The 113,930-nt window shown below is 69.9% G+C and carries 99 protein-coding genes, 10 tRNA genes, 1 other RNA gene and 3 pseudogenes (1 of these 113 running past the window's edge); 54 read left to right on the top strand and 59 right to left on the bottom strand.

All coding sequences use genetic code 11. The features are described 5' to 3' along the window. Window positions 1–152: 152 nt before the first annotated feature. Window positions 153–439, top strand: a pseudogene (locus tag ACFU6I_RS06180) (adenylyl cyclase); the annotation flags it as partial. A gap of 199 nt (window positions 440–638) precedes the next feature. Here the strand turns inward: ACFU6I_RS06180 and ACFU6I_RS06185 are convergent. The 5 genes from ACFU6I_RS06185 to ACFU6I_RS06205 form a co-directional block, all read right to left on the bottom strand. Then, window positions 639–714 (bottom strand) — tRNA-Lys (locus tag ACFU6I_RS06185). A 91-nt stretch (window positions 715–805) separates the two neighbouring features. Beyond that, a complete protein-coding gene (locus tag ACFU6I_RS06190; RefSeq protein ID WP_384362235.1) occupies window positions 806–2,326 on the bottom strand; it encodes an amino acid permease in 1,521 nt (506 codons plus the stop codon). Window positions 2,327–2,621: 295 nt separating this feature from the next. Continuing rightward, window positions 2,622–4,721: a DEAD/DEAH box helicase gene (locus ACFU6I_RS06195; protein WP_384362238.1), complete on the bottom strand. Its 2,100-nt coding sequence runs from the start codon at window positions 4,719–4,721 to the stop codon at window positions 2,622–2,624. Between the two features lie 209 nt (window positions 4,722–4,930). Beyond that, complete coding sequence (locus tag ACFU6I_RS06200; RefSeq protein ID WP_384362240.1) at window positions 4,931–5,509, bottom strand: hypothetical protein; 579 nt, start codon at window positions 5,507–5,509, stop codon at window positions 4,931–4,933. Window positions 5,510–5,659: 150 nt separating this feature from the next. Further along, window positions 5,660–6,010, bottom strand: a complete 351-nt coding sequence (locus ACFU6I_RS06205) for a metallopeptidase family protein (protein WP_030929660.1) — start codon at window positions 6,008–6,010, stop codon at window positions 5,660–5,662. A 111-nt stretch (window positions 6,011–6,121) separates the two neighbouring features. Here ACFU6I_RS06205 and ACFU6I_RS06210 point away from each other — a divergent pair, with 111 nt between their 5' ends. The 4 genes from ACFU6I_RS06210 (at window position 6,122) to ACFU6I_RS06225 (ending at window position 8,106) form a co-directional block, all read left to right on the top strand. Next, window positions 6,122–7,645, top strand: coding sequence for a metallophosphoesterase (locus ACFU6I_RS06210; protein WP_384362450.1), 1,524 nt, complete (start codon window positions 6,122–6,124; stop codon window positions 7,643–7,645). 176 nt (window positions 7,646–7,821) lie between these two features. Beyond that, a tRNA-Glu gene (locus tag ACFU6I_RS06215) sits at window positions 7,822–7,894 on the top strand. Window positions 7,895–7,932: 38 nt separating this feature from the next. Beyond that, a tRNA-Asp gene (locus ACFU6I_RS06220) sits at window positions 7,933–8,007 on the top strand. Window positions 8,008–8,029: 22 nt separating this feature from the next. After that, window positions 8,030–8,106 (top strand) — tRNA-Phe (locus ACFU6I_RS06225). A 38-nt stretch (window positions 8,107–8,144) separates the two neighbouring features. Here the strand turns inward: ACFU6I_RS06225 and ACFU6I_RS06230 are convergent. Genes ACFU6I_RS06230 through ACFU6I_RS06240 form a run of 3 tightly spaced genes read right to left on the bottom strand, consistent with a single transcriptional unit; the run spans window position 8,145 to window position 10,210 of the window. Continuing rightward, entirely contained in the window at window positions 8,145–8,993 is an 849-nt protein-coding gene (locus tag ACFU6I_RS06230; RefSeq protein WP_384362243.1) for a cytochrome c biogenesis CcdA family protein, read from the bottom strand. Continuing rightward, window positions 8,990–9,787: a DsbA family protein gene (locus ACFU6I_RS06235; RefSeq protein WP_384362246.1), complete on the bottom strand. Its 798-nt coding sequence runs from the start codon at window positions 9,785–9,787 to the stop codon at window positions 8,990–8,992. The genes ACFU6I_RS06230 and ACFU6I_RS06235 overlap by 4 nt, the downstream gene beginning before the upstream one ends. Window positions 9,788–9,847: 60 nt before the next feature. Next, window positions 9,848–10,210: a hypothetical protein gene (locus ACFU6I_RS06240; protein ID WP_384362249.1), complete on the bottom strand. Its 363-nt coding sequence runs from the start codon at window positions 10,208–10,210 to the stop codon at window positions 9,848–9,850. 153 nt (window positions 10,211–10,363) lie between these two features. Here ACFU6I_RS06240 and hrpA point away from each other — a divergent pair, with 153 nt between their 5' ends. The 3 genes from hrpA to ACFU6I_RS06255 all read left to right on the top strand — a co-directional run bounded on the left by hrpA (window position 10,364) and on the right by ACFU6I_RS06255 (window position 14,919). Beyond that, a complete protein-coding gene (hrpA, locus tag ACFU6I_RS06245; RefSeq protein ID WP_384362252.1) occupies window positions 10,364–14,296 on the top strand; it encodes an ATP-dependent RNA helicase HrpA in 3,933 nt (1,310 codons plus the stop codon). A 114-nt stretch (window positions 14,297–14,410) separates the two neighbouring features. Beyond that, window positions 14,411–14,485, top strand: a tRNA-Asp gene (locus ACFU6I_RS06250). A 140-nt stretch (window positions 14,486–14,625) separates the two neighbouring features. Continuing rightward, a complete protein-coding gene (locus ACFU6I_RS06255) occupies window positions 14,626–14,919 on the top strand; it encodes a DUF6274 family protein (protein WP_384362255.1) in 294 nt (97 codons plus the stop codon). 468 nt (window positions 14,920–15,387) lie between these two features. Here the strand turns inward: ACFU6I_RS06255 and bldC are convergent, their stop codons facing one another. Together bldC and ACFU6I_RS06265 are read right to left on the bottom strand one after the other, a co-directional pair. Continuing rightward, window positions 15,388–15,594: a developmental transcriptional regulator BldC gene (gene bldC, locus ACFU6I_RS06260; RefSeq protein WP_003949541.1), complete on the bottom strand. Its 207-nt coding sequence runs from the start codon at window positions 15,592–15,594 to the stop codon at window positions 15,388–15,390. Between the two features lie 546 nt (window positions 15,595–16,140). After that, window positions 16,141–16,986 (bottom strand): hypothetical protein, encoded by an 846-nt coding sequence (locus tag ACFU6I_RS06265; protein ID WP_384362257.1) that lies wholly within the window; start codon window positions 16,984–16,986, stop codon window positions 16,141–16,143. A gap of 176 nt (window positions 16,987–17,162) precedes the next feature. On the opposite strand from ACFU6I_RS06265, the gene ACFU6I_RS06270 reads away from it, so the two are divergent. Together ACFU6I_RS06270 and ACFU6I_RS06275 are read left to right on the top strand one after the other, a co-directional pair. Next, complete coding sequence (locus ACFU6I_RS06270; RefSeq protein ID WP_384362260.1) at window positions 17,163–18,245, top strand: Leu/Phe/Val dehydrogenase; 1,083 nt, start codon at window positions 17,163–17,165, stop codon at window positions 18,243–18,245. 327 nt (window positions 18,246–18,572) lie between these two features. Further along, entirely contained in the window at window positions 18,573–18,830 is a 258-nt protein-coding gene (locus tag ACFU6I_RS06275; RefSeq protein WP_030979949.1) for a DUF3073 domain-containing protein, read from the top strand. A 188-nt stretch (window positions 18,831–19,018) separates the two neighbouring features. Here ACFU6I_RS06275 and purM read toward each other — a convergent pair whose 3' ends face one another. Further along, complete coding sequence (purM, locus tag ACFU6I_RS06280) at window positions 19,019–20,092, bottom strand: phosphoribosylformylglycinamidine cyclo-ligase (RefSeq protein ID WP_384362263.1); 1,074 nt, start codon at window positions 20,090–20,092, stop codon at window positions 19,019–19,021. Between the two features lie 60 nt (window positions 20,093–20,152). Continuing rightward, window positions 20,153–21,679 carry an amidophosphoribosyltransferase gene (gene purF / locus ACFU6I_RS06285; protein WP_384362266.1) on the bottom strand — a complete coding sequence of 509 codons (1,527 nt, stop codon included), beginning with the start codon at window positions 21,677–21,679 and terminating at the stop codon, window positions 20,153–20,155. A 344-nt stretch (window positions 21,680–22,023) separates the two neighbouring features. Between purF and ACFU6I_RS06290 the strand changes: the two genes are divergently transcribed. Together ACFU6I_RS06290 and ACFU6I_RS06295 are read left to right on the top strand one after the other, a co-directional pair. After that, window positions 22,024–22,260 (top strand): putative leader peptide, encoded by a 237-nt coding sequence (locus tag ACFU6I_RS06290; RefSeq protein WP_384362269.1) that lies wholly within the window; start codon window positions 22,024–22,026, stop codon window positions 22,258–22,260. A 19-nt stretch (window positions 22,261–22,279) separates the two neighbouring features. After that, a pseudogene (locus tag ACFU6I_RS06295) lies at window positions 22,280–22,603 on the top strand (sulfatase-like hydrolase/transferase); the annotation flags it as partial. Between the two features lie 85 nt (window positions 22,604–22,688). Here ACFU6I_RS06295 and ACFU6I_RS06300 read toward each other — a convergent pair. The 5 genes from ACFU6I_RS06300 to purS form a co-directional block, all read right to left on the bottom strand. Continuing rightward, a complete protein-coding gene (locus ACFU6I_RS06300; protein ID WP_384362272.1) occupies window positions 22,689–23,519 on the bottom strand; it encodes an META domain-containing protein in 831 nt (276 codons plus the stop codon). Window positions 23,520–23,556: 37 nt separating this feature from the next. Then, window positions 23,557–24,357 (bottom strand): sterol carrier family protein, encoded by an 801-nt coding sequence (locus ACFU6I_RS06305; protein ID WP_384362275.1) that lies wholly within the window; start codon window positions 24,355–24,357, stop codon window positions 23,557–23,559. A gap of 94 nt (window positions 24,358–24,451) precedes the next feature. Next, entirely contained in the window at window positions 24,452–26,701 is a 2,250-nt protein-coding gene (gene purL, locus ACFU6I_RS06310; protein WP_384362278.1) for a phosphoribosylformylglycinamidine synthase subunit PurL, read from the bottom strand. Further along, entirely contained in the window at window positions 26,698–27,378 is a 681-nt protein-coding gene (gene purQ, locus ACFU6I_RS06315; RefSeq protein WP_328888206.1) for a phosphoribosylformylglycinamidine synthase subunit PurQ, read from the bottom strand. The genes purL and purQ overlap by 4 nt, the downstream gene beginning before the upstream one ends. Further along, the gene (gene purS / locus ACFU6I_RS06320) at window positions 27,375–27,641 is read right to left on the bottom strand and encodes a phosphoribosylformylglycinamidine synthase subunit PurS (protein WP_283852935.1); all 267 of its coding nucleotides are present in this window, start codon (window positions 27,639–27,641) and stop codon (window positions 27,375–27,377) included. Before purS ends, purQ begins: the two co-directional genes overlap by 4 nt. 377 nt (window positions 27,642–28,018) lie before the next feature. Here purS and ACFU6I_RS06325 point away from each other — a divergent pair, with 377 nt between their 5' ends. The 8 genes from ACFU6I_RS06325 to ACFU6I_RS06360 all read left to right on the top strand — a co-directional run bounded on the left by ACFU6I_RS06325 (window position 28,019) and on the right by ACFU6I_RS06360 (window position 32,546). Further along, entirely contained in the window at window positions 28,019–28,354 is a 336-nt protein-coding gene (locus tag ACFU6I_RS06325) for an Lsr2 family protein (RefSeq protein WP_384362281.1), read from the top strand. A 125-nt stretch (window positions 28,355–28,479) separates the two neighbouring features. Next, window positions 28,480–28,551: transfer RNA gene (locus tag ACFU6I_RS06330), tRNA-Gly, on the top strand. Window positions 28,552–28,632: 81 nt separating this feature from the next. Beyond that, a tRNA-Gly gene (locus tag ACFU6I_RS06335) sits at window positions 28,633–28,705 on the top strand. Window positions 28,706–28,847: 142 nt separating this feature from the next. Continuing rightward, window positions 28,848–29,777 (top strand): ABC transporter ATP-binding protein, encoded by a 930-nt coding sequence (locus ACFU6I_RS06340; protein WP_384362284.1) that lies wholly within the window; start codon window positions 28,848–28,850, stop codon window positions 29,775–29,777. After that, a complete protein-coding gene (locus ACFU6I_RS06345) occupies window positions 29,777–30,568 on the top strand; it encodes an ABC transporter permease (protein WP_384362287.1) in 792 nt (263 codons plus the stop codon). Before ACFU6I_RS06340 ends, ACFU6I_RS06345 begins: the two co-directional genes overlap by 1 nt. Before the next feature lie 12 nt (window positions 30,569–30,580). Next, a complete protein-coding gene (locus ACFU6I_RS06350) occupies window positions 30,581–31,840 on the top strand; it encodes a sensor histidine kinase (RefSeq protein ID WP_384362290.1) in 1,260 nt (419 codons plus the stop codon). Next, complete coding sequence (locus tag ACFU6I_RS06355) at window positions 31,837–32,448, top strand: response regulator (protein WP_384362293.1); 612 nt, start codon at window positions 31,837–31,839, stop codon at window positions 32,446–32,448. Before ACFU6I_RS06350 ends, ACFU6I_RS06355 begins: the two co-directional genes overlap by 4 nt. A gap of 22 nt (window positions 32,449–32,470) precedes the next feature. Next, a tRNA-Gly gene (locus ACFU6I_RS06360) sits at window positions 32,471–32,546 on the top strand. Between the two features lie 44 nt (window positions 32,547–32,590). Here the strand turns inward: ACFU6I_RS06360 and ACFU6I_RS06365 are convergent. The 6 genes from ACFU6I_RS06365 to ffs form a co-directional block, all read right to left on the bottom strand. Further along, the gene (locus ACFU6I_RS06365) at window positions 32,591–33,490 is read right to left on the bottom strand and encodes a phosphoribosylaminoimidazolesuccinocarboxamide synthase (RefSeq protein ID WP_384362297.1); all 900 of its coding nucleotides are present in this window, start codon (window positions 33,488–33,490) and stop codon (window positions 32,591–32,593) included. A 111-nt stretch (window positions 33,491–33,601) separates the two neighbouring features. Then, a complete protein-coding gene (locus ACFU6I_RS06370) occupies window positions 33,602–35,065 on the bottom strand; it encodes a N,N-dimethylformamidase beta subunit family domain-containing protein (RefSeq protein ID WP_384362300.1) in 1,464 nt (487 codons plus the stop codon). Between the two features lie 187 nt (window positions 35,066–35,252). Next, window positions 35,253–37,016: a hypothetical protein gene (locus tag ACFU6I_RS06375; RefSeq protein WP_384362303.1), complete on the bottom strand. Its 1,764-nt coding sequence runs from the start codon at window positions 37,014–37,016 to the stop codon at window positions 35,253–35,255. Window positions 37,017–37,296: 280 nt separating this feature from the next. Continuing rightward, window positions 37,297–38,547: a phosphoribosylamine--glycine ligase gene (gene purD, locus ACFU6I_RS06380; protein WP_384362306.1), complete on the bottom strand. Its 1,251-nt coding sequence runs from the start codon at window positions 38,545–38,547 to the stop codon at window positions 37,297–37,299. Between the two features lie 81 nt (window positions 38,548–38,628). Continuing rightward, window positions 38,629–40,803: a DNA polymerase III subunit gamma and tau gene (locus ACFU6I_RS06385; protein ID WP_384362308.1), complete on the bottom strand. Its 2,175-nt coding sequence runs from the start codon at window positions 40,801–40,803 to the stop codon at window positions 38,629–38,631. A gap of 135 nt (window positions 40,804–40,938) precedes the next feature. Further along, window positions 40,939–41,035, bottom strand: an RNA gene (gene ffs, locus ACFU6I_RS06390) — signal recognition particle sRNA small type. Between the two features lie 109 nt (window positions 41,036–41,144). On the opposite strand from ffs, the gene ACFU6I_RS06395 reads away from it, so the two are divergent. The 3 genes from ACFU6I_RS06395 (at window position 41,145) to ACFU6I_RS06405 (ending at window position 42,737) form a co-directional block, all read left to right on the top strand. Further along, window positions 41,145–41,232: transfer RNA gene (locus ACFU6I_RS06395), tRNA-Ser, on the top strand. Window positions 41,233–41,604: 372 nt separating this feature from the next. Continuing rightward, window positions 41,605–41,955, top strand: coding sequence for a carboxymuconolactone decarboxylase family protein (locus ACFU6I_RS06400; protein ID WP_384362311.1), 351 nt, complete (start codon window positions 41,605–41,607; stop codon window positions 41,953–41,955). A gap of 164 nt (window positions 41,956–42,119) precedes the next feature. Next, a complete protein-coding gene (locus ACFU6I_RS06405; RefSeq protein WP_384362314.1) occupies window positions 42,120–42,737 on the top strand; it encodes an HdeD family acid-resistance protein in 618 nt (205 codons plus the stop codon). A 176-nt stretch (window positions 42,738–42,913) separates the two neighbouring features. Here ACFU6I_RS06405 and ACFU6I_RS06410 read toward each other — a convergent pair whose 3' ends face one another. After that, entirely contained in the window at window positions 42,914–44,164 is a 1,251-nt protein-coding gene (locus ACFU6I_RS06410) for a serine/threonine-protein kinase (protein WP_384362317.1), read from the bottom strand. Window positions 44,165–44,460: 296 nt separating this feature from the next. Here ACFU6I_RS06410 and ACFU6I_RS06415 point away from each other — a divergent pair, with 296 nt between their 5' ends. The 5 genes from ACFU6I_RS06415 to ACFU6I_RS06435 all read left to right on the top strand — a co-directional run bounded on the left by ACFU6I_RS06415 (window position 44,461) and on the right by ACFU6I_RS06435 (window position 50,535). Further along, window positions 44,461–46,407 carry a YncE family protein gene (locus ACFU6I_RS06415; RefSeq protein ID WP_384362320.1) on the top strand — a complete coding sequence of 649 codons (1,947 nt, stop codon included), beginning with the start codon at window positions 44,461–44,463 and terminating at the stop codon, window positions 46,405–46,407. Window positions 46,408–46,617: 210 nt separating this feature from the next. Beyond that, entirely contained in the window at window positions 46,618–47,199 is a 582-nt protein-coding gene (locus tag ACFU6I_RS06420) for a hypothetical protein (protein ID WP_384362323.1), read from the top strand. A gap of 23 nt (window positions 47,200–47,222) precedes the next feature. Further along, window positions 47,223–48,602 carry a peptidoglycan-binding protein gene (locus ACFU6I_RS06425; RefSeq protein WP_384362326.1) on the top strand — a complete coding sequence of 460 codons (1,380 nt, stop codon included), beginning with the start codon at window positions 47,223–47,225 and terminating at the stop codon, window positions 48,600–48,602. Between the two features lie 14 nt (window positions 48,603–48,616). Beyond that, entirely contained in the window at window positions 48,617–49,327 is a 711-nt protein-coding gene (locus ACFU6I_RS06430; RefSeq protein ID WP_384362452.1) for an ABC transporter ATP-binding protein, read from the top strand. Continuing rightward, a complete protein-coding gene (locus tag ACFU6I_RS06435; protein ID WP_384362329.1) occupies window positions 49,324–50,535 on the top strand; it encodes an ABC transporter permease in 1,212 nt (403 codons plus the stop codon). The genes ACFU6I_RS06430 and ACFU6I_RS06435 overlap by 4 nt, the downstream gene beginning before the upstream one ends. Before the next feature lie 28 nt (window positions 50,536–50,563). On the opposite strand, the gene ACFU6I_RS06440 is transcribed toward ACFU6I_RS06435, so the two are convergent. Both ACFU6I_RS06440 and ACFU6I_RS06445 read right to left on the bottom strand, forming a co-directional pair. Next, complete coding sequence (locus ACFU6I_RS06440; RefSeq protein WP_384362332.1) at window positions 50,564–52,195, bottom strand: sensor histidine kinase; 1,632 nt, start codon at window positions 52,193–52,195, stop codon at window positions 50,564–50,566. Continuing rightward, complete coding sequence (locus ACFU6I_RS06445; protein WP_384362335.1) at window positions 52,192–52,893, bottom strand: response regulator transcription factor; 702 nt, start codon at window positions 52,891–52,893, stop codon at window positions 52,192–52,194. The genes ACFU6I_RS06440 and ACFU6I_RS06445 overlap by 4 nt, the downstream gene beginning before the upstream one ends. A 483-nt stretch (window positions 52,894–53,376) precedes the next feature. Here ACFU6I_RS06445 and ACFU6I_RS06450 point away from each other — a divergent pair, with 483 nt between their 5' ends. After that, window positions 53,377–53,733, top strand: coding sequence for an SH3 domain-containing protein (locus ACFU6I_RS06450; protein WP_384362337.1), 357 nt, complete (start codon window positions 53,377–53,379; stop codon window positions 53,731–53,733). A gap of 459 nt (window positions 53,734–54,192) precedes the next feature. Here the strand turns inward: ACFU6I_RS06450 and ACFU6I_RS06455 are convergent, their stop codons facing one another. Continuing rightward, window positions 54,193–54,783 (bottom strand): hypothetical protein, encoded by a 591-nt coding sequence (locus ACFU6I_RS06455; RefSeq protein ID WP_384362340.1) that lies wholly within the window; start codon window positions 54,781–54,783, stop codon window positions 54,193–54,195. 28 nt (window positions 54,784–54,811) lie between these two features. After that, window positions 54,812–55,738, bottom strand: a complete 927-nt coding sequence (locus ACFU6I_RS06460) for an SMP-30/gluconolactonase/LRE family protein (RefSeq protein ID WP_384362343.1) — start codon at window positions 55,736–55,738, stop codon at window positions 54,812–54,814. A gap of 85 nt (window positions 55,739–55,823) precedes the next feature. Between ACFU6I_RS06460 and ACFU6I_RS06465 the strand changes: the two genes are divergently transcribed. Continuing rightward, complete coding sequence (locus tag ACFU6I_RS06465; RefSeq protein WP_384033037.1) at window positions 55,824–56,282, top strand: Lrp/AsnC family transcriptional regulator; 459 nt, start codon at window positions 55,824–55,826, stop codon at window positions 56,280–56,282. A gap of 187 nt (window positions 56,283–56,469) precedes the next feature. On the opposite strand, the gene ACFU6I_RS06470 is transcribed toward ACFU6I_RS06465, so the two are convergent. The 13 genes from ACFU6I_RS06470 to ACFU6I_RS06530 form a co-directional block, all read right to left on the bottom strand. Beyond that, a complete protein-coding gene (locus tag ACFU6I_RS06470; protein WP_384362346.1) occupies window positions 56,470–57,570 on the bottom strand; it encodes a discoidin domain-containing protein in 1,101 nt (366 codons plus the stop codon). Next, on the bottom strand, window positions 57,567–58,145 hold the full coding sequence (locus ACFU6I_RS06475; protein WP_384362349.1) for a phage tail protein: 579 nt from the start codon (window positions 58,143–58,145) through the stop codon (window positions 57,567–57,569). Before ACFU6I_RS06475 ends, ACFU6I_RS06470 begins: the two co-directional genes overlap by 4 nt. Before the next feature lie 4 nt (window positions 58,146–58,149). Continuing rightward, the gene (locus ACFU6I_RS06480; RefSeq protein ID WP_384362352.1) at window positions 58,150–60,126 is read right to left on the bottom strand and encodes a putative baseplate assembly protein; all 1,977 of its coding nucleotides are present in this window, start codon (window positions 60,124–60,126) and stop codon (window positions 58,150–58,152) included. Beyond that, window positions 60,123–60,566: a GPW/gp25 family protein gene (locus ACFU6I_RS06485; RefSeq protein WP_266983473.1), complete on the bottom strand. Its 444-nt coding sequence runs from the start codon at window positions 60,564–60,566 to the stop codon at window positions 60,123–60,125. The genes ACFU6I_RS06480 and ACFU6I_RS06485 overlap by 4 nt, the downstream gene beginning before the upstream one ends. Before the next feature lie 6 nt (window positions 60,567–60,572). Further along, a complete protein-coding gene (locus ACFU6I_RS06490) occupies window positions 60,573–60,860 on the bottom strand; it encodes a PAAR domain-containing protein (RefSeq protein ID WP_266983475.1) in 288 nt (95 codons plus the stop codon). Between the two features lie 15 nt (window positions 60,861–60,875). After that, on the bottom strand, window positions 60,876–62,798 hold the full coding sequence (locus tag ACFU6I_RS06495; RefSeq protein ID WP_384362355.1) for a VgrG-related protein: 1,923 nt from the start codon (window positions 62,796–62,798) through the stop codon (window positions 60,876–60,878). Beyond that, window positions 62,798–63,601: a LysM peptidoglycan-binding domain-containing protein gene (locus tag ACFU6I_RS06500; RefSeq protein ID WP_384362358.1), complete on the bottom strand. Its 804-nt coding sequence runs from the start codon at window positions 63,599–63,601 to the stop codon at window positions 62,798–62,800. Before ACFU6I_RS06500 ends, ACFU6I_RS06495 begins: the two co-directional genes overlap by 1 nt. A gap of 5 nt (window positions 63,602–63,606) precedes the next feature. Then, entirely contained in the window at window positions 63,607–64,047 is a 441-nt protein-coding gene (locus tag ACFU6I_RS06505; RefSeq protein WP_266983478.1) for a phage tail protein, read from the bottom strand. A gap of 51 nt (window positions 64,048–64,098) precedes the next feature. Beyond that, window positions 64,099–65,829 carry a hypothetical protein gene (locus tag ACFU6I_RS06510; protein ID WP_384362361.1) on the bottom strand — a complete coding sequence of 577 codons (1,731 nt, stop codon included), beginning with the start codon at window positions 65,827–65,829 and terminating at the stop codon, window positions 64,099–64,101. A 20-nt stretch (window positions 65,830–65,849) separates the two neighbouring features. Next, window positions 65,850–65,993: a DUF6760 family protein gene (locus ACFU6I_RS06515; RefSeq protein WP_266983482.1), complete on the bottom strand. Its 144-nt coding sequence runs from the start codon at window positions 65,991–65,993 to the stop codon at window positions 65,850–65,852. Further along, window positions 65,990–66,424, bottom strand: coding sequence for a hypothetical protein (locus ACFU6I_RS06520; RefSeq protein WP_384362363.1), 435 nt, complete (start codon window positions 66,422–66,424; stop codon window positions 65,990–65,992). Before ACFU6I_RS06520 ends, ACFU6I_RS06515 begins: the two co-directional genes overlap by 4 nt. Further along, window positions 66,424–66,867: a phage tail protein gene (locus ACFU6I_RS06525; protein WP_327245283.1), complete on the bottom strand. Its 444-nt coding sequence runs from the start codon at window positions 66,865–66,867 to the stop codon at window positions 66,424–66,426. Before ACFU6I_RS06525 ends, ACFU6I_RS06520 begins: the two co-directional genes overlap by 1 nt. Window positions 66,868–66,973: 106 nt before the next feature. Beyond that, the gene (locus ACFU6I_RS06530) at window positions 66,974–68,530 is read right to left on the bottom strand and encodes a phage tail sheath family protein (protein WP_384362365.1); all 1,557 of its coding nucleotides are present in this window, start codon (window positions 68,528–68,530) and stop codon (window positions 66,974–66,976) included. 241 nt (window positions 68,531–68,771) lie between these two features. On the opposite strand from ACFU6I_RS06530, the gene ACFU6I_RS06535 reads away from it, so the two are divergent. The 3 genes from ACFU6I_RS06535 to ACFU6I_RS06545 all read left to right on the top strand — a co-directional run bounded on the left by ACFU6I_RS06535 (window position 68,772) and on the right by ACFU6I_RS06545 (window position 73,870). Continuing rightward, window positions 68,772–72,461 (top strand): HPC2 multi-domain protein, encoded by a 3,690-nt coding sequence (locus tag ACFU6I_RS06535; protein ID WP_384362367.1) that lies wholly within the window; start codon window positions 68,772–68,774, stop codon window positions 72,459–72,461. A 22-nt stretch (window positions 72,462–72,483) separates the two neighbouring features. Beyond that, on the top strand, window positions 72,484–73,155 hold the full coding sequence (locus ACFU6I_RS06540) for a hypothetical protein (protein ID WP_384362369.1): 672 nt from the start codon (window positions 72,484–72,486) through the stop codon (window positions 73,153–73,155). A gap of 562 nt (window positions 73,156–73,717) precedes the next feature. Further along, window positions 73,718–73,870, top strand: a complete 153-nt coding sequence (locus ACFU6I_RS06545; protein WP_384362454.1) for a hypothetical protein — start codon at window positions 73,718–73,720, stop codon at window positions 73,868–73,870. A 110-nt stretch (window positions 73,871–73,980) separates the two neighbouring features. On the opposite strand, the gene ACFU6I_RS06550 is transcribed toward ACFU6I_RS06545, so the two are convergent. From ACFU6I_RS06550 to ACFU6I_RS06575, 6 genes are all read right to left on the bottom strand, one after another. Then, window positions 73,981–75,267 (bottom strand): cytochrome P450, encoded by a 1,287-nt coding sequence (locus tag ACFU6I_RS06550; RefSeq protein WP_384362371.1) that lies wholly within the window; start codon window positions 75,265–75,267, stop codon window positions 73,981–73,983. Then, window positions 75,264–76,058 carry an alpha/beta fold hydrolase gene (locus ACFU6I_RS06555; RefSeq protein WP_384362373.1) on the bottom strand — a complete coding sequence of 265 codons (795 nt, stop codon included), beginning with the start codon at window positions 76,056–76,058 and terminating at the stop codon, window positions 75,264–75,266. The genes ACFU6I_RS06550 and ACFU6I_RS06555 overlap by 4 nt, the downstream gene beginning before the upstream one ends. 159 nt (window positions 76,059–76,217) lie before the next feature. Beyond that, window positions 76,218–78,257, bottom strand: a complete 2,040-nt coding sequence (locus ACFU6I_RS06560; RefSeq protein ID WP_384362375.1) for an ATP-binding protein — start codon at window positions 78,255–78,257, stop codon at window positions 76,218–76,220. After that, window positions 78,254–79,021: a DUF4255 domain-containing protein gene (locus ACFU6I_RS06565; RefSeq protein WP_384362377.1), complete on the bottom strand. Its 768-nt coding sequence runs from the start codon at window positions 79,019–79,021 to the stop codon at window positions 78,254–78,256. The genes ACFU6I_RS06560 and ACFU6I_RS06565 overlap by 4 nt, the downstream gene beginning before the upstream one ends. Before the next feature lie 46 nt (window positions 79,022–79,067). Further along, window positions 79,068–81,167 (bottom strand): VWA domain-containing protein, encoded by a 2,100-nt coding sequence (locus ACFU6I_RS06570; RefSeq protein WP_384362379.1) that lies wholly within the window; start codon window positions 81,165–81,167, stop codon window positions 79,068–79,070. A gap of 156 nt (window positions 81,168–81,323) precedes the next feature. Continuing rightward, complete coding sequence (locus ACFU6I_RS06575) at window positions 81,324–81,950, bottom strand: response regulator transcription factor (protein ID WP_384362381.1); 627 nt, start codon at window positions 81,948–81,950, stop codon at window positions 81,324–81,326. Window positions 81,951–82,164: 214 nt separating this feature from the next. Here ACFU6I_RS06575 and ACFU6I_RS06580 point away from each other — a divergent pair, with 214 nt between their 5' ends. Beyond that, the gene (locus ACFU6I_RS06580; protein ID WP_384362383.1) at window positions 82,165–83,490 is read left to right on the top strand and encodes a hypothetical protein; all 1,326 of its coding nucleotides are present in this window, start codon (window positions 82,165–82,167) and stop codon (window positions 83,488–83,490) included. 88 nt (window positions 83,491–83,578) lie between these two features. Here ACFU6I_RS06580 and ACFU6I_RS06585 read toward each other — a convergent pair whose 3' ends face one another. Continuing rightward, complete coding sequence (locus ACFU6I_RS06585) at window positions 83,579–84,430, bottom strand: DUF4157 domain-containing protein (RefSeq protein ID WP_384362385.1); 852 nt, start codon at window positions 84,428–84,430, stop codon at window positions 83,579–83,581. Window positions 84,431–84,695: 265 nt separating this feature from the next. Here ACFU6I_RS06585 and ACFU6I_RS06590 point away from each other — a divergent pair, with 265 nt between their 5' ends. The 4 genes and pseudogenes from ACFU6I_RS06590 (at window position 84,696) to ACFU6I_RS06605 (ending at window position 87,142) form a co-directional block, all read left to right on the top strand. Continuing rightward, the gene (locus ACFU6I_RS06590; protein ID WP_384362456.1) at window positions 84,696–85,331 is read left to right on the top strand and encodes an HhH-GPD-type base excision DNA repair protein; all 636 of its coding nucleotides are present in this window, start codon (window positions 84,696–84,698) and stop codon (window positions 85,329–85,331) included. 126 nt (window positions 85,332–85,457) lie between these two features. Next, window positions 85,458–85,856, top strand: a pseudogene (locus tag ACFU6I_RS06595) (amidohydrolase); the annotation flags it as partial. A gap of 228 nt (window positions 85,857–86,084) precedes the next feature. After that, window positions 86,085–86,381 (top strand): type II toxin-antitoxin system VapB family antitoxin, encoded by a 297-nt coding sequence (locus tag ACFU6I_RS06600; RefSeq protein WP_003955420.1) that lies wholly within the window; start codon window positions 86,085–86,087, stop codon window positions 86,379–86,381. 161 nt (window positions 86,382–86,542) lie between these two features. Further along, the gene (locus tag ACFU6I_RS06605; protein ID WP_384362458.1) at window positions 86,543–87,142 is read left to right on the top strand and encodes a LytR C-terminal domain-containing protein; all 600 of its coding nucleotides are present in this window, start codon (window positions 86,543–86,545) and stop codon (window positions 87,140–87,142) included. Window positions 87,143–87,234: 92 nt separating this feature from the next. Here ACFU6I_RS06605 and upp read toward each other — a convergent pair whose 3' ends face one another. Beyond that, entirely contained in the window at window positions 87,235–87,870 is a 636-nt protein-coding gene (gene upp / locus ACFU6I_RS06610; RefSeq protein WP_384362387.1) for a uracil phosphoribosyltransferase, read from the bottom strand. A gap of 104 nt (window positions 87,871–87,974) precedes the next feature. On the opposite strand from upp, the gene ACFU6I_RS06615 reads away from it, so the two are divergent. The 4 genes from ACFU6I_RS06615 to ACFU6I_RS06630 all read left to right on the top strand — a co-directional run bounded on the left by ACFU6I_RS06615 (window position 87,975) and on the right by ACFU6I_RS06630 (window position 89,624). Continuing rightward, entirely contained in the window at window positions 87,975–88,175 is a 201-nt protein-coding gene (locus ACFU6I_RS06615; protein ID WP_376342482.1) for a hypothetical protein, read from the top strand. A gap of 187 nt (window positions 88,176–88,362) precedes the next feature. Next, window positions 88,363–88,926 (top strand): hypothetical protein, encoded by a 564-nt coding sequence (locus ACFU6I_RS06620; protein ID WP_327249475.1) that lies wholly within the window; start codon window positions 88,363–88,365, stop codon window positions 88,924–88,926. A 93-nt stretch (window positions 88,927–89,019) separates the two neighbouring features. Beyond that, on the top strand, window positions 89,020–89,448 hold the full coding sequence (gene tadA / locus ACFU6I_RS06625) for a tRNA adenosine(34) deaminase TadA (protein WP_327249476.1): 429 nt from the start codon (window positions 89,020–89,022) through the stop codon (window positions 89,446–89,448). A 91-nt stretch (window positions 89,449–89,539) separates the two neighbouring features. Beyond that, window positions 89,540–89,624, top strand: a tRNA-Ser gene (locus ACFU6I_RS06630). Window positions 89,625–89,982: 358 nt separating this feature from the next. Here ACFU6I_RS06630 and ACFU6I_RS06635 read toward each other — a convergent pair. Beyond that, the gene (locus ACFU6I_RS06635) at window positions 89,983–91,368 is read right to left on the bottom strand and encodes an FAD-binding oxidoreductase (RefSeq protein WP_384362389.1); all 1,386 of its coding nucleotides are present in this window, start codon (window positions 91,366–91,368) and stop codon (window positions 89,983–89,985) included. Window positions 91,369–91,413: 45 nt separating this feature from the next. Continuing rightward, complete coding sequence (locus ACFU6I_RS06640) at window positions 91,414–92,391, bottom strand: antibiotic biosynthesis monooxygenase (protein WP_384362391.1); 978 nt, start codon at window positions 92,389–92,391, stop codon at window positions 91,414–91,416. Between the two features lie 87 nt (window positions 92,392–92,478). On the opposite strand from ACFU6I_RS06640, the gene ACFU6I_RS06645 reads away from it, so the two are divergent. Further along, a complete protein-coding gene (locus ACFU6I_RS06645; protein ID WP_384362393.1) occupies window positions 92,479–93,066 on the top strand; it encodes a nucleoside deaminase in 588 nt (195 codons plus the stop codon). A gap of 105 nt (window positions 93,067–93,171) precedes the next feature. Here ACFU6I_RS06645 and ACFU6I_RS06650 read toward each other — a convergent pair whose 3' ends face one another. Further along, window positions 93,172–94,428: an ATP-binding protein gene (locus ACFU6I_RS06650; protein WP_384362395.1), complete on the bottom strand. Its 1,257-nt coding sequence runs from the start codon at window positions 94,426–94,428 to the stop codon at window positions 93,172–93,174. A gap of 425 nt (window positions 94,429–94,853) precedes the next feature. Between ACFU6I_RS06650 and ACFU6I_RS06655 the strand changes: the two genes are divergently transcribed. From ACFU6I_RS06655 to ACFU6I_RS06675, 5 genes are all read left to right on the top strand, one after another. Beyond that, window positions 94,854–95,018 carry a hypothetical protein gene (locus tag ACFU6I_RS06655; protein WP_384362397.1) on the top strand — a complete coding sequence of 55 codons (165 nt, stop codon included), beginning with the start codon at window positions 94,854–94,856 and terminating at the stop codon, window positions 95,016–95,018. A gap of 9 nt (window positions 95,019–95,027) precedes the next feature. Next, the gene (locus tag ACFU6I_RS06660; protein WP_345512589.1) at window positions 95,028–95,321 is read left to right on the top strand and encodes a Dabb family protein; all 294 of its coding nucleotides are present in this window, start codon (window positions 95,028–95,030) and stop codon (window positions 95,319–95,321) included. A 186-nt stretch (window positions 95,322–95,507) separates the two neighbouring features. Continuing rightward, the gene (locus ACFU6I_RS06665; protein ID WP_384362399.1) at window positions 95,508–96,464 is read left to right on the top strand and encodes an RNA polymerase sigma factor SigF; all 957 of its coding nucleotides are present in this window, start codon (window positions 95,508–95,510) and stop codon (window positions 96,462–96,464) included. Window positions 96,465–96,698: 234 nt separating this feature from the next. Continuing rightward, a complete protein-coding gene (locus tag ACFU6I_RS06670) occupies window positions 96,699–97,565 on the top strand; it encodes an RNA polymerase sigma factor SigF (RefSeq protein WP_384362401.1) in 867 nt (288 codons plus the stop codon). 57 nt (window positions 97,566–97,622) lie between these two features. Further along, on the top strand, window positions 97,623–98,447 hold the full coding sequence (locus ACFU6I_RS06675; protein ID WP_384362403.1) for a hypothetical protein: 825 nt from the start codon (window positions 97,623–97,625) through the stop codon (window positions 98,445–98,447). A gap of 23 nt (window positions 98,448–98,470) precedes the next feature. Here ACFU6I_RS06675 and ACFU6I_RS06680 read toward each other — a convergent pair whose 3' ends face one another. Continuing rightward, the gene (locus ACFU6I_RS06680) at window positions 98,471–98,689 is read right to left on the bottom strand and encodes a hypothetical protein (protein WP_384362405.1); all 219 of its coding nucleotides are present in this window, start codon (window positions 98,687–98,689) and stop codon (window positions 98,471–98,473) included. A gap of 609 nt (window positions 98,690–99,298) precedes the next feature. Between ACFU6I_RS06680 and ACFU6I_RS06685 the strand changes: the two genes are divergently transcribed. The 5 genes from ACFU6I_RS06685 to ACFU6I_RS06705 all read left to right on the top strand — a co-directional run bounded on the left by ACFU6I_RS06685 (window position 99,299) and on the right by ACFU6I_RS06705 (window position 104,758). Beyond that, the gene (locus ACFU6I_RS06685; protein WP_384362407.1) at window positions 99,299–99,820 is read left to right on the top strand and encodes a MarR family winged helix-turn-helix transcriptional regulator; all 522 of its coding nucleotides are present in this window, start codon (window positions 99,299–99,301) and stop codon (window positions 99,818–99,820) included. Window positions 99,821–99,843: 23 nt separating this feature from the next. Then, complete coding sequence (locus ACFU6I_RS06690) at window positions 99,844–102,339, top strand: MFS transporter (RefSeq protein WP_384362409.1); 2,496 nt, start codon at window positions 99,844–99,846, stop codon at window positions 102,337–102,339. Between the two features lie 156 nt (window positions 102,340–102,495). Continuing rightward, entirely contained in the window at window positions 102,496–103,311 is an 816-nt protein-coding gene (locus ACFU6I_RS06695) for a YceI family protein (RefSeq protein ID WP_384362410.1), read from the top strand. 9 nt (window positions 103,312–103,320) lie between these two features. Beyond that, on the top strand, window positions 103,321–103,791 hold the full coding sequence (locus ACFU6I_RS06700; protein WP_384362412.1) for a PPOX class F420-dependent oxidoreductase: 471 nt from the start codon (window positions 103,321–103,323) through the stop codon (window positions 103,789–103,791). Window positions 103,792–103,804: 13 nt separating this feature from the next. Next, on the top strand, window positions 103,805–104,758 hold the full coding sequence (locus ACFU6I_RS06705; protein WP_384362414.1) for an NAD(P)-dependent oxidoreductase: 954 nt from the start codon (window positions 103,805–103,807) through the stop codon (window positions 104,756–104,758). 255 nt (window positions 104,759–105,013) lie between these two features. On the opposite strand, the gene ACFU6I_RS06710 is transcribed toward ACFU6I_RS06705, so the two are convergent. Next, on the bottom strand, window positions 105,014–105,772 hold the full coding sequence (locus ACFU6I_RS06710; RefSeq protein ID WP_384362416.1) for a TetR/AcrR family transcriptional regulator: 759 nt from the start codon (window positions 105,770–105,772) through the stop codon (window positions 105,014–105,016). A 107-nt stretch (window positions 105,773–105,879) separates the two neighbouring features. Beyond that, a complete protein-coding gene (locus tag ACFU6I_RS06715; protein WP_384362418.1) occupies window positions 105,880–107,403 on the bottom strand; it encodes an MFS transporter in 1,524 nt (507 codons plus the stop codon). A 149-nt stretch (window positions 107,404–107,552) separates the two neighbouring features. Between ACFU6I_RS06715 and ACFU6I_RS06720 the strand changes: the two genes are divergently transcribed. Then, a complete protein-coding gene (locus ACFU6I_RS06720; protein WP_384362420.1) occupies window positions 107,553–108,392 on the top strand; it encodes an endonuclease/exonuclease/phosphatase family protein in 840 nt (279 codons plus the stop codon). A 13-nt stretch (window positions 108,393–108,405) separates the two neighbouring features. Here ACFU6I_RS06720 and ACFU6I_RS06725 read toward each other — a convergent pair whose 3' ends face one another. The 4 genes in view from ACFU6I_RS06725 to ACFU6I_RS06740 are tightly spaced (at most 26 nt apart) and all read right to left on the bottom strand, a layout consistent with a single transcriptional unit that may run on beyond the window. Further along, on the bottom strand, window positions 108,406–110,553 hold the full coding sequence (locus ACFU6I_RS06725; RefSeq protein WP_384362422.1) for an ArnT family glycosyltransferase: 2,148 nt from the start codon (window positions 110,551–110,553) through the stop codon (window positions 108,406–108,408). Next, window positions 110,550–111,860 carry a glycosyltransferase gene (locus ACFU6I_RS06730; RefSeq protein WP_384362424.1) on the bottom strand — a complete coding sequence of 437 codons (1,311 nt, stop codon included), beginning with the start codon at window positions 111,858–111,860 and terminating at the stop codon, window positions 110,550–110,552. The genes ACFU6I_RS06725 and ACFU6I_RS06730 overlap by 4 nt, the downstream gene beginning before the upstream one ends. Window positions 111,861–111,886: 26 nt before the next feature. Further along, entirely contained in the window at window positions 111,887–113,533 is a 1,647-nt protein-coding gene (locus ACFU6I_RS06735; RefSeq protein ID WP_384362426.1) for an ATP-binding protein, read from the bottom strand. Beyond that, window positions 113,526–113,930 carry the 3' portion of a response regulator transcription factor gene (locus ACFU6I_RS06740; protein WP_266983553.1) on the bottom strand. It continues 333 nt past the right edge of the window, so 405 of the gene's 738 nt are visible here — the last part of the coding sequence; its start codon lies off the right edge, out of view — the gene reads right to left on this strand; its stop codon occupies window positions 113,526–113,528. Before ACFU6I_RS06740 ends, ACFU6I_RS06735 begins: the two co-directional genes overlap by 8 nt.

Below are 113,930 nucleotides of genomic sequence, written 5' to 3' on the forward strand. Positions count from 1 at the left end.
CCTGCCCTGGTCACCATCGTCGGCGTCGTCGTCGGTATCCGGCTGTGCCGCTGGGCCAACGCCCGGTACTTCCACCTCGACCGCGGCTCCTGCGGGCTGTAACCGAGGCCCCCCACCGACACGAGCCGTGGAGGTAGGGGCTCTCGCTCTGACGATCCCCCGGCCTCACCGAGGTCCGCCACCAGGAGAACCACGGCGAGGAGTGACGTCTGGGCGAGGCCGCCTTCGGCTTCGACGCCTGGCGGCCTCCCCACGTCCCTGGAGATCGAGGGACGAGGCGTCGGTGCGGCAGGAGGGCGCCGCCCTCCTGGACCTCGACTGCTCCGAAGCCCGGTTCGGCGGCGTCGACGAGATCTGCAGGAGCGAGGCCGGCCGCAACATCCTCGCCGAGCCCACCTTGCTGTTCTCCGACGCCGAGAGGCAGGAGAACGCTTCGGCGGTTCAGGGCCGTTGCTCAAGAAGGCGGACAAGTCATGCCGACGGAAGTCGCCTTACAGCACAGGGGCCAGGACGACGGCAATGAGTCCGTCCTCCTGGCCCCTGCTCGCTGCGGCCTGCCGAGGCACAGCCGCTCACGCATCGCTCACGCAAGCGCCCGAAAACGAGGCAGGTCAGAGGGTGTTCCCCTCCCCCGCCACTGGTAGGCCGTGTGGGACTCGAACCCACAACCAACGGATTAAAAGTCCGCTGCTCTGCCAATTGAGCTAACGGCCCTCGGCGAATCACCCCTGAGCATAGCTCGCCGTGGCCCGGCAGCCGATCGGGTATCGGCTGTCGGGCCCGTCGAGCCGCCTCCGGGGGTCGTTCATTCGGCGGTTATGTCCGCGCTCGTGCGCTTGTGATCCGGTTTGAGGAACCAGTGACGGGCCGACACGACCCACCACGTCGCCGCGAAACCCAGGACGACCAGGACGGCGATCGGGGCGTAGTTGAACGTCTCCCAGGTGACGGGGGACAGCTGCGGCAGCATGAAGAGGACCGTGATGACCCCCACCCACACCACCGCCACGATGCCGATGGGCCGGGACCAGCGACCGAGGTGCCAGGGGCCCGGGGTGAAGTCGTCGCCGCGCAGGAGGCGGAGCAGGGTGGGGATGACGTACGCGATGTAGAGGCCGATCACCGCGATCGAGGTCACTGCGGCGTACGCGGTGACGTTGATCAGGTACGGGAGACCGAGGGCCAGCGCGCCGAGTGCGGCGAGCCAGACCGCGGCCACAGGGGTGCGGGTGCGGGGGCTGACCGTGTGCCAGACGTGGGAGAACGGGAGTGCGCCGTCCCGGGAGAACGCGTAGATCATGCGACTGTTGGCGGTCACCGACGCCATCCCGCAGAACAGCTGCGCGCCGATCACGACCAGCAGCAGGAGCTTGCCGGTGGTGGCGCCGAGGGCGTCCAGGAGGATCTGGGCGGGCGGGGCGCCGGTCGGGGAGTTCAGGGCTCCGTCGTACGACTGGATGGCGAAGGTGAAGCCGAGCAGGAGGACGAAGCCGGCGATCCAGGAGGTCCAGATCGACTGGACGATGCCGCGCGGCCCCGCCGTCGCCGCGTCGTGGGTCTCCTCCGTCATATGGGCGGAGGCGTCGTAGCCGGTGAAGGTGTACTGGGCCATCAGCAGGCCGATCATCACGACGTAGAAACCACTGCCCCAGCCGGTGTTGTTGACGAACTCGGTGAAGACGAACGACGCCGACTGGTGCGAATCCGGTACGAAGGTGAGGGCGCCGACGATGACGGCGACCCCGAGGACGTGCCACCACACGCTCACGCTGTTCAGGATCGCGACGATGCGGACCCCGAACGTGTTCAGGAGTCCGTGCAGCAGCAGGATCGCGGCGAACAGCAGGATCGTCCGGCCGGGCGTCACCTCGAAGTCGAACTGGAGGTTCAGATAGGCCCCGAGGAACGATGCCGCGCCGAAGTCGATCCCTGCGGTCACCGCGACCTGGCCGAGCACGTTGAACCAGCCCGTGAACCAGGCCCAGGCCGCCGCCGAGCGCGGCGGGGCCAGCCGGTGCGCCCAGAAGTAGAGCCCGGCGGAGGTCGGGTACGCCGAGCAGATCTCCGCCATCGCCAGGCCGACGAACAGCGTCATCAGGCCGACGCCGACCCAGCCCCAGGTGATGACGGCGGGGCCCCCGGTGTTCATGCCGAACAGATACAGCGTCAGGCAGCCCGAGAGCACCGAGATGATCGTGAACGAGACTGCGTAGTTGGCAAACGCCGACATACGCCGGGCCAGCGTCTGCGTGTAGCCGAGCTGCGCGAGACGCTCCTCGTCGGAGGCGCCCGGCGGTGACTTGTCCTCGCCGATGTCTGTTGTCATGACCCCAGCGATGCCCTCGCCCCGGAGTACGCATGCCGCCGCCGTGGTTACGACTGGGAAAACATGGCGCAGCACGACGCAAGGGCGCGGCCAGCAGGCCGCGCCCTTGTACTGAGGAGTCGCCTCCGAGGCGGTGTGTACGTCAGGCGAGCCCCGAGTACATCTGCCGGCCGCCCCGGTCCTCACCCGTGCGGCGGAGCGGGTCCGCCCGTCAATCGAAAGCGGGCCCGGCTCCTGGAGAGCGGGCCCGCGTTCGGTTCACTTGTTCAGCTGTTCAGCGACGTGCGCGTGAAGGTCAGCCGTTGCGCTTCCAGCGCGGCTTGTCGTCGCGGCGGCCGAAGGAACCGGTGTTGGTGCCGGTGCCACCGCGGTGGTCGTCGCGGCGGCCGGTCGGACGGTCGCTGCCACCGGAGCGGAAGCCGCCCGAGGGACGGTCGTCACGACGGTCGCGGTTGAACGGACGGTCGCTGCCACCGGAGCGGAAGCCACCGGACGGACGGTCGTCACGACGGTCGCGGTTGAACGACGGGCGGTCGTTGTCGCGGTTGAAGGACGGGCGGTCGTTGTCGCGGCGGAAACCACCGGACGAACGGTCGTCACGACGCTGGAAACCACCACGGTCGCCACCGCGGTCGTCACGACGGTCACGGTTGAAGGACGGGCGGTCGTTGTCGCGGCGGAAACCGCCCGACGAACGGTCGTCACGACGCTGGAAACCACCACGGTCGCCACCGCGGTACCCACCGCGGTCGCCGCCCCGGTCGTCCCGGCGGTTGTCCCGGCGCTCGAAGTTGCCGCGGTCGTCGCGACGGTCGTCGCGCGCTGTGGGCTGCTCCGGTACGGAGACGACGGCCTCGATCGCGGCCTCGGCCTCGGCGGCGACCTCGGCGACTGCTGCCTCGGGGTCGTCGCCCCGCTCGCGCGCGGCACGGGCGACCAGGCGGTCGGCCTCCTCGCGGAGCTCACCGGCGCGGCGCTGGACGCGCTCCAGCTGCCTGGTCAGGTCGGCGACCTCGCGCTCCGCCTGCTTGGCGGCGTTGTTCGCGGAGTCGGCCTGAACCTCGGTCAGCGAACGGGCGCCGGTGATCTCGGCGACCTCCGGGTCGAAGGCGCCCGCGCCACCGACGATGTGGCGCGAGGCGTCGACGCCCGCGTCCTCCATCAGGCGGAAGATCTGGCGACGCTGGTGCGGCAGCGCCAAGGAGACGACGACACCGGACTTGCCGGCACGAGCGGTACGGCCCGAGCGGTGCAGGTAGTCCTTGTGGTCACCGGCGGGGTCCACGTTCAGCACCAGGTCGATGCCGTCGACGTGGATACCGCGGGCGGCGACGTCGGTCGCGACGAGCGCGTTGACGTAACCGTCCTTGAAGTCGGCGAGCACGCGGGTACGGGCACCCTGCGTCATGCCGCCGTGCAGCGCGTCCGCCTTCACACCCGCCTCGACGAGCTGCTCGGCGATGCGGTCGGCGCCCAGCTGGGTGCGGACGAAGATGATCGTGCGGCCCTTGCGGGCAGCGATGGCGGAGGTGACCGGCGCCTTGTCCTTCGGCTTCACGACGAGGACGTGGTGCGTCATGGTCGTGACGTTGCCCTGGGCGCTGTCGACCTCGTGGCTCACCGGGTTGCTCAGGTAGCGCTTGACCAGCGTGCCGATCTCGTTCTCCATGGTGGCGGAGAAGAGCATGCGCTGACCGCCGACCGGAACCTGGTCGAGCAGCTCGGTGACCTCGGGCAGGAAGCCCAGGTCGGACATCTGGTCGGCCTCGTCGAGGACGGCGACCTGGACGTTCTCCAGGGAGCAGGCGCCCCGGTTGATGATGTCGCGCAGTCGGCCCGGGGTGGCGACGAGGATGTCGACACCGCGCTCCAGCGCGTAGATCTGGTTGCCCATCGACGTACCGCCGCAGACGACCTTCATCTTCAGACCGAGCACGTCGCCGTAGGGCTGCAGCGCGTCCGCGACCTGCATCGCGAGCTCACGCGTCGGGGTGAGGATGACCGCGCGGGGCTTCTTCTTCTCGGTGTGACCGTCGGCCAGCGAGGCCAGGGTCGGCAGACCGAAGGAGAGCGTCTTGCCGGAGCCGGTACGGCCTCGGCCCAGGATGTCCTTGCCGGCCAGCGCGTCCGGAATGGTCGCCGCCTGGATCGGGAAGGGCGCGGTCACACCGTTCTGCGCGAGCTTGCGGACGATGCCCTCGGGCAGGCCCAGGTCGGCGAAGGTGATGGTCGGCTCGGAGTCGGTGGTGGCCTCGGTGGAGCCGGTGAAGTCGACGGACTCGGCCGTCTCGATCGGCTCGGACACCTCGGCGGCCTCGGCCACTACGGCCTCGGCTTCGGTGACAATCTCGTCGTTCTCGGGCACGACGGTGTTGTCAGAGCTGAAATTGGACATGCGAAATGCGAAACCTTCCGGAGTCTCGGCACGCGCCCATAACTCCGTGATTCGCAATTTCGACCGCCTCAATGCGGTCCAGCCACGGCAAGGGAGAGTACGCGCCACACGGCGCTCTTCTGTGTCGGCGCCGGGCAATGGGATCAAACGATCTACTACCATACGCACTCGCACCCACATCGCGCAAACCGCACGCTCCGGACCACCCGCTACACCGGCCCCACCTGGGGTGATGCCTCGGGAGTCCGCAGCGCCTCCATGTCGTCCGGCGCACTCATCGCGTCACTGCGGAACTGCGCGGCCGGCGACGCGGAGGGGACCGGAGGCGGATCCGAGGGTTCCGGATCCGGTGAGCCCGACGGCTCCGGGGTGACCGGCGCGGACGGATCGGAGGGCACCGACGGCTCCGCGGACGGCCCCGGCTGCTGCGGCCCCCCGCCCCCCGGCGACGGCGGCGGCAGGTGTCCGCCCCGGGTCGGCAACGGAGCACCGGACCCCGCGCCCGCATGCGCGCCACCGGGTCCGACCGAGGCACGCGCCGACGCGCTCGGGCTCGGCGATTCGGCGGTCTCCCGGTCGGAGTGCGCCTCCGCGCCCCCTCCGGTACGGGCCCGTCCCGTACCCGCCGCCGTGGAGCCGTCCGGTTCACCCGACGAGCCCCTCCGCTCGGCCGACCGCGACGGGGTCGGCTTCCCGCCGTCGTCGCTGATGCTCATGCAGCCGGTGGACGCGGCAATCGTCACTGCGGTGACGGCTGCCCATCGGACAGGGGCGGGCAACTGGCGCACGGGTGGCACCTCCGGGAGGCGAGGAGCGAAGAAGGGCGGGAACGGACGGGGGGCACTGTGCCCAACTCCCGTTCCCCCGCATGGGACACGCCCCACGCACCACCGACCCCTTCGGCGCCGGCCCCTTCGCCGCTGCCCTCCCGGGCGTACTCAGCCGTAACCGAGCGCGTGCAGCCGCTCGTCGTCGATGCCGAAGTGGTGGGCGATCTCATGGACGACCGTGATTTCCGTCTCGGCCACGACGTCCTCGCGCGACTCGCACATCCGCAGCGTCGGCCCCCGGTAGATCGTGATCCGGTCCGGCAGCACCCCGGCGTACCACTCGCCGCGATCGGTCAGCGGCGTGCCCTCGTACAGCCCGAGCAGCTCCGGATCACCGGGATCCGGTTCGTCCTCGACGAACACAGCGACGTTGTCCATCAGCCGCGTCAGCTCCGGCGGAATCCGGTCCAGGGCCTCGGCGACCAGTTCCTCGAACTCTTCGCGCGTCATCTCCAGCACACCGCCATTGTCACGTACCCCCCGCCCTACCGGCCCCGGACCGTCGCCCCCGCCCTGTCCCGCAATCCCGCGCCCCGCATGGCCGCCCCCGAACCCGGGCATACGCGCCCAATGGTCCGCGCCTCCTTCCGCGCCGCAGTCGCCCGCATCCGCCGTCACCACCGCTCCCGCTCCACCGCCCCCGGCAGTGGCCTCGCCCCCGCTCCGCACCCCTACGGGCGCGCGCTGGGTCTGATCGCCGTCGTCGTGTTCGGCGCCTGGCTGGGGCTGCTGGTCGTCGGCAGTGTCCGTACGCCCGTCGGCCCGATGGACACCACGATGGCCCTGCGCCCCTCCCTGAGCGGCGGCACGAAGATCAATGTGGCCCCGCTCGGCGCCCTGGAGCTGGACTCCCACATAGCCCCGGTCCGCCTCGACGTGCAGGTCGACCGGCTGGACCCGGTGCGCTCCGGGGCCCTGGTCCAGCACCCCGAACGGCTCGCCGGACTCCAGCAGGAGATATCCGCGGACGTCTCCACCGGCACCCGCGAGCTCGCCGTGCGCTCCGTCGTCGCCGTCGTCTCCGGTGCGACCGCGCTCGGTCTCGCCGTCTACCGCCGCCCACGCCGCGCGCTGGCCGCCGGTGGTCTCGCGCTCGCGCTGCTGGCCGCGTCGGGCGTCAGCGCCTATGCCACCTGGAACCCGAAGTCCGTCCTGGAGCCCAAGTTCTCCGGGCTGCTCTCCAGCGCTCCCTCGGTGGTCGGCGACGCCCGTTCGATCGTCACCGACTTCGACGTCTACCAACGGGAACTGGCCCGGCTGGTCACCAATGTGACCAAGCTCTACGACGCCACATCGACGCTCCCCGTCTACCGCCCGGACCCCGCCACCCTCCGTGTCCTGCATGTCTCCGACATCCACCTCAACCCCGCGGCCTGGCAGATCATCGGCTCGCTGGTCAAGCAGTACGACATCGACGTGATCATCGACTCGGGCGACACGATGGACCACGGCGCCGCCGTCGAGAACGGCTTCCTGGACCCGATCCGCGACCTGGGCGCGCCCTACATCTGGGTCCGCGGCAACCACGACTCCCGGATCACCCAGCGGTATCTGGGGCGGTTCAAGAACGTGCGTGTACTGGACGACGGCCGGGCCGTGAACGTCGGCGGGCTGCGGGTGGCAGGCATCGGGGACCCCCAGTTCACCCCGGACCGCTCCCTCCCCGCCCTGGGGGCGGCCGCCGAGCGGATGGCGGGCATGCGGCTCGCCTCATCGATCCGCAGCCAGGAACAGGCCGGCACCCCCGTCGACATCGCCGTCACCCATGAGCCGGAGGCGGCCCGCGAGACGGACGGCACGGTGCCGCTGGTCCTCGCCGGCCACGTGCACCACCGGCAGAACGAACTGATGGAACTCGGCACCCGGCTCAAGGTCGAAGGCTCCACGGGCGGCGGCGGGCTGCGCGCCGTACAGAACAGGAAGCCGGAGAAGGTGCGCGCCTCGGTGCTCTATCTGGACCGCGCGACTCGCCGTCTGCAGGCCTGGGACGAGATCACCCTCGGCGGGCTCGGCCTGACGACGGCCGAGGTCAGCCGCCATCTGCCGGGCGAGAACCGACCCGGAGCGACCCCTTCGCCCATTCGGTTTGGCTGACACGGAAACGCCGTAGTACAGTCTCCGACGTGCCCAAGGGCGCCGGTCAGGGCTTGACCGTTCTGAGACCCCAGAGGTTGAAGGAGAAGCGGAACCTCTTGAGGGGAAGCGGAGTCACATGCTTCTCACGTCCCCCGCCCGGGTGACAGGCGCAGAAGCAGCAACACTGCAGTTCTGCCCTCATCGTCTAGTGGCCCAGGACGCCGCCCTTTCAAGGCGGTAGCACGGGTTCGAATCCCGTTGGGGGCACGCACCACCTTGTGCGACACTTAGTCGCACAAAAGCTTGGTCCTGTGGAGCAGTTTGGAGTGCTCGCCACCCTGTCAAGGTGGAGGCCGCGGGTTCAAATCCCGTCAGGACCGCTGCAGCTCGTAAGTGCTGCGTGGCTGGGTAGCTCAGTTGGTACGAGCGATCGCCTGAAAAGCGATAGGTCGCCGGTTCGATCCCGGCCCCAGCCACCACCCGAAGGCCCCGTCCACCGGACGGGGCCTTCGCCGTGTCAGGCCTCTTCCCGCTCCGCCGAGTTCGCGTCCCGGCGGCGCCGGGCCCGCACCCCGAGAACCAGCAGCGCCACCGCCACCACCGTCACCAGCGCGGCCGCGTCCGGCACCTGCTCGCCGATCCGCTGCGCCCACTGCTCGACGGCGAACGAATCGTCCACGTCCAGCAGTCCGGGCAGCGCGGTCGTCCCGTCGTACGCCAGGAACAGTGCGCCAAGACCGATGAAGAACAGCCCCGACAGCGCAGTGGTGGTGTGCAGTTCGAAGCGGCCGAGCCGGAAGGCACGGCCGCGCAGCCAGGCGCGGCGCCCGAGGTCGAAGCGCTCCCAGACCAGCGCCAGCAGGAACAGCGGGACCGCCATGCCCAGGGCGTAGACGGCGAGCAGCAGTCCGCCGTAGACCGGGCTGGCGCTGACCGCCGCCACCGTCAGGACGCTGCCGAGGATCGGTCCGGCGCAGAACCCGGCCAGCCCGTAGACGGCGCCGAGGGCGTAGACCGACACGGCGGTCGTCGGCCGGATCCGCCCGCTGAGGGCCGCGATCCGGCGCGAGGCGAAGCCGAGGCCCACGATCTGGGCCACGCCGAGCCCGATGATCAGCCAGCCGGCGCCGAGGACCAGCTGGTCGCGGTGGCTGTAGAAGAGCCGTCCGGCGTACGAGCCCGCGGCGCCGAGCGGCACGAGGGTCGTGGCCAGACCCGCGTAGAAGATGCCGGTACGGGCCAGCAGCCGCGAGGCCGAGTCGATGGAGTAGGCGAAGAAGGCGGGCAGCAACAGGGCGCTGCAGGGGCTGACCAGGGCCAGCAGCCCGCCGAGGAAGGCGGCGAAGTAGCCGATGTCCATCGTCACTTGTCGGCGCCCCCGGAGTCACCGGAGCCCTTGGAGCCACCGTCCCCCTTGGCGTCCTTGGTGTTGGCGGCCTTGTCGGCCGCCGCCTGGACGACCTGCTCGAAGACCTCCACCGGCTGCGCTCCGGCCAGCGGGCGGCCGTTGATCAGGAAGGACGGGGTGGAGCTCGCGCCGATCCCGTACCCCTCCTCCTGGTCCTTGCTCACCGCGGCGGAAGCTGCCGCGCCGTCCGCGTCGCGCACGAACCGGCCGAGGTCCCGTACCCCCGCCTCCTTGGCGAGCGCCTTCAGCCGGTCCTTGCCGAAGCCCTTGTCCTTGACCCCTTCGGCGTAGGCGGCTGCGTGGAACTGCCAGAAGCGGCCCTGCTGCCCGGCGGCCCAGGCGGCGCGCGCCGCGGCCTCGGATTCGGCGCCGAAGATCGGGAAGTTGCGCCACTCGATGCGCAGAGTGCCGTTGGCGACGTACTTCTTGATCAGAGCGGGTTCGGTGTCCCGGGCGAACTTGCCGCAATAGCCGCACTTGAAGTCGGCGTACTCGATGAGGACCACGGGCGCGTCCGCCCGGCCCTGCGCGAGTCCGTCGCCGGCGTCGCGGCGGGCCAGTTTCACCAGTTCCGGGAAGACGCCGGCGTCCGGGTCGGCGGTGACATCGGCGACCGCGGTCGATGAGGAGCCGGAGCGGTCGGCGGGGGCGGTGGCGCGGTAGGAGATGAAGCCGAGCAGCGCGGCGGCGAGGACGACACCGGTGCCGTAGAACAACGGCTTCCTGGACGAGGAGGTTTTGGGCGTGGGCATGGCGAGACTCCGTGCTCGTGGTGCGGAAGGAGGTAAGGGACGACCGGGCGGCGAGCGCCCCTATACCCGCAGTACGGAGAGTTCCACCGAGGAGAGCGCGGCGCACTCCGGACCGCGCAGCCCGACGCATGTGCACGGCTCCGCGGACCCCTGCCAGGGAGTCGCGCTCAGCCCCCACTCGGCGAGACCGGGTGCCTGGTCGTGCGCGGCACGGGCCCGGACGGGCACACCGGGCTCGGCGTCGTCGTGCGTCGTGCCGTTGCCGCAGCCGGGCACCCCCTGACCGTCGACGGCCGGGGCGGCCACCGCGGTGCCGGACTCCCCGGACGCGGTCGCCGCCGTCCCCGCCGTGGCGGGCCCGCAGAACAGCCCCAGCGCGACCGCGAGCACCGCCACCAGGCAGCACCACTGCGTACGGGACACGGGCGACGGCCTTTCCACTGCGGTACGAAGATCAGTTGTCCGAAATAGTACGTGCTGTGATCAGGAGCTCCCCCGCAGTCACCGCGGCCGTGACGCAGACCGCGCGAAATAGGTTCGCCGTTCCTCGGGCCCGGGTGCGATCCTGGGACCCGTATGTCTACTTCCTTTGCCGATCTCCAGTCCCGACTCGGACACGTCTCGCTCCGCGACGCGCACCGGCTCGGCCGCCGCCTCGAAGGGGCGCGCCGGATCCGTAAGCCCGAAGCCCGGCAGGCCGTGCTGGACGAGATCGCCACACAGGCCGGGAAGGCAGCCGAGCGGCTCGCGGGGCGCGCCGAGCGGATGCCCGTTCTCTCGTACCCGGAAGAGCTTCCGGTCAGCCAGAAGAAGGACGAGATCCTGGAGGCGATACGCGACCACCAGGTCGTGATCGTCGCCGGTGAGACCGGCTCCGGCAAGACCACGCAGATCCCGAAGATCTGCATGGAGCTTGGGCGCGGCGTCCGGGGCATGATCGGGCACACCCAGCCGCGCCGGATCGCGGCCCGCACGGTCGCCGAGCGCGTCGCCGACGAGCTGAAGACCCCGCTCGGCGAGGCGGTGGGCTGGAAGGTCCGCTTCACCGACCAGGTGAACCCGGACGCGACGTATCTGAAGCTGATGACGGACGGCATCCTGCTGGCCGAGATCCAGACGGACCGCGAGCTGCTCGCGTACGACACGATCATCATCGACGAGGCCCACGAGCGGTCGCTGAACATCGACTTCCTGCTGGGCTATCTGGCCCGGCTGCTGCCCAAGCGCCCCGACCTGAAGGTCGTCGTCACCTCGGCGACCATCGACCCGGAGCGCTTCGCCCGGCACTTCGGTGATGCGCCGATCGTCGAGGTCAGCGGGCGTACGTACCCGGTAGAGGTGCGCTACCGGCCGCTGCTGGAGGAAGAGGGCGAGGACTCCGACCGCGACCAGATCACCGCGATCTGCGACGCCGTCGACGAACTCCAGGCGGAGGGTCCCGGCGATGTCCTGGTCTTCCTCTCCGGCGAGCGCGAGATCCGCGACACCGCGGACGCCCTGAACAAGAAGAACCTCCGCCACACGGAGGTGCTCCCCCTCTACGCGCGCCTGTCGCACGCCGAGCAGCACCGGGTGTTCCAGCGCCATACCGGGCGCAGGATCGTCCTGGCGACGAATGTCGCCGAGACCTCGCTGACCGTCCCCGGCATCAAGTACGTGATCGACCCGGGCAGCGCCCGCATCTCCCGCTACAGCCACCGCACCAAGGTCCAGCGGCTGCCGATCGAGCGGATCTCGCAGGCCAGCGCCAACCAGCGCAAGGGGCGCTGCGGTCGTACCTCGGACGGCATCTGCATCCGGCTGTACTCCGAGGACGACTTCCTGGCCCGCCCGGAGTTCACGGACGCGGAGATCCTCCGCACGAACCTGGCGTCCGTCATCCTCCAGATGACCGCGGCCGGCCTCGGCGACATCGAGAAGTTCCCCTTCATCGACCCGCCGGACCACCGCAACATCCGCGACGGTGTGCAGCTGCTCCAGGAGCTCGGCGCACTCGACCCGGACGAGAAGGATCCGAGGAAACGGCTGACGCAGCTGGGGCGGAAGCTCTCGCAGCTGCCAGTCGACCCGCGCCTCGCCCGCATGGTCATCGAGGCCGACCGCAACGGCTGCACGCGCGAGGTCATGGTGATCGCCGCCGCGCTCTCCATCCAGGACCCGCGCGAGCGGCCCTCGGACAAGCAGACGCAGGCCGATCAGCAGCACGCCCGCTTCAAGGACGAGACGTCGGACTTCCTGGCGTTCCTCAATCTGTGGCGGTACATCCGCGAGCAGCAGAAGGAGCGCGGCTCGTCCAGCTTCCGCCGGATGTGCAAGCAGGAGTATCTGAACTTCCTGCGCATCCGCGAATGGCAGGACATCTATGCGCAGCTGCGTACGGTCGCCAAGCAGATGGGCATCCACCCCAATGAGGAGGATGCGCCGGAGCAGGCGGTGCACACCTCGCTGCTGGCCGGGCTGCTGTCGCACATCGGGCTGAAGGACACCGAGAAGAACGAGTACCTCGGCGCGCGCAGCGCCAAGTTCGCGATCTTCCCCGGTTCGGCGCTCTTCAAGAAGCAGCCGCGGTTCGTGATGTCGGCCGAGCTGGTCGAGACGTCCCGGCTGTGGGCGCGGGTCAATGCCAGGGTCGAGCCGGAATGGATCGAACCGCTGGCCCAGCATCTGCTGAAGCGCACCTACAGCGAGCCGCACTGGGAGAAGGACCAGGCCGCGGTGATGGCGTACGAGCGGGTCACGCTGTACGGCGTACCGATCGTCGCCCAGCGCAAGATCAATTTCGGCCGGATCGACGCCGAGACGTCCCGCGATCTCTTCATCCGGAACGCACTGGTCGAGGGCGACTGGCGGACGCACCACCAGTTCTTCCATGACAACCGCAAACTCCTCGGCGAGGTCGAGGAGTTGGAGCACCGTGCGCGGCGCCGCGACATCCTCGTGGACGACGAGACGCTCTTCGACTTCTACGACCGGCGGATCCCGGAGCACGTCGTCTCCGGCGCGCACTTCGACTCCTGGTGGAAGCACAAGCGCCGCGACGAGCCCGACGCGCTCGACTTCGAGCGCTCGATGCTCATCAACGAGAAGGCCGGGGCCGTCACCAAGGACGACTACCCGGACTCCTGGCGGCAGGGGAAGCTCAAGTTCAAGGTGACCTACCAGTTCGAGCCCGGCGCGGACGCGGACGGTGTGACCGTCCACATCCCGCTCCAGGTGCTCAACCAGGTCACCCCCGAGGGCTTCGACTGGCAGATCCCCGGCCTGCGCGAGGACGTGGTCACCGAGCTGATCCGCTCCCTGCCCAAGCCGATCCGCCGGCACTACGTCCCGGCGCCGAACTACGCGGGCCGGTTCCTGGACCGGGCGGTGCCGCTGCAGGAGCCGCTGCCGGCCACCCTCGCGCGTGAGCTCCAGCAGATGGTCGGGGTCCCGGTCTCCGCCGACGACTTCGACCTCTCCCGGATCCCGGACCACCTCAAGATCACGTTCCGGATCGTCGACGAGCGGCGCCGCAGGGTGGCCGAGGACAAGGATCTGGAGGCGCTGAAGCTCCAGCTGCGCCCCAAGGCCCGCCAGGCCCTCTCCAAGGCCGCGGCGGCCACCGTGGGGCCCTCGGGCGAGTCCATCGAGCGTTCGGGGCTCACGGACTGGACGATCGGCACGCTGAACCGGGTCTTCGAGACCCGGCGGGCCGGCCAGCCGGTGAAGGCGTACCCGGCCCTGGTCGATCAGGAGGGAGCCGCGGCGGGCACAGTGGCCGTACGGCTCTTCGACACCGAGGCCGAGCAGCAGCAGGCGATGTGGCGCGGCACCCGGAAGCTGATCCTGCTGAACATCCCGGTGAACCCGGCCAAGTTCGCCTCGGACAAGCTGACGAACCAGCAGAAGCTCGCCCTGTCCCGCAATCCGCACGGCTCCATCCAGGCGCTGTTCGAGGACTGCGCGACCGCTGCCGCGGACCGGCTGATCGGCGCCCACGGCGGGCCGGCCTGGGACGAGGAGTCGTTCCGGAAGCTGTACGACAAGGTCCGCGCCGACCTCGTCGCGCTGACCGAGCACACGGTCGCCCAGGTGCAGCAGGTGCTGGCCGCCTGGCAGTCCTGCGAGCGGCGCCTGAAGGCCACCAACAGCCTGGTCCTGGTCAACAACGTCACCGATGTACGGAACCAGCTCGACGCCCTCGTGCCGCCGGGCTTCGTCACGAGGACCGGGCTGCGCAGGCTGCCCGACCTGATGCGCTACCTGGTCGCCGTGGACCGTCGGCTCCAGCAGATGCCGACGGCCGTCCAGCGCGACACCACGCGCATGGAGAAGGTCCACGAGATGCAGGACGAGTACGCCTGGCTGCTCGAACAGATGCCGCAGGGCAGGCCCGTTCCGCAGGAGGTCCTGGACATCCGCTGGATGATCGAGGAGCTCCGGGTGAGCTATTTCGCGCACGCCCTGGGCACCGCGTACCCCGTCTCGGACAAGCGGATCGTGAAGGCGATCGACGCCGCGGCTCCCTGATCGGGCGCCCCTCGGGGTGTAAGGGAGCCACCACCAGGAGTGAAGTCGACCGGAGCGGCCAATCTCCTGTACAGTCTGGTTTCGCAGGCAGCCGCAAGGAAGCCGCGAAAACCTGGTCCTGTGGAGCAGTTTGGAGTGCTCGCCACCCTGTCAAGGTGGAGGCCGCGGGTTCAAATCCCGTCAGGACCGCAGTAACGAAAGCCCGGATCCTTCTGGATCCGGGCTTTCGCGTGTCTTGACTCCGGCAACTGCCGACGGGTACTTCAGACAGCAGGGGCCGCCCCTGTTCCTCGGCGCGGGGCGGCGCGGTCCACCGGGAGGTGGCGCGGATGACGGCGTCCACGGCGAGGCACGAGACCCGCGCACTGCTGCGCGCCCATCTGGCGGCCGCTTCCGGCTACCGGCATCTCACCCGGCACTGTCCGGTCTGCCATCAGCTCCTGAGGCTCGCCATGGAGCCCCTGACGGCCTCTCAGTCCGTCCCGCTCCCCGAACCGCTCACGCCACCCGGCGGGGCCCCAGCGGCCGTTCAGGAGGTCGCGGCGCTCGCCGCCCCCATGACCGCCCCGGAAGAACAGAACCGCACCGAGAGGGCCGAGGACGAAAGCCCTGCCGCCACGTGACCGAAGGCGAGGACATCCGCCTCCCGGCAGTGGCAGGCTCGACCTTGGCAAGACTCGAGCCATGTGACGGGTGTCACTCAAAGAGTTTTGAGAAAGGGTGACTTTACACCCTTCCTACAACTGGCGAATTTAATATGTGCAATTGCACCACTCGGATGACGCTTCCGCGGGGAGGCCCGGAGGGCGGCCCCTGAGCCTCGGGCAACCCCCCGGAGGACCTGCCCGTCGGGGTCGGACGCGCCCGCACAGCACTCCGCGCGAAGCCGGAGCCCCGGTCGGCCGGCAGCCCCACGGGCACAAAAAAGATCGCGCTGGACCCGGCGGAGTCCAGCGCGATCGAACGACATACCCCGTATTGCACAGGTATGGCGCCCGTTGGGGCGGGCGCCCGTCGTGTGGAGCTATGGGTGGGCGAACGCGGGTTGGGGGACCCGGGCAGCCCGGTTGTGATGCGGCGACAGGGGTGTGTCAGGCCTCGCTGCGCTGCTGCGGAATACCCGCAAGCAGTGCGCGGACCTCTGCCTCGCGGTACCGGCGATGTCCACCGAGCGTGCGGATGGACGTGAGCTTGCCTGCCTTGGCCCAACGGGTGACCGTCTTCGGGTCCACGCGGAACATCGTGGCAACCTCAGCCGGGGTCAGCAGCGGCTCGGCGTCAGGGGTGCGAGCGGTCATGAGCGGCCTCCTCGGGAGAACCGAACCATCTCGGTTCTTTCCTCTAAATTCTGCACCTTGACCCGCGTTGCCCGAAATGGCGGACGCGGGCCGAGTCGGTTATAGGACGAACGGCTTGTCCTCGGCACTACAACTACACCATCCGTCCAGCCACGTCGGCCAAACCGATGGAATTGCCCTCCCAGGTGTTCATCAGCGACGGAAGCCGATGGACCATGCCATAGCGGACAGTCACACCACCGTGACGATCAGTCACAGAGCGATCAGGAGTCACCAGACCCCCCATAGCGTGCAATGCTGAGCAATCCGCCCTCAATTGGACGGATGGAGTCCTCCCCGGACTCCTTGTCCTATTTTGGCATGAGGAGTAGGGAAGGGCGCAAGGGCCCAGTTAGTGCTATCCGTCACCCTTGAGGCAAAGGCCCGGTTCGGGACGTAGGTCCCGGAGTCACGGGAGTGCGCTGCCGCCTCTTCACCCCCACCAGCCTCGTGAGTCACACAGACGAGCCGCAGGGGTGACCGGTTCCCGACCCCGCACCGCCGGACTCAACTGGCGAACTGACGGTCCCTCACGACCCGCCAGCGCTCCGCCAGCCGCCCGTACGCCGCACTCGCCCCTTCGGTGTCACCGGCCCGCAGCGCCGCGATGCCCTCGGCGACATCCGCGGCCGACCGGTCCGCGGCGAGCTGCTCCGCCGACAGCGCATGCACCAGACCGCCGTAGTCGAGCTCGACCAGCGCGCGCGGATGGAACTCCTCCAGCCAGCGGCCGACATCCACCAGGCCCTCGGTCAGCGGCGCCTCGTCGACGGTCTCCCTGAGCGCCTTCAGCGATCTGGCCAGCCGGCGGCGCGCCTGCACCATCGGGGTCCGGTAGCGGAGCACCGGCGCTCCCCCGCCCTCGGTCGCCTCCGCGTGCTCCCGCTCCTCGTCGGAGAAGAGGACGAACCAGCGCACCGGTACCTGCCACACCGCGGTCCGGATCCACGGCCGGGCGTCCGGATTGCGCTCCGCCCACCGCTCGTGGTCGGCGAGCGCCTGCCCGCGCACCACCGGCGGCAGCACCGCGTCGAGCACCGGGGCCGGGAACATCTCCGCCAGCTCCTCCAGCGCCAGCCAGCCACGCAGCCGGGTCCGCCACGGACAGACGCACACCACGCCGTCCACCTCGGCGACGAACGCGTCCCCGCTCTCGTGGACCGGCACCCCGACCGGCGGGGTGGCCGCCAAGTCGGCCAGCGAGCGGCGGAGTTCGTCCTGCGCCGTGGGGATGCGGTCGCGCCCCGCGTAGCGGGCCCAGTGGGCCCGCTCCGGCTCCGGGAAGGCGGCCAGCGGTTCGTACACCCGGAGGTAGGACGCGTAAGGAACGAGCACCGAAGACACCACCGACATGCCTCAGATCGTGTCACGCCCGTACTCCGCCAGAGGGTGATCCTTGGCACTGGAACAGATCTCCGTCCCCGTAGGACTTACGCTCGTGCCCTGTCGGACCGTCCGTGCCGGTCGGTCCGGGGCCCTCCCCACCTTCAGGGGGGTCTTCCGCCGCTTCGTACTTGGGAGTCACCACCGTGACCGATGTGACCGACGGCGTCCTGCACACCCTGTTCCACTCGGATCAGGGGGGACACGAGCAAGTCGTGCTCTGCCAGGACCGTGCCAGCGGCCTCAAGGCCGTCATCGCCATCCACTCCACCGCCCTGGGCCCGGCCCTCGGCGGCACCCGCTTCTATCCGTACGCCTCCGAGGAGGAGGCCGTCGCGGATGCGCTGAACCTGGCGCGCGGCATGTCGTACAAGAACGCCATGGCCGGTCTCGACCACGGCGGCGGCAAGGCCGTCATCATCGGCGACCCCGAGAAGATCAAGACCGAGGAACTGCTGCTGGCCTACGGCCGGGCCGTGGCCTCGCTCGGCGGTCGCTACGTGACCGCCTGCGACGTCGGCACGTACGTCGCCGACATGGACGTCATCGCCCGCGAGTGCCGGTGGACCACCGGCCGGTCCCCGGAGAACGGCGGCGCCGGCGACTCCTCCGTCCTCACCGCGTTCGGTGTCTTCCAGGGCATGCGGGCCTCGGCCCAGCACCTCTGGGGCGACCCGACGCTGCGTGGCCGAAAAGTGGGGGTTGCGGGCGTCGGCAAGGTCGGACACCACCTCGTCGAACATCTGCTGTCGGACGGCGCCGAGGTCGTGGTCACGGACGTCCGGGAGGAATCGGTACGCCGGATCACCGATCTCCACCCGGAGGTCGCCGTCGCCGCGGACACCGCCGCGCTGATCCGCACCGAAGGTCTCGACATCTACGCCCCGTGCGCACTCGGCGGTGCGCTGAACGACGAGACCGTCCCGGTGCTCACGGCCAAGGTGGTGTGCGGCGCGGCCAACAACCAGCTGGCCCACCCGGGCGTCGAGAAGGACCTCGCGGACCGTTCGATCCTGTACGCCCCCGACTACGTGGTGAACGCGGGCGGCGTCATCCAGGTCGCCGACGAGCTGAACGGCTTCGACTTCGACCGGTGCAAGGCGAAGGCGTCGAAAATCTTCGACACGACGCTGGCTATATTCGCACGTGCGAAGGAAGACGGCATTCCGCCGGCTGCGGCGGCCGACCGGATCGCCGAGCAGCGGATGGCCGAGGCACGGCGCGCCTGACCGCTCGTCGCCGACGGTCGCGGGGTCCCCACCGGGCGTCGCGACCGTTCCTCGGACGGCTGACCCGCCGACCGGCGAGACAAGACTCACGCCGGTCGGCGGGTCGCATGCCGAGAAGAGGTTAAAATCGCAGTTGACCAGCGAGGACGGGGCTTCTCGTTGGTCCTGTTCCGGGGCGTGTGATGCGGGCGGCGTACCGTATGGCCACGGAAGCAGGTACCGTTAAAGCCCTACGGGCACGGTCTCTCTGCCGAGAGTCCGTCCTGAAACATGAACGCGTGTCAAGACTCTGGGGCCGTCGAGCCCCGTCACCGAGGGGGTCGAGCCATGGGGCGCGGCCGGGCAAAGGCCAAGCAGACAAAGGTCGCCCGCCAGCTGAAGTACAGCAGCGGCGGGACTGACCTGTCGCGTCTGGCCAATGAGCTGGGCGCATCGCCTTCGAGTCAACCACCGAACGCAGAGCCGTTCGAGGACGACGACGAGGAAGATGACCCGTACGCACAGTACGCGGATCTGTACAACGACGACGACGATGAGGACGAGGACGACCAGTCCGGTCCGTCGTCACAGCGCCGCGGCGCTTGACCTCGCGCTGACACATCAACCCGGTCCGGGCCTGCCCGGACCGGGTTCTGTGTTGCGCTTTTCGGGGCCGATCGGAAGCTTGAGCCTGTTCGGCGACCCAGGGCAGGACGGTCACCGGACGGTACCGGTGCGCCCTGCCCCGTCGCATGTCCTGGTGCCCCTCCCGGCAAGCCTCGCCGGTCACGGCACTAGCGCGCGTACGCGCCGACCAGCTCGGCACCGGAGCCGTGCGTGCCGCGGTCCGTGATCTCGCCGGCCACCCAGGCGTCGATCCCGCGGTCGGCCAGCGTCGTCAGCGCCGCATCCACGGATTCCGCCGGGACGATCGCGATCATGCCGACGCCCATGTTGAGCGTCTTCTCCAGCTCCAGCTGCTCGACCTGACCGGCCTTGCCGACCAGGTCGAAGACCGCGCCGGGCGTCCACGTGGAGCGGTCGACGGTGGCGTGCAGGGCGTCCGGCACGACCCGGGCCAGGTTGTTGGCCAGGCCGCCCCCGGTGACATGGCTGAAGCCGTGCACCTCGGTCGTACGGGTCAGCGCCAGGCAGTCCAGCGAGTAGATCCTGGTGGGCTCCAGGAGCTCCTCGCCGAGCGTGCGGCCGAACTCCTCGACGTCGCGGTCCAGCGCCCAGCCGGCCCGGTCGAAGAAGACATGGCGGACGAGCGAGTACCCGTTGGAGTGAAGACCGGACGACGCCATCGCGATGACCGCGTCACCCTTACGGATACGGTCCGGGCCGAGCAGCCGGTCGGCCTCGACCACGCCCGTGCCGGCGCCCGCGACATCGAAGTCGTCGGGACCGAGGAGGCCCGGGTGTTCGGCGGTCTCGCCGCCGATCAGGGAGCAGCCGGCCAGCACGCAGCCTTCGGCGATGCCCTTCACGATGGACGCGACACGCTCGGGGTGCACCTTGCCGACGCAGATGTAGTCGGTCATGAAGAGCGGCTCGGCGCCGCAGACGACCAGGTCGTCGACGACCATGCCGACGAGGTCGTGGCCGATGGTGTCGTACACGCCCATCTTGCGCGCGAGGTCGACCTTCGTGCCGACGCCGTCGGTGGCGGAGGCGAGCAGCGGACGCTCGTAGCGCTTGAGGGCCGAGGCATCGAAGAGGCCGGCGAATCCGCCGAGGCCGCCGAGGCCCGCGACCTCCGGGCGCTGCGTCTTCTTCACCCACTCCTTCATCAGCTCGACGGCGCGGTCGCCGGCCTCGATGTCGACGCCCGCTGCCGCGTAGGAAGCACCTGTTGTCTCAGACATTGCCTGGGATCTTTCGTGTGGAAATACGGGGCTGGTGGCAGGGCTGGTGCGCGTGGCCGGTCACGGACGACGCAGTGCGTCGGCCGCGGCGGTCGCCGCAGGGCCTGCCGCCAGCTCGGTCTCCAGCAGCTGCTTGCCGAGCAGCTCCGGGTCCGGGAGCTCCATCGGGTACTCACCGTCGAAGCAGGCGCGGCACAGGTTCGGCTTGGCGATCGTGGTCGCCTCGACCATCGCGTCCAGCGAGATGTACGCGAGCGAGTCGGCCCCCATCGACGTGGAGATCTCATCAACCGTCATGCCATTGGCGATCAGCTCCGCGCGGGTCGCGAAGTCGATGCCGAAGAAGCAGGGCCACTTCACCGGCGGGGACGAGATCCGGATGTGGATCTCGGCAGCGCCGGCCTCGCGGAGCATCCGGACCAGTGCGCGCTGGGTGTTGCCGCGGACGATCGAGTCGTCGACGACCACCAGGCGCTTGCCCTTGATGACTTCCTTGAGCGGGTTCAGCTTGAGGCGGATGCCCAGCTGGCGAATGGTCTGCGAGGGCTGGATGAAGGTCCGGCCGACGTACGCGTTCTTGACCAGACCCGCGCCGAACGGGATTCCGCTGGCTTCCGCGTAGCCGATGGCTGCGGGCGTGCCCGACTCCGGAGTCGCTATGACCAGATCGGCTTCGACCGGGGCCTCGGCGGCCAGCCTGCGGCCCATCTCCACGCGGGAGAGGTAGACGTTGCGCCCGGCGATGTCGGTGTCGGGTCGGGCCAGATAGACGTACTCGAAGACACAGCCCTTGGGCTTCGCTTCCGCGAAGCGCGAGGAGCGCAGGCCGTTCTCGTCGATGGCGACGAGCTCGCCCGGCTCGATCTCGCGGACGAAGCTGGCACCGCAGATGTCGAGGGCGGCGGACTCGGAGGCCACCACCCAGCCACGCTCCAGACGGCCGAGGACCAGCGGACGGATGCCCTGCGGGTCGCGGGCTGCGTAGAGGGTGTGCTCATCCATGAAGACGAGCGAGAAGGCGCCCCTCACCTCGGGAAGCACCGCGGCGGCGGCCTCCTCGATGGTGAGCGGCTTACCGTCGTCGTCGGTCTGGCCGGCGAGCAGAGCGGTCACCAGATCGGTGTCGTTCGTCGCGGCGACCTGGGTGGCGCGGCCGTCCTTACGAGGAAGGTCGGCGACCATCTCGGCGAGCTGGGCCGTATTGACCAGATTGCCGTTGTGACCCAGGGCGATCGAGCCGTGCGCGGTCGCACGGAACGTCGGCTGCGCGTTCTCCCACACCGAGGCACCGGTGGTGGAGTAGCGGGCATGACCGACCGCGATATGGCCCTGGAGAGATCCCAGAGACGTTTCGTCGAAGACCTGCGAGACCAGTCCCATGTCCTTGAAGACCAGGATCTGGGACCCGTTGCTCACTGCGATGCCCGCGGACTCCTGTCCACGGTGCTGCAGGGCATACAGTCCGAAATAGGTGAGCTTGGCGACCTCTTCACCCGGAGCCCAGACACCGAAGACGCCGCAAGCGTCCTGAGGGCCCTTCTCTCCGGGGAGCAGGTCGTGGTTGAGTCGTCCATCACCACGAGGCACACCACCGAGTGTAGGCGAGGTCGACCACTGGTCCGAATTGGGGACACCCCGTCGGAGCACCGGAGAAGAGGCCCGAAGTGCCGTTCCGGGGGCCATGCGCGCGGTCACGGGCAGTGACGGAATTCGGCTGGCGGCGGAGGTCGGAGCCGGGGCAGGATCCGCCACAGGGCGGCTGACGCCCGGCCTACCGGCGGGTTACCGGCTACTTCAAGCCAGGGGTTGTCCCCGGGGGCGCCGGGCCCGGTGGTGGCGCTCGGTGAGTCCGCCGACGGGGCGCCCGGGACGGTGGTCGAACGCTCGTTTCGTGGTGAGCCTCACACCGGACGCGGGCCGCCGAGGCCGGTATGCGGCTTCTCCGCGCCGCCGGCGCCACCGCCGGATCCTCCGCGCGGGGCCGCGGGTGGGCCGTGCACGGGATCGCGGGTGCGCGTCGCCCCGGCGTCCGGAGTGCGAGACCGGCGCATGCCCCATTGACAGGCTCCTGGCCCACGCAGCCCCTCGGTGACCGTTCGGTCACGCTCGTGGAGCGCCGCCACGTCGATCTGGGACGTGTCGCGAGCGCCATCTGTCGCTGCGCCTGATTTTCGCCGCACGCACCCCCGCACCGGATCGGCGACCTGCTCCCCGACCCGGTTCAGCCTCTGCACCGGCCGCTATCCGGGCCGTACGAAGGGCGGAGTCGCCGAGCCCATCGCGGACCGGTCGGTCGGACTCGAACCCGCGCACCCGACGCTCGCCTCCCTGCTGCGCGGCGCGGGGTACGCCACCGCGCTGATCGGCAAGTGGCACTGCGGCTATCTGCCGGACTACAGCCCCACCAAATCCGGCTGGGCCGAGTTCTTCGGGAACTTCGGTGGGGCGCTGGAGTACTACTCCGAGCTCGGCCTCGGCGGCGAGTACGACCTCTACGCGAACCGGGCGGAGGCCGAGCCGGAGCTGCCGGCCGAACTGCGAGCGTCCTGGGAGAGGACGAACGCCGGTCTGCTGCCGTATCCGACGGGGTCCTGACTCACTTCCCGGGTGCGGATGCCGTCGCGCTGAAACCCTCGCCGCTTGCCGCGGTGAGGGTCAGCGTGCGGTGATCGATCCGGTACGTCGCCTTCCCCTGCAGGATCGCGAGCAGCGGGCGCTCCACCTCCATCTGCGGATCCGGGCACATCATCTTCGTGCCGACGATCCGGCCGAACGCGATGGTGGAGCCGGAGACTGTCGCGGTGCCGCGCAGCCGGTTGCAGCCGGAGCTGCCCTGCACCGAGCCGTCCTTGCCGAAGGTCAGCCGCGCCTTCTTCTCCGCACCGGCGGGCAGCGACGAGGCGACCGAGCCGGAGATCAGAGTGGTGACCGTCCAGGTGGTGCCGGTGAGCGGGGCCCCGGGCTCCGAGGTGAAGGCGATGGCGTCGCCCGTCGCCGTGGTCAGGGTGAGGGTCCGGTCCGACACGGCAGCGGTGAGTGTGCCGCTGAAGGTGCGGGACATGGCCTTCTCGAACTGGTCGATGTCCTTCCGGCAGCCCTTCGTGGTCCACGCGCCCGGGGTGACGTTGATCGTGTCGCCGTTCATCCGGGCGGTGGCGGAGAAGTGGTTGCAGCCGTAGTTCCCGTGGGCCTTACCTTCAGGCGTGATCACGACATAAGCGCCGTCCGGAGCGGCGGTTCTCCTGCCGTCGACCGTCATCGAGTCGACCTTCCAGTGGACATCGGTGACGGGCAGATCGGTCCGTACGGAGCCGCGGTCGTCGGACCCCGAGCCGGCACCGGCTCCCTGGCCCTGCTTCGTACCACAGCCGGCAAGGGCAAGAAGGGCCAGGACGCCGGCGCTGACAGCCATACGTTGTCTCAGCATGGCCATGTGACGGTACGGAGCGCCGATCCGGTTCCCCTCAGCGGAGCAGCGGCAGCAGGTCGCCGAGATCGGCCCGCTCACCGCCGGCACTGACCTCTGCCGCATCGAGCGCCGCCCGCCACTGCGTGCGTCCGGTCGCGAGCCGGATCCAGGTCAGCGGATCGGTCTCGACGACGTTGGGCGGCGTACCGCGCGTGTGTTTCGGGCCCGGGACGCACTGGACGACGGCGAACGGCGGAACGCGCACCTCCACCGAGCCGCCGGGCGCCTTCTCCGCGAGCGCGTCGGCGAGCAGCCGGGTGCAGGCGGCGAGTGCCTGCCGGTCGTACGGGATGTCGAGCCCGGCAGCCGCGTTCAGGTCGTCCGTGTGCACGACGAGTTCGACGGTGCGGGTGACGAGGAAGTCACCCAGCCGCATCACACCGATCCGGGTCGGCAGCAGCCGGTCCTCGCCCACGCCCGGCACGACCGCATCGAACCGGTCGGCGACCTCCGCGTACAACGCGTCGAGATCGGGACGGTCCACGGCGAGCGCCCTGGTGTCGTCGGCGATCCGGCCGGCCCGCCCCGCGGTCGAGAACGGCCACTCCAGCAGGGAGACCTCGGGCTTCTCGCCGGGAGGCTCGGGCAGCTCCAGGTTCCGGCAGACGTTCGAGACCGCCATGGTCAGATGGGCAGCCAGCTCCCGCACCGTCCAGTCCCCGAGCCGGGTCGGCAGGTCGAGCTGATCGGGCGTCAGCGTGCTGACCGCTGACCGGACATGGGCGAACTGCGCCTGTACGGCGGTGCGGGTCCGGGCGAGGTCGTAGCGGCGGGCGCGCTTCTGGGACGGCGGCATGGGAGCGAGCCTACGGGGTGTCCCCACGACGAAGCCCCCGCCCGGCGGACCGGGCGGGGGCTCTGACGTCACGCAGTGGAACAGCGCGTCCGGCTCAGGCGAGCAGGCCGGGGATCGTCGCCTCGTGGGCCGTGCGGAGCTCGCTCAGCGGGATGCTGAACTCGCCCTGGACCTCGATCTCCTCACCGTCCACGACACCGATCCGGGTGACGGGCAGACCCCGCGCCCCACACATGTCGTTGAAGCGGAGCTCCTCGCTGCGCGGAATCGAGACGACCACGCGGCCCGCAGACTCGGAGAAGAGGAACGTGAACGCGTCCAGACCGTCCGGCACGACCAGCCGGGCACCCTTCCCGCCGCGGAGGCAGGACTCGGTGACCGCCTGGATCAGACCGCCGTCGGAGAGGTCGTGCGCCGCGTCGACCATGCCGTCGCGGGACGCCGAGATCAGGATCTCGCCGAGCAGCTTCTCGCGGCCCAGGTCGACCTTGGGCGGCAGCCCGCCGAGGTGGTTGTGGACGACCTCGGACCAGGCCGAGCCGCCGAACTCCTCACGCGTGTCGCCGAGCAGGTAGAGGAGCTGACCCTCTTCCTTGAAGGCGACCGGCGTACGCCGCGTCACGTCGTCGATCACACCGAGCACGGCCACGACCGGCGTCGGGTGGATCGCCGTCTCACCGGTCTGGTTGTACAGCGACACATTGCCGCCGGTGACCGGGGTGCCGAGCTCCAGGCAGCCGTCCGCGAGACCACGCGTGGCCTCGGCGAACTGCCACATGACGTCCGGGTCCTCGGGCGAACCGAAGTTCAGGCAGTCCGAGATGGCGAGCGGCTTGGCTCCGGAGGTGGCGACATTGCGGTACGCCTCCGCCAGCGCGAGCTGCGCACCCGTGTACGGGTCGAGCTTCGCGTACCGGCCGTTGCCGTCGGTCGCCATGGCCACGCCCAGGTTCGACTTCTCGTCGATCCGGACCATGCCGGCGTCCTCGGGCATCGCGAGCACGGTGTTGCCCTGCACGAACCGGTCGTACTGGTCCGTGATCCACGCCTTCGAGGCCTGGTTCGGGGAGGCGACCAGCTTCAGCACCTGCTCGCGCAGCTCGGCGGCGTTCGCCGGGCGTGCGAGCTTGTTCGCGTCGTCGGCCTGCAGCGCGTCCTGCCAGGACGGGCGGGCGAACGGGCGGTGGTACGTCGGGCCCTCGTGGGCGACGGACCGCGGCGGCACGTCGACGATCTGCTCGCCGTGCCAGAAGATCTCCAGCTGCGAGCCCTCGGTCACCTCACCGATGACGGTGGCGATGACGTCCCACTTCTCGCAGATCTCCAGGAAGCGGTCCACGTGCTGCGGCTCGACGATCGCGCACATGCGCTCCTGCGACTCGCTCATGAGGATTTCCTCGGGCGAGAGGGAGGAGTCGCGCAGCGGAACGGTGTCCAGCTCGACGCGCATACCGCCGGAACCGGCGGAGGCCAGCTCCGAGGTGGCACAGGACAGACCCGCGCCGCCGAGGTCCTGGATGCCCGCGACGAGCTTCTCGCCGAAGATCTCCAGGGTGCACTCGATGAGGAGCTTCTCCTGGAACGGGTCGCCGACCTGGACGGCCGGGCGCTTCGCCGGACCGGTCGACTCGAAGGTCTCCGAGGCCAGGACCGAGACGCCGCCGATGCCGTCGCCGCCGGTGCGGGCGCCGTAAAGGATCACCTTGTTGCCGGGGCCGGAGGCCTGCGCCAGGTGGATGTCCTCGTGCTTCATCACGCCGATGCAGCCGGCGTTGACGAGCGGGTTGCCCTGGTAGCAGGCGTCGAAGACGACCTCGCCGCCGATGTTGGGCAGACCCAGACAGTTGCCGTACCCGCCGATACCCGCGACGACACCCGGAAGGACCCGCTTGGTGTCGGGGTGGTCGGCCGCGCCGAACCGCAGCGGGTCGACGACCGCGACCGGACGGGCGCCCATGGCGAGGATGTCGCGGACGATGCCGCCGACGCCGGTGGCCGCGCCCTGGTAGGGCTCGATGTACGAGGGGTGGTTGTGCGACTCGACCTTGAAGGTGACCGCGTAACCCTGACCGACGTCGACCACACCGGCGTTCTCGCCGATGCCGACGAGCATCGCGTCGTTGACGGGGACCTTCTCGCCGAACTGCTTGAGGTGGACCTTGCTGCTCTTGTACGAGCAGTGCTCGGACCACATCACGGAGTACATGGCGAGCTCGGCGCCGGTGGGACGGCGGCCCAGGATCTCGCGGATCCGGGCGTACTCGTCCTCCTTGAGGCCGAGCTCCTTCCAGGGCTGCTCGACATCCGGGGTCTCGGCCGCGTGCTTGACCGTATCCAGGCTCATGCGTTGACCAGCTTCTTGATGATCGAGGTGAAGAAACCGAGACCGTCGGTGCGACCGGTTCCGATCAGCGGCTCGACGGCGTGCTCCGGGTGCGGCATCAGACCGACGACATTGCCCGCGGCGTTGGTGATGCCGGCGATGTCGCGGAGCGAGCCGTTGGGGTTCACGTCCACGTAGCGGAAGGCGACGCGGCCCTCTGCCTCCAGCTCGTCGAGGACGCGCTCGTCGGCGACGTAACGCCCGTCCATGTTCTTGAGCGGTACGGAGATCTCCTGACCGGCGGAGTAGTCCGAGGTCCAGGCGGTCTCCGCGTTCTCGACGCGGAGCTTCTGGTCGCGGCAGATGAAGTGCAGGTGGTTGTTGCGCAGCATCGCGCCGGGCAGCAGGTGCGCCTCGGTCAGGATCTGGAAGCCGTTGCAGATGCCGAGGACCGGCATCCCCGCCTTGGCCTGCTCGATGACGGTCTCCATGACCGGCGAGAACCGGGAGATGGCTCCGGCCCGCAGATAGTCGCCGTAGGAGAAGCCGCCCGCCAGGATGACCGCGTCGACCTGGTGCAGGTCCTTGTCGCGGTGCCACAGCGATACGGGTTCGGCGCCGGCGACCCGTACGGCCCTCAGGCTGTCCTGGTCGTCGAGCGTGCCCGGAAAGGTGACGACTCCGATACGAGCAGTCACTTCGACTCCTCGGCCTTCTCCACCTTCACGGTGAAGTCCTCGATGACGGTGTTGGCGAGGAACGTCTCGGCCATCTCGTGAATGCGACCGAGTGCGGCCTCGTCGACCGGCCCCTCGACCTCCAGCTCGAAACGCTTTCCCTGACGTACGTCCGCGATTCCCTCGAAGCCGAGACGGGGCAGTGCACGCTGCACCGCCTGTCCCTGCGGGTCGAGGATCTCCGGCTTGAGCATGACGTCGACTACGACGCGTGCCACTGGCACTCCCGGTGGTGGTGTGGTGCGGCTGTTTCTCCGGGGGGCTCCCCAGACCCCCGCAGGTTCCCTCAGCTTACCTGGCCAGAAATTCTACGCGGGTAGATATCAAGCAGGCTTGATCACATGGAGATATCGGCCGTGACAACGGGCAGGAAAAGTCCCGCACAGAAATATCCTCACGACGCATACATAGAAGCCGGACACGCGGAGGCAATTGGCGGGGCTTCACAATGCGGTGCCTGTCGCTGTACAAATGATTACCGGGGAAAGCAGGATTGCCCCTAAACAGTCGACACCGGTCGACCCACATCCGCCTAGCAGCCGGAAGGCCGGTCATCAGCGCATGTCAGACGCGCCGATGCCGTAGGAAAGGACCGATATCCGTGGCTCAGCGCGTAGTGGTCACGCTCTCCGACGACATCGACGGGGGAGCAGCGGCGGAAACGGTCACCTTCGCCCTGGACGGGAAGTCGTACGAGATCGACCTGAATCCGTCCAATGCAAAGAAACTGCGCAAGGTCCTCGCGCCGTACATGGCGGCCGGCCGTAAGCAGACAAATGCCGGCAAGCGCGGCAGGACTCCCGCCTCGTACCGGCACACCTCACTGGCGCCCGACCCGGCGGCCGTGCGTGCCTGGGCCCGCTCGCACCGGATGGAGGTGCCGGCCCGCGGCCGGATCCCCAAGAAGGTCTACGAGGCGTTCCGCGACGCCAGTTGAACGACACCCCGCGCAGACCCTGCGGCGACACCCCGGGGCACCGACTTGCGCGACACCCCATCAGGTCGGCTAGAGTCTGGAGCACGCCGAGGGGCAAGGCCGAATAGCCGGGCCTCACGCAGCGTGCGGGTGTAGTTCAGTAGCAGAACATCCCCCTTCCAGGGGGAAGGCGCAGTGTGCAATTCCTGTCACCCGCTCTGCATCGCTCTTCACGACCACTCCGGTGGATCGGGTAGAGTGGTGTTCGCACCGCCCAGTGAAAGCTGAGCGGCAGCAATGCGGACGTGGCTCAGTTGGTAGAGCATCACCTTGCCAAGGTGAGGGTCGCGAGTTCGAATCTCGTCGTCCGCTCTTGATCGAAGGCCCTGGTCGATATCGACCAGGGCCTTCGTCGTATTCCGACGCCCCGCACCCCGACCCGCATGACGTTTGTCATGGGCAGTGGTGACAGCTCGCACTGCCCGCCGCGGTGATCCGGCGGAAGTCTGAGGACATGACCAGCGATGAATGCGTGATCGAGGCGAACGGGGTGCGGCGCCGCTATGCCGGCGGCTTCGAGGCTGTGAGCGGAATCTCCTTCTCCGTGGCGCGTGGCGAGATCTTCGCGCTGCTCGGGACGAACGGCGCGGGCAAGACATCCACCGTCGAATTGCTGGAGGGACTGGCCCGGCCCGACAGCGGGGTCGTACGGGTGCTCGGCCACGACCCGTACCGCGAGCGCGCCGCCGTCCGCCCCCGGATCGGGGTGATGCTCCAGGAGGGCGGCTTCCCGTCCGATCTCACGGTCACCGAGACCCTGCGGATGTGGGCGGGATGCACCAGCGCACCGCGGCCCACCGGTGAGGCGCTGGGGCTCGTCGGCCTCACCGGCCGCGCGCGCGTACGGGTCAAGCAGCTCTCCGGCGGCGAGAAGCGGCGCCTCGACCTGGCGCTGGCGCTGCTCGGCAGGCCGGACGTGCTGTTCCTGGACGAGCCGACCACCGGACTCGATGCCGAGGGGCGGCGGGACACCTGGGAGCTGGTGCGGACACTGCGGGACGGCGGCACGACGGTCCTTCTCACCACGCACTACCTGGAAGAGGCGGAATCGCTCGCCGGCCGGCTGGCGATCATGCACCGGGGGCGGATCGTGACGGCGGGCACCACCGCCGAGGTCACGGCCGCCCGCCCCGCCCGCATCCGGTTCGAGCTGCCCGAGGAAGTACCGGCGGCCCGGCTTCCCCTGGCGCTGCGGGCCGCCGCCGAGGGCCGCCGGATCGAGATCCGTACCCACCGTCTGCAGGAGTCCCTGGACGAACTGCTGACCTGGGCGAGGGAGTCGGACGTCCGGCTGCTCGGCCTCGATGCCCGGTCGGCCTCGCTCGAAGAGGCGTTTCTCGATATCGCGCGGAGCGCGTCGGAGTCCGAAAAGGTGGCTGTGTGATGACGACCGCGACGACCGGCACGACGACCACGACGCTCCGGGGCCGGCTGACCGCCCTCGGGCGGGCCGAAGTCACCCTGCTCGCCCGCAACCGGACGGCGGTGTTCGTCGCGCTGCTGATGCCCGCCGCCATGGTCCTGGCGATGAAGTCGACACTCAAGCAGGCCGTTCTCGACGGGACCGGACTGACTGTCGCCGGGACGGCGCTCACCGGCGGCATCGGCATCGTGCTGGTACAGGCCGTCTACATGAACCTGGTCTCGGCATACGTGGCGCGGCGCGAGGACCTGGTACTGAAGCGGCTGCGTACCGGCGAGGTCACCGACCGGGAGATCCTCGTCGGGACCGCCCTGCCGTCGGCCGCGCTGGCACTGGCACAGGCCGTGGTGATCGTGGTGGCAGGGACGGCCTTCTTCGGCCTCGCCGCGCCCGAGCGGCCCGAACTGCTCCTGGCGGGCCTGCTGCTGGGCGTGGTGCTGCTGACGGCGCTGGCTGCGGCGACCTCCGCGGTGACCCGCACCGTGCAGACCTCACAGCTCACCACTCTCCCGCTGTTCTTCATCTCGATGATGGGCTCGGGGCTCTTCGTACCGCTGGAGGCCATGCCCGACCGGATCGCGTCCGTGTGCGAACTGCTGCCGGTGACCGGGGTGATGACGCTCGTGCGGACAGGCTGGCTGGGCGTGGCCGAGGGCTCCGACCTGCTCGTGGCCGCTCTGACGGGACTGGCCTGGACCGCGTTCGCCGTGTTTGCTGTGCAGCGGTGGTTCCGCTGGGAACCCCGGCGCTGAGGGGACTGTGCTGTGTGGGGACGGGTACGGGGCCGCCGGCGCGGCTGGCAGGAGCGCGGCAAGCTCGAGCGAATTTCTCTCTACTCGCGGTTCACCGTGGCGGTGATGCCCTGGCTCTTCACGCTGGCTTGGGGGCTGACGCCCCTCTTCTCGGACATCACGCACGACCCGCTGCCCTTGGCACTGGGCGGGGCACTCCTGCTGGTGAGTCTCGCGCAGTGCGCGCTGAGCAACCTGAACGTGAAGCCGTCGTACGAGCACTACTTCGGCACCTCCGTCTTCCCCCGGCGCCGACTGGTGGCGCCGCTGGCGCTGATGGCGCTGGCCCTGGGGCTGCTGGCGGCGCTGAGCGGCGTGGGCGGCATCGATGGCGACGGGATGCTCCTGCTGGTCAGCAATACCCCGATGGCGTTGGTGATCACCCAGGTGCTGCTCGTCCCGGTCCGTACCTTCCTGGTCCAGTCCCTGGTCCTGACGGCGCTGACCGTCGGACTCTTCGCCGCGGTCGGGGTGCGCGGCGGCATCCTGGCCGGGGTGATCCCCACGACGATGTTCGGGTGCCTGCTGGTCCTGGTGTCCGTACGGCCCAGCGTCTGGAGCCTCAGCGTGATGTGGCAGGCGGAGGAGGCCCGGGATCTGCAGGCGCGGCTGGCCGTCGCCGAGGAGCGGCTGCGGTTCGGCCGGGACATGCACGACGTCCTGGGGCGCAATCTCGCCGTGATCGCGCTCAAGAGCGAACTGGCGGTGGAGCTGGCGCAGCGCGGCAGGCCGGAAGCCGTGGACCAGATGGTCGAGGTGCAACGGATCGCGCGCGCCTCCCAGCAGGAGGTACGCGATGTCGTCCGCGGATACCGGGAGGCCGATCTGAGTACGGAACTCGTCGGCGCGCAGGGCGTGCTGAAGGCGGCCGGCATCGAGTGCGAGGTGACCGGCGACGGCGGCGGGCAGCTGCCCGCCGCTGTGCAGTCGGCGCTCGGCTGGGCGGTGCGGGAGGCGGCCACCAATGTGCTGCGGCACGGTGACCCACGGCTCTGCACGATCCGGCTCAGCGCCTCGGCGGACAGGGTGGTGCTGAACGTGGAGAACGACGGGGCACCGTCCACGGCGGCCGGGGAGAGCGGTTCCGGGCTGGCCGGGCTGCGGGAGCGGCTCGGAGTCCTCGGCGGCTCGCTGGACGCAGGCCCGGTGGGCGACGGGCTGTTCAGGCTGACGGCGAAGGTCCCGCTGTCCCGCGGGGAGAGCCGTCCGGCGGTTCTGGAGGGGCGGCGATGACCGCGATACGCGTACTGCTCGCCGACGACGAGCATCTGATCCGGGGCGCGCTGGCCGCGCTGCTCGCGCTGGAGGACGATCTCGTCGTGGTCGCCGAGGCGGCGACCGGTCCGGAGGCGCTCGCCATGGCGCGCGCCCACCGCCCCGATGTCGCGGTCCTCGACCTGGAGATGCCGGGTTCGGACGGTGTGAGTGTGGCCACATCGCTACGGGCTGAACTGCCCGGCTGCCGGACCATGATCGTGACGAGTCATGGCCGCCCCGGACATCTGAAACGGGCGCTCGCGGCGGGTGTGCGGGCGTTCGTCCCGAAGACGGTCAGCGCCCGGCAGCTGGCCGGCATCATCCGTACCGTCCACGCCGGAAACCGTTATGTGGACCCGGAGTTGGCGGCCGACGCGATCTCCGCCGGGGACTCGCCGCTGACGGCGCGCGAGGCCGAGGTGCTGGAACTGGCGGCGGACGGGGCGCCGGTCGCGGAGATCGCGGAGCGGGCGTCGCTGTCGCAGGGAACCGTACGGAATTACCTCTCCGCGGCCGCTTCGAAGCTCGGTGCGGAGAACCGTCATGCGGCGGTGCGTCTCGCACGGGAGCGCGGATGGGTATAGTAGGCATCGCGCTTCGGCGCATGCGAACGTAGCTCAGCTGGTAGAGCGCAACCTTGCCAAGGTTGAGGTCGCGAGTTCGAACCTCGTCGTTCGCTCCATACGAGAAAGGCCCCGGTCCTGCGACCGGGGCCTTCTTCATGTCCTACTGCCAGGTGTTGCCGGTGAGGAGTTCGTACGCCTCCAGGTACTTCGCCCGGGTCGCGTCGACGATCTCCTGCGGCAGCGCCGGGGGCGGCTGCTCGCTCTTCCGGTCCCAGCCGGAGGCCGGAGAGGTCAGCCAGTCGCGCACGAACTGCTTGTCGTACGAGGGCTGAGCCTTGCCCGGTTCCCAGGCAGCGGCCGGCCAGAAGCGGGACGAGTCCGGGGTCAGCACCTCGTCCGCGATGATCAGGTCCTCACCGTCGAAGCCGAACTCGAACTTGGTGTCGGCGAGGATGATGCCGCGCTCGCGGGCGATGCCGCGGGCCCGGACGTAGACGTCGAGGGTGGTGCTGCGCAGCAGGGCCGCGGTCTCCGCACCGACCTCGCGCGCCACTTCCTCGTACGACACGTTCTCGTCGTGGTCACCGACGGCCGCCTTGGTGGCGGGGGTGAAGATCGGTTCCGGGAGTTCGGATCCGTCGACGAGCCCCTCGGGGAGGGCGAGTCCGCAGACCGTACGCGACTCGTCGTACTCGACGAGGCCCGAGCCGGTGAGATAGCCGCGGGCGACACACTCGACGGGGACCATCCGCAGCGACTTGCAGATCAGCGTCCGCCCGGCCCAGTCGGCGGGGGCTCCGGCGGGCAGCTCCGTGGACAGGACGTGGTTCGGGACGAGATCGGACAGCTGGTCGAACCACCACAGCGAGAGCTGGGTGAGGACGCGGCCCTTGTCGGGGATCTCGGTGGGCAGGACCCAGTCGTACGCGGACATACGGTCGCTGGCGACCATGACGAGGTCGCCCGCCTCGTTCCGGTACAGGTCGCGCACCTTGCCGGTGTGGAGGTGGGTGAGTCCGGGGACCACCACCGGCTCGGGCTTTTCTACAAATCCGGACACGCTGCCTCCGCGTAGGTTGATCCAGGAGTCGTTCCGATTCTCCCGTATCCGGTGGGATGGGGTGGAGCGGGGGGTTGAGGACCACCCGCAGATGACTCCGGACGGCCCTTCTCAGCCGCGTTTGCAGATGCGGTCGAGGAGGTTGGCGGTGGCGCGCTGGATGCGGGTGTCCACGTGCCCCGGGCGGTCCAGGGCCGGGGACCAGGCGAAGGTGCCGGAGGCGAAGACGAGGGCGCCGGACGGGGCGCGGTAGAGGGACGTCTCCTGGTGGCGCGTCGCGCCTTCGCTGTCCTGGTACGGGGAGTGGGCGAGCAGAATGCGGTTGTCGTGCTCCGGGAGGGCGGTACGCGGGAAATAGCGGTCGGCCTCGCCCGCTACGAGTCCGTCGATCTCGTCGCCCTCGCCCGCCCCGGTCGCGTCCCAGAGCCAGTGCTCCGCGTTCCGTACGACCAGAGGGTGGGGGTCCGGGACCCGGCCCGCGTACTGGATGCCGAGGAGCTGCTGCTCGGCCCGGTCGACCTCGCGCCAGAGCGCGGGCCTGCCCGGGCCGCGGCGTTTGCGGCAGGTGAGCAGGCGGTCCGGGACACCGGACGGTGACGGGGAGAGGCTGACCTGCCAGTACATGGAGTTGGCGGAGAGGAAGACGAGCGAGGTGCCGCCGTCGCGCGCCGCTTCCACGGTGCGGCGCATCGGGACCGACCAGTACTCGTCGTGGCCCGGGAAGACCATGCCTCGGTAACGGCCGACGTCGATCCGGCCGGCGTGCAGATCGCGGGTGTCGGCGTACGCGATGTCGTAGCCGTACCGCTCGGCCCAGCGGATGAAGTCGTAGGCATGACCGACATGGAGGGGCAGGCCGGCGCCCGCGTACGGACGGTCGAAGGAGACGGTGACCGCCGCGTCCTCCTCGCCGAGCAGCCGGCCCTGTTCGTCCCACGCGTGGTAGAGGCTGGCGCCGGTGCGGCCGTCCTCGGGGTAGAGGTTGTACGCCTGCCAGGTGATGTCCGGCAGGACGAGCAGCAGATCGGCCGGGTGGTCGTCGCGGACCGTGAACGGGATGTGGGAGCGGTGGCCGTCGACCGTGGTGAGCACGGCGACGTAGGCACCGATCGACCAGTAGGCGGGAATCTGCAGTCGCCAGGACTGCCACCAGTGGTGGCAGGAGACCGTGCGGTCGGCGGTGAGCGGGGCGGGCTGGACGATGCCGGAGAGCCGGGGGCTCGTGGTGATCTTGGCGGCGCCGTCGCCCCCGTAGTGACCGATGCGGTAGATGTCGACGGTGAACTGCTGCGGCGGGTCCACGGTGATGTGGAAGTCGATCGCCTCACCGGGGGCCGCGGCGCCCGTCGAGATGAAGCCCTTGATCTGGCGGTGGACGTCGTCGGCGGTACGGGTGCCTCCGCCGGTGGAGCCGCGGGCCAGGGCGGGATCGGCGTACCAGGGGACGACCTGGCCGGTGTCGTCGAAGTAGTTCTCGCTGCCACGGAGCCAGGGCAGGGGGCCCTGGCCGAACGGGTCGGAGACGGCATGCGCGAGGGCACCCGATTCCCATCGGCGAATCTGCTCCGCCCCCATGGCGCTTCCCTCCCTCAAGTCCCCCAGGACAACAGTGGTACGTCGACTGTCAGCGTCGATCCCCAGCACATCACATAACGCATGCACTCCGTCACCGTTCGTCGCGAATTGATGAGAACGGAGCGCTTAATTCCGGATCCTCTGACCGGCGGGTCCATGACCCACGGGTACGGGGTGCACCCGTGGGTCAGACGAGACGGACGGGTTTGTCGGTGCGGACGCCCACCGAGGCGAGCCACGAACGCAGCGGTCCGGCGTCGCCGTCCTCGACCAGACTGAGGACCGGGCTGCCGAGATCGGCCCGGCGCTCGCCGTCGACCAGCAGCGCGGGCCCGTCGAGCCAGTCCAGGCCGGGCGCCGCACCCGCCGTGTCCACGGCGGCGCAGCAGACCATCGCCGCGACATGGTCGGCGAGCAGCTCCGTACCCGTACGGGGCGGCTGGAGCGGGAAGAGCGGCAGCGGGTCGGGTCCCCAGAAGTCCAGGACATCCCCGCCGAAGGCGGTGCAGGCACCGGAGACACCGGCTGCCGCGGGGCCCGGCGGGAGCTGCGGGGCCGTGGCCTCCTCGCGGGCCACGGCGGCACTGATCCCGGCGGCGAGCTCCTCGCTGCGGCCGCCCCGGCCGGCCAGATGCTCGACGACCCGAGCCAGTGTCGGCACGGCGACGTCCATGGGACCGGCGCCCTGCGATCCGTGGATCGCACGGGCTCCGTCCTCCGCCGCGGACATCGGTGCATGCCGTACGCCCAGTGCGTCCAGGACGCGGTGGAGGCGGGCCGCTTCGGTGCGCCACTTCCGGTCGACGACCTCCTCCGGATACTGCTGCCAGTCGACCGGGGACCAGTCGGGACCGGTCTCGGCCGGACCGCCGTGGAAGAGCCGGGCGGCCAGCAACGAGGCCGCCTCGTCGGCCGCTCCGGGCTCCTCCAGGAGGTCGCAGGCGGGGCGCTCGCCGAGCCGGGAGGCGAAGCCCTCGGCGAGCCGGTCGCGCCGGGAGAGCTCGGTGAGGGCGGAGACGACGCCGGCGTCGAGCCGGGACGGCCAGCGGCCCATCCGCCAGGCCGGCAGCGCGACCCGGGTGAGCAACCGGTCCCAGCCCGCGTAGGCGAGACCGACCTGCTCCTGGGCGACGATCCGCAGCCCGTAGTCCACAGCCTGTGCACGCTCGGACGCGGCGGCGGCGACAGCCCGCTCCATTGCTGCGGCATGACCACGACAGGTGCGGAGCAGCAGCCGGGCGATCCAGCCGACGAAGCGGCGCGGCACTCTGCGCAGCGTCGCGAGCGGTCCGGGCACGGGAGCGTCCGCGTCGGCGACCGCGCCGTCCAGACCCCGTACGAAACGGCGGGCGGCGGCTATGTCGGGATGGGCGGAGGGGCCCGTGCCCGCGACGACCGGGGCGAGCACCGCGCGTAGCTCCGCGACCCGCATCCACCACAGGAACGGCGAACCGATGACGAGCACGGGCGCCGCCTGCACGCCGTGACGGCGGCCGCCGGAGACGGCGGGGCGGCCCACGGATCCCTCCGTCCGCTGCGCGGAGGGGTGGGTCCGGTCCTCCAGCCAGCTGTCGCAGTCGGGCGTGAGAGCTATGGCCGACGGCGCGGGGACGCCGAGCCGGTCGGCGAGATCCCGGACCAGCCGGTAGAGATCGGGGGCGGCCTGCTCGCTGAGCGGGACCGTCGGACTGACCGCAGGTCTCGCCCGCGCGATCGCGACCGAGACCGCGACGGCGCCCAGCAGCACGAGCACGGCGCAGACCGTCACCACCCAGCGCACGGCGTACCAGCCGCCACCGCCGATACGGCCCTGCGCACCCGCGACCAGCAGCACGACGGCGACCGCCGCCGGCAGCAGGGCCGCGGCCGTTGCCCTGCTGCGAATGCGCAGCAGGGCGAGCGCTCGGGCGCGCGCAGCCTGCGCGCCCAGCTCCTCACCAGTACCGGACACGGCCGGACGTCACCCCCTCTGCCCCCGCGGCGGTATTGCTCACTCCCCCACTGTGGCACCCGTCACAGACATCGCAATGCCGGTGGGCCAAGTGCCGGAACGCTTGCGCCGCACCCTAGTTGGGGCCTCGGCGGGCGTCATCCGGATAGCCCAGCCGTCACTCGATGGAATGGCTTTGGGCAAAGGTGCTGACGCGCCGGTACCCATGGGGCAGGGGCATGATTTCGCCCCCGCGGGCCCGAGGCCCGAGGGGGCGAAATGGAGGTACCGGAGCGGCCGATCAGGCTTCGGCGGCCTTTCGGGCGATGTCCGTACGGAACTGCGAGCCGTCGAGCCGGATCCGGGCGGCCGCCGTGTAGGCGCGCTCCCGGGCGGTGGCGAGGTCCTCGCCCGTCGCGGTCACGGACAGCACCCGGCCGCCCGCGCTGACGATCGTGTCGCCCTCCCGCCTGGTCCCGGCGTGCAGGACGTACGCATGCGGAGCGTCCTGCGCCGCAACGTCGTCGAGGCCGCCGATCGGGTCACCCGTCCTCGGCGTGTCCGGGTAGTTGTGCGAGGCGATGACCACGGTGACCGCGGCGGCGTCGCGCCACCTGAGCGGGGGCAGCTCGTCCAGGGTGCCGTTGGCGGAGCCCAGCAGGACACCGGCCAGCGGGGTCTTCAGCCGGGCCAGGACCACCTGGGTCTCCGGGTCGCCGAAGCGGGCGTTGAACTCGATGACCCGGACGCCCCGCGAAGTGATCGCGAGACCCGCGTACAGCAGCCCGGAGAAGGGGGTGCCACGGCGGCGGAGCTCGTCGACGGTCGGCTGCAGCACCGACTGCATGACCTCGTCGACCAGCTTGGGGTCGGCCCACGGCAGCGGGGAGTAGGCGCCCATGCCGCCGGTGTTCGGGCCCTCGTCGTTGTCGAGGGCCCGCTTGAAGTCCTGGGCGGGCTGGAGCGGCAGCACGGTGGTGCCGTCCGTGATCGCGAAGAGGCTCACCTCGGGGCCGTCGAGAAACTCCTCGATGACCACACGGTCGCAGGCAAGCGCGTGGGCGCGGGCCGCCTCGACATCGCCCGTGACGACGACGCCCTTGCCCGCCGCGAGTCCGTCGTCCTTGACGACGTACGGGGCGCCGAAGGCATCGAGGGCCTCGTCGATCTCGGCGGGGGTGGTGCAGACATAGCTGCGGGCGGTGGGGACACCCGCCCCGGCCATCACGTCCTTGGCGAACGCCTTGGAGCCCTCCAGCCGGGCCGCCTCACCGGAGGGGCCGAAGCAGGGGATGCCCGCGGCACGGACGGCGTCGGCGACCCCGGCGACCAGCGGCGCCTCCGGGCCGACGACCACCAGCTCGGCGCCCAGTTCGGTGGCGAGGCGCGCGACGGCGGCGCCGTCGAGTGCGTCGACCGGGTGCAGTTCGGCCACCTCTGCGATGCCGGCGTTGCCGGGAGCGCAGTACAGATCGGTGACGTCAGGGTCGAGGGAGAGAGAGCGGCACAGGGCGTGTTCGCGGGCGCCGCCGCCGATGACGAGGACCTTCACGGGGTGCAGCCTAGCCGCCGGGGCACGGCGCCCTTGACGGGCGCCGCTCCGTGGACACTCCGTGGAGCGGCTTCCGGACCGCTACTCGTTGGTGAACTCCTCGACGACCGTGGCGCCCAGCTCCCGGACGATCAGGTCGTGGCCGGAGAGGGCGGAGTCGACCAGGTCCGGGTCGTCCGCCTCGGGGATGTCGTCCTCGGGCGCGACCGAACGCGGTGGCTCGGGGGCGTGGTGCGGCTGGGGTGCGGGCGCCGCGGCGGGTGCGGGACCGGCGCCCGGCTGCTGGTGCGGGGCCGGCGCGGGCGCGGGCCGGGACTCGTACTGCTGCGGGGCGGGCGCGGCCGGACGCTGCGGTGCGGCCGCGGCCGAGGGCCGGCCGCCGGTCTGCGGAGGCTGCCCCGCGCCGCCCGACGGGTCGACGATCGCCTCGACCTTCCACTGCATGTTGAACTGCTCGGCGAGTGCCTGCTTCAGCACGTCCTCGCTGCCGCTGCTCGCGAAGTTGTCACGGGCGCCCGCGTTGAGGAAGCCGATCTGCAGGGTGGTGCCGTCGAACCCGGTGACCTGCGCGTTCTGGCTGAGCAGGATCCAGGTGAACCGGCGCCGGTTCTTCACGGCCTCCAGGATGTCGGGCCACATGTTCCGCACCTGTGCGGCGCCCTGAGCCATCCCAGGGGCCTGCTCGGCCGCACCGGGAGCGGGCGCGGCGGCGGGCACGGGAGCGGGGGCCGCAGGCGTGACGGGGGCGGGGGCCTGACCGGGGGCGGAGGCGGTCGGCCAGCCACCGGGACGGCGCCCCGGCTCCGGCGCGGCCGCGGCGGGCCAGGCCCCGGGACGCTGACCGCCGGAGGGGGTCTCGACGGGTGGCTGCGGTGCGGGGGCGGGGGCGGGGGCCACGTACTGCACAGGCTGCGCGGGCGCGACCGGCGCCGCGGGCGCGGCGGGCACGGGCGCGGTCTCGGGCACCTCCCCCCGTACCGCGGCCCGCGCGGCAGCGACGCCGCCGCCCGGCGGAACCATGGCCACGGGCGCGTGCGCCTCCGCCTCCCGCCCGGGTACGTACCCCATGGCGGGCCCGGCTCCGGCCGTCGCGAACGAAGCACCGCGCTCCAGCCGGTCCAGCCGGGCCTGCAGCGAACGCTCGTCGTCGAAGGCGGCGGGCAGCAGCACCCTGGCGCAGATCAGCTCGACCTGGAGACGCGGCGAGGTGGCCCCGCGCATCTCCGTAAGCCCTTCGTTGACGAGGTCGGCGGCGCGGCTCAGCTCTGCGGCGCCGAAGACGGACGCCTGGGCCTGCATCCGCTCGACCACGTCGGCCGGTGCGTCGATCAGCCCCTTCTCCCCGGCGTCCGGCACCGCGGCCAGGATCACCAGGTCGCGCAGCCGCTCCAGCAGGTCGGCGACGAAGCGCCGCGGGTCGTTGCCGCCCTCGATCACCCGGTCCACGACCTCGAAGGCCGCGGCCCCGTCGCCCGCCGCGAACGCGTCCACGATGGAGTCGAGCAGCGAGCCCTCCGTATAACCGAGCAGCGAGGTCGCCATGGCATACGTCACACCGTCGTCGCCCGCGCCGGCCAGCAGCTGGTCCATGACGGACATCGAGTCACGCACGGAACCGGCGCCGGCCCGCACGACCAGCGGCAGGACGCCGTCCTCGACGTAGCTGTTCTCCTTGCCGCAGACCTCGGCCAGATATTCGCGCAGCGTCCCCGGCGGCACGAGGCGGAACGGGTAGTGGTGCGTACGCGACCGGATCGTGCCGATGACCTTCTCGGGCTCGGTCGTCGCGAAGATGAACTTGAGATGCTCCGGCGGCTCCTCGACCACCTTCAGCAGGGCGTTGAACCCCGCCGATGTGACCATGTGCGCCTCGTCGATGATGTAGATCTTGTAACGACTCGACGCGGGCCCGAAGAACGCCTTCTCCCGCAGATCACGGGCGTCGTCCACGCCACCGTGCGATGCGGCGTCGATCTCGATGACATCGATCGATCCCGGCCCGTTGCGCGCGAGATCCCGGCAGGACTGGCACTCCCCGCACGGCGTCGGTGTGGGGCCCTGCTCACAGTTCAGACAGCGGGCGAGGATCCGCGCGCTGGTCGTCTTCCCGCAGCCTCGCGGACCGCTGAACAGGTACGCGTGATTGACCCGGTTGTTCCGCAGGGCCTGCTGCAGCGGGTCAGTGACATGCTCCTGCCCGATGACCTCGGCGAACGACTCGGGGCGGTAGCGGCGGTACAGCGCAAGGGACGACACACATACGAGGTTATCGGGGCGGACCGACAACCGGTCCCGGACCGGGAACACCACCGGGGAAGGAGCGGCCGCGCCGGGGAACGAGCGGCCGCGGCGGCTCGCGAGCCGCGGGAATCGACGCCACGGACCCGAACACGCAAGGGCCCCCCACGCACCCGCCAGAGCCAACCTACCCTTGCTGCCTTCCGGCCCTGGGGGAGTTCAGTCAGATAGCGCCACGTGAGGGGCTGATGCCTACCTTAGCCGATCCCCACCCCGTCGAGTCCACCCGCCCGCCCTCCCGACCCCTCCCCGGGGAACGGGTTCGCGAGCACTCCTCAACGTCTTGTATTGTTTGCCGCGGAGGATTCGCCTAGTGGCCTAGGGCGCACGCTTGGAAAGCGTGTTGGGGGCAACCCCTCACGAGTTCGAATCTCGTATCCTCCGCCAGTGCCTCACCGGGCACGTTGTCGAAGGGCCCCGCAGCTTGCTGCGGGGCCCTTCGACGTATCGCCCGGCAGTCCCGGATTCCGGAGGAGACCTTCTCCGTCCCGGTGGACCACTGGTCGGCCCGACCGGACTCGGTGAGAACGAGGTCGATGCGGCGCGGATTTCGCCGCCTCCCGATTCGCGCTCCCGATGGTCACAGCTGCTGCGTGCGCATCCCTCCGTCGCAAGTACCCCCGAAGTCCACTTTGATCCGTTTACGAGAACATTGTGGAGGAATCAGGTGGATAGAGCTATTCAGCCGCCGTGGCCTCACCGTGCACAGCTGCACCTCTGGCCCCTGCGGTTCCCCTCAAGCGAGAAAGGACGCAGGTCATGGCAACAACACAAGCACCCGAGCGCACCCTGAACGCCCTCGCGCATGGCGAGCACCCCGTCTTCGAGCAGCTCGCACAGATGACCATCGAGACGCTGCCCAACTCCGGCCTGGACGAACGCACCTACCACCTCGTGCGGCTGGCTGCGCTCATCTCCATGGACGCCGCCCCGGCCTCGTACCTGGCCAATCTCAGTGTGGCGAAGGATGCCGGCCTGACCGCCGAGGACGCCAAGGCCGTGTGCGTGGCGATCGCACCGATCGTCGGCAGTGCGCGGGTGGTCGACGCGGCAGGCAGCGTTCTGCGCGCCCTCGGCTTCGCCGCGGGCATCGATGAGCAGGGGGTGTGAACAGCACCGACTGACGATCGACCACACCGAGGACGAGTTCCGGCGCGCCAGGGCGCAGATCCTGCGCCGAGTCCCCCTGCGTCAGGGAGCAGGTGAACCACCCTGACTCCCGACCCGGGTGACGGGCACGCGTCCCGAGCGACGGGCAGTACGGCGGGAGCATCATGAACGCACCATCCAATTTTGCGACGCCTCATGGGCCGGCCGGCCCCGATGACGCGCTGGCCGATCTGGGCGGCTCATGGACGTGGACACTCGGGATCGCACTGGTGACCCTGGCGGCAGGGATCGTCGTGCTCGTCTGGCCGGACGAGACACTGCACGCCCTGGCGGTCGTACTGGGCCTCTACCTGCTCATCTCGGGTGCCTTCCGCTTCGTCGCGGCCTTCTCCCGGGACAGCGAGGGCAGCATCACGGCGATGCGGGCGCTGGTTGCCGTACTGGCCATCCTGGCGGGCGTCCTGTGCTTGCGACACCCGCTGCAGACCACCGCGCTGCTGTCGCTCATCCTCGGCGCCTACTGGCTGGTGTCGGGCCTGCTTGTGGCCTTCCTCGCCGGCTGGGGACGCGAGATGCCGCATCGGGGGCTGGCCTTCGCCCTGGCCGCCCTCGGGATCGTGGCCGGCATCGTCGTGCTCGCGTATCCCGTGGAATCCGCGGTCGCGCTGGCCAGGCTGCTGGGGTTGTGGCTCGTCCTGCTGGGCCTGGGCGAAGTGACGATGGCGTTCACACGGCGATCCGCGGTCAGGCGTTCCGCGCCAAGCGCCCGGCTGTCGACGTAGCGAAGGAGTGCGCCGGGCGCGAAGGACTACACCGGTTCCCACGTATGGGCAGCGGGCCGCCATCACCCGCGGGCCGACCCGATCGCCGACCGGGCCCGACGCGGCAGCCGGGGCGGCCCCCTCGCCCCCGTATCCCTGCTGATGCGGGGGCGACAGCCGTCAGCCCTGAGCTCCTCCTAGTCGTCGTCCTCCCCATGACCATGCTTCCGCTTTCCGTGCCCCTCCTCCTGCTCGTCGCCCCAGGTGTCGGCGGGGGACGCGGACGGGGTGAACTCGGGGGACGTCGTGGCAGGGGCGGTGGCGGAAGTGTCCGCTGAGGGGGATGTCGTGGCACCCGGGGGTTGGGGCTTTCCGCCGTCAGGGGAGAACAGCCCCATGCCCAGCAGTGTGGAGGCAATGAAGACACCGAGTCCGGCGATCGCGACAGTCAGCATCCGGTGCCGCCGCATGAGCGCCCGCACGCCTACGGGCATCGATCGGACCTGAAGTGCCGCGGGCCGCTGCCCCTGCGGGGCCCGGTGTCGCCGATCCGCGGTGATCGGCTGATGCGTGGTGCGGGGCAGCGCATACCCCGTGGCCGTACCCGCCTCACGGGAGGTGGGCATCGGGTACGCGCCCTCGCTCCAGGCCGGACCGCTGAACCAGTCGGCGACATCCCGTGCGCTGGGGCGGTCCTCGGGCTGCTTGGCCAGCATCCGGAGCAGCTGCTCCTCGAACGCGCCGGGCAGCTCCGGGCGTCGCAGCGAGGGAGGCGGTGGCGGAGCGGTGACGTGCAGGTGGAGCAGGGCCGCCGCGTTGTCCGCCCGGAAAGGCGGTTCACCCACCAGCAGTTGATAGAGGACGCAGCCGAGGGCGTAGACGTCGGAGGCGGGTCCGGCAGGCCGGCCGAGCGCTCGCTCGGGGGCGAGGTAGAGGCTGGTGCCCACGATCTGACCGGCGCCGGTGAGGGCGGTCGATGCCTCGTCGACGAACCGGGCGATCCCGAAATCACCGATCTTGACCGTCCCGCCGGCATCCTGCATCAGGTTGCCGGGTTTGATGTCGCGGTGGATCACACCCTGCCGGTGGGCCGCGGCCATGCCGGCCGCTATCTGACCGGCGACGCCAGCGACCCGTTGCGGACCGAACGCCCCGGTCGCCGCCAGGACCTGGGCCAGGCTCTCCCCGTCGACCAGTTCCATGACGAGGTACAGACGGTTGTTCCAGGAACCGAAGTCGAACACCGTGACAACGTTGGGATGGTTCAGCTTTGCGGCTGTCTGCGCCTCCAGGCGAAAGCGTGCGGTCGCCTGCTCGTCGGCTCCGCCGTCAAGCATCAGCTTCACCGCCACCGGGCGGCCCAGCACGGCGTCCGTGGCCCGCCAGACCTCCCCCATCCCCCCACGGCCGATCTCTGCTTCCAACCGGTATCGATCCGCCACCAGCACTCGCAGACCACCCTCAGTTTCGTTCAGTCATCCCGCAGCCGCCCGGACAGGCTCTCTCCGGCTCGGACCCGAGCCGGGCACCAGCGTAATGATCTTCGCAGGCCGCCCGGCTCCGTCGGGTGATCGCGCCGTCCTCGCGCGGAAAACTCCCCCCTCATTTGTCACTCTCATGCCATACGCTGCCCGATAGCAGCCGCGCCCCGCGCGTCACCGCACGTCCGCGGTCATGCCCGGGTGCTGCGCGGCGCTCTCAACTCCCGGTCATCCACCGGGTTTTCCTGTGGGGGTACAACACTGTGCGCACGCGCAGCATCTCGACCGCGACAGCGCTCGCGGTCCTCTTCAGCTCGGCGGTACTGAGCGTCGCCGCGTCCGGATCCGCCTCGGCCGCCTCCGCCGCCGTCGCCTCGCCCGGTGGCATCGTCGCGGACGGCGCCCTCAAGCGGGTCTTCGTCGGCGACCGCTCGGCCGGGAAGATCCTGGTCGCCGACTACACCGGCGCCCTCGTCGGGTCGGTGGGCGGCATCAGCGGGGTCTCCGGTCTGGCGGTGTCCGACGACGGCGCCACCCTGTATGCGGCCGCGGAGGGCAGCCACGAGATCGTGGCCCTCGACGCGGACACCCTCGACGTCCAGGCCCGCTACGCCGTCGCCACCGACACGGGCCCGCGCCACGTCGCCTTCGCTGGCGGCAAGGTCTGGTTCACCTACGGCGACCAGTGGGACGGCGACCTGGGCTCGGTCGACCCTGCGGTGGACCCGGCGAGCGGAACCGACTCGGTGACGCTCGGGCAGTTCCCGCAGCCGTACCCCGGCATCTGGGGCCCGGCGCTCCTCGACACCGACCCGTCCGCGCCCGGCCTGCTGGCCGTCGGCCAGACCGGCATTTCCACGGACTCGATGGCCGTCGTCGACGTCTCCGGCACCACGCCGCAGTTGACCGCCTGGTACTCCGGCGACTACACGCTGAACCAGGGCATCGGAGACATCGACCTCGTGCCCGGCGCCCCGGAGGTGCTGGTCAACGGTATGCAGCGGGACGCCTACGCGGACGGGAAGTTCACCGCCGCCGGCGCCTACCCCTCCGGACAGCGGGCCGACATCGCCGCCGACGGACTGGTCGCCCAGGTGAGCGGCACCAAGGTGGCCGTCTACCGGCCCGGCGCCACGCAGCCGCTCCGCACCTACGCCACCGGCACGTCCGGCACGGCCGACCTGACGTGGGCCCCGGACTCCTCACGGATCTTCGCGCTCGTGGGGACGAGCGGCGGCTACACCCTCAAGGCGCTCACCGACCCGACGCTGAACGTCCCGAGCCTGACGGTGAACGCACCGTCGACCGCCACGCGCGGCAAGCAGCTCACCGTGACCGGGAAGCTGTCGGCGACGGTGCCGCTGCCGGCCGGCGCCAAGCTGCAGGTCACCCGCACCGACCTGGAGAGCCCCAGCGGCAAGGCGCTGCCCGCCGTCACGGTGAAGGCGGACGGCTCCTACACCTTCACGGACACCCCGCCGGCCGGCGGCACGGTCACGTACAAGGTCGCCTACGCGGGCGACGCCGGGCACACGGCGGTCAGCGCGTCCGACAAGGTCTCGGTTCCCCGTACGAAGCCGACACTGACCCTGAACAAGAACGGCAATGTCTACAACTACGGCGCCGACGTCTCCTTCACCGCGCACCTCGGCTCGACGTACAAGAACCGCACGGTCGAGATCTGGGCGAACCCCTTCGGCAGCGACAAGCCCAACAAGCTGCTGAAGACCGGGACGGTCAACTCCAGCGGCAACATCTCCGCGACGGTGGACATGACGCGGGACACGGATGTCACCGCGGTCTTCAAGGGGGACGCCCGCACCGCGCCCAGGACGGTGAAGTCCACGGCGTACGCCAGGGTCAAGGTGTCCACCGCCGTCTCCAAGCACTACAAGACGGCCAAGATCGGCTCGACGTCGTACTACTGGTTCCACAAGAGCACCGACCCTCTGCTCACGACGACCATGACCTACTACAAGGGGCGTAAGCAGCGCTTCGACCTGCAGGTCTACTCGGGCGGAAAGTGGTACTCCGCCGACTCGGAGTACTTCCCGGTCGGCACGAACGGGAAGTCGGTCGTCTCCCTGGAGGCCCCGGGGCAGTCCGGCATCAGGGCGCGGATGCGGTCGGTGTACGTCAACGGGTCGTCCGGCGACACCGTGAACACGACGACGTACGGGTCCTGGAAGTACCTGTACTTCTCCAAGTAGGCGGTCACGTCCGGATCGATCACCTCGCGGACCGGACACCTCATGCAGGGCCCCACCGCTTGCGGTGGGGCCCTGCGACGTTCACCGCAGCCCACGGGAAGGGTTCTTGATGGCTTCTTCATAGGTCCTTCATAGGAGCGGTCCTACATTCCTTGGCGTCCGGCCACAACGGGGGCCGGACGGCGACCCAAGTGTGAGGAACCCATGAGGATGAGTTCGCGTCGGCGGTTCGGGGGCCGGCTGGTGCTGGCCGGGATGGCGTCGGCGGTGGCGTTGGTGGTCACCGGCTGCGGAGGCGGCGGGAACGGGGGGGACGAGGTCGCGTCCGCGGAAGGCGGCAGGACCAACGCCAAGGCGTCCACAAGCAGTTCGAGCGAATTGGCCGAGTACGTCGAGGCACAGCGCAAGTGGGTCACGTGCCTGCGTGGCGAGGGGCTCGACGCTCCCGATCCTGACGCCAAGGGCAAAGTCGAACTCGGCGACCAGTCCAAGTGGAAGCGCGATCCGAAGGCCCTCAAGGCACAGGAGAAGTGCGCGGACCTCAGTGTGCCCGTCCCGGAGAGCGTCGAGAAGGCGCAGCAGCCCGAGCTCACCAAGGAAGAGGTCCGGAAGAACCAGCAGTACGCAAAGTGCATGCAGGAGCACGGCGCCCCCGACTTCCCCGACACCGGTGCGGACGGCCACTTCCGCGACGTCACATGGGATTCGACATCGGCGGGTGCCAAGCGGGCCACACGCGCCTGCGCCTCGATCATCGGCGTCCCCGACGACGCGCCCACACCCCAGGGCTGACGGGACGAGCAACCGTGGACGTCATGAGGGATGCGGGCCAGGGGCGCGCAGAAGGTGAAGACGGGGCGGACGACCGTGCCGACGGCAGGAGAACGGGCAGGCGCAGGCGTGGCCCGCTCCTCATAACGGCCGGCTTCTTTCTGGTCGCCGTGGTCAGCACGGTCGGAGCCCTGGGGCTCGGCGGAGGCGGTACGGACGACAACGGCGCGGCGCCGGGCAGAAGCAGCGAAGTGGTGCAGGTGACCCGGGACACGCTGACCGATCAGACCGAGGTCGATGGCCAACTCGGCCATGGCCCGGAGGTTCCGTTCCAGATCAAGGCGGAGGGCACGGTGACGTGGCTGCCGGCGACCGGCAGGACGGTGCGGCGCGGGGAGAAAGTGCTGCGGGTCGACGACCGCCCGGTGGTCCTGCTCTACGGAAGCCTGCCCATGTACCGGGACTTGGGAGTGACGGAGGCAGCGCCCGAAGGCGAATCCGCGACCGGTGGCAAGGGCGGCCAGGACGGCGGCACCGGGTCCGGCCGGGACAGCGGCAGCGACAGCGGTGCCACGGGCGGCGGCGCGGCGAACGCCGACAGCGCCGGGACGGCTCAGGGAGCCGGGACACCGCGGCAGTCGACGCCGCTGCACGGCATGGACGTCAAGCAGTTCGAGAGCAACCTCAGCGCCCTCGGCTACTCGGGCTTCACCGTGGACGAGTCGTACACCGTGCTGACGGCCAACGCGGTCAAGCGCTGGCAGAAGGACCTCGGCCTGCCCCAGACAGGCAGGGTCGATGCCGGCGACATCGTCTACGCGCCCGGCGCTGTGCGGATCGCGGGCACCAGTGCGCTGGTCGGAGCCGAAGCTTCCGGCAACCCGCTCACGTACACCACCACGTCGCGCATGGTCACCGTGAACGTGCCCGCCACGGACACGAATTGGGCTCAGCGGGGCAGCGAGGTCACGGTGGACCTTCCGGACGGGCGTTCGGTCAAGGGCGAGATCGCGAGCGTGGGCAAGGACGCGTCGTCGTCCGGTGCCTCGGGCGGCGGGGACGCCGCAGGAGGGGGCGGCGCGGACGGCGGTGGCGACGGCTCGGCGGGCAAGACGGCCACCGTGTCCGTGGTGATCACCTTCGATGACCAGGACGCGCTGGGCAGCCTGGAGAGCGGCCCGGTCATGGTCCGCCACGTGGTCAAGGAGCGCAAGGGGGTGCTGACCGTTCCGGTCGCTGCCCTGGTGGCTCTGGCCGAGGGCGGCTACGGCCTGGAGCTCGCCGGAGGAAGCGAGGACGGTGGTGGCGGAGACAGCGGACCCAGCCGCTTCGTGCCCGCGAAGACCGGTCTGTACGCGGGAGGCAAGGTCGAGGTGAGCGGCCCCCGGGTCCACGAAGGCATGAAGGTGAGGATCCCCAAGTGACCTCGCCTCCCGGCATGCCCGACACCCCCGTCGTCGAGTTCGCCGCCGTGTCCAAGACCTACCCCGGCCGTGTCTCGGCGGTCAGCGGGGTCGACCTGACCATCCCGTACGGAGAGCTGGCCTGTGTCGTCGGCCCTTCCGGGTCGGGCAAGTCGACGATGCTGCATCTGATGGGCACCCTGGACAGGCCGTCCAGCGGCCGGATCGCCATTGACGGTCACGAGATCGCCGAGCTGTCCGACCGTGAGGTCTCCGCGCTCCGTGCACAGCGGATCGGCTTTGTCTTCCAGCAGTTCCACCTGGCCGTGGGGGTACCGGTGCTGGACACGGTCGCCGACGGCCTGCTGTACGCGGGCGTGCCCCTGCGGGAACGCCGGCGCAGGGCCGCACGGGCACTGGCCCGGGTCGGGCTCGACCACCGGCTCGACCACCTCCCCCACCAGCTTTCCGGAGGTGAACGGCAACGGGCCGCGGTCGCCCGCGCGGTGATCGGTGAACCGGCCCTGCTGCTCGCCGACGAACCCACCGGCAACCTCGACTCGGCCTCCGGCGCGGCGGTCCTGGAGCTGCTGCGGGAGTTGCATGCGGCCGGCACCACGGTGGTGGTCATCACGCACGACCGGGAGATGGCCGAGGCGTTTGACCGGAAGGTGGAAATGCGCGACGGCCGGATCGTGGCCGACAGCGGTCTCCCTCCGGCGGTCGGCACCGGAGTGCTGACATGAGCCGCAGGCGCCGGGCAGCCGTGCTGCGCCCCGCCCGGCTGCGCCCCGCCGACATCGTCCGGCTCGGCGGGACCGGGCTGCGGACCCGGCCGCTGCGTGTGTTCCTGTCCGCGCTGGGCATCGCGATCGGTGTGGCGGCGATGGTCGCCATCGTCGGCATTTCCAGCTCCAGCCGCGCCGAGGTCGACCGCAAGCTCGACCAGCTGGGCACCAACATGCTGCGCGTCGCCCCGGGCCAGACCCCCGAGGGCGAAACGACCCGTCTCCCCAAGGAAGCGGTGCCCATGATCGGGCGTATCGGCCCGGTGCAGCAGGTGGCGGCGACCGGCACGGTCAAGGGCGCCGCGGTCTACCGCAACGAGCATGTGCCGGTCGGGCGGACCAGCAGTGTCGAGGTCGCGGCAGCCGGATCGCAGCTGCTGCCGGCGATCGGCGGAAAGGTGCGTGCCGGCCGGTGGCTCGAGTCGGCGACCGAGGAGTATCCGGCCGTGGTGCTCGGCGCTCAGGCGGCCCGGCGGCTCGACGTCTATACGCCGGGGACGCGGCTGTGGCTGGGCGGAAAGTGGTTCTCCCTGGTCGGAGTGCTCGAACCGATGCCGCTGGCGCCGGAGGTCGACAGCTCGGCACTGGTCGGCTGGAAGGCCGCGGAGACGTATCTGGGCTTCGACGGCCACCCGTCGACCGTCTATGTGCGCGCTCGGGACGACCAGGTGGCGGCGGTGCGGGGTGTGCTCGCGGCGACGGCGAACCCCGAGAAGCCGAGTGGCGTGCTGGTCTCCCGGCCCTCCGACGCGCTGGCCGCACGGGAGGCCACGGAGTCGGCGCTGACCGGACTGCTGCTCGGACTCGGCGGGGTCGCGCTCCTGGTGGGCGGGGTCGGCGTCGGCAACACCATGGTCATCTCGGTGCTCGAACGCCGCCCGGAGATCGGCCTGCGCAGGGCACTCGGCGCCACCAGCGGTCAGATCCGCGGCCAGTTCGTCTCCGAATCGCTGCTGTTGTCCGCACTGGGCGGGCTCGGCGGAACGGTCCTCGGCACAGCCATCACCGCCGGGTACGCATACGTACGGCAATGGCCGACCGAGGTACCGGTGTGGGCGGCGGCAGCCGGGATCGCCGTCACACTGCTGATCGGGGCGATCGCCGGGCTCTACCCGGCGGTGCGGGCCGGACGCCTGGCGCCCACACAGGCGCTCGCGGGGTCCTGACCGGGCCGCACCGCCCGGGCCGGACAGGTCAGTGCGCGTCCGCCGGAGTCGTGGAGAGCACGACGGTGAAGGTCGTCCCGACACCCACCGTGCTCTCCACATCGATCGTCCCCCGGTGATCGGTCACGATCTGCCGGGCGATGGAGAGTCCCAGGCCACTGCCGCCGGTGGCGCGGCCCCGGGCCGCATCCGCCCGCCAGAACCGGTCGAAGAGGTGGGGCAGATGCTCGGCCGGTATCCCCTTGCCGGTGTCCCGCACCTGAAGGACCGCCGAGTCGCCGTGCCGGACCAAACCCAGCGTCACGGTGCCGCCCGGCGCCGTGGCCCGTAGCGCGTTGCCGACGAGATTGCCGACGACCTGACGCAGCCGGTCCGTGTCGGCGTCCACGAACACCTGCTGCGGCGCCTCCAGCTGAAGGACCACGCCGGCTGTTTCGGCCTGGGCCCGATGGGCCGTACGACAGGTCTCCAGGACGTCGCGCAGATCGACAACAGCGTGGTGGTAGGTGAGCGCACCGGCCTCGGCGAGCGCCAGGTCCTGCAGGTCGTCCACGATCCGCTGCTGCAGCATCGCCTCCTCGTGGAGGGAGTCGAGCAGTTCGGGGGTCGGCTCGACGAACCCGTCCTGCAGCGCTTCCAGATAGCCGCGCAGATTGGCCAGCGGGGTACGCAGCTCGTGTGCGATGTCGCCGGTGAGGCGACGCTGGCGCTCCTCGCCGGCCTGGACGGAGTCGGCCATCCTGTTGAAGGCGCGCCCGAGTTCGGCGATCTCGTCCCGGCCGGAGACGGGAACCCGCCGCTCCAGATCTCCTTCCCCCAGCCCCCGGGCGGCCAGGGTCAGGGCGCGTACCGGGCGCAGCACGGCCCTGCTCAGGAGCAGCCCGCCGAGGATGACGGCAAGGCTGACGCCCACCGCGACGACCACCGTGGGCGCGGCGGCCAAGGTGGGCGGCGACTCGTCCCGTACGCCGAGGCGGACCTGAAGGCGCGACGGCGCGACGGAGACGGTCCGCTCGTCGAAAACGCGCTGCAGACACGCGGCGAGACGCTGCTCGGACACGCACCGGGAGGCGGCGTCGTGGTCCTGGGCGGCGCGCGGATCCACATCCGCTTTCGGCTCCTTGCACTGGGGTGCCCGACGGTCCGTGCTGATGATCCGGGGGATGCCGATGCTGTTCGGCCGGGCCGTCACCTTGACGCCCGCCCGGGTCAGACAGGCCTGGTACGTCGCCACGGCACGGTACTCACCGATCGCGGCCACGGTGAGCTTGACCGAGGCCAGCGGCACCTTTCCCTTGGGCAACCGCAGCTCGGGGCGCGGGTCGACCAGGACCGGGGGCCGACTGCTCACCGCGCGGGGCTCGCGACCGGCGAGGGCGTCGGAATCGGCCAGCAGTACGTCGGACTCCGTGGTGACCCGGATGCGTTGCCCGGTGTCCCTCTCCAGCTCACCCACCGTCGGCGCGACACCGTCCCAGGTGCCGTGCTCGAATCCGTACGCATGGAGCTCCCCGGTGATCCGGGACACCTCCTGTCGCCCGGCACGGTCGGACTCGCGTACCTGACTGGTGATCTGGCGCAAGGTCAGCCACGCCGTGGCCGCGGTGGCCGCCATGGCGACCAGCATCAGCAGGCCGAGGACCCGTAGCCGGAAACTCACCGCACCTCACCGGCCCCGTTCGACAGCCGGTAGCCCCGCCCGTAGACGGTCTCCACATACTGCGTGCCGGCACGGCCCTTCTCCAGCTTCCGCCGGAGATTCATCACATGGGCATCGACCGTGCGCTCCAGGACGTTCTGGTCGAACCCGAAGACCCGGTCGATGATCTGCGCCCTGGTGAACGCCCGCCCCGGCTCCCCCGCGAGCACGGTCAGAATCGCGAACTCCTTGCCGGTCAGCACCACCGGCTCCCCCGCCACGCGAACTTCGAAGCGGGAGGTGTCGACCTCCAGGTCCCCGACCGTGAGCACAGCGGATTCCGTGCGCCCGGCCGCCTTCGCCCTCCGCAGCAGCGCCCTGACCCGCGCGGTCAACTCCCTTGGGCTGTACGGCTTGGTCATGTAGTCGTCGGCCCCGAGGTCGAGGCCGAGGAGCATGTCCTCCTCCGTGGCGCGCGCGGTGAGCAGCAGGATGGGCACCTGGGACTCGGCGCGCAGGATGCGGCATACGTCGAGACCGTCGACGTTCGGCATCATCACGTCGAGCACGATGAGGTCGGGCCGGGAGGATCGGGCCCGGTCGACCGCCGAACGGCCGTCGGCGACGATCTGGACCTCGTTCCCCTCCCGCTCCAGGTAGATCCGTATCAGTCGCGCCTGTTTCACGTCATCCTCGGCGACCAGAATGCGAGCGCTCAACGAGACTCCTCCGGCTGGAATTCCACAGAGTACTTGATTGATCGGCGGGGCGAATGAGTCGTGCTCAGGCCTCGATACGGAATTGAACCATCCACGGGCAGATCAGAAATGGCATGACCAATTCCGCACGAGGGCACCGTCCGAGATCGAGCTTCGGCCTCACCCCACAGGGCCGGATTCGGCCAGGGATTCCTCTCCTTCGAACGCCACCCCCCACCGAACACGGAGGAAGAGGAAGGTCGCGCACAAGGCCGCAAGTCAGCCTGGTTCGGCACCGCTCATGACCTAATTTCGCCCTGAGCATTTTCGGACTCGCTGAAATCAAATTTGGACATCTGCGATCGGAATCCTTTCTTCAGAATGCTCGGCTCGGAATCGTACTAGCGCCATCGCATCCCAAGTGATGCAGCGGCCACTGCTCCTCTTCCAGAACCACCTGTCACACGGGAGCAGGGAAAACAGAGGACAACCATGGGGGTTTCAATGAAGCGTCGAATCGCCGCCGTTCTGCCCGCGCTCGTGGCGGTGGCCGCGAGTATCCCGATCGCCCTCTCCACCACTCCGGCAGCGGCGTCCGCGGCCTGCGGCAAGACCGTCGCCGACAAGGACGGCAGCTCCTGGAACGCCACGGCCAACGGAGCCAACGAGCGCAGTGGCTCCAGCACCGGCTGTGCGATCAACGGCATCGCGTACTCCGGGCACAAGCTGGACTACCACTGCTACACGGTGGCCGGCAACTACACCTGGACGTACCTCAGGAACGACAGCACGGGTACCTACGGGTGGGTCCGTGACGACCTCCTGAGCGACTACGGAAGCTCCGTGTACTGCGGCTTCTGACCCTTTGGGGCCCGGGCACCCACCACCGGGAGCCAGGCTCCGAGTCAGGCGACATAGTGGCATGTCAGGGGCGGTCTCGCCGAGGTCGCCCCTGACCGCTGCCACTCGCCGCACACCTGACGTCTCATCACCTCGCCCTGGAAAAGAGGCCGCTCGGCCCGCTTCACCTTCCGGCCCGCGGAACGGGACGTCGGTGGCCAACGGGCCGACCGTCTGCAACGGTTCGAACACCGTGCTGATGAAAGGCACTTCCGTCGGCTTCGGCACCACCGTACGAGAAGACCGGGTACGAGAAGTCCGAGAAGGACCTCACACCGAACGCGACCACGGACGGCACCGAGCCTGCCGTCCCGCGCGACGGCAGGACCATCGCCGTCCGCACCCCTGAGGGCATCTGCACCCCGCCGATCGACGGTTCCGCCGCCCCACGCAGATCTCGCCCCGGACAGGTCTGCCGGCCTACCGCTGATCCTCGGCCGGCCGGGCCAGCTCGGCGCGCAGCTCGTCGAGCTGCGCATCGGCCGTCCCGTGCGGCCGGAACTCGACCACGTCGAGGAAGCGGAACAGGACGTGAGTCCCGGTGACTGCGTATGCGTAGTCGGCGAACCCCACCACCGCGCCGATCCCGCCCCGGACGGCCCCCCGGAGGACATGCGCGGTCATGTCCTCCGCGTCCGCCGACAGCCCCCGCCGCGCGTTCGGACGGGCCAGATAGGGGCAGACCATCGACGCGTACAGCATGCACGCCCGGTGTCCGGGGCCCTCCACGGTCGGGGCGAGATTGCGGTACGGGCGGCCCGCGGCCAGTGCCGCGCCGATCGCCGCGGCCTCCGTTCCGCCCACCACCCGCCACACCGGGCCCCGAGGTATCGGGGTGTTGCAGACCGAGCACAGCCGCCCGTGCGCGCAGTCCGCGCTCCGCCCGTAGTCGGTGAGTGCGAACTGGGGCTCGTCCCCTTCCCACGGGGTGATCGCGGGAACGGGATAGCCGCGGGTGTCGCGGGGCCTGGCCCGGACGGCCGGCGGCATCGGGACGCTGTCGACATGCACGGGCCATGCCTACCAGCTGCGGCGGGTCTCAGCGCCTGATCCGGGGCGCCCCCGTCACCGCCACGACCGCCGAGTACAGGGACGTCGTGGCCGTGATGAAGAGCCGGTTGTTCTTGGGGCCGCCGAAGGCGATGTTGGAGACCGTCTCGGGAACCAGGATGCGGCCGATCAGGGTGCCGTCCGGGTCGTAGCAGTGGATGCCGTCGTCGCAGGCCGCCACCCAGAGGCGACCCTCGTCGTCGAAGCGGATGTTGTCGAAGACGCCGTTGCCGGGCCGGCACTCGGCGAAGACCTTGCCGTCGGACAGGTCACCGCGCTCGTCGACGTCGAAGACCCGGACCTGGTTGAGCCGGGTGTCGGAGACGTACAACTGCCGTTCGTCGGGGGAGAGGACCAGCCCGTTCGGGCCGCGGAACCCGTCGGCGGCCAGGCGGACCTCGCCCGTGACCGGATCCACCCGGTACACGTTGCAGGACCCGATCTCGCTCTGCGCGCGGTACCCCTCGTAGTCGCTGGTGATCCCGAAGTCGGGGTCGGAGAAGAAGACCGTGCCGTCGCTGCGGACGACCGCGTCGTTCGGGCTGTTGAGCAGCTTGCCCTCGAAACGGTCGGCGATGACGGTGACCGAGCCGTCGTACTCGGTGCGGGTGACGCGGCGGTTCCCCTGCTCGCAGGTGACCAGCCGACCCTGCGGATCCAGGGTGTTGCCATTGCTGTGTCCCGCGGGCGCACGGAAGACGCCGACGGTCCCGGTGACCTCGTCCCAGCGCAGCATCCGGTCATTGGGGATGTCGCTCCACACGACCTGGCGCCAGGCCGGCACGTAGAGCGGGCCCTCGGCCCAACGGCAGTCGCCGTACAGCTTCTCCAGGCGCATGTCCCCGTTGGCACACCGTCCACTGCGGAACCGGCCGTCCAGGACCTCATAGATCCCGTTCACCACGTCACCGGACATGATTCCCCCTCACTCCCCTGAGACCGAACGCCGTTCAACGTATCACCGTATGAGCCAGACAGAATATGGTGTGCGTATGAAGAACGTGGATGACATCGACCGTGAGCTGCTGACGCTGCTCCAGCAGGACGCCACCCGGTCCTATGCGGCTCTGGGCCGGGCCGTGGGCCTGTCGGCGGGCGCAGCCCACGAACGCGTGCGCAAGCTGCGCGAGCGCGGCGTCATCCGCCGCACCACCGTCGATGTCGATCCGGCGGCCGTGGGGTGCGGGGTGCTCGCCTTCGTCATGGTCGAATCGACGGCCTGGATGGGCGAGTCGGCCGAGGCGTTCGCGGCCCTCCCCGAGATCCAGGAGGCACACGTCATCGCGGGCAGCGCGTCCGTCCTGGTCAAGGTGCGCACGGCGACGACCGAGCAGCTTCAGGACGTGCTGCGGCGGCTGTACGCGATCGAGGGCGTCAGCGGCACCCAGGCCACGGTGGTCCTGGAGACGTTCTTCGAGCGGCCGGTCACGGCAGCCGGGGCCGCGCCTGCCACCTCCTGAACCCGGGACGGGGCATCCTCGTGACAGGCGGATCCCCGTTGCCGACAAGCAGATCGGGCCGCGCCCCGAGAGGTCCGTGCTGGGCCACGGGGTCGGGGACGAGCCGGAAAGGCGTTCGAGCGCGAGTACGGCCCGGCGCCCGGGAACCGCCGCCGCCCGGCCCGACGGCGTCCCCGGACGTGCGCCGTCAGGACCGGCGGCCGAAGAACTCGATCTCCGCGATGGCCAGGCGGCGGCCGTTCCCGGCTCCGTACACCTCGTCCGTCGTCAGCCGGGCTCTGACCGTCTCCGCACCCACCACGTCGAACGTCTGCGGGCCCGCCTGGTCCTTGAGCCTGATCCGCTTGCTGACCTTCCTGCCGTCGGCCGAGGTCAGCACCACCGTGATCTTCTCGGGGCGGGCCTGGGTGAGGAACTCGTCCGCCTTCGCCGACGTGCCGGGAAAGACGATCAGCTTCATCACTCGTACCGGCTGGTCGAAGTCGCACTCCAGGTACTCGCCGACTCCCGCACCGACATTCTTCGGTGCCCAGTAACGGTTGTTGAAGCCGTCGAACGCGGCACCGGCCGGGTGACCGGGTGCCCTGCTGGAGCTGCGGAAGGCCGAGGGCGGCACCGACTCGGGACTGCCCGTCTCCTTCTTCGCGAAGCCCAGCAGCCCGGAGAGGTGCGGCAGCCCGAACCAGACCAGGGCCGCCACCAGGATCAGCGTCAGCGGAAGCGCGAGACTCGGGCGCCGCCACAGTCTGCGGCGCGGCCGGGCCCCGGCGAGGGGCGCCCGGCGGGGGCGGCGGCGGAGGATCCGGCGCCACCACGGGGGCGGGAGCTCGGGGGCCGGTCCCGGGTCCAGGAGCAGGGCGCAGTGGATGCACAGGGTGCGGTCCGCCGCGTTCTCCGTACGGCAGTTGGGGCAGCGGACGGTCGCAACGGGCGGTGCCGGGGGCGGAGTGGTCGGCGGTCCCGGGGATGGGACGGGCTGCGCCTCGGGTCCGGGGACGGGCTCGGTCGTCTCGTCGGGGCGGCGCGGGGCAACGGCGGGTGCGGGAGCGGGGGCGGGGGGCGCAGTGGGCGGTGGAGTGAGGGGTGGTGACGGGGGGACGGGGACGGGGGTGGGTGCGGGAGCCGGTACGGGGGCAGGCGTCGGGGAAGGAGCCGGGGCGGGAGCCGGAGGGGGCACAGGGACAGGCGCCTGCGGCGTCTCCGGTTCCTCCCAGTTCAGGAACGCCTCGCAGGACGTGCAGAACGCCGTCCCCGGAGCATTCCGGTGCCCGCAGTTGTCGCAGATCACGCCGCACCCCCGGTTTCCGTCCCACCCGGCTGCGGCGCCGACGGCAGGATCTCCACCGTGCGGCCGACGTGCGCCGGGACCTCCGCGCCGATCAGCTCCTGCAGCCGTACCCGGTCGAGACGGTCCGGATCCGGCACCCGGAGCCGGACCGTCACCCAGGGCCCGGCCTGCCCCGGCAGCGCCGTGTTCGGGCGCGTCGACCACGCCGTACCGCCGCTCTCGACGATCTCCGGTTCGATGCCGGTCTCCAGCCGTACCGCGTCCGCAAGACCGCGCAGCGTCCCGCGCCGGCTGTGCCCGGACACCGCGCCCCGTACCGCCGCCCGGCGCTGTTCGAGCGGGCTGTCCTCGTGCGGTTCGACCGCCACCCACTGGGCCAGCCAGGCGAGGAAGTCGTCGGGGGCGCTGCGCGGGTCGAGGTGGGCGGGCAGGTTGTCGATGGTGAGCAGGACCGGCGCGAGTACGTCGTCGAGCGCCGCGAGGAAGCGCTGGAGGAAGTCCTGTTCCAGGTAGACCGCCGGCAGCTGTTCGATCAGCGGGTGCGGGGTGGGGAGGCCGGTCACGGCGGTGCGCATGGGGTCAGCCCTCCCGTACCCGGAGCTGGTGCTCGTAGCTGAAGACCAGTGCGTGCCGGTCCAGCGTGATCTTCGTGGTGGCCGTCTCGCCGCGCTGCCCGCTGAACGGGTCGGCGGGGAAGAGTCGTACGTCCTCCACCAGGTCGAGCCCCGGCACCTGCTGGAGGACGGCGAACGCCTCGCCCGACTGGATCGGCCGGCCGAACGGCCAGCCCTGCCCGGAAGGTCCGCCGGTCAGCGGGTTGAAGTACCCGTACAGGGCGGCGAGGGCCTGCTCCCGTACCCGCTCGACGACCGCTCCCCTGCTCGCCTGTACCGAGGCGACGACGGTGACGCCCTGGTAGAAGGGCGGTTCGACGACGAGCCGGGCGCCGATCGGGCGCCGTTCGTCGAGATGGCGGGCGACCAGGGCGAGCGTGTGCGGGGGCGGGATCAGCTCGTTGAACCGGATGCGGCCCTGCTCGTCGCTGCGCCCGGCCGGCACGACGAGCAGCCGCACCCCGCCCGCCTCGGCACCCGCGTCCTCCCCGGCCGGGATGCAGTGCACCCTGGCGGCGTCCGGTGAGACCTCGCGGGCGAGCAGTTCGTAGTCGTGCGGGACGACGGCCCGGTGCAGGGTACGCAGGGTCATCGGGCCGCGTACCCGGGCGCTCTCCACCGTCTCGCCGTCGACGCCGCCGAGCGCCGGATTCCGGTTCTCCACGCGGGCCACGTACGGGATGGCGCTGCGCAGCACCCGGAGGGTGGAGCGGGCCACATTGCCGCGCAGTCCGCCGCCGGTGCGGTAGGAGCGGACCCGGACGGTGGCGCCCTTCGGGGGCACGGCCCCGTAGTGGCGGATGCTGCCGTCGCGTTCCCGTACGGCCGGACCGAACTCGACCCGACCGGAGTTGGGGTCCAGGGTGATGTGCCGGTCGTCGGCTCCGGAGTGCGCGAAGTCGTCGACGCGGCTCCAGTCCTGCGTGCCGTCGGAACCGTTCCCCGGGCTCCCGGCCGGGTCCACGACCTCCACCACGAAGTCCCCGGGGACGACCGGCGGACGGGACACGGTGAGAGCCTGCCCGGGCACGCCCTCCGCGGCCCCCAGCACCTCGTCGGTCACGGTCTCGGCGTGCTCGGCCTCGACGGTCGCGCCGATGGTGAAGGCCGTGATCCTGCGGACCACCGGCGGCGCCACATAGGTCGGTTGGCCTGCGGCGGCCTCCACCAGGCGGCAGCGCAGCCAGCCGCCGGTCCGCCGCACCACGACCGCCGGGGCGTGCGTCTTCGGCAGGTGGAGGATCAGCTCACCGGACTTGTTGAAGCCGCCGGTGTCGTCCTTCTCGATCTCGCAGGCCGTCCACGCGTTTCCGTCCCAGGCCTCCCAGACCAGCGGCGGCCGCAGCGGGTCGACACCGACACCCTCGACCTTGCAGTCCAGCCGGAGGACGACGACTCCGGCTGGAACGGCGGCGGACAGCCCGATGTACACGGCGTCCCCGGGTGCGGGGGTCGAGTCGAAGCACGGTACGTCGCGACCGAGTGCCAGCTCCTCGGTACGGTCGACGGCGTCCCCGGACGTCGGCCAAATAGCGAGGTGCGCGAACGCGCACGGCACGATGGACAGGTCGCCCACGGTCGTGAAGACGACTGCGTCCTCGGTCTCGGTACGCACGGTGGCGACCTCCGTACCGGCGCGCACGGTCACCGGCTCGGGCTGCGGCGCGGAGAGCCGGAACGTCACATCGGTGCGGGCCGCCGTCGGCGGGTGGAGCCGGACCCCGATGAGGTCGAGGAAGGTCAGATAGCTCTTCTCCGGGACCCGGTTCACCCGGTAGACGAGCTGATCGACCATGGTGGCGAACGCCTCGATGAGAGTCACCCCGGGGTCCGACACATTGTGGTCGGTCCACTCCGGGCAGCGCTGCTGGACGAGGCGCTTGGCCTCGTCCACCAGGCCCTGGAAGCGGCGGTCGTCCAGATGGGGACTGGGCAGCGTCACGCGCCGTTCTCCTCCTCGTACCGATCGGGCCGGTCGTGCGGGTCGTCGTGCTGCGGGATCACATAGAACGGGAAGACAAGATTCCGGGGGTCGTTGGCGCCCCGCACCGTGTAACCGATGTCGATGTAGAGCACCCCCTCGTCCGCCTCGTCGAACCGGACGACGACCTCGGTCACCTCGATCCGGGGCTCCCAGCGGTCGAGCGCGAGGCGCACCTCGTAGGCGAGCTGGCCCGCCGTTCCCGCGTCGGCCGGCGCGAACACGTAGTCGTTGACGGCACACCCGAACTCCGGCCGCATCGGCCGCTCCCCGGGCGAGGTCGCCAGGATCAGCCGGATCGACTCCTCCAGCTCGTGCTCGCCCCGCACCAGGGCGATGGAACCGGTGGCATCCGTGCGCGGCGGGAAAGCCCACCCGGCGCCGATGAACTGCTGGCCCATCTCCGCTCAGCCCCCGATCAGCACCGTCGCGCAGCCGGACACGACGGGCGAACCACAGCCGGCCAGGTCCCCGACCCGGGCGGCGGGCTTCCCGCCGATCAGTACGGACGAGCTGCCCGGTGGCGCGATCGTGGACGGCGGATGGGCGGCCGGGGAGGTACAGGTGTGTGCGGTGCCGACCGTGGCGGCGGGCTTCCCGCCGATGAGAACGGACGCGACACCGGGCGGGCCGACCGTGCCGGGGTGCCCCGTGGGGTCACCGACGCGGGCGGCCGCCGCTGCTGTTGCGGACACGTCGACCCACTCCTCTCAATTGATCCTGACCATCGGCGCGTTGATGGAGCACGAACTGCCGCCCTTGATGTCGGTGCGCTGGGTTCCGTTGACCGCGACCTGGCCGCCCTGGACGTCGACGGTGCCGCCCGTGGCGAGCGTGACCCTGCCGTTGCCGCCGTCGACCGCGACTCCGGAGCGGGACGTCAGCGTGACGCTGTCGCCGGAGAGTTCGAGCGATCCCCGGCCGGCGTCCAGGGAAACGCCCTCGGCCGCCTTGATGGAGACCTGCTCCTTCGCCTCGATGGTCACGCCGCCGTCGCTGTCGATCACGATCACGGTGCCCTTGCGGTCCAGGTCGATCTTGAGCTTTCCGTCGCCGGTGAGCAGGCGCACGCCCTGCGGGCCGTTGGCGGCGTCGAGCAGCTCCAGCTGGTTCCCGCCCTTGGAGGCGAAGGCACGGCGGTTGACCGCGCCGCTGGTCGGGTCGACGAGACCGCCGGCGCCCGGCCCGCCCGAATCACCGGTGCCGGAACCTCCGCCCTCGCCTCCGCCGCCGCCCTGCGACGGTCGGTCCTTCCCGTTGTACAGACCGGCCAGCACATAAGGCCGGTCCAGATGTCCGTGCTCGAAGCCCACCAGCACCTCGTCTCCGACCTCCGGGATGAACGCTTCGCCGCCGCTCGTCCCGTTGGACTGCGCGGTCCGCGCCCAGTCGCTCGCGTACTCGTCCGACAGCCACGGGAACCGGACCTTCACCCGCCCCGACCCGTCGGGGTCGTGCGTGTCCGTGACCGTCCCGCTGACCAGCCCGTGGCACCGCGAACCAGCACTGCCGCCCGGCCCCTGCGCACCGGAACCCCCGCCCGTCAGCCCGAACAAGGACCGCTCCTGCTGCCCGGAGACCGTGATCCACGTCTCGTAGCCGCGTACAGCGTCGAAGACATGGCGTGACGACGTGACCGTGTACCGCCCCTCGAAGGGCTTGCCCACCGCGTTGAGCGCCACCGCGCTGCCCGCCCTGACCTCAGGGTTTCCGCGGATCACGGCCTCCAGCTCCGCGAAGGACCCGGCGATCCGCTCGGCGAGCGCCTTCGCCGCCTGGTCCACCTGCGCCTGCTCCCCGTACGCCGCGTCCGTGACCACGAACCGCGCCTCGCCGAACGGTGCGGTCACCTCGGCGGCCGTCACCCCCAGTTCCAGCGTCGACGACGTGCCTGCCGGGGCCTTGCCCACCAGCGGCTGCTTGGCCTTGACGTCCCAGCCGCGCACCTCGACCTCGGAGACCTGCTCGGCTGACGACACCCCCGCCCGGCAGCGCAGCAGATTGCTGCCCATCTCCAGGACGAGCGGGTTGCGGTCGGCGCGCGCCGAACCGTCGGGCGCACCGCTCGCCTCGGCGGGCCGGGTGATGTGCAGCGCCCCGTCGAGTACGTAGGCCTGCGCCCCGGCCTCCTCCGCCAGGCCCCGGACGAACTCCCAGTCGGTGATGTTGGGCTGGGCGATGTGTTCGAGCACGGGTCCGGCGATGTCGACCCTTCCCGGCTTCAGCCCGGCGCGCTGGGCGACCTGGCCGCAGATGTCGGCGAGCGTCATGTTCTGGTAGCTCGCCACCCTGCGCCCCCGGAACAGCCGGTGCGACTCGTCGAGCCCGCGGACGACGGTGAACGTCCCCGTCTCGTCGAGCTCCACCTCCAGTGCGGTGACCACCCCGTCGAGCAGCGGCTTCGGGGCCGTGTCGCCGCCCGCACGGGCCAGCAGCCGGGCCTGGCTGCCGATCTTCAGCCCGGTCTGTTCGAGGAGCACCCGGTCGGGGTCGCGGAAGCGGAGGAAGAAGAGGTCGGGGAGCGTGCGGCTGTCGTCGACGTACCCCTCGACCAGGGTGTTCACGAACTTCGGGGGAAGCGGTGTGCCGTCGAACTCCACCACCAGCGCGGTGGCGACGCCCTGCTGCGCCATCAGCCCCGCCCCCGTACCGGATTCTCCGGCTCCGCGAGTCGGCTCAGCTCGTCGAGGGCGGGCAGCAGCAGCTGTGTTCCGGGCGCCAGCCGCATCGGGTCGTCGATCCCGTTCGCCTCGGCGATCACCCGCCACGCGGCCGGGTCCCCGTACTCGCGCTGGGCGAGCGACGGCAGTGAGTCCCCGGCGTCCACCCGGTGCACCCGCCGGGCCGCCAGGGCGCCCGAGGTCGGATTCTGCCCCGGGGTGTCCCCGCTGATCTCCTCCATCGTGACCTGGCAGACCGCCCGGATCGGCACACCGGATGTGGTGAACAGGGTGTATTTCGCCTGCACTTGGCTGACATAACCGGGGAACCCGGTCAGTCCGCCCCAGTGGAAGACCACCCACGGCGGGGATGACCGCTGCTGCTGCCTGGTCTCGTTCGTCGGGACGCAGCACGCGAACAGCTGCTCCACGGCGGTGACGACCCGGGTGTCCTGGGTGTCACTGGCGTCGAAGAACATCTCGACGGTGAGCTTGCTGGGCTGCGACCCCTGGTACTCCGGCGGCCCGGAACTCTTCGCTCCCTTGGCCGGACTCCGCTTCCACGACGCCGCCTTGGTGAGGCTGAGCTCCTTCGGATTGAACTGGAAGTCGATCCGGCCGCACGGACCGCCGGGCGTGAGACCGCCGCCGGTCGGCGGGGTCCGCAGCTCCAGATAGGCATGCTCCAGCTTGGGCCGGGCCGAGCTCCCTTTCGCGGCCGACGACACACCGGACGTACCGGCGGCACTGAAGGCGATGGGTCCCGCACCGCTCACGTCGGTCAGCCCTCCATCACATAGCCGTGGTGGGCGATCTCGATCGTCTCCATCGCGACCTTGGGCGACTCCGGGGAGAAGGACGGCCCGGTCCACCGCACGGGCACCACCTCCAGCAGCCCCCACTGCGCCACCTTCTGCCCGTCGCCGGTCCGCGCCTCGATGTGGGCGGTCTTGCGGCTGAACCCGGTCGTCATGGTGGCGAACCAGCGGGCCACCTTCTCGGTCTCGCGGGTGAGCGGCCGGGACAGCTTCACATTGGAGTACTTCAGCCGGGTCGGCAGCTGCCACAGGTGGCCGTTGTTGCCGCCCTCCTCCCGTGTTTCGAGCACCACTTCGCAGCCCAGGCCGTCGCAGGTGTTGAACGACCCGAGCTCGATGTCGTCGATCGTGACGACGAAGCAGACGCTGACGGCGGGATCGTTGTCCGAGGGAGCGGTGGCCATGGCACGTACCTCTCAATTCCTGGGTGGGGCGGTTCGGTGCCCGGTGCGGATTCAGTGCCTGGTGCGGATGAGGAATCCGGCCCGTTCGCGTTCCAGCCGAAGGTCCGCCTTGAGGAGCCGACTCAGCGGGCCGTACAGGGCGCGTACGAGTTCGTCCGTGACGGGTGGCCCGCCCTGGCCGGTGTGGCCCACGGACCCCGGCACGGGCGACGGGCCGGCACCGGCGCCCTCGCCCCCGGGCTCGGGAGCGGGCCCGGCTTCGGGTTCCGGATCCGGTTCCGGTTCCGGTTCGGGCGTCGGGGGCGGCGGCTCGCTGGTCTCGGTCTCGCGCTGGACGACGGGCTGCGAGAAGCCGGTCGGCGCAGTACCGAAGACCACGCTCCCGTCGGCCATCCGCTGCGCCACGCCGGCGGCCACCGCGACCGAGCCGGCCGACGGGACGGCCGGCGCGGCAGGGTTACGGGAACGGGGCGCCGGAGGCCCGCTCACGGACTGCCGCTGCAGGGCGGGGGGAGGTGGAGAGGGCGGTGATGGTGCCGGTACCGGGCCCCATGTCTCCCGCACGGGGACCGCCGTACGCTGCACCGTTCCCGTTCCCGTTCCCGTTCCCGTTCCCGTTCCCGTTCCCGTTCCCGTTCCCGTTCCGTTTCCGGTTGCTCGCGGTGCGGCGGACGTCCAGCGGACCGGCACCACTGCGGGGGACACCGCTTCCTCGGGCGAGCGCTGCACGGGGGCGGCGGCCGCAGCGCCCCGGAGTCCGGTCTCCGCCCGCGCCGCGTGGATGGGCAGGGGCCGGTCGGCGAGCAGCGGGGCCACGGGCAGGGACGGCGTGGTCGGTGCGTTCGTGGAAGTGAGGGCGGCGCGCTGTACGGGGGCGAGGGCGGTGCGCTGTACGGGCACGGGGATGGGCGTCATCGGCTCTGCACTGCTCCCGGCCTGTTCCTGAGGGGCAGCTGTCTCCGGCGGCGAGGCGACCAACGGGTCGTCCCCGAGAAGCGGCGCGGTGTCCTCATCCGGCCCACGCTGCACCTCCTCCGGCCCCGTACCCTCCGCACTCCGGGACACCGGAACCGGCTCGCTCCCGGTTCCCGGCACCGTGGCGGCAGCCTCCCGCTGCGCTGTCGGCGGCAGGCCGGGCATCGGCGCACCGAGCCCGGGGGCACGCCGGGGCCGTTCGGCAGCCGGACGAGGTACGTCGGTCCGCTGAACAGCCGGCGCGACGCCCGGCGCCGGAGCAGGACCAGGAGCAGGCACAGGACCAGGCGCAGACCCAGGAGTGGACGCAGAGGCAGACACCGTCGCCGTGTCGGTGACGAGGGGCTGCTCGCCGATCAGTTGCCGTACCGGAAGGTCCGCCACCGCGGTTGCTCCCGCCATGGTCAGGACGGGCGCCTCGTCCCCGTAGGACGCCCGCTGCACGGCAACAGGGAGCGATCGTGACGGCGGGCCGGAGCGCGGCGGCATCTCCACCGACCGCTGCACCGCTGATGGCCCTCCCGCCGGGGCCGCACTCGTCGAGGTGATCCCGTGCACCAGGCCGGAGGGCGCCTCCGGGCTGATCAGGTGCCCGAGAGGGAGACCGAGGGCGGTGTCCTGCCGGGTGGTGAGCGCTCCCTGGAAACCGCCCGGGTCGATGACGAGATCCTGACCGGTCACCGTCCGCTGCAGGGGCGGCAGCCTGGACGGATCGAACCGCTCCCGCCGCACTGCGTCGACGGGGAGCCCGGCGTCGCCGCCGCCCTCCTCCGTCCGGCGGCCGCGCAGCCAGGACATCAGACCCATGGCTCTCGTCCTCCCCTGCGTTACTGCCCGTTGAGGCGGGCGACCTGCGCGACGAACCTCAGGCGTTCCGGGTGTTCCAGGTCCAGCAGTTCATCGAGTGGCCAGTGGAAGTGATAGGCGAGGTACGCGACTTCCTCGTAGAGCTGGTCGGCCGCGTACGTCACGATTCCCCCAGGCGGCCACCGGCGAGATCCACCGCGAACTCCTCCTGGCAGGACGGACAGGTGACGGCGGCGCGGGTGTGTCCCTCGGCGTTGATCCGCCGGTAGAAGTCCTGCAGAAAGGCCAGGTCGGAGGCGAACAGGTCCTCGATGATGCCCGGGTGGATGTCGTCGAGCGTGCCGATCCGGGTGACGACGCGGGAGATCAGCACGACCGACAGATAGGCGGAGTTCTCGCGCACCCGGTCGTCCCGCAGCGGTACGAGCTCGTCGCGGGCGGTCGCCAGTCGCATGACTCCGGTGCGGTGGACGGTGCCGGACTCGTCGACGTATCCGCGCGGGAGCTCGAAGGTGAACTCGGTGCGCAGCGTGTCCCGTTCGGAACGTTCTTCGAAGGTGGGAGCCGTAGCCGGCGCCTGGGCCGTACGCCGCATCAGTCGAGTTCCATGCTCTCGTACGTGATCGACAGCTTCTCCGTCAGAACCGAGGTGTCACCGGCCTTGAGCGTGCCGATTTCAAGGGACTTCGGCCAGGCGTTGATGAGCTTGTAGCGCTTGATGGCGATGCCTTCGTAGTCGTACACGATGACGGCGCCGTTGCGGCGGGCCGCGGTCATGCGGCCGAACCGCGAGTCCTTGATCCACCGTTCGAAGCTGTTGTCCTCGGTGAGACCACGCGTCACGGTGACCTCCCCCGCCTTCGGACGGCCGGGGAGCTTCTTGATGGCATAACGCCCGTCGGCGGTGTTCTGCTTCAGCTCGATGACGTCCTGCTCCATCTTCAGACCACTGACTTCGGTGATCTGCTTGATGACGACGCTGTCGAATTCAAGACCGAAGGAATGCCCGACGGAACTGTCGAGATCGGGAAGTGGCACAGCGAACTCCTCTACCTGTTACAGAACCCCGGAACCACGGAAACTCCGGAACCACGGAACCCTCGGAATCACGGGGCCCCGGATCCCTCGGAACCGGGAACGGCGGTCACTCATCGACCTCGCCCGATCCACTGGTCAGCTGAGAGAGCCGGAACACCACGAACTCGGCCGGCCTGACCGGTGCCACACCGATCTCACAGACAACCTGACCTGCCTCGATGGTCTCCGGCGGGTTGGTCTCGCGGTCACACTTGACGTAGAACGCCTCGTCCGGCGTCAGCCCGAACAACGCACCCCTGCGCCACTCGTTGACCAGGAACGCCGAGACCGTACGCCGGATACGGGCCCACAGCGCATCGTCGTTCGGTTCGAACACGACCCACTGCGTACCGGCGAGAATCGACTCCTCCAGGTAATTGAAGAGCCGCCGGACGTTCAGATACCGCCAGGCCGGATCCGATGCCAGAGTCCGCGCGCCCCATACCCGGATTCCACGCCCGGGGAAGGAGCGAATGCAGTTCAGCCCGATCGGATTGAGCAGATCGTGCTCACCCTTCGTCAGCTGCGTCTGCAACGCGACAGCGCCCCGTACGACCTCGTTCGCCGGCGCCTTGTGCACACCACGCGACTCGTCGTTGCGCGCCCAGATGCCGGCGACGTGTCCGCTGGGCGGTACGAGCTGCGCCCGCCCGGACGACGGGTCGGCGACCCGGATCCACGGGTAGTAGAGCGTCGCGTACTTCGAGTCGAAATTGGCACGGTCGGTGCGCCAGGCCCTGATCTGCTGCGGAGAGAGCCCGGGCGGCGGGTCGAGGATGGCGACGCGGTCACCCATCAGCTCGCAGTGGCTGATCAGCGCCTGCTGCACGGCGATGACGGACTCCAGGTCCAGCAGTCCGCGTTCGTACGCGCTCATGAGATCGGGAACGGCAACGGTCGTGATCTCCTCGACCGCTTCCAGACCGCCGAAACCGGTCCGCTGGTCGGGATCGCCTACGTACGCTTCCGAGCCCAGCGTCCCGGGGGCCGAGCCCAGAGCGGGTGCGGGCGCGAGCGTGACCGTCTGCGGCTCGGGCCTGGCCGGCGCGGCCCCGCGTCCGGACTCCCGGACCTCGATCAGCTCGGACTTCGCGTTGACACGGGTGGCGACGTTCTCCTTGCTGCGCTTCGTCGTGACCGCCGGGTAGGTCTCGACGACCTGCCCGTCGCGCCGGACGAGCAGCTGGAACACGTCCTGCGGCGGGTCCTCGCCCTCGACGTCCGTCACCTCGACGGTGATCTCCCCGCTCACACCGGGACGTGCCTTGAGTGCGTACGGGCCGAGCTGGGTCTCCGTACCTGCGGGCAGCTGCCCCGGCTCACCGCCGCCGCCGACGCTCTCGGGCTCGGCGGCCTCGGTGCCGTCACCGATACGCACCACGTAGCAGATTCCGCCGCCGTTGGCGAAGAAGCCGTAGACGGAGGAGGCGAGATAGGTTCCCTCGACGAAGTCACCGAAGCGGCTGACGAACTGGCTCCAGTTCGTGATCAGCGTCGGCTCGTCGAGCGGGCCCTTCTGGGCGAAGCCGACGAAAGCGGCGACCGAGGTGCCCACTCCTTCGATCGGCCGGGAACCGGAATCGACCTCTTCGACGTAGACGCCCGGGGACAGGTACGACGGCATGTAAGTCTCTCCTTGACCTCTCCTCGACCGGGGAACGCGGGCCATTCTCACCACCGGGCCCGTGCAGGGGGAACGGATACTCGGTCGCCCTGCAGTGCACGGGAGACTGCCCGAAGAGGCAATCCGCGTGATCCGCCCAACCAGGCCGGCTCTGCCCCCACCCCCGCCCACGCGCGCTCCGCATCCCCGTTGTCCGCCACCCAGGCTGGCGAGGCTGGGGAAGCGGTGACCGGGAGGGCGGATGAAGGCGGTTCCGGAGAAGAACCCCGCCCCCGACACCGCCCGCGCGGCGACCTCCCGTCCCGAAGCAGCCCCGGTGGACCGCCCGGCCCCGGACCGCCCCGTACCCGATCGCCGCTCCCTCCAGCGCCTGCAGGGCGCGGCGGGCAACGCGGCGGTAGCCCGCCTGGTGGCGCAGCGCTACACCGCCCCGGTGAAACCGTCCCCGTCCCAGGCGGCCGGCTTCCGCAAGGTGAAGGCGGACGTGGCGGCGAAACGCACCAGGATCGCCGTCCACGCCCCCGCCGCGACCGAGTCCAAGTCCGCACAGGACGCGGCGGTCGCTCCCCCGGACGACAAGGAAGCCCAGGGCAAGGCGGCGAACGCGGAAAAAATGAACGCCGCGAAGCCGGGCGAGTTCAACAAACAAGCCTTCATCGACGCCGTCAACAAGGCGATCGAGGCGCAGGCGCCGAAGAACCTCGACGACGCCGACAAGTTCTCCGAGTCCGGCAAGGCCGACAAGATCAAGTCCGAGGTGGACGGCAAGGTCACGGACGGCAAGGAGAAGTCGGCCAAGGACATCGAGACCACCACCAAGGCCGCACCCGACACGTCGGCGGCCAAGGACAAACAGGTCACCCCGATGACCCCGGACCAACCGCCCGCCAACCCCGGCGCCCCCTCCGCTGCGGATGCAATCCCGGCCCAACAACCCGCTGCTGTCACCGACTTCTCCGAGGGGCCCGCCCAGAACGACAAGGCGATGGCGGACGCCGAGGTCACCGAGGACCAGCTCGCCAAGGGCAACGAAACGGAGTTCAACGAAGCGCTCTCCGCGAAGAAGACAGCGGAGACAGACTCGGCGAAGGCCCCCGCCAAGGGCAAGGCGGCCGAAGCCCAGCAACTCTCCTCGGCGAAGACGGCCGCCGCGGCCTCCGGCACCCAGGCGATGAACGCCCTGACCGCGACCCGCGCCGCGGCGGGCAAGGAGGTCGACGGCGGCAAGGGCGACACCAAGTCGAAGGACGAGAAGAAGCGCGCCGAGGTCACGGCAAAACTGCAGAAGGTCTACGACTCCACGAAGAAGGACGTCGAGGAGACCCTGTCCGGCCTGGACAAGAAGGTCGACGACAAGTTCACCTCGGGCGAGAAGGCAGCCCGCGACGCGTTCACCGCGGACCACAAGCGGCGCATGAAGGCCTACAAGGACAAGCGCTACTCGGGCTGGACGGGCAAGGCCCGCTGGGTCAAGGACAAGTTCGCCGGCCTGCCGCAGGAGGCCAACAACCTCTACCAGGAGGCCCGCAAGCTCTACGTCGCCCAGATGCAGACGGTCATCTCCTCGGTGGCCGACATCATCGGCACGGAGCTCGGCAAGGCGAAGGCGCGCATCGCGAAGGGCCGCGGTGAACTCAAGGCCGAGGTGGACAAACTCCCCGCCGACCTGCGTCAGTTCGGCGAGGACGCGGCCAAGGACTTCGCCGGCAAGTTCGACGACCTGGAAGCCACGGTCAACGAGAAGTCCGAACAGCTCGTCCAGGACCTGGCGACGAAGTACACCGCGGCCCTCAACAAGATCGACGAGGAGATCAAGAAGCTCCAGGAAGCCAACAAGGGCCTGATCGACAAGGCGAAGGACGCGATCGTCGGCGCGATCAAGACGATCAACGAACTGAAGAACCTCCTCCTCGGCATCCTCGCCAAGGCCGCCTCCGCGATCATGAAGATCATCAAGGACCCGATCGGCTTCCTAGGCAACCTGGTCAAGGCGGTCGGCGCGGGCCTCCAGCTCTTCATCACCAACATCGCCGACCACCTGAAGAAGGGCGTCGTCTCCTGGCTCCTGGGCACCGCGGTCAAGGCGGGCCTGGACCTTCCCCAGAAGTTCGACCTCAAGGGCATCATCCAGATCATCGGCTCTCTGCTTGGCCTGACCTGGGCGAACATCCGGGCCCGCGTCACCCGCAAGGGCGTCCCCGAGCAGGCCATGAGCGCGGTCGAACAATCCGTCCCCGTCGCCCAGACCCTCGCCCGCGAGGGCCCGGCAGGCGCGGTCAAGGAAATCACCGAGGAGGCAGGCGACCTCAAGGCCACGATCCTGGAGAAACTGACCAGCTACCTGATCCCCACGGTCATCATCGCTGGCATCACCTGGATCATCTCGCTCCTCAACCCCGCCTCCGCCTTCGTCCGCGCGGTCAAGGGAATCATCGACATCGTCACGTTCATCGTGAACCAGGGCGCCCAGATAGTGGAGTTCGTCAACGCGGTCCTGGACGCGGTCATCGCCATCGCCAACGGCGGTTCGGCGGGCGTCCCCAAGATGGTCGAAGCGGCCCTGGCGGCCAGCGTCCCGCTCCTCATCGGCTTCCTGGCCTCACTGCTGGGCATCGGCGGCCTGGCCAACAAGGTCAAGAGCGTGTTCCACGCGGTGGCCCGGCCGGTGAACCGGGCGATCGACAAGATCGTGGGCTTCATCGTCAAGGCGGGCAAGAAGCTCTGGACCAAACTCAAAACCGCAAATAAGCCGGGAAAAAGGAATCAGCCAGGGAAATCAAAAAACAAATCAGACATCAACAAGGTCTCCACCGAGGCACAAAAGCACATTGGGCGACTTGGGCGCGGCCCACTGGAAGAGAAAGAGGTGACTCGAGCCCTCGATCCCGTCCGAAACAAATACCAAGAAGCAACCATAACACCACACGCGGACTCAACGAATTGGTCCATCCACGTCCAACTCGCATCAATTCAGAGGCCGACGAAATCGCTGGACCTGAAAGGCGCTTACAATGAAATCTACCGGGGCCTTCGCTCCGTCGAATCCAGAGCAATGCTGAATATTTGGCGCAGCAAGGGCGGAGCCACATACGCCGAGTGGCTCAAGATGTTGATCCCCATGAGCAAGGACAAGCGCGAAAGGGCACTTCGAAATGGGTACGCGGAGTACACAGGAACGAGCAAGTACGGCACACAAGTAGATCACCTGCGGCGCAAGCATCAGAAATGCGAAACGGTATTGATTCACGGAATCAACGAGGAGAGCAAGAGATCTTCTGACCAAGCATGCACTTACATGCGAGGTGAGCTCCAGGCCATCAAAAATGAGCTTGATCGGATCGGAAATCGACTTGCCGACAAGTCGGGCTGGACGGAGCGAGAAGAAAAAGAGGTCGAGTATGATCTCAACGAAATAACAGAGAAAATATTCAAGGCCGCAAAGTCCCACGGATACGAAGCGGGCGAACTGATTCGACACCCCTCGAAATATGCAGTAGACGGCAGACTGAAGAATGATTACGCCAAAGATATTCGCGGCGAATTCTATCCAGGCGACTTCACGGCACAAACGAAGAGGGACATCCGCAGTCGCGACCTACAGAACCTCATCGACGCAAAGGGGGAGCACGAAGACCTCAAAGATCAGGTGGGCGCCAGGAGCAAGGATTATTTCTACTGTCATTGGAAGCATCACTTCGCGCACGTATCAGAGGTCTCCCTCGACCACCAGACGCCCGTAGCCCGCCATTGGAATGACGGGCACAGCGGTAGCATCGGCAACAATACCCATCAGCAGAAACGCCGGGACTGGTACAACCTGCAGGGCAATCTGGAGATACTCTGCGGGCCATGCAACTCGTCGAAGCAGTCGGGGGGAGTGAACTACAAGCCGGAAGTTGGCCCATTGTTCAAAGGTCCTGACGACCCGTGACAAAGTACCCGTAGGAGGGCGAATGTCCAACTATCTCATCTGGACAAACAGCGTCACCCAAAGCGCGAGCGGCGAGATGATTGCAGTGGTGGAGCTAAAGCCCACCAACATTTCCCAAGTGTCGTCCGGAAGCATGGACTTCATTCAAGAGATCTCCGACGCACTTCACCTACCTCTCCAAGTCAAGGATTGGTCAATCACACCCTTCCGCTCGGCTTACTACAGTGACTACCCCGAGTCCGACGACTGGGAAGACCAGTTCCCATTGTGCTGGCGCATCACTCTGACCGGACAAAGGAAATACACTCAGCATTCAGATCCCGACATCCTTCCCACATTTCTTCCCCTCACGTTCGATGGATACGACAGCACTTGGCATCCCCTGCAGGAGCCACCCGTCAGCCCCGAATGTGTCTATGTGGCCATGGGCGTGTCCTTCGGCATGCGCGTCACCGGAGAATTGGCGTCACAGTGGGCAGAATCCGCCTGGCCGCGGGCATCCGTCGAGACCATTTCTTCCACATTCAGCCGTTCCAGTGGAACACTGATCCGCCTTGACCTCGGCCCGGTGAATCTCGAACGGCAGTACTACGAAATTGCCTCCATTGATGAGCGACTTCGTGGTTTCGGATTGTTGACACGCTGGAACCAGGTGAAGCTGAGAATGGCACGACTTACGCACGGCGAGAGCTAACGCCTCACCCCCTCCGGGGAGATGGCACGGGCCGCCGCGTCCGCACCGATGAGATGTCAGGGCCAGGTCAGACGGATACCTCCAGCTTCAATCGCGTACGCAGCCGACTCCTTCATGATCGAGTCCCGGAACTTGTCCATCATCAGTGACACGCCCCTCGGTTTCCATACCTGCAGATACTCACCGAAGGACGTCCATCAGGTGATCGTCCAGCTCTGCCACGAAGTCCTCCCCACGCCATGGCCGCAGTTCTTGCCGCGCCCTCCGAAGCCGAATCATCGGCACCCTGCCCCCCGTTGCGGCAGCCGCCGTCACGCACTCGTGGAGAAGTGCGGTAGCTGCCCGGGGATCGCCCAGCCGGACTATGGCCAGCGCCTGATCGGTGGTGACGATGATGCGCTGAACCTGCTGCCGCGGAGCTTTCAGCTCCGCGGCCGAGGCCGCGAACTGGCCGTGTGCGTCAGCCGGATCGATCAAGCTCGTTGCCCGATGCATGGTCGCTGAGGCGAGAGCCCACCGATTGGTCGAGATGAGCAAGGAACTCGGGCTGGCACAGAACGATATGGCTGACCGCACGCACGTGCGGCAGGAGCACGTGTCCGCCATCGAACGTGGGCGGACAACAGCCGCCGGGGTGGGGACGATCGCTGCGCACATTGCAGTCCTGGGGGTCAGTCGGAACTTGTGGCCAACTTCAACGGCTCCCGCGTGGTGATTGCCTGAAGTGGCGCCCGGCTTTCGGCTTCATCCCGGTCGCCAGGTGATCCCCATAGGCGCCCATGGGCGGTGCTCCGTTCCTCATCGTCCTGTGGCGATGGCTGGCTGTCAGGAGTCGGCCACCCACACCGTCAGCGACTTCAGGCCGTTGATGAAGTTCGACACCAGGCGGCGTGGTGGAGCCGCGAGTTGGAGTGGGGCGGGCAGAGCACGGCAGGCCTCGTCGTACAGGCCACGTAGTTGCAGCCGGGCGAAGTGGGCGCCCAGGCAGACGTGGGGGCCGTCGCCGAAGGAGACGTGGGCGTTCGGGGAGCGGGAGAGGTCCAGGGCGTACGGGTCGGGGAATACCCGTTCGTCGTGGTTGGCCGAGGCGTGGAAGACGACCACCTTGTCGCCGGTGCGGATGCGCGTGCCTGCCAGGTCCGTGTCCCGAGTGGCGGTGCGGCGGAAGGTCAGGACCGGCGGGTGGCGGCGAAGCAGTTCGTCGATGGTGGTGGTCAGTTCCACCTCGCCGTTGCACAGGCGGCGGTACGCGTCAGGGTGTTGGGCCAGCAGGTGCAGGCCGCCCGGGGCTGCGCTGCGTACCGTGTCGTTTCCCGCCACCACGAGCAGGAAGAAGAACATCTCCAACTCCGGCTCGGTGAGTTCGGGGTCCCTGGCCAGGGCCGTCATCACGTCGTCGCCGGGGTGTCGGCGCTTGTGTGCCGCCAGTGCGTGCGCGTAGTCGAACATGTCGCGCAGTGCTGCCGGTGATCGTGGGTTGACCGGCTTGCCGTCCGGGCCCAGCACCGCAGTGCCCGCCTCGTCCGGGTCCTGGTAGCCGATGACGCGTTGGGTCCAGTGCAGGAGGAGGCCCCGGTCGCTGTCCGGTACGCCCAGCAGGTCGGTGAGATTGAGCAGCGCGTAATCGTCGGTGACGCGGGCGACGAGGTCGCAGGTGCCGTCGGTGGCCCGCGCCTCGGCGACCGCCCGGGTGAGCAGGGAGCGGGCCCGTTCGCGTACGACCGCGGCGAAACGGTCCACGCGCTTGGGGGTGAACGCACGGCTGACGAGCACGCGCAGTCGCCGATGGTGCGGTGGGTCCTGGTTGAGCATCATGCGGCGGATGAACGGCAGGTCGGCGGGGTCCGGGTCCCGGATCTGGGTGGCGCCCAGGTACGAGGAGTACGTCGCGGAGTCCTTCAGTACGTGGATGACGTCCGCATGCCGGGTGACCGCCCAGAAGCCGGGGCCCGCCGGCCAGCCGAGAACCTCCGGCTCCTCCTGCCATGCCACGGGGTGATGGTCGCGCAGGTGGCGGTAGCGGTCGTGGGGGATGCCCTGCGCGTACTGCCTCGGGTCGAAGACGTCCGGTACGGGCGTCTTCTCCGGCGCTTCGGGGGCGGGCCCGCTCATGCCTTCGCCCCGGCGTCCTCCCCGTCGGCCCGCAGGAAGTCCTCCACCACACGGATCAGGTCGAGCGGGGCCTCGTCCATTGCGTAGTGGCCGCACGAGGGCAGCTCCACCAGTTCGGCCCGCGTGAACCAGCGCATCCAGGTGGCGCGCTGCAACTCGGCCGACAGTGCCGGGTCCAGCGCGCCGACGACAGCCAGGGCCGGCACGGGCGAACCGTCGATCCGGTCGTGGAAGTCCTCGCCCGCCCAGGAATCCAGCCAGGCCCGGAACGCCTTCGCATCGCTGCGTTCCAGCGAACGCCGCACCATGCGGTCCAGCCAGCCTGCGGGGCGTCGGCCTCCGGTGGTGATGTCGAGGATGATCCGACGGTTCTCCGGGGTGTGCGCCGCAGCAGAGAAGAGCTCCCATTGTTCGGGCGGCAGGGGCAGGCCGGATGCGGGTACCGGCGACACACCGACGATCCTGCGCACCCGGTGTGGGGCGATGGCCAGCGTCCGCTGAGCGATGCAGCCGCCCATCGAGTGGCCGATCACCGAGAACCGGTCCCAGCCGAGCCGGTCGGCCAGCGCGACAACGTCCGCGGCGCCCTCGGCTGTGGTGTACGTACCACTCGCGTCCCTGGCCTCCCCGTACCCGCGCAGATCCACCACCGCGTATTGGAACGAACCGAGGTCGAGATCCGGAAGCACCGGGTCGTAGGCGGAGCGGTCGGCGAACCAGCCGTGCACCGCGATCACCTTGTGCGGGCCGTCGCCGTGCAGTCCATGGGGCAGAAGAGGCAATGAGGTCATGCTGACTCCCGTCACCGTACGGATATGACCCGGTCGGCCGTAGGTCCGACCCAGTCCACGGTGGCGGCAACTCCCGCTCCACGCAAGGGTCCACACGAGGGACCGCGCAAAGTACGGTGACCGGGTACGGATCATCAAGGTCTGAGAGGCGTCCCCACCTCACGCCAGCAGCCCCAGGTACGGCCCGAACTCCGACGCCAGCGTCAGCCGGCCCAGTTTCTGGTACTCGCGCTGAATCGCGTGGATCAGCGTCGGCATCGTCACCGGCTCCCCCGTGTCCGCCGCCAGGTACGCAGCCGTCACCGCGATCGAGCGGATGTTGCCGCCCGCCAGCTCGAAGTTCTCGGCGCAGAAAGCCAGGTCCAGGTCCGCTGAGCGCGGGAGTTGGGGGCCCAGGCAGCGTTCCCAGAGGACCAGGCGTTGGTCGGGGTCAGGGACCGGGAAGTCGATGACCAGGTCCAGGCGGCGGGTGAAGGCGTCGTCCAGGTTGGCGCGGAGGTTCGTGGCCAGGATGGCCAGGCCGTCGAAGGACTCCATGCGTTGGAGGAGATACGCACTCTCCACGTTCGCGTAGCGGTCATGGGCGTCCTTCACATCCGAGCGCTTACCGAAGATCGCGTCAGCCTCGTCGAAGAGGAGGACCCCGTTCACACCCGCTGCTTCGGAGAAGATCCGCTCCAGGTTCTTCTCCGTCTCGCCCACGTATTTGTCGATCACCGTGGCCAGGTCGACCGTGTAGAGGTCCAGGCCCAGGTCTGCGGCGATGACCTCCGCGGACATGGTCTTGCCGGTACCCGAGTCGCCTGCGAAGAGTGCCGATACGCCGCGGCCCCTGCCGCCTCCCGGGCGCATGCCCCACTCCCCCAGGACGCGGTCGCGGTGGCGGGCGCGGGCGGTGAGTTCGCGGAGTTGGGCGTGGGCGTCGGGGGGCAGGACCAGGTCGTTCCAGGTCACCGTGGGTTCGATGCGGCGGGCCAGGCGGTCCAGGCCTGCCGCGTTCTGGGCGCGGGCGCCTTGGCGTACGTGGTCGGAGGTGAGGGTTCCGCCGTGCAGCCGGGCCGTCTGGGCAGCGCTGTGGGCTGCTCCGGTGATCTGTTCCGGGGTCAGGAGGAACGGGGAGAGCAGACGGTCCGCGTCGATGGAGGGCGGGATCGCGGCTGCGGCCATGTTTCTGTACGCGTCCGTCCAGAGGGCGGCGCGGGCCTCCGGTTCCACCCTGGGGGCGTGCAGGAGCAGGGGCGGGACCGTGGACCAGGACGCGTCCCACGGCGCCCTTCCCACCAGGATCGTCGGGACCGGGGTGGCCGTGAGCAGGCGGAGGAGGGCCGGGTGCTCCCGGGACACCGCGTCCAACGGGGCGCCGACCAGACCCGCGTTCGTGAGGCGGGCCTCGCGGACCAGGGACCGTACCGCCTCCGCAGGTGTCGGGTCCTCGGCCAGCCTTGCCAGGTCCAGGCCGAGGACCTGCCGACCCGCGAGGGTGAGCGCGGAGGCGGCGAGCGCGGTGCCCGCACCGCCCTGGTCCTCGCGGAGGTAGGCGAGCGGGACACCGTCGGACAGGACGGAGGCGAGAGGGGATGGGTCGCCGACTCCTGGTACCGCTCGCCAAGGAGCCAGGAGGTCCGCCAGCCGTGGGTCCGGTGCGCTGTCGCCGAGGAGGTGGGCGGTGACCCGGTCCGGGACGCGGAGAGCGCGGCTCAGGAACGGACGGTCCAGGTCCTCGGCCAGGAGGAGCCGGCCCTCGCGGAGAGGGGACCGGGCGGACAGTCGGGACCGCGCTGCCGGGTCGGCGGGGGTCAGTCCACAGAGGCCCAGGGCCAGGCCGATGGACGGGCGGCGGCGGGTGACGTCGTCGTTGAGGTAGCCGTAGAACGCCTCGAAGCGGTCGTCCAGGTCCGGCACAAGGGCGATCAGCAGGATCTCGATGTCGAGCGCGGTGAGCTGGAACTCCCGCGTCAGTGACGCCAGTCGGGAATCGGCCGGCGCGGCGTCCCCAGGGGGCGGGGTGGGAAACGCACGGGCCGTCTCGTCGTTCAGCAGACGGGCGATGTTCTCGTCCGTCAGGTACAGGCCCCGGAACGCGTCGTCCGGGTTCGGGTCGGTGAGCTGCCGTGCCTCCACCGCGGCACGGATGCGCTGTTCCACCGCGACCGCCCGGGCGAGGAGATGGCGCAGATTCGGGTCGCCCGGGGTCGTCATGCGTCTGTTTCCTCCGGTGGGGTGCCATGCGTTTCGGTGATGCGGAAGGACATCGCGCGTCCGCGGTCCGTCGTGCCGTTGCCGGAGGACTGCGGTGCCGGGTCCCGCGCCGGGCGGCCGGGGCGGCTTCCGTACACCGGGAGACCCTTGCGGCCCGGCTGCGGCTGTGTCTCGCCCTCGGGCCGCGCGGGTACGCCTCCGAACCGGGTCTGCAGGCCCTCGTCCTCCACCGGCGGGCCCGCCGGGTAGGTGGGCGCGGCGGTGACCGGGACACTGACGACCAGGTCCAGTGACGGTTTCAGTTCGCCGCCGAGCGCGCTCCATACGTCGGCGAAGGAGCGGTCCTCCGGCGGCGGCAGCGCGATCGACATCGGGACCGAGGCCCCGATGTCGGCGAGCGAGCCGGTGAGGCGGTCCGGCGGGAGCGCCTCGTAGCGGAGGAGGCAGGCCAGGAGCGAGGACAGCAGGCGATGTTCGTCCTCCGGGCGCTTCGTCCACGCCGTGATCAGGTACGACAACTTGAAGAAGCGGGGCGGGCGGCGGCGCGCGACGATTGTGCCGCGCTCGTCGTACTCGTTGTGCAGACCGCGTTCACGACGCCGCATGTCCTCGCGGATGTCGTAGAGGTAGAGGTTGACCATGGGGGCGTTGACCTTCGCCGCCCACTCCCTGGTCGGGGCGTCGAAGACCACCGCGATCTGGCCGCCTTCGAGCACCTCCGCCCGGATCAGGGCGCGAAGTACGTCGTCGACCTCGTGGATCACCTGATCACTCCCGTGTGAGCGCGGACGTTCACGTGAGCTCGGACGTTCACGCGCGGCCCGCGAAGTCCGGTGGCTGCAGGTTGCGTTGGACGACGAGAACCGGCTTCTGCAGTCGGTCGATGCCTCTCGTGTCCGCCCGCAGCTTCCGCGGACCGAGCCGGTCCTTGCGCAGAACCGGGACCTGAACCTCGAAGGTGCCGTCGCGGTTTACGGTCACGCCGCCCTGATCCGCAGTGATCCCGATGTTCCACGTGAAACGTACGGTCTGACCAGGTGGGTAGTCCTTGCCGCGCGCCAGGACCACCTGGCCCGGCTTGACGACCGCCGGAGTGACGGTGAGCGAGGGCTTCAGGACGCGCAGCCGGTCAGTGTCCTTGTTGTTGGCCGTGCGGCGGTCGGGCAGCGTGCCGCGCACCGTGGCCCGTACGTCACCGGTGATCGCCGCCCGGTACGTCGCCGTCTGCGTCACCTCGATCCGCCCGCCGGCCGGAATCGTGCACGGTTTCGCCGCGGTGCACCGGGTCAGCGCGGGCAGACTGCGGTCCTTCGCGGCGGACGGCTTGGGCCAGCTGGAGCCGATGACGATACCCGTCGCCTTGTCGGGGCCCGCATTGGTGACGATGTAGCGGGCGCGGGCCGGACGCCCCGTGTACGTGCGGTCCGGCGTGACGCTGACCTTCATCGCCACGTCGGCCGAGGGCGGCACCGGCGCCTTGAGCACCACGATCTCCGCCGTGTCCGTACCGGTGTTGCCCGCAGAGTCGGTCGCCGAACAGGTCACCGTCGTGCTGCCCAGCGGAAAGAGGGAGCCTGCGGGCGGGGAGCAGGTCACCGGGAGCGGGCCGTCGTGGGCGTCCTCGGCGGTCGCGCTGTAGTCCACCCGGGCACCGTTCTTGTCCTTGGTCCGGACGGTCAGATCGTCCACGGTGACAACAGGGGCGTCGATGTCGTTCACGTCGATGCCGATCTGTTCCTGGAAGTCCGGATCGGCCGCAGCGGCGGGTCCGAGCGCGTCCGCACCGGGGACCCGGGTGCCGAGCAGGAACTGGACGGTGCAGGTCAGCCTGGTTCCCTGGGGTGCGTCCGCGGAGACGTCGATGTTCTCGGCGAAGTGCGCGGTGTCGCCGCTGGTGACCTGCTGGGTGGGCGGGTCGAGGCTGACGGACAGGTGCGGGTCGCAGTTGTCGAGGCGGTAGCCGACGCTGGTGGGCAGGTTGTGGAAGCCCTCGATGATCGCGTCCGACACCTGTTTCCCATCGATGCCTTCCAGCAGGCGGCCGTTGGTGGCGTTGACGATGCGCGTCGCCTGACCGGGCGTGGTGGGCGGGTTCTCCACGTAGTCGGGGTTGTCGGGATTGTGGGCGTCACCGTTGCCGTTCATACCGTCGCCGATCCTGCTCTCCACGTCCACGCCGATCACCCGGACGTTCTTGTCCTGAAGGGCGAAGATCGTGTCGTCGATGGAGTGGCCGTTGCTGGGCGAGTGGCTGGAGGCGTCGCTGACCACCACGATGACGGGGCTGGCCCCTTCGCGGAACACAGTCTTCCCACCGGCTCCGTCGGCGATCTGCCACAGTCCGTTGATCCAGTCCTCGGACGGACCACGGCTCTGGCCGCCCAGTCCGGTGCCGAGCTTGTCGACGCCCTCCTGCACCTTGGTGTCGTCGTCCGTGAGCTCGGTCAGCACCTGGAATCCGGCGTTCACATCGCCTTCCTGGTCGCCGAAGGTGGCCACGGCGAACCGGGAGTCCGGCTGCTCGGCCCGGATCGCGGCAGTGATATCAGGCAGGTTCTCCCGCACACTCTTGATCGGCTCCGCCATGCTTGCCGTTCCGTCCACCAGCAGGATCACGTCCGGCCTCGGCGGGATGACCGGTGTACGCACCTGCTTGTCCACCCCCGTGGAGCCGCCGGGGTCGACCGCGTCCGTGAACTCGGCGGGCGTCACCCACGGTTCGGGCACCGCTACGGCCGGGGGGCGCGCACCGGCGGCCGATCCGGGGGCCATGCCGGTGGCCACGAGGAGGAGAGCCAGAACCGGGATGCGGAGCGCGGTGACTGCGCGGCGGGAGGCCGGGGTCCTGGGCCCGTTCGAGCGGCCCTTCCGTGACCACGGCGCCCGCTCACGTCGCTGGAACCAGCGCACGGAAGTCCTCCCCCGCCCTCGGCCGGCCTACCGATCCGGCATACCGGCCCCACGGTCCCGTACACGCTGCCGACGCGCAGCGGTGTACGAGTCACACCCTCGGGAAGCCGCCGCTGCCCTTTCGGGCAACGGTCACCGGGCGTAAGGCGTGTCGGCTCAGATCAGCCCCTGACGCATCGCGTACGCCACCGCGTGCGACCGGTTCCGGAGTTGAAGCCGCGTCATGACCGAATGCAGCACGTTCTTGATCGTGCGCTCGGAGTAGGCCAGCTTCGTCGCGATGTCGGCGGTGTCATATCCCTCCGCCACCAGTCGCAGCACGTCCACCTCGCGGGCGGCGAGTCCGGTGAAGTGCAGACCTCGCGGTCCCAGTACCTGCCCCTGCAGCCGGCCGACCTCCTGAAGGAGGCGTCCCAGCAGATCGGAGGGGAGGTGACCTTCGCCGCGCGCCACCGTCCCTATGACGTGGACCAGGTGTTCGGGTGTCGCCTCGGAGCGTCGTACGACCCCGGCCACGCCGCACTCCGCCGCGCTCACCAGCTTCTGTTCGTCGATGTCGGTCGTGACCAATACGGTGCGGGAGGTGCTGGTGCGCTGGATGTTGCGCAACATCCGCAACACGTCCTCGTCGACCGCGTCGACGACCACCACGGTGACCTGGGGCGGGAGATCCTCCGCACCCCATTCGGTCATGCTCACTTCGGGACGGGCACGCAGCTGACTCGCTACGCCCGCCTGCGAGATCGGATCCTGGGCACGTAAGGCGACGGTGGTGCGCTCCATGGCAAAGCTCCCCCTGGGAAAAACAGCCGGGTCGCGTCGCAGCGGGCGCAACCGTCACGGCTGCAGTCATGTGCCTCATAGGTCTTGAGGCGGTCAAAAGATTCCCGTGTTTACTGACAAGGAAACTAAAACGCCGTTGGGGGCACCGAATCTGCCCGAAAGTGTTCCTTCGCGGTCGATGTCGTGAAGCGGCGGCGATCCTACGGTGCGCGGTATGAGTCTCACGGCAAGCCTCGACGCGTCGTCCGTCACCGCCGTACCGGGCGAGGGGACGAGCCTTCCCCTGCAGATCCTCAACTCCGGCTCCACCGTGGAGGAGTACCGCTTCGAGGTGGTCGGCGCGTGTGCCGCCTGGACGACCGTGGAACCTCCGGTGCTGTCCCTCTATCCGGGCAGCTCGGAGGCCGTATCGGTCACGTTCGCCCCGCCCCGCGACTCGTCCGTGCCCGCGGGCGAGACGCACTTCGGGGTACGGGTGGTACCGACGAGCGAGCAGGGCGACGCCGTGGTGCCCGAGGGCCGGGTGACCGTGCTGCCGTTCGCCGAGGTGACCGCCGAGCTGGTGCCGCGCAGTTCGCACGGTGCCAGGCGCGGCGCGCACCAACTCGCCGTGGACAACCGGGGCAACGCACCGATCGCCGTGCGCCTCGACGCCCGGTCCGGCACCGAACGTGCCCGGATCTCGTTCGCCGAACCCGAGCTTCGGATCGAACCGGGCCACGCCGGGTTCGGCAAGCTGCGGGTCCGGCCTGCCAAACGGCTGTGGCGCGGTACGGCGGTCACGCACCCGTTCCAGGCAGTCGCCACGCCCGCCGTGCCGGAGGGTGAGGAGCCGCTCGAACCGGTCGTCCTCGACGGCTCGTACCAGCAGGAAGCGATCCTGCCGCGTTGGCTGCCCCGGGCGCTCATCCTCGCCGCGGTACTGATCATCGCCCTGGTCGGGCTCTGGTACGGGCTGCTGCGGCCGGCCGTGAAGTCGGCGGCCAGGGAAGCGATCACGCCTGAGGCGGTGGCGTCGGCCGCCGCCGAGGAGAGCAAGTCGCCGAACGGCAAGGAGAGCGGTGGTGCCGCGTCGGGCGGCGGGTCCGGGGAGAACGGTTCCGACTCCGGAGCGTCCGGGCAGCCCAACGCCTCGCCGAGCCCCTCCCCGTCCGCCGGGGCGGCCGGACCCGCCGAGCCGACGAGCGCCCATGTGCAGGTCCGGGACTCACTGGGCGGCGGCGCGAACACGGGGACCGCGCTCCAGGTGCCGTCCGGGCACACTTTCCGGCTGACCGACATCGTCGTCCAGAACCCGCAGGGCGACGCGGGGACGATCACCGTCTCCTCGGGGCGGGACTCACCCATCCTCCGCCTCGCGCTGGAGAACTTCCGGGACTCCGACTACCACTTCGTCACCCCGATCCTGGTGCCCGCGGGCGGCAAGGTCACCATGACCGTCGACTGCCGCAAGGTCGGCAAGCCGGTGAACGCCCCTGCGCCCTCCCGGTGCGCGGAGTCGCTGCTGCTCGGCGGCACGATGCAGGCCGACGGAAGCTGAAACGGCCCCCCGCCGTACGGGTGGCGGCGGAACCGGCAGCAGCAGAGGAAAGGCCCCGCCGGATCGGCGGGGCCTTTCGCGTGCGCGTTCACGCCTGCGGCGCCTCTTCCTCCTCCTCCGCGCCTGCCTCGGCATCCCGTTGGACGAAGGAGCCCTGCACGTCCGCCGGCTGCTCGTCCTCGTCCTCCGTCTCCGCGCGCTGCACGGCGGGAGCGGACGTGTGGGTGGGGGCAGGGGCGGCCGCGGGGACCTGGTCGGCGGCCGGGGAGGGAGCGGACAGCACCCGGTCGGCGTTGGCGACGGCCTCCTGTTCGAACCGGTCCGAGGGGTCGCTCACCCGGATCCCGCCCGGCGCCTCCGTGCCCTCCACCGGCCCGTTGCGCTGCTGGATCACATGGGTCAGCTCATGGGCCAGGGTGGTGCGGCCCTGCGGCGAGGACGGGTCGTACGCGTCCCGCTGGAAGACCACGTTGTTGCCGACGGTGTACGCGTGCGCGCCGACGCCCTTCGCCGACTCGTGCGCCGCGGAATCCGTATGGATGCGTACGTCGGAGAAGTCCGCGCCCATCCGGCTTTCCATGTCGGAGCGGGTCTCGGTGTCGAGGGGGCTGCCACCACCCGACGAGACGACGTGGTGGACCGGGGATCGCGCATCCTCTTCGGCGTGCTCCTCCTGTCCGCTCCCGGCCCGCTGCACCATCGCCCCCACGGCGCTGTTCCCCACCGTCCGCTGGAGCACACCCATACCGGACGCCCCGACCACGTCGGCCCGGCCGGTGGCCCCTGCCCGGTAGAGGTGGGGCGCGCCGGAGGACGCCTCATGGACTTCCGCCGTCCGCGAGGGGACGAACACCTCGTCGTGCTCATGCCGCCCGTGGTCGTCATCGCGATCGTGGTCGTGACCGTGGTCCGACCCGTACTGCTGCTCGTGTGCGTTCATCCGTCAACTCCCCTGACCGCACTGGTCGAAGACGTCGCTGCTCCTGGCCTCGGACCTCCACCTTCACCGCACCGTCCCCGCCCCGTCCAGCCCGCGCCCCGCCTGCGAAGGGCAACCGGCGCTGCCTCTTCGGGCACCCTCCCGGTACGCACGGCCCTCCACCTTCTGCGAGGCACGCCGCGGCAGCCGATGTCCCCGGGCAGGCAGGCACCTTCGCGTACGCCATCGGCGGCTCCTGGATTCGCCGTCCCCCGTGACTGTCGCGATGATCGGAGGCATGACACAGAACAAACCGAACGGCAAGGGCGGGCCGATCGCCCTGCAGATCGCTCAGCAGCCGGAGGCGGACGAGTTGCTCGGCCGCAGTCCGCTCGCCGCCATGGTCGGCATGCTGCTCGACCAGCAGGTTCCTATGGAGTGGGCGTTCTCCGGCCCGTACACCCTGGCGCAGCGGATGGGCTTCGACGATCTGGACGCCCATGAGATCGCCGTCTACGACCCGGAGGCCTTCACCGAACTCTTCACCGCCAAACCCGCTCTGCACCGCTATCCCGGCTCCATGGCCAAACGGGTGCAGCAACTGTGCCAATTCCTGGTCGCGGAGTACGACGGGGACGCGAGTGCCGTCTGGAGTGATGTCGGGACCGGTGCCGAACTGCTGAAACGGCTGAAGGCTCTGCCGGGGTTCGGCGTCCAGAAGGCGCAGATCTTCCTCGCGCTGCTGGGCAAGCAGCTGAATGTCCGGCCGACCGGCTGGCGCGCCGCGGCGGGTCCGTACGGGGAGGCGGGCTCGCACCGGTCGGTCGCCGACATCACCGGTCCCGACTCGCTCGCCCTCGTCCGTGCGCACAAGCAGGAAGCGAAGGCAGCCGCCAAGGCGGCCGCGGCGAAGACGAGATGAGGGAGGGGCCCGCCGCTGTTCACAGAGTCACTGCGATCGCTGGCTTTCCTGCACAACCGTTCGCACCGGAAGGACTCTTGCGTCGTCCGGCAAGGACGCGTACCGCCATCTGCAGCAGTTCCAGGCGACATGATCGCCTCGCCGAACGGCGTCCGGCTCGTCTTCGACGGTGACGACTCGGACGGGGTCGGCTCGGGCCCCGGCCCCGAGGGGTCCGCCCAACTGGAGCGCGACATGGCGGACTTCCTCGACCGGACGGCCAGGCCGCACGAGGACACGGACTTCACCGGCCGCTCAGGCTGCGGACCGTTCATCGACGTCGGTATCCCCGCGGGTGGTACGGACACCGGCGCCGAGGTCGTCAAGTCGCCCGCCCGGGCGAAGAAGTTCGGCGGCGAGGCGGGGATCGCGTTCGACCCCTGCCACCACTCCGCGTGCGACAAGCCGGCCAACATCGACATGGCGTTCTTCGACGCCGATATCGATGTGATCGCGAACGCGGTCGGCACGTACGCGTACGACCTGCCCCGCCGACAACGTACCCGTCGGTGATCTCCCGGGCCTGTTGCGGCAGTACGCCGGCACCCTCGCCGACGCCGGCTCCCGTGCCCGCTTCGGTACCCCCCGCCCGTGCTGTCGCTGTCACTCATCACGGCCCCCATTCCGAAATGCCTGCATTCATACCGTTTTAGTCAGCATCGCAGTACCGCCCCATGGCTGCGCCCGGAGGCTCTTGACCGGTAGGCTTTCCGTGTGATCTTCAAGCGCATCGGAAATGGGCGGCCATATCCCGACCACGGCCGGGAAAGCACCCGGCAGTGGGCGGATGTCGCGCCGCGCCCGGTCCGCCTCGACCAGCTGGTGACGACCAAGGGCCAGCTGGACCTCGAAACCCTCCTCGCCGAGGACTCGACGTTCTACGGCGACCTGTTCGCCCACGTCGTGAAGTGGCAGGGCGACCTCTATCTGGAGGACGGGCTGCACCGCGCGGTCCGCGCGGCGCTCCAGCAGCGCCAGGTGCTGCACGCCCGCGTCCTCGAACTCGGCTGACAGTCCAGCGGCTCGGTGAGCCGACGGTCCGTGCACGTCGCCGCGCCGGGTGCTTTCGGGTGCATTCACACCCGGACGGGCGCCATCCGCTGATCATTTAGTACGCATCTTCACCGGGTCGCACTACGCTGCGGCCCATGAGCATGCTCACTCCCCCCGGCATGGGCGGAAAGTACCGCATCACGGGCGACAAGTACCCGCGCATGCGCCGCCCCCGGCACCGCCGCACACTGGTCCTCGTGTCCATTGCCTCCGTGGTGGCCCTAGGGCTGGCCGGTTGGGGCACGATGCAGCTCATCGACGTCTTCACGGGCGGCGACAAGCAGGCCAGCGCCGCGGACCGCAGGGCCGACTGCCCCACGCCCAAGCCGTCCACGCCCGCCAAGGCACTGCCGGCACCGGCGAAGATCACCGTCAACGTCTACAACGCGACGCCGCGCGGCGGACTGGCAAAGGCCGCAGCCGACGAGCTGAAGAAGCGCGGCTTCCGCATCGGCCAGGTGGGCAATGCCTCGGCCGCGTACGACAAGAAGGTCCCCGGGCCCGGGGTACTCCTGGGCGCGCCGACGGCCATGAACGGCGCGTTCCCGGTCCTCGGTACGCAGCTGCCGGGCGCCACGCCGAAGACCGACGCGCGCAGGACGGCGGACGTCGATCTGATCCTCGGCACGGCGTTCAAGAAGCTGAACACACCGAAGGCCGCCGCCGCGGCCCTCGCCGCCCTCAACAAGCCGGCCCCGGCGCCCTCCTCCTGCCGCTGAGGACTGCCCCGTCGTCACGCCGCGCAGCAGATGCCGGTTCGACGACAGGACCTCGGGGCGCCGGGGCCGAAAGCCCTGGTCGGAACCGGAACTCAGTCGACGGTTCCGTACATCCGGTCGCCCGCGTCGCCGAGCCCCGGCACGATGTAACCGTTCTCGTTCAGCCGCTCGTCGACCGAGGCGGTCACCACGGTCACCGGCGTACCCGCCAGCTCGCGCTCCATCACCTCGACGCCCTCGGGCGCCGCGAGCAGCACGACGGCGGTGACATCGTCCGCACCGCGCTTGATCAGCTCCTGAATCGCCGCGACCAGCGTGCCGCCGGTGGCCAGCATCGGGTCCAGGACATAGACCTGTCGGCCCGAGAGGTCCTCCGGCATGCGCGTCGCGTACGTGGACGCCAGGAGCGTCTCCTCGTCGCGGATCATGCCCAGGAAGCCCACCTCGGCGGTCGGCAGCAGCCGCACCATGCCGTCGAGCATGCCTAGACCGGCTCGCAGGATCGGCACGACCAGGGGCCGCGGGTGCGACAGCTTCACCCCGGTGGTCGGTGTGACCGGGGTCTCGATGTCGACCTGCTCGGTGCGCACGTCCCGGGTGGCCTCGTACGCGAGCAGGGTGACCAGCTCGTCGGCGAGCCGCCGGAAGGTCGGGGAGTCGGTGCGCTTGTCGCGCAGAGTGGTGAGTTTGTGCGCGACCAGCGGGTGGTCGACGACGTGGATCCGCATGGGTTCAACAGTAACCGGGCTCCCCCGCACCTGTGCGCTGGCATCAACCGCACGTTCGGAGGGAAGGTGAGGTCATACGGAGCCGGCCTTGGGGTGATGTGCGGATGGCGGACGGGGAGCAGCAGAAGCGGGACCAGCCGGCCCCGCAGGACGCGCCGGAGACCGAAGCGGAGCGCCGCAGACGGCGCGCCCACTTCCTCCGCGAGCTTCATGAGGCGAAGGCGCTGCGCGACCGGGTCCAGCCGCGCCGCGCCCGGGCCGCCCGAATGCGCCAAGCCATGCGGATGCGGACCTTCCGCTGGTAGCCCTCCGAGCAGCGGGACGACCCCCTCGGAGCAGTGTCCGCGACAACTGATCCACGACGCAACGGTCGAACTACTCTCGCAAACGCTCGGTTTCTGCCACGATTCCGATGGGCGGGACGCAGGACAGCCGGATCACCGGATGCCCTCCCGCCGGACCGACACCCCTATGACCAGTGGGAGAGTCACGGTGTACTTCGCCGCACTGCTCGCGCGCACCGAAGACGGGTGGGAAGCGAGCGACACGGAGCTCGACGATGTGGAGACCCTGTCCGATCTGACGGATCTGGCCCGTGAGGCCTCGGTGGACGAGGACACGGTGCTCGTCTTCATCGAGCAGGAGGACGCCTGGTTCGGCGTCATCCGGGTGGACGGTGAGGAGGACCCCCGTATCTACATCTCGGACGCGTCCGCCGCCGCCCGCTCCTCCTACGGGGAGATCCTGCTCACCGATGAACTGCTCGGCCGCGAACCCGGGGCCGAGGACTCGATTGCCGCCCTCGAAGAGCTCGTCAGCCTCGACGGTACGGAGGACGGCGAGCCGGACCACGCCACCGACAATCAGACCGACCACGACGACAACGACGACGACGGGCTCGACGCCGACGCCGTACCGACGGGTCCGCTCGGAGACACCGGGATCCTGTCCGATCTCGGACTCCCCGAGAAGGAGCTGCTGATGCTGCGCACGGAGGCCCTGGTGGAGATCGCGGACGCGCTGGGCGCGGCCGAGGTCCTGGAGACCGTCCGTTAGGGTCCGCGGGTGACCGCACCACCGGGCCCGCACGGACCGCACGAACCCCACGACCCGACGAACGATCCCGTACGGGACCCATGGCGGGCGGCCATGCGCCGCGCCCTGGACGAGGCCGCACACGCGGCGCAGGCCGGTGATGTGCCGGTCGGCGCCGTCGTCCTCGGCCCGGACGGCACCCTGCTCGCCACGGGACACAACGAACGCGAGGCGACCGGCGACCCGACCGCGCACGCCGAGATCCTTGCCGTCCGCCGGGCCGCCGAGGCGCTCGGCGCATGGCGGCTGACCGGCTGCACGCTGGTGGTCACCCTGGAGCCGTGCACCATGTGCGCGGGCGCACTCGTGCAGTCCCGGGTGGCCCGGGTCGTCTACGGGGCACGGGACGAGAAGGCGGGCGCGGCCGGCTCGCTGTGGGACCTCGTACGGGACCGGCGGCTCAACCACCGTCCCGAAGTGATCCACGGAGTTCTGGAGGACGCCTGTTCCGCCCAGTTGACGGCCTTCTTCCGCGACCGCTGACCCGGCGGCGCGCCCAGCCTCCGCCCCGGCTTCCGCACACACGGGAGAATCGGATTTCGACCCACGGCCTGAATGGTCTAAGCTCTCTCTCGGTAGCGTGTCCGAGCGGCCGAAGGAGCTCGCCTCGAAAGCGAGTGTGGGGAAACTCACCGAGGGTTCAAATCCCTCCGCTACCGCTTCGGAAGACCGCCTCTGATCCTGTGAAAGCAGGTCGGGGGCGGTTTTTCTCTGCCCCTGTGTGCAACACGCCGTGCCACACCCTGCCCGGCGAGACGGTCGGCCGGTGGGGCCAGGAGCGCTCCGGGGCAGCGACACACCGGATGCGGTCTCCGGCCCACGGCCGATCCGTGCGCCCCGGGGGTCGCCTTCCGTGACGATCTCTGTCGCTCTGTCGAGGCTCTCATGGAGGATCGCTGGCGTACCCGGACATCGAACCCCTCCCACCGACACGCCGTTCCGGTCGTTTCCCCGGCGCGCCCCCGGCGGCCGGACAGGAATCCCGGACAGGAATCAGGAGCGCCCGCACAGGGCACCTCATGTCACGGGCGCGAGGTAGGAGTGGAAGACGTTGTCCGGGTCCCACGTGAGCTTGAGTTCCTGCAGGCGGTCCCAGTCGGCGGGGGCGTACGAGCGCCGGGCCCGGGCGGCATCGGCTTCCAGGTCTGTTTCGGCGATGTAGTGGCCACCGCGCCCCGACGGGTCCGCCGCGGCCATCGTCTCGCGCAGCCACCTGCTGTTCGCTCCGTCCGCGGCCGGATCGTCCCAGATCGCGTAACAGACGAAGTAGGACTCGCCGAGCGTCGAGAAGGCCATGTTCCGCAGCAACGCCGGGTCGGTGGAGACGGGCTGCACCGGCGCGAGCACCAGGGATCTGCCGGAGGGGGCCCGGGCGACGGTGTCGGCGATGCGGGCCATCAGAGTCTCGTAGCTCTCCGCCGACCACAGCGTGTCCGCCGCGTAGCGATGCGCTCGCGGCCACAGCTGACCGGCGCCGTCGTGCAGCGCGGCGAAGGACGTCGGCTCGGGTGGCTGCCGGGAAAGGGCCCGCTCGGCGAACGGGCAGGCGTCCAGGGGTTCGAGAGCAGCGAGCGCCTCGTCCCGCGTCGCGGCGAAGGCAGTGGCGCCGACGGTGATCCGCGGCCCCGGCGGCGCCGTGGCCGTCGCCTCGCCGGAGGCTGCCAGGACGAGAGCCGTCTCGACGTTCGACGGCAGGTCACGCGCGGTCCGGACGGCCCATCCCGTCACGCGCTCGAGATCGGCCGACGGGAAGGTGAGGCCGGTGGTCGTGATGGCCGCGGGATGAGGGTGCAGACCGAGCCGGAAGCCGGTGACGACCGCGAACAAACCCGGCCCCGCGCCGCGGGCGGCCCAGAAGAGGTCGGCGTTCTCGGTTTCGCTGCAGATGACCGTCCGGCCGTCGGCGGTGACAGCCCGGATCTCCAGGACATCGGCGCATGCCGGTCCCCACGCACGGGAGTTCCAGCCGAGTCCGCCGCTCAGCAGGAAGCCGCCCACCGCGACGGAGGAGCAGTGCCCCACCGGGAAGGCCAGGTCGTGCGGGGCGAGGGCCTCGACGAGGTCCCGCCCGGTGATGGCGGGCCCCACCTCGGCCGTCGCCGACGCCGGGTCGACGCTGCAGTGCCGTAGCCGCGACAGGTCGATCAGCAGGCCACCGTCGCGGAGTTGGGAGCCGGACCAGTTGTGCCCGCCGGAGCGCGTGGAGACCTGCAGCCCCTGGGCGCGTGCCCAGGCCAGGGCCGGGGGGATGTCCCCTTCGGCGGCGGCCTGCAGGATGACCTCGGGAAATCGTTCCGGCAGGAGCCCGTTCCACACCGCGTCGGTCCGGGCGCGGTCGTAGCCGGGGCCGCCCCGTCGGATCAGTGTCCCCTCGATGGGGCCTGCGGGCGTCCGTTCAGGCATCACGACCTCCTCGCATGACCCGGCCGGAACCGGCTGGTGGATCGGTCAGTGGATGGTCAGGCCGAAGACGACGAGGAACAGCGCATAGCAGAGCACCACCACCGCGGCACCGGCCAGGTGGACGCGGTAGTTGCTCGCGCGGCCGGGCACCAGCCAGAAGGCGAGTGCCTTGTTCACCAGTGGCATCAGCAGCCAGGTCAATACGCTGACACTCAGCACGTTCCCGATGAAGAGGCCGATGTATCCGGGGACGCCGAGTCCGTCCAGCCAGTGCCCCTCGGTCAGGTTCAGGACCGTCACCGTGGGATAGAGCGCCAGGACCACGGTCATGGCCTGCTTCCAGTTGGGCGGTGCGTTGTCCTGCTCGCCCTCGCCGAAGCGGAACCAACCGCTGAACGCCGAGCCGACCTTGCGTACGTCGTAGGAGGTGAAATAGGTGCGGCCCTCCTCCAGCAGTTTCTGGCGGACATCAGATGCGAGCCAGTCGTCGAGGTGCTCGCGGGAGTCGAACCGGAAGACGACGACCCAGTGCTCCTGCACGCCCTCCACGGGCTTGAACAGCTCGGACCCCATGAATCCGGGTGACTTCGCCTGCGCCTTCAAGGCCTTCTCCTGCCAGCGCAGAAAACCCTCCTCCCGCCCTGGCTTCACCTCGTGGGAGATGACGGCCGTGACCACCTCCGGCGCCTGTTCGGCAGGGGCGCCGCCACGAAGAACCTCCTGCGTCGGGGATTCCTCGAAGAATTCCCGCCCTTCGTCGAGCAATTCCCGCCGTCTGCCCGAATCCAGCCAGGCGGTCAGGTAGTCCACGCCGGCGAAACGGAAGACCGCCACCCATTCATTCTCGTCGTCGGCTGCGGGCGGGTACACCTCGGCACCTTCGAACCCGTCGAATTCGCGCGCCGCTTCGTTCATCCTGTGCTGCCAGCGCTGGTACTCCTCGGCGCGACCTGCGCGCACCTTCTGCGAGGTCACAACGGTTGCGTTCTCGGCCGGCGGCTCACGGCTTGCGCGGAGGCTCACGGACAGTAGTTTAGTGGATGCATCATTTTATGGGCAAATCGGACAGTGGATTGCCCTTCCGCACGCTTGTTTCGTCAAGGGCTGTCGATGTCGATCGGAGACGTAGTGATGGAACGCAAGGAGCTCATCACCGAGGCGGTCCGACTGGCCACCGAGTCGGTGGAAAAGGGCTGGGGCGGCCCCTTCGGCGCGGTGATCACCCGCAATGGGGACATCATCGCCCGCGGACAGAACCGAGTGCTTCTCACCGGCGACCCCACGGCCCACGCCGAGGTCGAATCGATCCGCAAGGCCGTGCAGTGTCTCAACCCCGAGGCTCCGTCGATCTCCGAAGAGCACCAGAACGAGAGCACTCTGGAATACGTGCCCCGTGCCGACGGGTCACCGGATCCCGTGCCCGAGCGGGCGCGGATGCTTCAGGGCTGCTCGATCTACATCAGCGGCGCTCCCTGCCCGATGTGCATGAGCGCCATCTACTGGTCCCGGATCGATGCGGTGTACTTCAGCTGCGGCCTGGACGACACGCGCCGGATCGGCTTCGACGACGTCTACCAGTACGAGGACTTCAAGAAGCCGCTCGACCAGCGAAGGATCAGGATCGAGCAGATCCATCCCGAAATCGGCGCCCAGGCCTACGACTCGTGGACGAACAAGCCGGACCGGCACGCGTACTGAGGACGCCGGGGTCGGGGATCCACGCCACGCCGCGACGGTGCACGGTGGAGCGGGGCCGGGAAGGCGCTCCTCCCGGCCGAAGTGCTTCGACAGGGCGCTGCGGGTTCAGACTCGGGCGTGCGTGGTGATGTCGGCGGTGAACTCGGCGACGACGGCGGGGGTCACTGTCGGACGGCACTGGCGGAGCGCGGCGAGGTAGTCGTCGGTGTGCGCGCCCGCCTCCGGGACGTCGCGTTCGAAGGCAGCCTGGGCCGCGATCCGGGCCGCGTGCTCGATGTCGGCCGGGGTGAACAGCTCGCTGGCCGCGACGAGCGCGTCCAGATCGATATCGTCGCGCCGGGCGGAGTGGCGCGACCAGATCGCCGCGCGGGCGGCCGGGTCCGGGGTGCCGATGGGGATCAGGTAGTCGAACCGCCCGGGACGCAGGAAGGCCGGGTCGAGGGAGCGGATGGAGTTGGTGGCGCAGACCAGCAGCCGCTCGTCGCGCTCGCGGAAGCCGGGGATGAGCTTGAGGAGTTCGTTGGTGACGCCGTGCATCCCTGGCTCCGGGCGTGCGCCGCGTTCGGGGGCGATCTCCTCGACCTCGTCGATGAAGACCAGCACCCGCTCCAGTTCCCCGATCCGGGCGAAGGCCGTGCGCAGAGCGGCGGCGAGATTCCCTTCGTCCGCCAGCCGGGACGGCAGCAGTTCGACGAAGGGCCAGCCGAGGCGCGAGGCGATGGCTCGGGCGAAGGTGGTCTTGCCCGTCCCGGGCGGACCGAACAGCGTGATGGCGCGCGGCGGTATGACCCCGTGCCGGGCGGCACGCTCGGGTTCGGCCAGCGGCAGCACGATGCGACGCTCGATCAGGTTCTTCTCCGCCTCCATGCCGGCGACCTTGTCCCACAGATCACCGGACAGCACCCGGCCACCCAGCTCCTCCAGGAGGTTCGCCGCGGCGCCGATGGCCGATTCGGTCTTCTCGAAGTAGGCGACGGCCGGCCTCCGCGTGTAACCGGCTTTCTGCAGGCCCTCGCCGAGCAGTTCCTCCTCCGGCAGGACGTAGGCGATGCGGCGTACCCGGGCCGCGATCAGCCGGCGTTCCAGCTCCATCAGCAGCGCGCTGGCCAGGCCCCGGCCGCGCCAGGTCGGTGAAATGGCGATCCGCGTCACCCAGGCCCGGCCCTCGGACACCTGGGCGAGGGCCGCGCCGATGGGCTCGCCGCGATGGACGGCGACCACCGCGGGCTGGCGGGACGTCAGGGCGCTGATGCACTCGGCCAGAGAGAAGACGGACTCCTGGCCGAGATCCGCGGTCGTGTCGATGAGATGAACGACCGCCGCCAGGTCGTCCTCGCGGTAGTCATGGATGAGCCAGTTCACATGCCTCTCCTCGCCTCGGGTGGTTCGGGAGACGCTAGAGCGCGGGCCGGAGGACGGTCGCGCTCCATTGCGGACAACGGAGCGGCCGCAACCGTACGAACAGGAAGCGGTGCGAACGGCGGACTCCGGCTACGCACGGCAGGCTCCCAGGAGGGGGGCCACCGCTCGGGGACGACCACGCCCTGTCCGCCGGTTCGGCGCTCACAGCCAGCGGCCGCGCGTCGGGACACCGACGCGCGGGGTGGTCCGTCCGCGCTTGATCACGTCCGCCGGCAGCCCCCTCCTTCGGCCGGGGCCACACACCTGCCGAGGCATCGGGCCGGGTGTGTGATCGCAAAACCCATCGGAAACCCCCATCGGATACGGCCATTCGTGCGGATAGAATCGCCCGACTGCACAGGTGATCGAAGGGGAGGCAGGGGCTGATGGGGCAAGCGAAGAAGATCGCGCTCTACATGGTTGCCGTCTTCGTGCTCTACACGATCATCACGTCCCCCGCCCGGGCCGCGGACCTTGTCCAGGTAGGGTTCGAGGGCATTTCGAGTGCCGCACAGGGCGTCGGCGATTTCATGTCCGAGCTCGTGAAGTAGGAGTACCCCATGATCCGCCATCTGGTCCTGTTCAAGCTGAACGACGGCGTGAAGCGTGACGATCCGCGCGTCGTCGCCGGGGCGAAGGCGTTCCAGGAGCTCGGAGGGAAGATCCCGGAGCTGGAGTTCTGGGAGTGCGCCTGGAACATCACCGACCGGCCGATCGCGTACGACTTCGCCATCAACTCCGCGGTCGCCGACGAGGACGCCCTGGGGCGCTACGTCGCACACCCGGCCCATCAGGCAGCCGCCGAACAGTGGCGGGCTTTCGCCACCTGGGTGATTGCCGACTACCCGTTCTGACCTCCGCGGTCCCGGAACCCACGAGCCCCTCACCATTTCGGTGAGGGGCTTTTCCATGTGTTTAAACCAGCGTGACCTCAACACGACATTGCACGGTGCTTGCACACAGTGGACCTGTCTTGTGATGCTATGACCGCTTTTGACGGATGAGTTGACCGAAGTTGACCGCAAAGGGGTGGCCTCACCGTGCCGGCCAATACAGCGCCTCAAGTGCCTCCCCAGATCGTCCAGAACGACGATGCCCAAGCCGCCCAAACAGCCCAGTCCGATGAGTCCACTCAGTCCGATCGGTCCACACGGTCCGCCGGGGCGACCCGGGCCGCCCCGGCGGCCGAGAGCGTCCCGACCGAGACGACCGACGGCACGACGCCCGCCAGGACCCGGGGCGCGGACACCAGGGCCCTCACCCAGGTCCTCTTCGGCCAGCTCAAGGAGCTGGAACCGGGGAGTGCGGAGCACGGCAGGGTGCGGGCCGCGCTGATCGAGGCGAACCTCCCCCTCGTGCGGTACGCCGCGGCGCGCTTCCGGAGCCGCAACGAACCCATGGAGGACGTCGTCCAGGTCGGCACCATCGGGCTGATCAACGCCATCGACCGGTTCGACCCCGAACGCGGCGTCCAGTTCCCGACCTTCGCGATGCCCACCGTCGTCGGCGAGATCAAGCGGTACTTCCGGGACAACGTGCGGACCGTCCACGTGCCGCGGCGGCTGCACGAGCTCTGGGTGCAGGTCACCGGCGCCACCGAGGACCTGACGACCGCGCACGGCCGCTCGCCCACCACCGCGGAGATCGCCGAGCGGCTGAAGATCTCCGAGGAGGAGGTGCTGGCCTGCATCGAGGCGGGACGCTCCTACCACGCGACCTCGCTGGAAGCCGCCCAGGAGGGCGACGGGCTGCCCGGACTGCTCGACCGGCTCGGCTACGAGGACCCCGCTCTCGCCGGGGTCGAGCACCGTGACCTGGTCCGTCATCTGCTCGTCCAGCTGCCCGAGCGCGAGCAGCGGATCCTGCTGCTGCGCTATTACAGCAACCTGACGCAATCACAGATCAGCGCCGAATTGGGCGTTTCCCAGATGCATGTGTCAAGACTGCTGGCCAGAAGCTTCGCGCGACTTCGATCCGCAAACAGGATCGAGGCGTAACCGGATCGGGTGAACCGATCAACGTCCCTCCCAGGCGGCCTGAATGCCGCACACCCCCTGTTAACTGCGCATACGCCACCTGGACTTGTCGACATGTCACTACAGCGTGTTGCCGACATGTGACATTCTGCGTGAACCGCGTTTGCCGCAGCCCCGCCTCCGGTATTCAGGTGGAGGCTGCGTTCCTCCGATGGTCGTGGCTACCGCGACCGTCCGCGACCTCAAGGGGGTGGCATGTCCGCAGAACAGGGCAGCTCGAAGGTGCTCACGCTCACGAAGAGCGCACCCGCACCCGTTGTGCTCACCAGCTCGTCGGAAGCCATCGACACCCGCACTCTGTCCCGCTCCCTGTTCCTGCGGCTCGCCGCCCTGGGTCCCGAACCGGGTCCCGACGGAACGGACAGCCCGGAGCGTGCCTACGTGCGGGACACACTCATCGAGCTCAACCTCCCGCTGGTGCGATACGCCGCGGCGCGGTTCCGGAGCCGTAACGAACCCATGGAGGACATCGTCCAGGTCGGCACGATCGGCCTGATCAAGGCGATCGACCGGTTCGACTGCGAACGGGGCGTGGAGTTCCCGACGTTCGCGATGCCCACCGTCGTCGGCGAGATCAAGCGCTTCTTCCGCGACACCTCCTGGTCGGTGCGGGTGCCGCGACGGCTCCAGGAGCTGCGGCTCGCGCTGACGAAGACCAGCGACGAGCTGGCTCAGAAGCTCGACCGTTCGCCGACCGTGCCGGAGCTCGCTGCGGCGCTCGGGGTCTCCGAGGAGGACGTGGTCGACGGCCTGGCCGTCGGCAACGCATACACCGCCTCCTCACTGGACTCGCCCTCCCCCGAGGACGACGGCGGCGAGGGCTCGCTCGCGGACCGGCTCGGCTACGAGGACTCCGCGCTGGAAGGCGTCGAGTACCGCGAATCGCTGAAGCCGCTGCTGGCCAAACTCCCGCCCCGGGAGCGGCAGATCATCATGCTGCGGTTCTTCGCCAACATGACCCAGTCGCAGATCGGCGAGGAGGTCGGCATCTCGCAGATGCACGTCTCACGCCTGCTGACCCGGACGCTCGCCCAGCTCAGGGAGGGACTCATCGCCGACTGACCCACGCGCAGTCGTGCGAGGGTTCCGATTTGACGGACCGTCAGCCACACTGGCGCGATGCGACGTCAGACATTCGGCTCGACCGGCCGCCGGGGCACCGTGATCGTCGCCTCGGCGGCCGTGCTGTGCCTGGGCGGAGCACTCGCCGCCTGCGGCGCCGGGGCGGGCGACAGAGGCGGCTATGCGGCAGTCGGCGCGGCGGGCAGCGGACCGGAGGAGGCGCCCGAGGGTGCGGTCGCACCTTCGGGCAGGGTGACGCTGATTCCGCTGGACGGGGAGGGCGACGGGGGCAAGGAGCCGAAGCCGGGCTCCTCCGCGGCAAGCGGTGACACCGGCGGTACGGGGGGCACGGGCAGTGGTGCCGGCGGTGGCGCGGCCGACCTCACGAGCGGCGGTGCGCAGCCCTCCAGCGGATCCGGCGGCACCACCGGGGGCGCTGCGGGCTCCGGGGGCGATACGGGCTCCGGGGGCAGTACAGGCGGCAGCGGTACCGGTGGCACGGCCACGGGCGGCGCGGGGGGCGGCTCCGCGACTCCCACGACCCCGTCCGTACCGGGGTCCACCGCACCCGCGGCACCTGCCGTCCTGACCCTGGGCTCACCCGAGCGGGAGGCGGCCGATCACCGCTGGTGCGAGAAGGTGACTGTCGAGTTCCGCAACACCGGCGGCTCACCGGCCCGGTCGGGAACGGTCACCTTCGCCACGCACATCATCGGCGGGCTCGGGATCGACTGGGCGACCGTGGAGACGACCGCGCCGCTGCCCGCGCCGATCGACGCGGGAGCGGCGCGGGAGAAGACGTACACCGTCTGCGTGGACGCCTGGCGGGTGCCCCTGGGCATGCATGTCGAGACCCGGGACGTCACCGCCGTCTGGAAGTGACGGACGGGAAGGGCGGGGTCGGGTCAGCTGAGCGCGAGCCAGGCGACCGCGCCGAGGATGACGATCACCGCGACGACGGCGACGATCACTCCGGTCTTCGGTCCGGACGACGCGGCCGGCTGCTGCCGGCGCTGCGGCTCGCCCTCGTCGACGAAGGCGCGGAACATCTGGGTGCTGCCCGCGGGGTCGTAATTGCCCTCGGGGCCCTGGGGGTTGCCATTTACCGGCGGCTGATTACGCATGAATGCATTCCCACTCGATCGGGTGAAGTACTCGTCGGATACTGCGATATGAAGCCTGTGGAACTGTAGCGTCGTCACGTGGGAAAGGATCCTGCGGCCAACGCTCAACCCCTCTCGCACCAGGGCCTCTGCCCGCCACGGACTGGATCACGCGCGTGACGCGTGCCGCCACCGGGGCGCGAAAGCGGAGAATCAGGTCACCCAAGACCGTTCGGGATGGCCCGTCAGACGCACAGCACCTCGCACCGGGCGCCAAGGAGCGGTTGTGTGCCATGGGTGAGGACCCTAGCGGTCCGACGGCGCCTTATGCCCCTACGGGGCGACGGCCGGGCCCCGAGTAGCGCTCGGGGCCTACTGCCGTTTCGGGGCCACCGTCCATACATCGCCGGTGCCGGCTCCACGCCCGCAGGGCGCACCCCACCGTCGGCATGTGGCACGAGACACACGTCCACGAAATCCGCCCGGCGCAGCCTGGGCCCTTGACTCGAACCCGACGCATCCTTTTGCGTTCCTTTACTCCTGCAAGCTGATTTTCGTTTGCCTGCAGCAACCAATGAATCTATGGTTGCCCTAAGCAACAAGATGCAGTGACAACCGTCTGGGGGTCCCGTGGCCGCACGGAGTCAGTACGAGGAACTGGCCCGGCAGCTCAGCGCCATCGGGGCCGTCAAACGCGGACTCTCGCGCATCCTCCCTGCTGAATGCCCTGGCGGATCCGCCGCGGTACTGGCGCTGCTCAGCCAGCACGGCGAAATGCGGATCAGCAGACTGGCCGAGCTGATGGCCGTCGACATGTCGGTCACCAGCCGACATGTCGCCCACGTGGCCGAGCGCGGCTGGATAGAACGGTCTCCGGACCCGGCGGACAAGCGGTCCCGCATCCTGCGGCTGACCCCCGCGGGCAACGCGGTACTCGGTGACCTGAACCGGCGGACCACCGAAATGTTCGCCCACAACCTTCAGGAATGGTCCGACGACGAGGTCGGACAGCTCAACACGTTGTTGGCCCGGCTGCGTGACAGTTTCGCCTGTCGCGGTTCCGGTGGGTGCGCCCCCGGAAGGCACAGCCACGAGTGCCGCACGCGGCCCGCCGACAGCGACGACGACTCGCACACCCGTACACCCGTGTAACAGAAGCAAAGCAAAGGAACTCAATGGCTACGACCACACCAACCGGTGTGCGGGGCGGCCACGCCAAGCACGGAGGAAGCCCTTCCTCCGACGGCGCGCCGATGACACACCGGCAGATCATGGAAGCACTGGCCGGGCTGATGCTCGGCATGTTTGTCGCGATCCTGTCGTCGACCGTCGTCTCCAACGCTCTCCCCGAGATCATCTCGGACCTCGGTGGCGGCCAGTCCGCGTACACCTGGGTCGTCACGGCCTCGCTGCTCGCGATGACCGCCACCACTCCTCTGTGGGGCAAGCTCTCCGACCTGTTCAGCAAGAAGCTGCTGGTCCAGATAGCGCTCGTCATCTACGTCCTGGGCTCGGTCGTCGCGGGTCTGTCGACCAGCAGCGGCATGCTCATCGCCTGCCGTGTCGTCCAGGGCATCGGCGTCGGTGGTCTCTCCGCCCTCGCCCAGATCGTGATGGCCGCAATGATCGCCCCGCGCGAGCGCGGTCGCTACAGCGGATACATCGGTGCGGTGTTCGCCGTCGCCACCGTCGGTGGTCCGCTGCTCGGCGGAGTCATCACCGACACCAGCTGGATGGGCTGGCGCTGGTGCTTCTACGTCGGTGTGCCGTTCGCCGTCATCGCGCTGATCGTGCTCCAGAAGACCCTGAAGCTCCCGGTCGTCAAGCGTGAGGTCAAGGTCGACTGGACCGGCGCGTTCTTCATCAGTGCCGCCGTCTCGCTGCTGCTGCTCTGGGTGACCTTCGCGGGCGACAAGTACGACTGGCTGTCCTGGCAGACCGGCGTGATGCTCGCAGGTTCCCTGATCCTCGCCCTGCTCTTCGTCTACACCGAGTCCCGGGCCAGCGAGCCGATCATCCCGCTGCGCCTCTTCCGCAACCGCACCATCACGCTGGCCTCGCTGGCCTCGCTGTTCGTCGGTATCGCGATGTTCGCGGGCACGGTCTTCTTCAGTCAGTACTTCCAGCTGGCGCGGGGCAAGTCGCCGACGATGTCCGGCGTCATGACGATCCCGATGATCGCGGGTCTGTTCATCTCCTCGACGGTCTCCGGCCAGATCATCACGAAGACCGGCCGCTGGAAGGCCTGGCTGGTCAGCGGTGGCTTCCTGGTCACCGCCGGGCTCGGCCTGCTGGGCACCCTCCGGTACGACACGGAGTACTGGCACATCGCCGCCTTCATGGCCGTGATGGGTCTCGGCATCGGCATGATGATGCAGAACCTGGTGCTCGCCACGCAGAACCAGGTCGCTCCGTCCGACCTCGGCTCGGCCAGCTCCGTCGTCACCTTCTTCCGTTCCCTCGGTGGTGCGATCGGCGTCTCGGCGCTGGGCGCCGTCATGGCGAACCGCGTCACCCACTACGTCAAGGAAGGCCTCGCGGACCTCGGTCCGAAGGGCGCGGCCCTGGGTCACGGCGGCACCGGCGGCGGGGGCATCCCCGACCTGGACAAGCTGCCCGCACCGTTCCGTACGGTCGTGGAGAGCGCCTACGGGCACGGTGTCGGCGACGTGTTCCTGTACGCCGCTCCGGCCGCGCTGATCGCCTTCCTCATCACGATCTTCATCAAGGAGGTCGCGCTGAAGACGAACGCGGCGAACGACGCCCCGGTGGCGGCCGATGCTCCCGCCGAGGTTCCCGCCGCGGTGCTCGCCGAGGTCCCGTCCGGTACTGCCGCTCCGGTCTCCGGGAGCACGGCCGGGGTCACCTCGGTCGACACGCTCGAAGCTCCGGTGGCAACCGTGCAGGGCACCCCGGTGAGCGGTGTGGTGCGGGGCGCCGAGGGCGCACCCGTCGCCCGGGCCGCGGTCACGCTGATCTCGCTGGGCGGCCGGCAGCTGGGGCGCTCCGTCGCCCAGGCCGACGGCAGCTACCGTCTGGACGCGCCGGGCGCCGGCAGCTACGTCCTGATCGCATCCGCCGACGGCTTCCAGCCGCAGGCGTCCACCGTGGTCGTCGGTGACCAGCAGCTGTCGTACGACATCCTGCTCGCCGGTACGAGTGGCCTGGCCGGGACCGTGCGGGGCGCCGAGAGCGGTGATCCGGTCGACGGCGCCATGGTCATCGTGACCGATGTGCGCGGTGACGTGCTGGCCACCGGCAAGTCCACCGGGGCCGGCGAGTTCACCTTCGCCGAGCTGGTGCCCGGCCCGGTGACCGTCGCGGTGAACGCCGCCGGCTTCCGTCCGCTGGCGCTGCCGGTGGAGATCGGCGGCCAGGGTGTCACCCGGGTCGACGCCGTACTGCAGTCCGGTGCGCTGGTGCAGGGTGTCGTGCGGGCCGGTTCGGCCCGCCGGCCGCTCCCGGACGCCCGCGTCACGCTCGTCGACGCGGCGGGCAATGTCGTCGCCACCTCGACGACCGGGGAGGACGGGGCGTACGCCTTCGCCGACCTGGACGCGGGCGAGTACTCGGTCATCGCGACCGGCTACCCGCCGGTGGCCGGCGCGCTGACCGTGGCCGGTCGCGGGGTCGACGGCCACGACATCGAGCTCGCCCACCCCGGCGAGTGATCGAGTAACACAGCCCCCTGGTGGACAGCGCTTCGAGCGGAGAGGCTGCCCCCGGTGGAAATGGGCCCCGGTGGTGGGTACGGCAGGCAGGGGACGGCCTGCCGTCCCCGCCCCGGGGCCCGACTCACTGAGTCATTGAGCAAGGAGAGAAACGGGATGGGACTTCGCGCACAGGTACGGACGCGGGACGGCTGGGCCGTCCAGCACGCCGTCGTGACGGTGACCGACATGACCGGCACCCAGGTGCTGCGAGCCGCCGCCGACGAGGACGGGGCGGTACGGACCGACGCCCTGCTCCCGGCCGGCGCGTACACGGTGATCGTGACCGCGGTCGGGTACGCCCCCGCCGCGTCGACCGCCCTCGTCACGGCGAGCGGGCGGGTCGAGGCCGGCACGGTGGTGCTGGCCCGCCAGGGCGGCGTGGAGCTGCCGCCGCCGGGCGCCTGGTCGCTGGACCCGGCGCACTCCTCGGTGGGCGCGGTCGCGCAGCACCTGGGCATCTCCAGCGTGCACGGCCGGTTCACCGAGTTCGGCGGCCGGATCGAGATCGCCGAGGAGGTCCACCGCTCCCGAGTCGACGCCGTGATCAGCGCGGCCAGCATCGACACGGGCAACGGCATGCGGGACAAGCACCTGCGCTCGCCGGACTTCCTCGACGCGGACCGGTTCCCGGAGATCACGTACCGCTCGAACGGGCTCACCCCGGCCGGCCCCGACCGCTGGACCGTGCACGGCCTGCTGACGATGCGCGGCGTCGAGCGCCCGGTCGACCTGAACCTGAGCTACCTCGGCACCGGTCCCGACCCGTGGGGCGGGGTGCGCGCGGCGTTCAGCGCAACGGCAGAGCTGCGCCGCGACGATTTCGCCATGAACTACAACCAGGTGGTGCAGGCGGGCATCTCGGCGATCGGCACGACATTGCGGGTGGAACTGGACATCCAGGCCGTGCAGGGCGAGAACCTGCCGTCGTAGTCTGCGGACATGGCTCCCAACATCGCGACCAACACCGCCGTGGAACTCGATGAGTTGCTGGCGTTCGTACGGCCCCGGCACCGGGCGATCCTGCTGACCACCCGGGCCGACGGCCGCCCCCAGGGATCCCCGCTGACGTGCGGCGTCGACGACGCCGGCCGGATCGTCGTCTCGACCTACCCCGAACGGGCGAAGACCCGGAACGCGAAGCGGGACGAGCGCGTGAGCGTGATCGTCCTGTCGGACGACTGGAACGGGCCGTGGGTGCAGATCGACGGGTCGGCCGAGGTGATCGACGCGCCCGACTCGGTCGAGCCGCTCGTCGAGTACTTCCGGAACATCTCGGGAGAGCACCCGGACTGGGACGAGTACCGGGCGGCGATGGTGAAGCAGGGCAAGTCGATCATCCGGATCACTCCGGAGCGGTGGGGGCCCGTTGCTACGGGCGGTTTCCCCGCCCACCTGGCGCCCGGCAGCTGACGGCTGTCCCAGGATGAGTGAGAACGTCCTTCCGGCGCCGAGCCTGCTCGCGCGGGCCCGGCTGCTCGCCGCACCGACCGTCGGCGCCTCCGTCGTCCGCGGCCTGGAGCGGGTCACCGGCCGCCCGGTGGAACAGGGTTTCTCCGGCACACCGCCGGAGGAACCCTTCATCTGTGTCGGGGCCGCGCTGCCGGATGCGCTGCGGGGCGGGCCCCTGGTGTGGTTCCACAGCGTGAACGCCGGCACGGACACCCTGCTGAGCGCCGGACCATGGCCGTCCGGGGCGCTGCTCACCCGGACGGTGGGCCGCATGGGTGAGCGGATCGCCCAGTACGTACTGGCCTGGGTGCTCGCCGGCTGTCAGTCCGTCCCCGAGTTCGCCGCCCAGCACGCACGGGCCGAGTGGCGCCGTATCCCCTCCGAACTCGCCTCCGGGCAGACCGCCCTGATCTACGGGACCGGTCGCATCGGCTCGGCCGTCGCCGGCCTGCTGCGCGGGTGCGGCATCCGGACCGTGGGCGTGGGGCGCGGGGCAGGTACGGCGCCGGCGGGCTTCGACCGGGTCGTCGGGGCGGACGACGACGCCGAATCGCTCGCGTCCGCGCGCTGGGTGGTCTCCACACTGCCGCTGACCCCCGCGACGGACGGCTTCTTCGGGGCGGACCGGTTCGCGGGCATGGGCGGTGCCACGTTCATCAATGTCGGCAGGGGCGCGACCGTGGACATGCGTGCGCTGGAGGCCGGGCTGCGCTCCGGTGCGGTGGGCGGGGCGGTGCTCGACGTGCTCCCCGAGGAACCCGCCGTGCCCGGCGATCGCTGCTGGCAGCTGCCCCGTACGGTGATCACCTCGCACTCCGCGGGCATCACCGCGGACGAGGACGTCGTCACGGACTTCGCCGCGTGCTGGCAGGCGTTGGCGGCGGGGAGGGTGCCGGGGACTGCCGTGGACGTGCGGCGCGGGTACTGAAGGGTGCGGGACACACCCTGGAGGACGCCCCCGGGCGTTCCCCGGGGGTCTTTCCTCGGGGGTCTTTCCTCGGGGTCAAGGACCGACGACGCGGCAGATGTGCCGGAAAGATCTGCCGGGAAGCCCGCGGCGTCCGGTGCGTGCGATCGCAAGGCGGAGGATCGCCCTCGTACCGGACGTACGTGGACGACCCCGACAACGCAGCGAGCGTGCGTGCCGGGCGTCGCGGGGCAGGCGGGACTTCCGACACACGCCCTAGCGATCCCGCATCGCCTCGATCCCCGCGATCAGCAGGTCCAGTGCGAACGTGAAGTCCCGCTCGCGCATCTCCTCGACCGTGTCGCCGCCGCGGGCGTCCATCAGGTCCTGCGACGACTCGACGATCCGGCTGAGCTGCGGCTGGGACCGGATCGTGCGCATCGCCTGCTGGAAGTACTCGTCCTGGCTGAGGCCCGCCGCCGCGGAACGCTGCACGACATGGCCCTCGATGGTGCCGAATCCGTACACGAACTGGAAGACCGCGGAGAGAGCGCCCGTCTGCTGGTGCAGCGGCAGCCCGGTCGCCCGGATCACGTCCTGGACGGCGTACGAGAACAGCGTCGAGTGCGGGCCGATATTGAGGAAATGTCCGGCGAGCGGCGACACCCAGACGTGCCGGACCAGGAGCTCCCGGTAGGTGGTGGCCAGTTCGCGGAGCCGGTCGTGCCAGTGCGCCTCCTCCCGGGGAGGCGCGATCTCGCTGTAGACCGAGTCGAGGGCCAGCTCCAGCAGGTCGTCCTTGGTGTCGACGTACCAGTAGAGGGACATCGCGGTGACGTCCAGTTCGGCGGCGAGCCGGCGCATGGAGAACTTGGCGAGACCCTCGGCGTCCAGCAGCCGGACCGACGCCGCGGTGATCCTTTCGCGGTCGAGGCCGGCCGGCTGGTCCGATTTACGGGTGCGCGACGGTGCCCGCTGATCCAGCCACACACTGGTCCTGGCAGGGTTCTTCACTCGGTCGGCCGCGGACACCATGGCGCACTCTCCTCGTCTTGCCGGCGGGACGGACGGGATGACTGAACCGGATCCGTACCCCGTGCGCACGAACCGGATTCGCACAGTCCGGTACGCCCCGCCTGATGCTATGCCGCCGCCGCGGCCGAGTCTGCCTGAGGAGATTCTCCCCGCTCCGCCCGGCGCAGGAGCACGGCGGCCAGCAGCCCGCCCGCCAGCACCGCCACCGCCCCGACCAGCTGGCTGGTCTCCAGTCCCGAGGCGAAGGCGTCGGTGATCCGCTGTCGCTCGCCGTCGTCGGTCGCCGCGGCGAGCGCCGCGGGAAGCGAGGCGGCCCCGACGGCCGCCGGCACGAGCGCCGCGAACCGCGAATTCAGCACCGCGCCGAGGACCGCGACCCCCAGTCCGTTGCCGAACTCGGCGAGCGTGCCGTTGACCCCCGCGCCCACCCCCGCCTTCTCCGGCGGAATGGCGCTCATGATCGCGTTGGCCATGGCCGGCATGGCGAGTGCGATGCCCGCGCCCATGACGACCAGGCCGAGCAGCATGCCGCCGTAGCCGTTGCCGCCCAGCAGGGCGATCGCGGCGAGACCTGCGGCCAGCAGGCTCATTCCGGCAGCGATCGTGACGGGCGTGCCCAGCTTGGGCACCAGCCTGGCGCCCAGGCCCGTGAGGTTGAGCGCGACGACGCTCAGCGCCAGCGGTGCCGTGCGCAGCCCCGCCTCCAGCGGCTCGTATCCGAGGACGAACTGGAGCTGCTGGGTGAGCAGGAAGAGCGAGCCGCCCATCCCGAAGGCGACCAGGATCGCACCCGCGACCGCCCCGATGAACTTCTGGTTCCGGAAGAAGTGCATGTCCAGCATCGGGTACGGAATGTGCAGCTCCCACAGCACGAATCCGGTGAGGACACAGACCCCGGTGAACGCGGTCAGCAGCACCTGGCCCGAGGTCCAGCCGTGCCCCGGGCCGGAGATGATCGCGTACACGACGGAGGCCATGCCGATGGTGGACAGCAGCGCGCCGAGCAGGTCGGGGCGCTCGCCGCGCGGGTTCCTGGACTCCGGGACGAGACGGATCACGGCGGCCAGCCCGACGACCGCGACCGGGATGTTGATCAGGAAGATCGCGCCCCACCAGAAGTGGTCGAGCATCACTCCGCCGATCAGGGGTCCCACGGCGAAGCCGAGCGAGCTGACGGTCGACCAGACGCCGATCGCCTTGACCCGTTCGGTGTCGTCGAAGATCTGGACGACGACAGCAAGGGTCGTGGTCATCAGCAGCGCACCGCCGATGCCCATGCCGGCGCGGGCGGCGATCAACTGCACGGACGTCTGGGCCAGTCCGGCCACCAGCGAGCCGATGCCGAACAGGGCGAGCCCGGCGACCAGCATCTTCTTGCGGCCGTATCGGTCGGCGGAACTGCCTGCCGTGAGCAGCAGGCCCGACTGGACCAGCGAATAGGCGTTGATCATCCACTGCACATCGGCGGTGGACGCGTCCAGCTCCCGGGTGAGGGAGGGGATCGCGACGTTGAGGACGGTGTTGTCGAGCAGCACGGTGAGCTGGGCGAGGCAGATGACGCCGAGGATCAGCCAGCGTTGCGGGTGGCTCGGTGGCGAGAGGTGGTTCTGCTCGGCGGCGGTCGCCGTCATACGGGCTCCTTGCGCTCCTGGGGTTCCTGTACGGCGTACGAGGAAAGCGTTGTACACCGTAAAGCACCTCCCATACGGTGTACAAGCGACTTTCGCCGGGTACGGTGCTCGACGCTGATCAACAGGGAACCGACTAGGGCTGGAGTGGCATGTCACTGCGTCGTCGTACGGTGGAAGTCCTGATGGCCGCGGGTCTGTTGGGGGCGGCCGCCGTCCCGCCCGCCGGAGCTGCCGGGCAGGGGCATCCGGTGCCTCTGCGCGTCGCCACGTACAACATCCACGCCGGCTCGGGCGTGGACAACGTCTTCGATCTGGACCGGCAGGCGGCGGAACTCCGCGCGCTGGACGCCGATGTGATCGGGCTCCAGGAGGTCGACGTCCACTGGGGCACGCGCAGCGAGTGGCGCGATGTCGCGGGCGAGCTTGCGGAGCGGCTGGACATGCAGGTGTCGTTCGCCCCGATCTACAGCCTCGATCCGGAGACCCCCGGTGCGTCCCGGCGCGAGTTCGGGGTCGCGGTGCTGTCGAAGTACCGGATCGTGAGCGCCGAGAACCACGAGATCACCCGGCTCTCCACCCAGGTCGCCAACCCCGTGCCGGAGCCGGCGCCCGGCTTCGGCGAGGTGGTCGTACGGGTGAAGGGGGTGCCCGTGCATGTGTATGTGACGCACCTCGACTACCGCGGCGACCCGTCCGTGCGGATCGCACAGGTCGCCGACACCCGGCGGGTCATGGCGGAGGACGAGGGGCGGAAGGTGCTGCTCGGCGACTTCAACGCGGAGCCGGGTGCCCCGGAGCTGGCCCCGTTGTGGGAGGACCTGACCGATGCCGAACCGAATGCGCCGACCTTCCCCGCACTGGACCCGGTGAAGCGGATCGACTTCGTGGCGGTGTCGAAGGACGGCGTAGAGGTACGCGACGCGGCGGTGGCCGAGACACTTGCCTCGGACCACCGCCCGGTTGTCGCCGATCTGCTGCTCCGGCGCTGACGGCCGGTTCGGGTCAGCTCGTGGGCCGAGTCAGGTCGTAGAAGGTCGAACTGCCGACCGTGACCTTCTCGAAGGTGTCCTCGACCCACGAGCTGATCTCGGACGAGGTGCCGCTGTCGCCGCCCATCCCGCCCGTGCCGCTCGAAATGAAGTAGTGGATCCTTCCGTCCTCGACGTACTGCTTGAACCGGGCGAGCGTCGGGGACGGGTCACTGCCGTTGAATCCGCCGATCGCCATCACCGGGTCCCCGGTGGCGAGCTGGTAACTGGCGGCGTTCTGCGAGCCGATGGCCGCGGCCGCCCAGGTGTAGGCGTCGGCGTTCGTCTCCAGGAGCTTCTTGGCCCGGGAACTGACGGACGAGCCGTTCAGCAGACCGCCCATGCCGCCGCCTCCGCCCATGCTGCCTCCGCCCATGCCGCCTTCGGTCATGCCACCCGGGCCGCCGCCCGGCATGCCGTTCTGCTGATTGCCCTGGCCCTGGGCCTGGCCCTGTTGGCCACCGCCCGGGAAGCCGCCCGGGCCTCCGGCCGGCGGCCGGCCCATGCCACCGCCCTGCTGATTGGCCCGGCTGTTCTGACTGTTCCGGCCCGGAGGCTGCATTCCGCCACCTCCGGGACCACCCCGGCCACCGCCCGTCAGCCCGGCGCCCGACGGGCCGGCCGTGACGATCGAGCCCTGGTGCCCGGTGTTCAGCGTGCTGAGGGTGTACGCCGTCGGACCGGCCAGTGACGCGACGAAACCGATCCCCACCGCGGCGAGCGCCAGCCTGCGCCCGGCCCGGCCCGCGAGCAGCAGGCCCGCCGCTCCCACGAGACCGCCGATGAGGACGGCCCAGCGCAGCCACGGCAGGTAGTCCGGGGTCCGCCCCAGCAGGACGTACGACCAGAGCGCCGTGACAGCGACCGTGGCGCCGAGCACTCCGCTCGCCGCCCACTCGGCCCGCTCCTCCCACAGCACGGTGACTCCCATCCCGACGAGCGCCGCGATGTAGGGGGCCAGGGCGACCGTGTAGTACTGGTGGAAGATGCCGGCCATGAAACTGAAGACCACCGCGGTCATCAGCAGCGAGCCGCCCCAGGCGAGGAAGGCCGCGCGGGCGACGTCCGTCCGCTTCGCCCTCCGCGTGAGCCAGATGCCCGCGACGAGCAGGATCAGCGCGGCGGGCAGCAGCCAGGAGATCTGGCTGCCGATCTCGGAGTTGAACATCCGGCCGATGCCGGTCTCGCCCCACTGGCCACCGGACTGACCGCCCCCGCCTCCTCCGACGCTGCCGGTCTCGTCGCCGCTGATCCGGCCGAGCCCGTTGTAGCCGAAGGTCAGCTCCAGGAAGGAGTTGTTCTGCGAACCGCCGATGTACGGACGCGAGGATGCGGGCCAGAGCTCGACGATCGCCACCCACCAGCCGCCCGTGACGACCATCGCGACTGCGGAGAGGCCGAGTTGGCCGAACCGCTTCCGTACCGTCGTCGGCGCGCACACCGCGTACAGCACGGCCAGCGGCGGCAGGATCAAAAACGCCTGCAGGGTCTTCGACAGGAACGCGAGACCGACCGCGGCCCCTGCCCACACCAGCCACTTCGTCCGGCCGTGCTCCAGCGCCCGCAGCACGCAGTAGACCGTCACGGTCATCAGCAGCGCGAGCAGCGCGTCCGGGTTGTTGAAACGGAACATCAGCGCGGCGACGGGCGTGAGCGCGAACACCGCCATCGAGATCAGTCCGGCGGCCGCGCCGAACCGTCGCCGTACCGCCGCGTACAGCACACCGGCCGTCGCCACCCCCATCAGCACCTGGGGAACGAGAATCGCCCACGAGCTGAGGCCGAAGATCCGTACCGACAGGGCCATCGGCCAGAGCGTGGCCGGAGGCTTGTCGACGGTGATGGCATTGGCGGCGTCCAGCGAGCCGAAGAAGAACGCCTTCCAGCTCCGGCTGCCGGCCTGAACGGCCGCGGAGTAGAAGGAGTTGGCGTAGCCGGAGGCGCTGAGATTCCACAGGTAGGCCAGTGCGATGGCCAGGAGCAGGGTGAGGAAGGCGGGCCTCACCCAGCGAGGGTCCTCGGGCCTGCCCCGCCCGAAGCGCCGCAGGAACGGCTCCTCCGCAGCCGGTGCGGGCGTCGGCGACGCCGCCGGAAAACGGTCGGCGGGGTGCAGCGTGGTCATCGGACGTTCCCCGATTCGTGGTGAGTGTCGTCGGCATGGCCGGCCGTGGCGGCCGCGGGGGTGCGGTCCGGGAAGACCCAGGCGCGGAAGAGCAGGAACCGCAGCACGGTCGCCGCGAGGTTGGCCGCGATCAGCACGGCGAGCTCCGTACCGTGCGACGGCGATCCGGACGTCGTGCCCAGCGCCGCGAGCGAACCGCTGGTCAGTGCGAGGCCGATGGCGAAGACGACGAGGCCCTGCGCCTGATGGCGTACCGCGCCGCCACGGCCGCGTACGCCGAAGGTGAGCCTCCGATTGGCTGCCGTATTGGCGACGGCCGACACCAGCAGCGCGCCGCCGTTGGCGATCTGGGGGCCGGTGCCCAGTCGGAAGAGCGAGTACAGGGCGAGATAGAAGAGCGTGGAGAGCGCGCCCACGACACAGAACCCGACCAGCTGGCGGGCCAGGCCGCCCGGCACACCGCTCAGCCCGCGGTCGCGCGGATCGTCCCCGAAGGGGCGGGTGAGACGGTCCAGCGGCAGCGCCCCGACGGCCAGCGCCCGCCCCACCCGCCACACGCCTTTCAGATCCTCGGCAGCCGTCCGCACGATGTGGACCGTGGAATCGGGGTCGTCGATCCAGTCGACCGGCACCTCATGGATGCGCAGCCCGGCGCGCTCGGCGAGGACCAGCAGCTCGGTGTCGAAGAACCAGCCGGTGTCCTCGACCATCGGCAGCAGCCGCTGCGCGACGTCCTGCCGAATGGCCTTGAACCCGCACTGCGCGTCACTGAACCGTGCGGCCAGCGACGACCGGAGGATGAGGTTGTAGGCCCGCGAGATGAACTCCCGCTTCGATCCGCGCACGACCCGCGAACTGCGGGCCAGCCGCGACCCGATGGCCAGGTCCGAGTGGCCCGAGATCAGCGGGGCGACGAGCGGGAGCAGCGCGTTGAGATCGGTGGAGAGGTCGACGTCCATGTAGGCGAGGACCGGGGCGTCCGAATGCGACCAGACGGTGCGCAGCGCCCGCCCACGGCCCTTCTCCTGCAGCCGGTACGAGCGCACCCGTGGCAGTGTCCGCGCGAGCCCGGCCGCCACCTCGGGCGTGCGGTCGGTGCTCGCGTTGTCGGCGACGGTGATCCGGAAGGCGTACGGGAAGGTGCGCACCAGATGGTCGTGCAGGCGCAGCACACAGGTTTCGAGGTCCTTCTCCTCGTTGTAGACGGGTACCACCACATCGAGGACGGGGGCACCTGCCGCGTCGACCGCTCCGGCCAGGAGATGCTCCCGGGCCGGCAAGGTGCTCCAGGAAGAGTCGGTTCGCATGTCATCGACAGTCGCCAACTCCGCTGTCACACCGGTGTGACGGGCCTGTGCCTGTGCTGTGAGTCGGTACGGGCCGGCGGAACAGCCGGCTCCACCGCGGGCAGAACCGCAGGCAGCACCGCCGGCAGATGGACGGCGAAGACCGTGCACCCCGGCACCGACCGCACCTCCACCCGGCCGCCGTGCGCGGTGACGACAGCCTGCACGATGGCGAGGCCGAGCCCGGTGGAACCCGCGCTGCGCGAGCGCGACGCATCGCCGCGCGCGAACCGTTCGAAGACATGCGGCAGCAGCTGGGCAGGGATGCCCGGCCCGTCGTCCTGCACCTCCAGCGTCACCCACGGATGAGCGGCCCCGGTCCGTACGCGTGCGGTGACGGTGGTGCCGGGCGGGGTGTGCGTACGCGCATTGGCCAGCAGATTGACCAGCACCTGATGGAGCCTGGTCGGATCGGCGTGCACGGTCGCGGGTTCGTCGGGCAGCTCCAGCCGCCAGTGATGGCCCCGTTGCCCGGCCGCCCGGGCATCGCTCACCGCGTCGACGACGATCGGGGACAGATCAGTGCTCTCGTACGAGAGCGGGCGCCCGGCATCGAGACGGGCCAGGAGCAGCAGATCCTCCACCATGCCCGTCATCCGCTCCGCCTCGGACTCGATCCGCCCCAGCGCGTGCCGGGTGTCCGGACCGGTCTCCTCACGTCCGCGCCGGGTCAGTTCGGCGTAGCCGCGGATCGAGGCCAGCGGCGTCCGCAGCTCATGGCTGGCGTCCGCGACGAACTGCCGTACCCGCATCTCGCTCTCCTGGCGCACCGCGAGCGCCGAACCGACGTGCCCCAGCATCCGGTTGAGCGCCGCACCCACCTGTCCGACCTCGGTCCGCGGATCCGCTTCGGCATCCGGGACCCGCTCCAGGGGCGCCACCTCGCCGCTGTGCAGCCGGAGTTCGGAGATCCGGGTGGCGGTCGCGGCGACCCGGCGCAGCGGCCGCAGCGCGACCCCGACCATGGCCGCCCCGGCGATCCCGGCGGCGATCAGCCCGGCCCCGGTGACACAGACCTCGACGAGGATCAGGGTGGTGAGGGCGCCGCGTACCTCACCGGCGGGGATGCCGACGAGGACGGTCGTCGTCCCGTCCGCCCTCTCGACGGCCTCCACGCGGTACGAGCCGAGTCCGGGCAGATCGACGCTGCGCACCCCGTCCCCGACCTCGACGCCCGCCGCCTCCAGGGCCTTCCGCTCCGCGCCCTTCAGCGGCCTCACACCGGCCGCCGCGGTCTGTTCGAGGGCGGCGGAGCTGTCCTCGACCACGCTCGACGCGGTGATCGAGCCGTCCACGGAGACCGCACCGAGCGTGCCGAAAGGCTGCCCACGGGCGTCGATGAACGCCAGCGGATCGTCGTCCGGACCGTCGGCGGGCATCGGCAGGCCACCTTGGCCGGCCGCGCCGCCGCCCGGCGGCGGCTTCGAGGCCCGCATGGCGATGGAGTGCAGCTGGTCGTCGAGCTTGTTGTACATGTAGCTGTGGAAGGCGATGGTGGTGACCGAACCGATCACCGCGGCCACCACGGCGATGAGCGTCACCGCGGACACCACCAGCCGGGTCCGCAGCGTCCAGGGCCGCCGTCCCCGCCGCTCTCCCCGCCGCCGCGCCCGACCGCTCACCGGGCTATTCACCGGGCTTGATGAGATATCCGGCCCCGCGCCGGGTGTGGATCATCGGCGTCCGTCCGGCGTCGATCTTCTTGCGCAGATACGAGATGTACAGCTCGACGACGTTCGCCTGCCCGCCGAAGTCGTAGTTCCACACGCGGTCGAGGATCTGCGCCTTGCTCAGCACCCTTCGCGGATTGCGCATCAGGAAGCGCAGCAGCTCGAACTCGGTCGCGGTGAGGTGGATGGACGTCGTCCCCCGGCTCACCTCGTGGCTGTCCTCGTCCAGCACCAGGTCGCCGACGACGAGCGTCGACTCGCTCCGTACCGTCGCCGTCCCGGACCGCCGGATCAGCCCGCGCAGCCGAGCCACGACCTCCTCCAGGCTGAACGGCTTCGTCACATAGTCGTCGCCGCCCGC

This window comes from Streptomyces sp. NPDC057486 (assembly GCF_042802415.1).
GTDB classification, from domain to species: domain Bacteria; phylum Actinomycetota; class Actinomycetes; order Streptomycetales; family Streptomycetaceae; genus Streptomyces; species Streptomyces yanii.

Excerpts from the sequence above, each read along its gene's own strand:
- ACFU6I_RS06190 (WP_384362235.1), bottom strand. The coding sequence starts at position 2,326 with ATGACAACAGACATCGGCGAGGACAAGTCACCGCCGGGCGCCTCCGAC.
- ACFU6I_RS06195 (WP_384362238.1), bottom strand. The coding sequence starts at position 4,721 with ATGTCCAATTTCAGCTCTGACAACACCGTCGTGCCCGAGAACGACGAG.
- ACFU6I_RS06210 (WP_384362450.1), top strand. The coding sequence starts at position 6,122 with ATGGTCCGCGCCTCCTTCCGCGCCGCAGTCGCCCGCATCCGCCGTCAC.
- ACFU6I_RS06235 (WP_384362246.1), bottom strand. The coding sequence starts at position 9,787 with ATGCCCACGCCCAAAACCTCCTCGTCCAGGAAGCCGTTGTTCTACGGC.
- hrpA (WP_384362252.1), top strand. The coding sequence starts at position 10,364 with ATGTCTACTTCCTTTGCCGATCTCCAGTCCCGACTCGGACACGTCTCG.
- ACFU6I_RS06255 (WP_384362255.1), top strand. The coding sequence starts at position 14,626 with ATGACGGCGTCCACGGCGAGGCACGAGACCCGCGCACTGCTGCGCGCC.
- bldC (WP_003949541.1), bottom strand. The coding sequence starts at position 15,594 with ATGACCGCTCGCACCCCTGACGCCGAGCCGCTGCTGACCCCGGCTGAG.
- ACFU6I_RS06265 (WP_384362257.1), bottom strand. The coding sequence starts at position 16,986 with ATGTCGGTGGTGTCTTCGGTGCTCGTTCCTTACGCGTCCTACCTCCGG.
- ACFU6I_RS06275 (WP_030979949.1), top strand. The coding sequence starts at position 18,573 with ATGGGGCGCGGCCGGGCAAAGGCCAAGCAGACAAAGGTCGCCCGCCAG.
- purM (WP_384362263.1), bottom strand. The coding sequence starts at position 20,092 with ATGTCTGAGACAACAGGTGCTTCCTACGCGGCAGCGGGCGTCGACATC.
- ACFU6I_RS06290 (WP_384362269.1), top strand. The coding sequence starts at position 22,024 with ATGCGGCTTCTCCGCGCCGCCGGCGCCACCGCCGGATCCTCCGCGCGG.
- ACFU6I_RS06300 (WP_384362272.1), bottom strand. The coding sequence starts at position 23,519 with ATGCTGAGACAACGTATGGCTGTCAGCGCCGGCGTCCTGGCCCTTCTT.
- ACFU6I_RS06305 (WP_384362275.1), bottom strand. The coding sequence starts at position 24,357 with ATGCCGCCGTCCCAGAAGCGCGCCCGCCGCTACGACCTCGCCCGGACC.
- purL (WP_384362278.1), bottom strand. The coding sequence starts at position 26,701 with ATGAGCCTGGATACGGTCAAGCACGCGGCCGAGACCCCGGATGTCGAG.
- ACFU6I_RS06340 (WP_384362284.1), top strand. The coding sequence starts at position 28,848 with ATGACCAGCGATGAATGCGTGATCGAGGCGAACGGGGTGCGGCGCCGC.
- ACFU6I_RS06345 (WP_384362287.1), top strand. The coding sequence starts at position 29,777 with ATGACGACCGCGACGACCGGCACGACGACCACGACGCTCCGGGGCCGG.
- ACFU6I_RS06355 (WP_384362293.1), top strand. The coding sequence starts at position 31,837 with ATGACCGCGATACGCGTACTGCTCGCCGACGACGAGCATCTGATCCGG.
- ACFU6I_RS06370 (WP_384362300.1), bottom strand. The coding sequence starts at position 35,065 with ATGGGGGCGGAGCAGATTCGCCGATGGGAATCGGGTGCCCTCGCGCAT.
- ACFU6I_RS06400 (WP_384362311.1), top strand. The coding sequence starts at position 41,605 with ATGGCAACAACACAAGCACCCGAGCGCACCCTGAACGCCCTCGCGCAT.
- ACFU6I_RS06405 (WP_384362314.1), top strand. The coding sequence starts at position 42,120 with ATGAACGCACCATCCAATTTTGCGACGCCTCATGGGCCGGCCGGCCCC.
- ACFU6I_RS06420 (WP_384362323.1), top strand. The coding sequence starts at position 46,618 with ATGAGTTCGCGTCGGCGGTTCGGGGGCCGGCTGGTGCTGGCCGGGATG.
- ACFU6I_RS06425 (WP_384362326.1), top strand. The coding sequence starts at position 47,223 with ATGAGGGATGCGGGCCAGGGGCGCGCAGAAGGTGAAGACGGGGCGGAC.
- ACFU6I_RS06430 (WP_384362452.1), top strand. The coding sequence starts at position 48,617 with ATGCCCGACACCCCCGTCGTCGAGTTCGCCGCCGTGTCCAAGACCTAC.
- ACFU6I_RS06435 (WP_384362329.1), top strand. The coding sequence starts at position 49,324 with ATGAGCCGCAGGCGCCGGGCAGCCGTGCTGCGCCCCGCCCGGCTGCGC.
- ACFU6I_RS06450 (WP_384362337.1), top strand. The coding sequence starts at position 53,377 with ATGAAGCGTCGAATCGCCGCCGTTCTGCCCGCGCTCGTGGCGGTGGCC.
- ACFU6I_RS06460 (WP_384362343.1), bottom strand. The coding sequence starts at position 55,738 with ATGTCCGGTGACGTGGTGAACGGGATCTATGAGGTCCTGGACGGCCGG.
- ACFU6I_RS06475 (WP_384362349.1), bottom strand. The coding sequence starts at position 58,145 with ATGCGCACCGCCGTGACCGGCCTCCCCACCCCGCACCCGCTGATCGAA.
- ACFU6I_RS06485 (WP_266983473.1), bottom strand. The coding sequence starts at position 60,566 with ATGGGCCAGCAGTTCATCGGCGCCGGGTGGGCTTTCCCGCCGCGCACG.
- ACFU6I_RS06495 (WP_384362355.1), bottom strand. The coding sequence starts at position 62,798 with ATGGCGCAGCAGGGCGTCGCCACCGCGCTGGTGGTGGAGTTCGACGGC.
- ACFU6I_RS06505 (WP_266983478.1), bottom strand. The coding sequence starts at position 64,047 with ATGGCCACCGCTCCCTCGGACAACGATCCCGCCGTCAGCGTCTGCTTC.
- ACFU6I_RS06510 (WP_384362361.1), bottom strand. The coding sequence starts at position 65,829 with ATGGGTCTGATGTCCTGGCTGCGCGGCCGCCGGACGGAGGAGGGCGGC.
- ACFU6I_RS06520 (WP_384362363.1), bottom strand. The coding sequence starts at position 66,424 with ATGCGGCGTACGGCCCAGGCGCCGGCTACGGCTCCCACCTTCGAAGAA.
- ACFU6I_RS06530 (WP_384362365.1), bottom strand. The coding sequence starts at position 68,530 with ATGCCGTCGTACCTGTCCCCGGGCGTCTACGTCGAAGAGGTCGATTCC.
- ACFU6I_RS06535 (WP_384362367.1), top strand. The coding sequence starts at position 68,772 with ATGAAGGCGGTTCCGGAGAAGAACCCCGCCCCCGACACCGCCCGCGCG.
- ACFU6I_RS06540 (WP_384362369.1), top strand. The coding sequence starts at position 72,484 with ATGTCCAACTATCTCATCTGGACAAACAGCGTCACCCAAAGCGCGAGC.
- ACFU6I_RS06545 (WP_384362454.1), top strand. The coding sequence starts at position 73,718 with ATGGCTGACCGCACGCACGTGCGGCAGGAGCACGTGTCCGCCATCGAA.
- ACFU6I_RS06550 (WP_384362371.1), bottom strand. The coding sequence starts at position 75,267 with ATGAGCGGGCCCGCCCCCGAAGCGCCGGAGAAGACGCCCGTACCGGAC.
- ACFU6I_RS06555 (WP_384362373.1), bottom strand. The coding sequence starts at position 76,058 with ATGACCTCATTGCCTCTTCTGCCCCATGGACTGCACGGCGACGGCCCG.
- ACFU6I_RS06560 (WP_384362375.1), bottom strand. The coding sequence starts at position 78,257 with ATGACGACCCCGGGCGACCCGAATCTGCGCCATCTCCTCGCCCGGGCG.
- ACFU6I_RS06575 (WP_384362381.1), bottom strand. The coding sequence starts at position 81,950 with ATGGAGCGCACCACCGTCGCCTTACGTGCCCAGGATCCGATCTCGCAG.
- ACFU6I_RS06580 (WP_384362383.1), top strand. The coding sequence starts at position 82,165 with ATGAGTCTCACGGCAAGCCTCGACGCGTCGTCCGTCACCGCCGTACCG.
- ACFU6I_RS06585 (WP_384362385.1), bottom strand. The coding sequence starts at position 84,430 with ATGAACGCACACGAGCAGCAGTACGGGTCGGACCACGGTCACGACCAC.
- ACFU6I_RS06590 (WP_384362456.1), top strand. The coding sequence starts at position 84,696 with ATGATCGGAGGCATGACACAGAACAAACCGAACGGCAAGGGCGGGCCG.
- ACFU6I_RS06605 (WP_384362458.1), top strand. The coding sequence starts at position 86,543 with ATGGGCGGAAAGTACCGCATCACGGGCGACAAGTACCCGCGCATGCGC.
- upp (WP_384362387.1), bottom strand. The coding sequence starts at position 87,870 with ATGCGGATCCACGTCGTCGACCACCCGCTGGTCGCGCACAAACTCACC.
- ACFU6I_RS06615 (WP_376342482.1), top strand. The coding sequence starts at position 87,975 with ATGGCGGACGGGGAGCAGCAGAAGCGGGACCAGCCGGCCCCGCAGGAC.
- tadA (WP_327249476.1), top strand. The coding sequence starts at position 89,020 with ATGCGCCGCGCCCTGGACGAGGCCGCACACGCGGCGCAGGCCGGTGAT.
- ACFU6I_RS06635 (WP_384362389.1), bottom strand. The coding sequence starts at position 91,368 with ATGCCTGAACGGACGCCCGCAGGCCCCATCGAGGGGACACTGATCCGA.
- ACFU6I_RS06645 (WP_384362393.1), top strand. The coding sequence starts at position 92,479 with ATGTCGATCGGAGACGTAGTGATGGAACGCAAGGAGCTCATCACCGAG.
- ACFU6I_RS06655 (WP_384362397.1), top strand. The coding sequence starts at position 94,854 with ATGGGGCAAGCGAAGAAGATCGCGCTCTACATGGTTGCCGTCTTCGTG.
- ACFU6I_RS06660 (WP_345512589.1), top strand. The coding sequence starts at position 95,028 with ATGATCCGCCATCTGGTCCTGTTCAAGCTGAACGACGGCGTGAAGCGT.
- ACFU6I_RS06670 (WP_384362401.1), top strand. The coding sequence starts at position 96,699 with ATGTCCGCAGAACAGGGCAGCTCGAAGGTGCTCACGCTCACGAAGAGC.
- ACFU6I_RS06675 (WP_384362403.1), top strand. The coding sequence starts at position 97,623 with ATGCGACGTCAGACATTCGGCTCGACCGGCCGCCGGGGCACCGTGATC.
- ACFU6I_RS06680 (WP_384362405.1), bottom strand. The coding sequence starts at position 98,689 with ATGCGTAATCAGCCGCCGGTAAATGGCAACCCCCAGGGCCCCGAGGGC.
- ACFU6I_RS06690 (WP_384362409.1), top strand. The coding sequence starts at position 99,844 with ATGGCTACGACCACACCAACCGGTGTGCGGGGCGGCCACGCCAAGCAC.
- ACFU6I_RS06695 (WP_384362410.1), top strand. The coding sequence starts at position 102,496 with ATGGGACTTCGCGCACAGGTACGGACGCGGGACGGCTGGGCCGTCCAG.
- ACFU6I_RS06700 (WP_384362412.1), top strand. The coding sequence starts at position 103,321 with ATGGCTCCCAACATCGCGACCAACACCGCCGTGGAACTCGATGAGTTG.
- ACFU6I_RS06705 (WP_384362414.1), top strand. The coding sequence starts at position 103,805 with ATGAGTGAGAACGTCCTTCCGGCGCCGAGCCTGCTCGCGCGGGCCCGG.
- ACFU6I_RS06710 (WP_384362416.1), bottom strand. The coding sequence starts at position 105,772 with ATGGTGTCCGCGGCCGACCGAGTGAAGAACCCTGCCAGGACCAGTGTG.
- ACFU6I_RS06715 (WP_384362418.1), bottom strand. The coding sequence starts at position 107,403 with ATGACGGCGACCGCCGCCGAGCAGAACCACCTCTCGCCACCGAGCCAC.
- ACFU6I_RS06720 (WP_384362420.1), top strand. The coding sequence starts at position 107,553 with ATGTCACTGCGTCGTCGTACGGTGGAAGTCCTGATGGCCGCGGGTCTG.
- ACFU6I_RS06725 (WP_384362422.1), bottom strand. The coding sequence starts at position 110,553 with ATGACCACGCTGCACCCCGCCGACCGTTTTCCGGCGGCGTCGCCGACG.
- ACFU6I_RS06730 (WP_384362424.1), bottom strand. The coding sequence starts at position 111,860 with ATGCGAACCGACTCTTCCTGGAGCACCTTGCCGGCCCGGGAGCATCTC.